General features: G+C 50.4%; 88 protein-coding genes (2 of these 88 running past the window's edge). 52 read left to right on the top strand and 36 right to left on the bottom strand.

Annotated features, from left to right (window positions below):
* The 10 genes from CRO74_RS05215 to CRO74_RS05170 all read left to right on the top strand — a co-directional run.
* Nucleotides 1-1069: the 3' portion of a TldD/PmbA family protein gene (locus CRO74_RS05215; protein WP_097124936.1), read on the top strand. 572 nt of this gene lie to the left of the window's left edge; only the last 1069 of its 1641 coding nucleotides appear in the window; its start codon lies off the left edge, out of view; its stop codon occupies nt 1067-1069.
* Nucleotides 1070-1181: 112 nt separating this feature from the next.
* A complete protein-coding gene (locus tag CRO74_RS05210) occupies nt 1182-2519 on the top strand; it encodes a TldD/PmbA family protein (protein ID WP_097124935.1) in 1338 nt (445 codons plus the stop codon).
* A gap of 160 nt (nt 2520-2679) precedes the next feature.
* A complete protein-coding gene (locus tag CRO74_RS05205) occupies nt 2680-3351 on the top strand; it encodes a Uma2 family endonuclease (protein ID WP_097124934.1) in 672 nt (223 codons plus the stop codon).
* 15 nt (nt 3352-3366) lie between these two features.
* Nucleotides 3367-3876: a GNAT family N-acetyltransferase gene (locus tag CRO74_RS05200; protein ID WP_097124933.1), complete on the top strand. Its 510-nt coding sequence runs from the start codon at nt 3367-3369 to the stop codon at nt 3874-3876.
* Nucleotides 3877-4055: 179 nt separating this feature from the next.
* Complete coding sequence (locus CRO74_RS05195) at nt 4056-4673, top strand: DUF4159 domain-containing protein (RefSeq protein WP_097124932.1); 618 nt, start codon at nt 4056-4058, stop codon at nt 4671-4673.
* Between the two features lie 92 nt (nt 4674-4765).
* Entirely contained in the window at nt 4766-5749 is a 984-nt protein-coding gene (locus CRO74_RS05190) for an AAA family ATPase (RefSeq protein WP_097124931.1), read from the top strand.
* Nucleotides 5750-5865: 116 nt separating this feature from the next.
* Nucleotides 5866-6717: a DUF58 domain-containing protein gene (locus CRO74_RS05185; protein WP_097124930.1), complete on the top strand. Its 852-nt coding sequence runs from the start codon at nt 5866-5868 to the stop codon at nt 6715-6717.
* A gap of 13 nt (nt 6718-6730) precedes the next feature.
* On the top strand, nt 6731-7924 hold the full coding sequence (locus CRO74_RS05180; protein WP_097124929.1) for a BatA domain-containing protein: 1194 nt from the start codon (nt 6731-6733) through the stop codon (nt 7922-7924).
* A complete protein-coding gene (locus CRO74_RS05175; protein ID WP_097124928.1) occupies nt 7921-10131 on the top strand; it encodes a DUF4175 family protein in 2211 nt (736 codons plus the stop codon). The genes CRO74_RS05180 and CRO74_RS05175 overlap by 4 nt, the downstream gene beginning before the upstream one ends.
* A 24-nt stretch (nt 10132-10155) precedes the next feature.
* On the top strand, nt 10156-11808 hold the full coding sequence (locus CRO74_RS05170) for a hypothetical protein (protein ID WP_097124927.1): 1653 nt from the start codon (nt 10156-10158) through the stop codon (nt 11806-11808).
* Between the two features lies 1 nt (nt 11809).
* Here the strand turns inward: CRO74_RS05170 and CRO74_RS05165 are convergent, their stop codons facing one another.
* From CRO74_RS05165 to CRO74_RS05155, 3 genes are all read right to left on the bottom strand, one after another.
* Nucleotides 11810-12142 (bottom strand): hypothetical protein, encoded by a 333-nt coding sequence (locus CRO74_RS05165; protein ID WP_097124926.1) that lies wholly within the window; start codon nt 12140-12142, stop codon nt 11810-11812.
* 3 nt (nt 12143-12145) lie between these two features.
* Nucleotides 12146-12697 carry an RNA polymerase sigma factor gene (locus CRO74_RS05160; RefSeq protein ID WP_097124925.1) on the bottom strand — a complete coding sequence of 184 codons (552 nt, stop codon included), beginning with the start codon at nt 12695-12697 and terminating at the stop codon, nt 12146-12148.
* Between the two features lie 137 nt (nt 12698-12834).
* A complete protein-coding gene (locus CRO74_RS05155; protein WP_097124924.1) occupies nt 12835-13092 on the bottom strand; it encodes a hypothetical protein in 258 nt (85 codons plus the stop codon).
* A gap of 129 nt (nt 13093-13221) precedes the next feature.
* Here CRO74_RS05155 and CRO74_RS05150 point away from each other — a divergent pair, with 129 nt between their 5' ends.
* From CRO74_RS05150 to CRO74_RS05125, 6 genes are all read left to right on the top strand, one after another.
* A complete protein-coding gene (locus CRO74_RS05150) occupies nt 13222-14322 on the top strand; it encodes a carboxylate-amine ligase (RefSeq protein WP_097124923.1) in 1101 nt (366 codons plus the stop codon).
* A 48-nt stretch (nt 14323-14370) separates the two neighbouring features.
* Nucleotides 14371-15207, top strand: a complete 837-nt coding sequence (locus CRO74_RS05145; protein WP_097124922.1) for a type 1 glutamine amidotransferase — start codon at nt 14371-14373, stop codon at nt 15205-15207.
* A 99-nt stretch (nt 15208-15306) separates the two neighbouring features.
* Complete coding sequence (locus CRO74_RS05140; protein WP_097124921.1) at nt 15307-16503, top strand: hypothetical protein; 1197 nt, start codon at nt 15307-15309, stop codon at nt 16501-16503.
* Between the two features lie 101 nt (nt 16504-16604).
* On the top strand, nt 16605-17393 hold the full coding sequence (locus tag CRO74_RS05135; protein WP_097124920.1) for an SDR family NAD(P)-dependent oxidoreductase: 789 nt from the start codon (nt 16605-16607) through the stop codon (nt 17391-17393).
* 6 nt (nt 17394-17399) lie between these two features.
* Entirely contained in the window at nt 17400-17909 is a 510-nt protein-coding gene (locus CRO74_RS05130; protein ID WP_097124919.1) for a DinB family protein, read from the top strand.
* A gap of 106 nt (nt 17910-18015) precedes the next feature.
* Nucleotides 18016-18204 carry a hypothetical protein gene (locus tag CRO74_RS05125; protein ID WP_097124918.1) on the top strand — a complete coding sequence of 63 codons (189 nt, stop codon included), beginning with the start codon at nt 18016-18018 and terminating at the stop codon, nt 18202-18204.
* Between the two features lie 71 nt (nt 18205-18275).
* On the opposite strand, the gene CRO74_RS05120 is transcribed toward CRO74_RS05125, so the two are convergent.
* Both CRO74_RS05120 and tilS read right to left on the bottom strand, forming a co-directional pair.
* Complete coding sequence (locus CRO74_RS05120) at nt 18276-20549, bottom strand: OmpA family protein (protein WP_097124917.1); 2274 nt, start codon at nt 20547-20549, stop codon at nt 18276-18278.
* A gap of 135 nt (nt 20550-20684) precedes the next feature.
* Nucleotides 20685-22025: a tRNA lysidine(34) synthetase TilS gene (tilS, locus tag CRO74_RS05115; RefSeq protein ID WP_097124916.1), complete on the bottom strand. Its 1341-nt coding sequence runs from the start codon at nt 22023-22025 to the stop codon at nt 20685-20687.
* A gap of 33 nt (nt 22026-22058) precedes the next feature.
* Here tilS and CRO74_RS05110 point away from each other — a divergent pair, with 33 nt between their 5' ends.
* The 10 genes from CRO74_RS05110 (at nt 22059) to CRO74_RS05065 (ending at nt 31676) form a co-directional block, all read left to right on the top strand.
* Nucleotides 22059-23903: an OstA-like protein gene (locus CRO74_RS05110; RefSeq protein WP_097124915.1), complete on the top strand. Its 1845-nt coding sequence runs from the start codon at nt 22059-22061 to the stop codon at nt 23901-23903.
* A gap of 95 nt (nt 23904-23998) precedes the next feature.
* Nucleotides 23999-24652 carry a T9SS type A sorting domain-containing protein gene (locus tag CRO74_RS05105; RefSeq protein ID WP_097124914.1) on the top strand — a complete coding sequence of 218 codons (654 nt, stop codon included), beginning with the start codon at nt 23999-24001 and terminating at the stop codon, nt 24650-24652.
* 124 nt (nt 24653-24776) lie between these two features.
* Nucleotides 24777-25676, top strand: a complete 900-nt coding sequence (locus CRO74_RS05100) for an outer membrane protein assembly factor BamD (RefSeq protein ID WP_097124913.1) — start codon at nt 24777-24779, stop codon at nt 25674-25676.
* Nucleotides 25677-25756: 80 nt separating this feature from the next.
* The gene (locus CRO74_RS05095; protein WP_097124912.1) at nt 25757-26071 is read left to right on the top strand and encodes a DNA-directed RNA polymerase subunit omega; all 315 of its coding nucleotides are present in this window, start codon (nt 25757-25759) and stop codon (nt 26069-26071) included.
* A 150-nt stretch (nt 26072-26221) separates the two neighbouring features.
* Nucleotides 26222-27460 (top strand): bifunctional phosphopantothenoylcysteine decarboxylase/phosphopantothenate--cysteine ligase CoaBC, encoded by a 1239-nt coding sequence (gene coaBC, locus CRO74_RS05090; RefSeq protein ID WP_097124911.1) that lies wholly within the window; start codon nt 26222-26224, stop codon nt 27458-27460.
* Nucleotides 27461-27478: 18 nt separating this feature from the next.
* Nucleotides 27479-28384: a type IX secretion system protein PorD gene (gene porD, locus CRO74_RS05085; protein WP_097124910.1), complete on the top strand. Its 906-nt coding sequence runs from the start codon at nt 27479-27481 to the stop codon at nt 28382-28384.
* A gap of 66 nt (nt 28385-28450) precedes the next feature.
* Nucleotides 28451-30124: a DNA repair protein RecN gene (gene recN / locus CRO74_RS05080; RefSeq protein ID WP_097124909.1), complete on the top strand. Its 1674-nt coding sequence runs from the start codon at nt 28451-28453 to the stop codon at nt 30122-30124.
* Nucleotides 30125-30167: 43 nt separating this feature from the next.
* On the top strand, nt 30168-30623 hold the full coding sequence (locus CRO74_RS05075) for a viral A-type inclusion protein (RefSeq protein ID WP_097124908.1): 456 nt from the start codon (nt 30168-30170) through the stop codon (nt 30621-30623).
* A 34-nt stretch (nt 30624-30657) separates the two neighbouring features.
* On the top strand, nt 30658-31260 hold the full coding sequence (locus CRO74_RS05070) for an SCO family protein (RefSeq protein WP_097126021.1): 603 nt from the start codon (nt 30658-30660) through the stop codon (nt 31258-31260).
* Nucleotides 31257-31676 carry a c-type cytochrome gene (locus CRO74_RS05065; protein ID WP_097124907.1) on the top strand — a complete coding sequence of 140 codons (420 nt, stop codon included), beginning with the start codon at nt 31257-31259 and terminating at the stop codon, nt 31674-31676. Before CRO74_RS05070 ends, CRO74_RS05065 begins: the two co-directional genes overlap by 4 nt.
* A gap of 39 nt (nt 31677-31715) precedes the next feature.
* On the opposite strand, the gene lptC is transcribed toward CRO74_RS05065, so the two are convergent.
* From lptC to CRO74_RS05050, 3 genes are all read right to left on the bottom strand, one after another.
* Nucleotides 31716-32276, bottom strand: coding sequence for an LPS export ABC transporter periplasmic protein LptC (gene lptC, locus CRO74_RS05060; protein WP_262508203.1), 561 nt, complete (start codon nt 32274-32276; stop codon nt 31716-31718).
* A gap of 261 nt (nt 32277-32537) precedes the next feature.
* Nucleotides 32538-33842, bottom strand: coding sequence for a beta-barrel assembly machine protein BamG (locus CRO74_RS05055; protein ID WP_245877764.1), 1305 nt, complete (start codon nt 33840-33842; stop codon nt 32538-32540).
* Nucleotides 33799-34605 carry a type III pantothenate kinase gene (locus CRO74_RS05050; protein ID WP_097124905.1) on the bottom strand — a complete coding sequence of 269 codons (807 nt, stop codon included), beginning with the start codon at nt 34603-34605 and terminating at the stop codon, nt 33799-33801. Before CRO74_RS05050 ends, CRO74_RS05055 begins: the two co-directional genes overlap by 44 nt.
* Before the next feature lie 520 nt (nt 34606-35125).
* On the opposite strand from CRO74_RS05050, the gene rho reads away from it, so the two are divergent.
* Nucleotides 35126-37417 (top strand): transcription termination factor Rho, encoded by a 2292-nt coding sequence (rho, locus tag CRO74_RS05045; RefSeq protein WP_097124904.1) that lies wholly within the window; start codon nt 35126-35128, stop codon nt 37415-37417.
* Between the two features lie 142 nt (nt 37418-37559).
* On the top strand, nt 37560-38456 hold the full coding sequence (locus CRO74_RS05040) for a sterol desaturase family protein (RefSeq protein ID WP_097124903.1): 897 nt from the start codon (nt 37560-37562) through the stop codon (nt 38454-38456).
* Between the two features lie 73 nt (nt 38457-38529).
* On the opposite strand, the gene CRO74_RS05035 is transcribed toward CRO74_RS05040, so the two are convergent.
* Nucleotides 38530-39855 carry a TolC family protein gene (locus CRO74_RS05035; RefSeq protein ID WP_097124902.1) on the bottom strand — a complete coding sequence of 442 codons (1326 nt, stop codon included), beginning with the start codon at nt 39853-39855 and terminating at the stop codon, nt 38530-38532.
* Between the two features lie 231 nt (nt 39856-40086).
* On the opposite strand from CRO74_RS05035, the gene CRO74_RS05030 reads away from it, so the two are divergent.
* Nucleotides 40087-40767, top strand: coding sequence for a response regulator transcription factor (locus CRO74_RS05030; RefSeq protein ID WP_097124901.1), 681 nt, complete (start codon nt 40087-40089; stop codon nt 40765-40767).
* Between the two features lie 100 nt (nt 40768-40867).
* Entirely contained in the window at nt 40868-41587 is a 720-nt protein-coding gene (locus CRO74_RS05025; RefSeq protein WP_097124900.1) for a hypothetical protein, read from the top strand.
* Between the two features lie 59 nt (nt 41588-41646).
* Here the strand turns inward: CRO74_RS05025 and CRO74_RS05020 are convergent, their stop codons facing one another.
* A complete protein-coding gene (locus CRO74_RS05020) occupies nt 41647-41952 on the bottom strand; it encodes a GNAT family N-acetyltransferase (RefSeq protein ID WP_097126019.1) in 306 nt (101 codons plus the stop codon).
* 97 nt (nt 41953-42049) lie between these two features.
* Here CRO74_RS05020 and CRO74_RS05015 point away from each other — a divergent pair, with 97 nt between their 5' ends.
* Nucleotides 42050-43009: a helix-turn-helix transcriptional regulator gene (locus tag CRO74_RS05015; protein ID WP_097124899.1), complete on the top strand. Its 960-nt coding sequence runs from the start codon at nt 42050-42052 to the stop codon at nt 43007-43009.
* A 525-nt stretch (nt 43010-43534) separates the two neighbouring features.
* Here CRO74_RS05015 and CRO74_RS05010 read toward each other — a convergent pair.
* Nucleotides 43535-44086 (bottom strand): RNA polymerase sigma factor, encoded by a 552-nt coding sequence (locus CRO74_RS05010; RefSeq protein ID WP_097124898.1) that lies wholly within the window; start codon nt 44084-44086, stop codon nt 43535-43537.
* A gap of 1123 nt (nt 44087-45209) precedes the next feature.
* Here CRO74_RS05010 and CRO74_RS05005 point away from each other — a divergent pair.
* The 3 genes from CRO74_RS05005 (at nt 45210) to CRO74_RS04995 (ending at nt 49644) form a co-directional block, all read left to right on the top strand.
* Nucleotides 45210-45932, top strand: a complete 723-nt coding sequence (locus CRO74_RS05005) for a LytR/AlgR family response regulator transcription factor (protein WP_097124897.1) — start codon at nt 45210-45212, stop codon at nt 45930-45932.
* 534 nt (nt 45933-46466) lie between these two features.
* Nucleotides 46467-46916 (top strand): response regulator, encoded by a 450-nt coding sequence (locus CRO74_RS05000; RefSeq protein ID WP_097124896.1) that lies wholly within the window; start codon nt 46467-46469, stop codon nt 46914-46916.
* 169 nt (nt 46917-47085) lie between these two features.
* Entirely contained in the window at nt 47086-49644 is a 2559-nt protein-coding gene (locus CRO74_RS04995; RefSeq protein WP_097124895.1) for a beta-N-acetylhexosaminidase, read from the top strand.
* A gap of 60 nt (nt 49645-49704) precedes the next feature.
* On the opposite strand, the gene CRO74_RS04990 is transcribed toward CRO74_RS04995, so the two are convergent.
* Complete coding sequence (locus CRO74_RS04990) at nt 49705-51774, bottom strand: T9SS type A sorting domain-containing protein (protein ID WP_097124894.1); 2070 nt, start codon at nt 51772-51774, stop codon at nt 49705-49707.
* A 259-nt stretch (nt 51775-52033) separates the two neighbouring features.
* On the opposite strand from CRO74_RS04990, the gene CRO74_RS04985 reads away from it, so the two are divergent.
* The 8 genes from CRO74_RS04985 to CRO74_RS04950 all read left to right on the top strand — a co-directional run bounded on the left by CRO74_RS04985 (nt 52034) and on the right by CRO74_RS04950 (nt 65763).
* A complete protein-coding gene (locus tag CRO74_RS04985) occupies nt 52034-53047 on the top strand; it encodes an FHA domain-containing protein (protein WP_097124893.1) in 1014 nt (337 codons plus the stop codon).
* A 160-nt stretch (nt 53048-53207) separates the two neighbouring features.
* Nucleotides 53208-54656 (top strand): PP2C family protein-serine/threonine phosphatase, encoded by a 1449-nt coding sequence (locus tag CRO74_RS04980; RefSeq protein ID WP_097124892.1) that lies wholly within the window; start codon nt 53208-53210, stop codon nt 54654-54656.
* Complete coding sequence (locus tag CRO74_RS04975; protein WP_097124891.1) at nt 54656-56209, top strand: serine/threonine protein kinase; 1554 nt, start codon at nt 54656-54658, stop codon at nt 56207-56209. Before CRO74_RS04980 ends, CRO74_RS04975 begins: the two co-directional genes overlap by 1 nt.
* Nucleotides 56210-56219: 10 nt before the next feature.
* The gene (locus CRO74_RS04970; protein ID WP_097124890.1) at nt 56220-57515 is read left to right on the top strand and encodes a serine/threonine-protein kinase; all 1296 of its coding nucleotides are present in this window, start codon (nt 56220-56222) and stop codon (nt 57513-57515) included.
* A gap of 31 nt (nt 57516-57546) precedes the next feature.
* Entirely contained in the window at nt 57547-61518 is a 3972-nt protein-coding gene (locus CRO74_RS04965) for an FtsW/RodA/SpoVE family cell cycle protein (protein ID WP_097124889.1), read from the top strand.
* 207 nt (nt 61519-61725) lie between these two features.
* Nucleotides 61726-62604: an FHA domain-containing protein gene (locus CRO74_RS04960; protein WP_097124888.1), complete on the top strand. Its 879-nt coding sequence runs from the start codon at nt 61726-61728 to the stop codon at nt 62602-62604.
* 328 nt (nt 62605-62932) lie between these two features.
* Nucleotides 62933-63388: a (2Fe-2S)-binding protein gene (locus CRO74_RS04955; RefSeq protein WP_097124887.1), complete on the top strand. Its 456-nt coding sequence runs from the start codon at nt 62933-62935 to the stop codon at nt 63386-63388.
* Nucleotides 63389-63480: 92 nt separating this feature from the next.
* Nucleotides 63481-65763, top strand: coding sequence for a xanthine dehydrogenase family protein molybdopterin-binding subunit (locus CRO74_RS04950; RefSeq protein ID WP_097124886.1), 2283 nt, complete (start codon nt 63481-63483; stop codon nt 65761-65763).
* A gap of 118 nt (nt 65764-65881) precedes the next feature.
* Here CRO74_RS04950 and CRO74_RS04945 read toward each other — a convergent pair whose 3' ends face one another.
* The 3 genes from CRO74_RS04945 to CRO74_RS04935 all read right to left on the bottom strand — a co-directional run bounded on the left by CRO74_RS04945 (nt 65882) and on the right by CRO74_RS04935 (nt 69401).
* Entirely contained in the window at nt 65882-67915 is a 2034-nt protein-coding gene (locus CRO74_RS04945; RefSeq protein ID WP_097124885.1) for a M13 family metallopeptidase, read from the bottom strand.
* Nucleotides 67916-68046: 131 nt separating this feature from the next.
* Entirely contained in the window at nt 68047-68397 is a 351-nt protein-coding gene (locus CRO74_RS04940) for a putative quinol monooxygenase (protein WP_245877763.1), read from the bottom strand.
* Nucleotides 68398-68498: 101 nt separating this feature from the next.
* Nucleotides 68499-69401: a helix-turn-helix domain-containing protein gene (locus tag CRO74_RS04935; RefSeq protein ID WP_097124883.1), complete on the bottom strand. Its 903-nt coding sequence runs from the start codon at nt 69399-69401 to the stop codon at nt 68499-68501.
* 234 nt (nt 69402-69635) lie between these two features.
* Between CRO74_RS04935 and CRO74_RS04930 the strand changes: the two genes are divergently transcribed.
* Entirely contained in the window at nt 69636-70622 is a 987-nt protein-coding gene (locus CRO74_RS04930) for an aldo/keto reductase (protein WP_097124882.1), read from the top strand.
* A 41-nt stretch (nt 70623-70663) separates the two neighbouring features.
* Nucleotides 70664-71419, top strand: coding sequence for a carboxymuconolactone decarboxylase family protein (locus tag CRO74_RS04925; RefSeq protein ID WP_218840203.1), 756 nt, complete (start codon nt 70664-70666; stop codon nt 71417-71419).
* A 203-nt stretch (nt 71420-71622) separates the two neighbouring features.
* Here CRO74_RS04925 and CRO74_RS04920 read toward each other — a convergent pair whose 3' ends face one another.
* From CRO74_RS04920 to CRO74_RS04900, 5 genes are all read right to left on the bottom strand, one after another.
* Nucleotides 71623-73005, bottom strand: coding sequence for a RagB/SusD family nutrient uptake outer membrane protein (locus CRO74_RS04920; RefSeq protein ID WP_097124881.1), 1383 nt, complete (start codon nt 73003-73005; stop codon nt 71623-71625).
* 8 nt (nt 73006-73013) lie between these two features.
* Entirely contained in the window at nt 73014-76214 is a 3201-nt protein-coding gene (locus CRO74_RS04915; protein WP_097124880.1) for a SusC/RagA family TonB-linked outer membrane protein, read from the bottom strand.
* A gap of 1126 nt (nt 76215-77340) precedes the next feature.
* Entirely contained in the window at nt 77341-78381 is a 1041-nt protein-coding gene (dinB, locus tag CRO74_RS04910; RefSeq protein ID WP_394341885.1) for a DNA polymerase IV, read from the bottom strand.
* A gap of 133 nt (nt 78382-78514) precedes the next feature.
* Nucleotides 78515-79567: a response regulator gene (locus CRO74_RS04905; protein WP_097124878.1), complete on the bottom strand. Its 1053-nt coding sequence runs from the start codon at nt 79565-79567 to the stop codon at nt 78515-78517.
* Nucleotides 79545-80762 carry a PAS domain-containing sensor histidine kinase gene (locus CRO74_RS04900; RefSeq protein WP_097124877.1) on the bottom strand — a complete coding sequence of 406 codons (1218 nt, stop codon included), beginning with the start codon at nt 80760-80762 and terminating at the stop codon, nt 79545-79547. Before CRO74_RS04900 ends, CRO74_RS04905 begins: the two co-directional genes overlap by 23 nt.
* A gap of 141 nt (nt 80763-80903) precedes the next feature.
* Between CRO74_RS04900 and CRO74_RS04895 the strand changes: the two genes are divergently transcribed.
* Nucleotides 80904-81245 carry a thioredoxin domain-containing protein gene (locus CRO74_RS04895; RefSeq protein WP_097124876.1) on the top strand — a complete coding sequence of 114 codons (342 nt, stop codon included), beginning with the start codon at nt 80904-80906 and terminating at the stop codon, nt 81243-81245.
* Nucleotides 81242-81661, top strand: coding sequence for a hypothetical protein (locus CRO74_RS04890; RefSeq protein WP_097124875.1), 420 nt, complete (start codon nt 81242-81244; stop codon nt 81659-81661). Before CRO74_RS04895 ends, CRO74_RS04890 begins: the two co-directional genes overlap by 4 nt.
* Before the next feature lie 172 nt (nt 81662-81833).
* On the opposite strand, the gene CRO74_RS04885 is transcribed toward CRO74_RS04890, so the two are convergent.
* Nucleotides 81834-82196: a hypothetical protein gene (locus tag CRO74_RS04885; protein ID WP_097124874.1), complete on the bottom strand. Its 363-nt coding sequence runs from the start codon at nt 82194-82196 to the stop codon at nt 81834-81836.
* A gap of 276 nt (nt 82197-82472) precedes the next feature.
* On the opposite strand from CRO74_RS04885, the gene CRO74_RS04880 reads away from it, so the two are divergent.
* Nucleotides 82473-82664, top strand: a complete 192-nt coding sequence (locus CRO74_RS04880) for a hypothetical protein (RefSeq protein WP_097124873.1) — start codon at nt 82473-82475, stop codon at nt 82662-82664.
* A gap of 20 nt (nt 82665-82684) precedes the next feature.
* On the opposite strand, the gene CRO74_RS04875 is transcribed toward CRO74_RS04880, so the two are convergent.
* From CRO74_RS04875 to CRO74_RS04805, 14 genes are all read right to left on the bottom strand, one after another.
* On the bottom strand, nt 82685-83488 hold the full coding sequence (locus CRO74_RS04875) for an alpha/beta fold hydrolase (RefSeq protein WP_097124872.1): 804 nt from the start codon (nt 83486-83488) through the stop codon (nt 82685-82687).
* A gap of 136 nt (nt 83489-83624) precedes the next feature.
* On the bottom strand, nt 83625-84449 hold the full coding sequence (locus CRO74_RS04870) for a sugar phosphate isomerase/epimerase family protein (protein ID WP_097124871.1): 825 nt from the start codon (nt 84447-84449) through the stop codon (nt 83625-83627).
* 2 nt (nt 84450-84451) lie between these two features.
* Nucleotides 84452-85348 carry a sugar phosphate isomerase/epimerase family protein gene (locus tag CRO74_RS04865; RefSeq protein ID WP_179830121.1) on the bottom strand — a complete coding sequence of 299 codons (897 nt, stop codon included), beginning with the start codon at nt 85346-85348 and terminating at the stop codon, nt 84452-84454.
* A gap of 189 nt (nt 85349-85537) precedes the next feature.
* Entirely contained in the window at nt 85538-88744 is a 3207-nt protein-coding gene (locus CRO74_RS04860) for a PVC-type heme-binding CxxCH protein (RefSeq protein WP_097124870.1), read from the bottom strand.
* 5 nt (nt 88745-88749) lie between these two features.
* A complete protein-coding gene (locus CRO74_RS04855; RefSeq protein WP_097124869.1) occupies nt 88750-89652 on the bottom strand; it encodes a ThuA domain-containing protein in 903 nt (300 codons plus the stop codon).
* A gap of 83 nt (nt 89653-89735) precedes the next feature.
* On the bottom strand, nt 89736-90752 hold the full coding sequence (locus CRO74_RS04850) for a zinc-binding alcohol dehydrogenase family protein (RefSeq protein WP_097124868.1): 1017 nt from the start codon (nt 90750-90752) through the stop codon (nt 89736-89738).
* A 90-nt stretch (nt 90753-90842) separates the two neighbouring features.
* Nucleotides 90843-92096: an L-fucose:H+ symporter permease gene (gene fucP, locus CRO74_RS04845; protein WP_097124867.1), complete on the bottom strand. Its 1254-nt coding sequence runs from the start codon at nt 92094-92096 to the stop codon at nt 90843-90845.
* A gap of 422 nt (nt 92097-92518) precedes the next feature.
* A complete protein-coding gene (locus CRO74_RS04835) occupies nt 92519-94858 on the bottom strand; it encodes a glycoside hydrolase family 3 protein (protein ID WP_097124865.1) in 2340 nt (779 codons plus the stop codon).
* Nucleotides 94859-95026: 168 nt separating this feature from the next.
* On the bottom strand, nt 95027-99124 hold the full coding sequence (locus tag CRO74_RS04830; protein WP_245877762.1) for a glycosyl hydrolase: 4098 nt from the start codon (nt 99122-99124) through the stop codon (nt 95027-95029).
* 64 nt (nt 99125-99188) lie between these two features.
* Nucleotides 99189-100316, bottom strand: a complete 1128-nt coding sequence (locus CRO74_RS04825) for an esterase (RefSeq protein ID WP_097124863.1) — start codon at nt 100314-100316, stop codon at nt 99189-99191.
* 15 nt (nt 100317-100331) lie between these two features.
* On the bottom strand, nt 100332-101207 hold the full coding sequence (locus CRO74_RS04820) for an alpha/beta hydrolase (RefSeq protein ID WP_097124862.1): 876 nt from the start codon (nt 101205-101207) through the stop codon (nt 100332-100334).
* A 369-nt stretch (nt 101208-101576) separates the two neighbouring features.
* Nucleotides 101577-102734, bottom strand: a complete 1158-nt coding sequence (locus tag CRO74_RS04815) for an esterase (protein ID WP_245877761.1) — start codon at nt 102732-102734, stop codon at nt 101577-101579.
* Between the two features lie 55 nt (nt 102735-102789).
* A complete protein-coding gene (locus CRO74_RS04810; RefSeq protein ID WP_097124861.1) occupies nt 102790-103968 on the bottom strand; it encodes an esterase in 1179 nt (392 codons plus the stop codon).
* 163 nt (nt 103969-104131) lie between these two features.
* Complete coding sequence (locus CRO74_RS04805) at nt 104132-105175, bottom strand: N-acetylmuramoyl-L-alanine amidase family protein (RefSeq protein WP_097124860.1); 1044 nt, start codon at nt 105173-105175, stop codon at nt 104132-104134.
* 438 nt (nt 105176-105613) lie between these two features.
* Here CRO74_RS04805 and CRO74_RS31460 point away from each other — a divergent pair, with 438 nt between their 5' ends.
* From CRO74_RS31460 to CRO74_RS04785, 4 genes are read left to right on the top strand one after another with little or no spacing between them, the layout of a single operon-like run.
* A complete protein-coding gene (locus tag CRO74_RS31460; protein ID WP_179830120.1) occupies nt 105614-107380 on the top strand; it encodes an amidohydrolase family protein in 1767 nt (588 codons plus the stop codon).
* 39 nt (nt 107381-107419) lie between these two features.
* A complete protein-coding gene (locus CRO74_RS04795; protein ID WP_097124859.1) occupies nt 107420-108835 on the top strand; it encodes a sulfatase family protein in 1416 nt (471 codons plus the stop codon).
* A gap of 22 nt (nt 108836-108857) precedes the next feature.
* On the top strand, nt 108858-110327 hold the full coding sequence (locus CRO74_RS04790) for a sulfatase family protein (protein ID WP_097124858.1): 1470 nt from the start codon (nt 108858-108860) through the stop codon (nt 110325-110327).
* 47 nt (nt 110328-110374) lie between these two features.
* Nucleotides 110375-113230, top strand: coding sequence for a family 78 glycoside hydrolase catalytic domain (locus CRO74_RS04785; RefSeq protein WP_097124857.1), 2856 nt, complete (start codon nt 110375-110377; stop codon nt 113228-113230).
* 61 nt (nt 113231-113291) lie between these two features.
* Here CRO74_RS04785 and CRO74_RS04780 read toward each other — a convergent pair whose 3' ends face one another.
* On the bottom strand, nt 113292-114296 hold the full coding sequence (locus tag CRO74_RS04780; protein WP_097124856.1) for a LacI family DNA-binding transcriptional regulator: 1005 nt from the start codon (nt 114294-114296) through the stop codon (nt 113292-113294).
* Nucleotides 114297-114589: 293 nt separating this feature from the next.
* Between CRO74_RS04780 and CRO74_RS04775 the strand changes: the two genes are divergently transcribed.
* Nucleotides 114590-115343: the 5' end (the start) of a tagaturonate reductase gene (locus CRO74_RS04775; RefSeq protein ID WP_097124855.1), read on the top strand. 794 nt of this gene lie beyond the right edge of the window; 754 of the gene's 1548 nt are visible here — the first part of the coding sequence; it begins with the start codon at nt 114590-114592; its stop codon lies off the right edge, out of view.

Here is a 115343-nt window from a genome sequence, read left to right as displayed (position 1 = left end):
GTTCATGGTGAACGAGCAGAAGTACTTTGCTTCCAGCGATGGCACTTATGCCGATCAGGATATTCACCGTATTTGGCCCAACTTTACTGTTACCGCCATTGACCCCAAAACGGGCAAATTCGAAACCCGCAACACGCTAAGCTCGCCAATGGGCATGGGCTACGAGTACCTGCAAGTTAACCCGGCCGATAAAGTAACGGGCATTACCACCCGCTACAACAAAGGATACGACATGCTGGAAGACGTGACGGCAGCGGCCAAACAGGCACGCGCCAAACACGCGGCCAAGTCGGTAGAAGCCGGGAAGTATGACCTCGTTCTCGATCCATCACACCTTTGGCTCACCATACACGAATCCGTAGGGCACCCCCTCGAACTCGACCGGGTACTGGGCTACGAAGCCAACTTTGCCGGAACGAGTTTCGCGACCCTTGACAAATGGCAGTCGAAGAATTTTAACTATGGCAGCAAGCAGGTCAACCTTATTGCCGACAAAACCCAGGTGGGCTCACTAGGGGCCGTTGGCTACGACGACGAAGGGGTTAAAACCAAGCAATGGGATCTGGTAAAAGACGGCACGCTGGTCAACTACCAGGCCATCCGCGATCAGGTGCACATCATCGGCGAGAAAGAATCGCAGGGATGCTGCTACGCCGATAGCTGGAGTTCCGTTCAGTTTCAGCGCATGGCCAACGTATCGCTGGCAGCTGGCAAAACCCCATTATCCGTTCAGGAAATGATTAAGGATGTAAAAAAAGGCATTTACATCATCGGTGATGGATCGTTCTCCATCGACCAGCAGCGGTACAACTTCCAGTTTGGCGGGCAACTGTTCTACGAAATCAAGAATGGGGAGATTGTCGGGATGCTGAAAGACGTGGCGTACCAATCGAACACGCAGGAATTCTGGAACTCCTGCGCGCAGGTTTGTGATGAGCGTGATTACCGGCTCGGTGGCTCCTTCTTCGATGGAAAAGGGCAACCTAGCCAGAGCAGCGCGGTTTCGCACGGCAGCAGCACCGCCCGGTTCAACGGTGTCAATGTGATTAATACAGCACGCAAGATCTAAACCGTTATGCCACAGAGATGCACGGAGGTACACAGAGTTACACAAAGAATCTTTTCAAGAAAATCTCTGCGTAACTCAGTGCGTCTCCGTGCATCTCTGTGGCTCAAAACATATGGCAATCATACTCACTGAGGCAGAAGCGAAAGCACTGCTCACGAAAGTTCTCAGCTACTCTAAAGCTGACGAGTGCGAGGTAAATCTGATTGGCGAAGAACGGGGCAACCTGCGCTATGCCCGAAATGAAGTGTCTACCAGTGGTTCGCTTATCAATCAGAATCTACAAGTTCAGTCGGCCTTTGGCAAGAAAGTCGGTGTGGCAACTATTGACGAGTTCGATGACGCTTCACTGGAAAAAGTTGTGCGCCGGTCTGAAGAACTGGCCAAACTAGCTCCCGAAAACCCCGAATACGTGGGTGTTCTGGGCCCTCAGCAATACCTGAAATCGAACGGCTTTTTTGACTCGACGGCGAAAGTCACTCCCGACACGCGAGCCGATGTAGTCGCCAAAAGCCTCGAACTGTCACGCGCCGAAAACCTGGCGGCAGCGGGCTTTTTGCAGGACAATTATGGCTATTCGGCCATGATGAACTCCAAAGGGCTGTTCGCCTATTATCCCAGCACCAACGTTAACTTCTCCCTGACTGTCCGCACCAACGACGGTAAAGGGTCGGGTTATGTGGCACGTGGTTACAGCGATTTCAACAAACTGGATACCGCAGCGGCTACCCGCATCGCCATCCAGAAAGCCAAAGGATCGGCCGAAGCGCGGGCCATTGAGCCAGGCAAATACACGGTTATTCTGGAACCTACGGCGGCTGTCGTTTTGCTGGAGAACATCTTCTACAACATGGACGCCCGCTCAGCCGATGAAGGCCGGTCGTATTTCAGCAAAGCAGGCGGCAAATCCCGGATGGGTGACAAAATCGTCGATGAACGGGTCACGATTTACTCTGACCCGACCAATCCGGAATTACCTGCTTCACCCTGGTCGGGGGATGGGCAGGCTCAGGCGAAAACGATGTGGATTGAAAAAGGGGTTGTCAAAAACCTGGCTTATTCGCGCTATTGGGCACAAAAGCAGGGTAAAAAACCACTCCCCTATCCCAATAACATGATTATGGCGGGCGGCACCGCATCGCTGGAAGACATGATCAAGAGCACCCAGCGGGGTATTCTGGTCACGAAACTTTGGTACATCCGCGAAGTTGACCCGCAAACCATTCTGCTCACGGGCCTCACCCGAGACGGAACCTTTTACATTGAAAATGGGAAGATCAAGCATCCGGTCAAGAACTTCCGCTTCAACGAAAGTCCGATCATCATGTTGAACAATCTGGAGTCATTGGGTAAACCCGAACGGGTGCTCAGTACAGAGTCGGATCAGAATTACCTCATTCCGCCCATGAAAATTCGGGAATTTACGTTTACCAGTTTATCGGACGCGGTGTAACCTACGTTAAAAAGGGAAGTTGATGGTGGGTTTAGGTGTAGTGCCGACCGTCTCGGTCGGGTATGTTGTTTAGTATTTCTCGCCCGGCCGCGACGGTCGGCACTACTATCCTCAGACCACAACCTATTTTTTCGTAACTTCATCATCAAATCAACTGCTCATGCTGGATACCCGCGTTGCCGAATTACTGGAAGCTCCAGACGCCAAATTAGTCATTGAGCGGGCTCAGGCTATATTAGCCGATGAAGCCCAGCGTCGTCGGGCGTTTCGGGAATGGTTGCGCGATGACATCAAAGCCGAGTTTATTAATGGTGAAGTTATCATGCACTCGCCCGTAAAACGGAGGCATCTGGATGCATCCAAATACCTTGAAAACTTGCTTCAAAACTTTGTTTTACTGAATAATCTTGGCGTTGTCGATTCCGAAAAAGCACTTATTGGTCTGACCCGAAATGACTACGAACCGGATATTTGTTTCTGGCGGAGCGAAACAGCTGATTCGTTTGAGGATGACCAGATGGAGCATCCGGCACCGGATTTGGTCGTCGAAATCCTGTCTAAAAGCACAACCGGGCGAGACCGGGGCGTTAAATTTGAGGACTACGCGGCTCATGGCGTCATTGAATACTGGATTATTGACCCGGTTCGGAAGTCGGTTGAGCAATACCAGTTAGACGAAGCAACGATGGCGTTTGCCTCTGTCGCGGTTGTTTATATAGACGATTCGTTAACCGCGCTAACCATACCCGGCTTTTCCATTCCGGTGAAAGCCATTTTCGATAAGCAGATGAATCTGGAAACGTTACGAATCCTGATGAATCCGTCTGCTTAATTTTTATTCTCTTTCATGATTACCGTTACCACAGCTACCGAACACGACTTACCCATCATTCGCGAGATTGCTCACCAGACATGGCCGTCGACCTTTGGCGAAATCCTGTCTGCCGAACAAATTGCGTATATGCTCGATATGATGTACAGTATGGATGCCCTCAAGCGTCAGGTACACGAAAAGAATCATGTTTTTCTGCTGGCTCAGGAAGCAGAGAGTCAGGCATATCTGGGGTTTACGTCGTACGAGTTCGATTACAAAGGGCTGTTGAAAACCAAGATTCACAAGATCTATCTCCTTCCCGCCAGTCAGGGCAAAGGCGTTGGCAAACTGCTGATTAATCGGGTTGCCAAGATAGCTTGGACGCATGGAAACGCTACCCTTTCATTGAACGTAAACAAGTACAACAAGGCTATTCAGTTTTACGAACGAATGGGCTTTTCTACCGTCGATACTGAAACGATTGACATCGGCAACGGCTTCCTGATGGAGGATTATGTAATGGAAAAACCGTTGAAAATATAGGTCTAACGCTCGAAAACAGCTATTTTTAACCAAAGAAAGCTTTTTCTACAGTTGGTTATTTGCACCTAATGCCTGTTCACTACGATGAGTGTAATTATAACCGATAATAGTAATATCACTGGCCAAACAAGTGGCGAATGACGATTACAATGACTTAAATACTTTCTCAACAAACGCCTTTGAAACCTTTTTTCTTTACCCGTATTCAGTATACATCCGGCGACTGGGACACCGACCAACGGATGCCGTCGAACCTGCTGCATTCGCTGGTCGAATATACAACCCTGCCGATTGACCAGAAAGAAAAGGTGGTGCAGTTGAGTAGTCCTGACCTGTTCAAAAGTCCTTTCTGCTACTTAAGTGGGCATAAGCTGGTGGAGTTTTCGGCGCAGGAGCGGGACCACTTCAAACGATATGTACAAAATGGCGGCTTCGTGTTTGTCGATGATTGCAACCACGACGTCGATGGCCTGTTTGCCAAGTCGTTCGAGCAGGAAATGGGCCGCACGTTCGGGCAGAAGGCGTTACAGAAGATTCCGAATACTCATCCGATCTACACCTGTTTTTTCAAGTTCGAGGAAGGCCCTCCCACCACCTCGTTCGAGCTAAATGGCTGGGGCGACGACCTGGTCCACGATTACCTCAAAGCCGTCACCATCAACGGCCGCATCGGTGTCCTATACAGCAACAAAGACTACGGCTGCGAGTGGGATTATGACTTTCGAAACAAACGATTTCTGGCCGAAGACAACACCAAATTCGGCGTCAATATTATTACCTACGCGCTAACGGCGTGATCATGTAATGCCGCCCCTCCGGGTCGGCGGGAAAGCAATAGTCAAGCATTACCGACCCGGAGGGGCGGTATTACAACCTGAAAAATAGACCATTGGATTCAACAGACTTAACTCACTACAAAGCGCTGGTGGCCAAGCTGCCCCAGCTACGAAAGGAAATCGGGAAGGTTATTATCGGACAGCAGGAAGCCATCAGCGAAGTCCTTATTTCGCTCCTGGCGGGTGGCCATTGCCTGCTCGAAGGTGTACCCGGCCTAGCCAAAACACTGATGGTGAAAACCATGTCCGATGCGCTGGCGATGCGTTTCAAACGCATTCAGTTTACCCCCGACCTGATGCCAGGCGATATTGTGGGCACAGAAGTGCTGGAGGATGACCACGAGACGGGCCACAAAGTCTTCGTGTTCAACCGTGGCCCTATTTTTGCCAATGTCGTGCTGGCCGATGAGATTAACCGGACGCCCCCTAAAACGCAGGCGGCCATGCTCGAAGCCATGCAGGAGTATAAGGTAACTTACGGCGGTAACGATTATGTACTTCCCAAGCCCTTCCTGATCATTGCGACCCAAAACCCCATTGAACAGGCGGGTACGTATCCCCTGCCCGAAGCCCAGCTTGACCGCTTCCTGCTGTACATCAAGCTTAGCTATCCGTCGGAGCGCGAGGAGCTGGAAGTGCTGAAAAGTACCACCGGTACCGCCCGCCCGGAACTGCAAACGATACTATCTGACGAAGACATTATCCAGCTACAAAAGCTGACCCGCCAGGTACACATCAGCGATGAGTTGATCGAGTACATCAACCGACTCGTTCGGGCGTCGCGCCCTGCTGAAACACCATCGCCCTTTGTGAAGCAATGGGGCGAATGGGGGGCTGGACCACGGGCCGGACAGGCCTTGGTCTTATGTGCCAAAGCCAGAGCCGTACTGAACGAACGATTCTCGGTCATTCCCGACGATATTCAGACGCTCGCTTACCCCATCCTGCGCCACCGTATCGCCCTTAACTTCCGCGCCGAAGCCGAAGGCATCACCACCGATCAGGTAATTAAGGAACTGTTATCTACCGTAAAATGAGAATCCAGTACGCATAGCGCATAGATTCGAGAAGTCAACTCCATTGGACTGTAGAGAATAAAAAAATCTCTGCGAATCTCTGTGTTATCTCCGTGCATCTCTGTGACCCAACCCTTATGCTCATCACCGAACTCATCAAACTCAACAACCTCCAACTGGCCAGCAAACTGGTGAGCGATGAGTTGTTGCTGGGTATTCAAACTAGTCGGCGGTCGGGGATTGGGACGGAATTTGAGCAGTTTCGCCATTATAGCCCCGGCGATGATCCCAAGCGCATTGACTGGAAGTTGTTTGCCAAATCAGGGCACTACCTGGTTCGTGAATCCGCTACGGAGAGTAACCAGCAGGTACGCTTCCTTATCGACCTCTCCGGGTCCATGAACTACACCGAAGGCAGTGTAAGCCGGTTGCAATACGCCAAAATCCTGCTGGCCTCGCTGGCCTATCTGAGTAACCGGCAAGGCGATCAGTTAAGCCTATTTTCCCTTCAAAATGGGCTGGTTCAGGCGATGGTACCGGCGGGTAAACAGGCCTTTCAGAAAATTGTAGCGACACTGGAAACTAGTGAAGCCAAAGGAGCCTGGGACAATCGAAACCCGTCAATTCCGGACTTTAGTCGGAAACAGGCCGAAGTGCTTATCATCGCATCCGACTTTCTACAGGTTGATGATGAATGGGTCCAGTTAATTCAACGTGTGGCTGCCCCTCGTCGGGAAATCGTTCTGTTTCAACTACTGGGCGATGAAGAAGTCAATTTTTCGATGAACGGCTTTTACCGATTTCAGGATCTGGAAACGGGCCGTGAGATTGAATTACAGGCCGATGCCATTCGGGAAACCGTTCGGGAACGAGCCACCACGTACCTGACAAAGCTTGAGGAGAGTTTGCGCATTCCGCACGTCCGGCTTATCCGCGTTCGCTTGAGTGACCCGATCGCTTTAGTCTTAAAACAGTTTTTAACCAGTTAACTAGTAACCGATTATGCAGTTTGTTGAGCCGTTTTTGTTGTGGGGTGCATTAGCCGTCGCGATTCCGGTGGCCATTCACTTCTGGCACCAGAAACAGGGGAAACTGCTTCCCTGGGCGGCTACACAATGGCTCCTTGAAAAGCAAAATCAGCAAAGCCGTGGCCTCCGGCTCGATAACATTGCCTTGCTGATTGTCCGTTGTCTGCTCCTTATCCTGCTGGTAGTTTTACTGGCGCAACCTGTTCTAAACGGGTTTCAGCAACCACCCGCTATTCAGAAAGTGCATCTGGTGCAGCCCAGCAAGACCGTTGCTGACAATTACAGATTTGAACTGACCGAAGCACGAAAAAAAGGCGAGAAAGTCGTCTGGGCCGACGACCAACTAAACGAGATAGACGACAAGCTTTATACATTCCAACCGTCGAACCGATTTAGCCCACTACAGCTACAAACGGCCATTAATCGACTGGACTCAAAAAACGTTGAACTCCATCTTTATCTCGTCAATAGCCGAAAACTAGCCGATGTACCTGCCATTTCGGTGCCAGCCAAATTTAACCTGCACACGGTCGTTGATTCGTCGGGGCAGCTTCTCCCCTATCTGGTAGTCAGGAATGATCGAAAGTTATTTGTTAATCGAACAGGAAAACTGGTGAGCGTTCCAACGCTTGACCCGACCCTCAAATTCCATTCGGCACCCACTCATTCAGGTCCAATTGTCGTTTTGCTTAGTTACCAAAAAGCACAGGAGCAGCAGACGGTTAAAGCAGCGCTGGCGGCTCTTACAGATGTCTATGCACTTGATTTTTCGGTTGATGAAAAGCCCGTACCGAACCGAAGCTACGACTGGATATTGACGGATAAAATCCCAAGCCGACTATCCTCTCAATCCCTGTATACCGTTTCGGGCGTGGAGCAACTTGATGGCCAGGGCAACGTAACGTTTACAAACGAGTCATTGACCCCACAAACGTCGGATTTGGCCGCAACGGGGCAGCTGCCCGAATGGCTCGGGTTGCAATGGGTAAAACACTCCAGTTTTGGATTGACCAACGCACCTCTCAGCCCAAAAGATTTACAATCACTATTCGTTCCGACAAACAAACCCACAGCCGAACAGCACGCAGGCATACAAAATGCTCTTTTGGTACTATTCGTTGGGTTGTTAGCCGTTGAACGCTGGCTCGCTTTAACAAAAAACGCATGAACGAACTGAAACGCCTTGTCTCGTCGGTCACGTACCAACTTTACGCTAACGCCCTGCTTCGGTGCCTGTTGCTGGCACTGTCAGCCTATTTTTTAGCGGCAACCTTTACGGGGCCGTCGATTATAGCCATTCTTTTTGCCGTTGCCAGTTTTGTAGTTGGAGCTTTCCTGAACAAGCTATACCAGGACAAAAAACCGCAGGCAATTCAACTCATCCACCAGACCGTTGGTGATGTCGAATACAGCTTGCCTCTGCTGACAAAGCCCGAGCTTAACCTGGCAGAGCAGTTACAACTCGACCGCCTGAACAGTCATATCCAGCACGTTCGCATCCCTGTGGTGGTGCTGGCAAAAGCGGGGCTCTATGGTCTCTTTTTAGTTGGCGCGTTGGCCGTTTACTTTGGCTATCCCCTATTGGCGAATACGGCAGTTAACGGTCCTCAAAAGAAAGGGTTGTTGGCAGCATTCACCCCCGACAAAAAACCGGAAGCTCCTTCGTTTGAATCAGCTTCGCTCCGCATTCAACCACCGGCTTACACCCGACTTCCGGAAACAAACTCCTCTAACCTGAATGCGTCGAGTGTTGTGGGGGCGGTGCTTTCGTGGCGGTTACAGTTCAGCCATACCAACCAGCTTTCGGTTCGGCTCGTAAATGGCCGTGGGCAGGAAATACCCTTCCGTCAAACCGGAGATGGGTATACGTATCAGGATCGACTGATAAACTCAGGCCTGTACGCCATTAAAGCGTATTGGCGTACCGATACAGAAAAGGACTCGGTTATCTATCAATCCGACTTTTACCGACTTGAAGCCCGGCCGGATCTGGCCCCCAAAATTGAACCAGATTCGAAAGAACTGTATCGGTTTCATACCATCAAAGACCCCAAAGCGTTGACGGTTGGTACCCGTATGTCAGATGATTTTTTGGTCTCCAATGCCTTCCTTGTCGCTACCGTTGCGCGGGGTTCGGGCGAGAATGTCAAGTTTCGGGAAGTGAAGTTTCCGCTGAGTCAGGCCAATTTTAAAGATGCCAAACTCACAAAAACGCTTGACCTGAACGAACTGAAGTTTGCGCCCGGCGATGAGTTGTACTATTACTGGGCCGCTTTCGACAACCGCCAGCCCGAACCGAACTTCACTAAGTCAGACACGTATTTTCTGGTGTATAAAGACACAACCCAGGTGGAAGAAAGTGAACTGGCGACAATGGCCGTAAACATCATGCCCGAGTATTTTCGAAGCCAGCGGCAGATCATTATAGACACCGAAAAGCTGATTGCCAGTCGGAAACGCAGTACATCGAAAAGCGGGGTCAGTCATGCGTTCAAGAGCCAGTCGAACGAGATTGGTTTCGACCAGAAAGTGCTGCGGCTGCGCTATGGTCAGTTTCTGGGCGAGGAGTTCGAAACATCGGCCGGGGGCGGGCATATCGAACCCACCGACGAAGGGGGCGACCCGCTCAAAGGATTCATTCACGCCCACGACACCGGTGAAGAACATGGGGAAGCGCACCACGTTGAGGAACCTCATCACGACCACGGTCCATCCGGCCCCGAATCGGATAAAGACCCTGTGGCCGCCCTGATGGAGCAATACGTTCACTCCCACGACAACGCAGAGACCAATACGTTCCATGAAGAATCGACGCGGTCGTTGCTGAAAATGGCATTGGAGCAAATGTGGCAGTCGGAGTTACACCTACGGATGTATGAACCCGAGAAAGCGCTCCCGTTTGAGCAGAAAGCACTGGAATACCTGAAATTGTCGCAGCAAAAAGCGCGGTCGTACGTCAAGAAAACCGGCTTCGATCCGCCCCAAACGAAAGAAAAGGAAACGCGCCTAACGGGTGAGTTCAAAAACGTGACAGCCGCATTCAATCAGGAGCGGGTATATTCGAAGGAACGAATCGAGTTGCTGGTAGCCCAGGCCATCGGGTATCTGGACCTCCCTGCACTCAATACCCAGCAACGGCAGACCCTGCAACAACTCGGCAATGCCCTGGCAAACGAAGTGGTGAACAGTGGCCTTCAAAACTGGTCGGTGCTGGCATCAATACAGAAATTAGCCGGGGGTAAGGCGCTTACGCCTGCTGAAAAAACGCAGCTAAAAACAAAATTGTACACGCTGACGGCTGCGTCGGAGCGAACCGGGCCCACTTATGTCAGTGATCGCGCTCTTCAACAAGCGTTCTGGAAGCACATCAACTAGCGACCGGACTATCTGTTATTATCAATGCAAACTCCTGTAAACTGGACCGAACCGATAACCTGGTTTATCGCCCTGGCGTTACTCGTCTTATTAGTTGGTCAACTCTGGCTCATCAGCCGAAATGAGTCGTTGCCCGTCGGACGAAAATCACTTCGGTTAGCCTTGAATCTCCTTCTCTGGCTAGTGTTAGTTGGCTATTTCCTGCAATTTCAATGGCAGCGGGAGCGTTCGGCTACCCATGCCTTGCTTGTTGGTGATGAGGTGCCCTCGGCCGTTGCCCGTCACATCAGGGATAGCCTTAACCTTCAGGATAGCTTTACCAGTCGAAACCTGACAGACGACTATGATTCATTAACCCTGATTGGTCAACGCTTTCCGGTGGCAACCCTTACCCAGCTTAGCCATTCAGCCCTGCACTGGATACCCTACAGTGAGCCGAATACAGTAGAGAATCTAAACTGGAAAGGGATCGTCCGGCAGGGTGAGATTCAGAAAGTTACCGGGCAAATTCAAACGGCAGAAGATGCCATCTTACGTCTAAAGTTTGGGGGGAGAACACTGGACAGTATTGCCCTGAAAGCTGGCGAGAATGCATTCGCGCTCCAGTTTCCGGCCTTTTCGCGGGGACGTACCCAAACTGAACTCGTCCTTGGCCGAACCACACTAGACACCGTTCGTTTCTTCACCCGGCCCATCGAGCCGCTTACCGTTCTGTTCCTACTCAATAGCCCCGATTTTGAAAGTAACACATTGGCGGGTTGGCTGGGCAAACAGGGACATACGGTTCAGGTATCGACGACTTTATCGAAGAATATTAGCAGTAACGTCAGCATTAATCAAGCGAGTAAATCCATTGGAAAGACAACGCTAGACCTGATTGTCACAGAATCTGCCAATGCCTCGAACCCGACCGTTCGTAAAGCTGTAGCGGAGGGAAAGGCGGTTTTATTTATCAATACCATTAATCCCGAAACCGAAAGCCGCGTGATCAACCAAGCGTTAGGCACCAGCTGGCAGGTCAGAAAAACGTCCAACGAAGCGGTCATCCCGGTCGGCAACGGGCTGGCAGCACTCCCCTATCGTTTTGCCGAAAATCTGAACCAGTTTCCCGTAGCCGGTTACCCGATTGCCGTGCAACGGAGTACGCGCGGATTTGCCGGTCGAATTGGCGTTAGCTTACTGAGCGAAACCTATCCGTTGTCGCTTAGTGGGGACAGCGTGTCGTATAACCGGATTTGGACGGCGGTATTAGCCAGGCTCTCATCTTCAGAGAAACCCACAATTCAGGTCAATGCGCCCGTTTACAATGGTTTGCCACAGGAGGTTCTTGTCAATAACGCCACGGCTTCATCGCGCAAACTGGTTATTGGTCAGGACACCGTTACGCTGGCTCCATCATCCATCAACGACCGGTCGGTCATTGGTTTATCCCTGTTCAGACAGACCGGTTGGCAATCGGTGCAGGACTCGCTGGCGCTTTTCGTGAATGCCCGAACCCAAACAGATCCAGTTAGTGACCGGCAAACGGTAAGTCGGTTCATGCTAGCCCATGCAGAGGCTCAGACTATGTTCGCCCAGACTGCCCGGTCAACTACAGCCCGCGTGCCCGAATGGGTATGGCTGGTCTTATTTCTTGGCTGCTTAACGGCGTTGTGGCTAGAACCAAAAGTAGTGTAGATTACAGTTCAGGTTTGTCGTTACACCGTTTTCTCCATTCTCTTTTGAACTTTGACCGGTCATCATCGCTCATCTGACGCCATCGTTCGCGCCAGGGTGGTGAACCCTCCCCACCTCTAAAACGACCACCTGCTGACCCGAACTTAAACCCACCAAACAAAATTCGGGATAAGATCAACAGTCCCACCGCCTGCCAAAAGGTAACAGACTTCACCGGCACAACCGCTATCAGTACCGTATTCCAGAGCCAGTAAACGGCATACGAAACGGCCAGGAGCGCCAGCAGAATAAAGATCGGAACAAAAAATCGTATACGCCTGTAAGGGGTTTTCATTGCTTATAGGTTGTCAAGTTCATTATATAGTCGTTGTAATCGTTTCCGAAGGTGCTGAACGGCGTAGCGTTTTCGGGAGATGATTGTCTTCAGATTTTCCCCGGCAGCATCGGCAATCTCCTGTAAGGTTCGGTCTTCCAGTTCATTTTGGATAAAAACTACTCGCTGATTTTCGGGCAACTCATTCAGCGCTTTCATAAGCTCCTCCCAGAAAATATCTTTAAAAAACTGATCCTCGGGCGTTTCAGCATCGGCCAGCAAAATGTCCCTGAAACGATAGTCGTCTTCATCTTCGTCGCCCATTAAATCCGACAACGAATCATCTTTTTTCTTCCGATAGGTGTCGGTAATTCTGTTTCTGGCCACCTGAAAAAGCCAGCCACTTATGCTTTCAATGCCGTCGAGATCAACCACCCTGGCAAGTTGATACCAAACATCCTGTAATATATCTTCCGCATCTTCATCGGATTTTACCTGCCCGCGAATAAATCGAGACAGCCGGGTTCCGTACTGCTTTACTGTCTCAAGAATAGTTCGTCCGGGCGTTTCGGCCATGTGGGTGTTAAATCATAACTTGTTAGCTAACGGTCAGAAAGGACGTGGCTAAAACAGGATTTATTGATCCCTAAACTTACCTTTCCATTCCTGACCGTTAACTAACCGGTGTAATCAACTCAGTTGGTTTTCAATAATTAAGATTGAGAACGTTTATCCAGCTCGCGCAAAACGTCGACCATCGTGCGAAAGCGGTTGGCATCGCCAATGAAACCCAGACCGGTCATAATAAGTGCAAAACCACCCGTACTCACCCAAAACCAGGGATCAGCATTGGCTTCCTTCATTTTGGAACCGTGCAGTAACACGGCTAGTCCGCTACCCAGTAACATGGCACCGCCCCCACCAAATAGCCAATATTTTGTTAGAAGTTTTTTTTCTCGCTGCGTTCTCATACTCTGTTTAGTTTACTTGTCAATTGGTCAAAAAACCATCTGTAACGTATGAGGTTTATAAAAAAAATGTATCTTACCTCATAGTTCAGGCTGTTTACGGTAGCCTGCCAGCCACTAACCTTAACGTATATGCCCGTTTTCACTTTAGGAATAGAAGAAGAATTTCAAACCATAGACCCTGCTACGGGCGAGTTACGGTCTCACATGTCAAAGATTGTTGATGGCGGCCAAATTGTTCTTCAGGAACGCGTAAAGGCCGAAATGCATCAGGCCGTCGTTGAGGTTGGTACGAATATCTGCAATAATATTCAGGATGCACGTCAGGAGGTCACCTATCTCCGAAAGATGATTATCGAACTGGCGGAAAAACAGAATTTAAAGATTGCAGCTGCCGGAACGCACCCCTTTTCGGATTGGCAGGAGCAGCTCATTACCCCTAACGAACGTTATGACCGACTGATCGACGAACTGCGCGACGTAGCCCGCTCGAACCTGATTTTTGGGTTGCACGTACACGTGGGTATCGAAAACAGGAATGAAGGGGTTCAGATCATGAATGCAGTGCGATATTTCCTGCCGCACATTTACGCCCTTTCGACCAATTCGCCCTTCTGGCGGGGCCGGAATACAGGCTTCAAATCGTACCGATCGAAGGTATTCGATAAGTTTCCCCGAACCGGTATCCCGGATTTCTTTTCTTCGGCAGCGGAGTATGATGAATACATCAATCTACTGGTGAAAACCGGCTGTATCGACAATGGCAAGAAAATCTGGTGGGACATCCGTCTACATCCCTTCTTCGACACCATTGAATTTCGCATTTGCGATGTGCCGATGCGGGTTGATGAAACCATTTGCCTTGCGGCCATCATGCAGGCACTGGTGGCTAAAATTTATAAGCTTCACCAGCAAAACCTCAACTTCCGACCTTATCGCCGGATTCTAATCAATGAAAACAAATGGCGAGCGGCCCGGTATGGTATTGAGGGAAAACTGATTGACTTTGGCAAGCAGATTGAAGTACCAACCCATGAACTGATCCATGAATTGCTGAACTTTATCGACGATGTTGTTGACGAACTTGGTAGCCGTTCCGAATGCGAATACGTGCTTAAAATCCTCGAAATGGGGACTGGTGCGGATCGGCAACTGGCTGTTTTTCAGCAAACAAACGATCTCAAACAGGTGGTAAATTACATAGTTGAAGAAACTTCTTTTGGTATTATATAGTTATTTCTCGATCCATTATTAACTAGTAGTTAGCCGTAACATTACTCTATGAGCTTAGTAAAAATTGCTGTTCTCGATATGAATAACAACCATGCCAACGAAGGCATGCGTTGTATTTTGCACATAATTCGAAACGTACAGGGAAACGAGCATGCTGATTTAGCATTCGATGTTTTTGACGTTCGTGCCAACAACGACCTGCCCAATCTGGATTACGACATCTATATTTCGTCGGGTGGGCCGGGTAGTCCCATGGCATCATCCGATGAGTGGGAAAGCCAGTATTTTGAGCTTATCGACCAGATTTTCGACTGGAACGCGCAAAACGAACGGAAAAAATATGTGTTCCTGATTTGCCATTCATTTCAATTGGTTGTGCGTCACTTAAATTTAGGCCTACTAAGTCGCCGTAAATCAACATCATTTGGTATTTTCCCGGTACACAAAACGGATGAAGGCGATTCGGAAGCGTTGCTGGAAGGACTACCCGATCCATTCTTCGCTGTCGACTCACGCGATTACCAAATCACCAGCCCCGATGCTGAGCGAATGAACGAAATGGGTGCAGAAATTTTATGTCTGGAAAAAATCAGGCCCCACGTGTTGCTGGATCGGGCGGTTATGGCCATGCGCTTCTCCCCCGAAATTATCGGTACGCAGTTTCACCCCGAAGCCGATAATGAAGGCATGTTGCGCTATTTCTTACAGCCCGAAAAACGCAATCATATCGTCCTCAATTTTGGTCAGGAAAAATACGACGACATGGTATCTTACCTTCAGGACCCTGATAAAATTGCACTCACCGAGTCGGTTATTCTGCCCGGCTTTTTGCGCCAGGCTATTCAGTCATTATCGTCAACCGTTGAAGAACACGAAGTTGCCTAACCGCAATACTGGATATGCCATTTAAATAGATGGCATATCCAGTACTCTACTACGGAGCCGGGAGCTAGTCTGTTTCGGCCCGATATACCCAAACGCCTTATGATTAAGCCTGTCAGAGAAGCCTTTAATCAAGCCTTTAGCCCGGAGAGCTACCGGGCTTTTTTGGCTAAAGTTGATACTGATTTTCCCGGTCAACTGGATTTCCGGGTAGCCGAAACGCCCATTTTCGTCCCGAAAGTCTTAACCGATAAGCTTGTACAGGCTTGCGACGATATTATTTCTGTCGTCACCGGCGATGACTTTAAAACCCTGACTGATAAAGCCATACCGCTGGATCAACGGGTGCCGAATGAGGATGCCCACACGCAGTTTATGGCTGTCGATTTTGCGGTTTGTCTGGACGAACAGGGAGAATTAACTCCACAGTTAATTGAATTTCAGGGCTTTCCGTCGCTGTATTGTTTTCAGCCCTATCTGGCCAGCCTGTTTCGGAGCCTTTACCCCATTCCGGAAAATCTCTCACATTTATTCACGGTTGCCGATAACGCAGCTTATCTGGATCAGTTACGCCAGATGATTGTAGGCGATGAGCGGCCTGAAGAGGTCATTCTGCTGGAAATCTATCCGGAAAAACAAAAGACCCGGATTGACTTTGTTCTGGCTGAGAAATACCTCGGAATACCAGCCGTTTGTATTACGAAAATTAAGAAGGACGGACGAGCTTTATATTATGAGAAAGACGGCAGCTTGATTCGAATCAAGCGGATTTATAACCGACTGATTTTCGACGATCTCCAGAACTATCCCGACCTTCAGACCGACTTTCATCTGACCGATGATGTGGATGTCGACTGGGTTGGGCATCCAAACTGGTTTTTCCGAATTAGTAAGTACACCCTCCCTTTGCTGAAAAGCCCCTACGTACCCGCCAGTTATTACCTGTCTGACTTAAGCAGTTACCCTGAGGACTTAGAAAATTATGTACTGAAGCCCTTGTTCTCTTTTGCGGGCAGTGGCGTTAAACTGAACATTTCGGCCGACGACCTGGATGCGATACCGGGACATCAGCGGGATGGTTACCTGCTTCAGCGCAAGGTTAAGTATGAACCCGTCATTCAATCGCCGGACGGGCTGGTGAAATGCGAAATCCGGATGCTGTTCATCTGGCCAAAAGAGGATAAACAACCTACATTGCTTACTAATCTCAGTCGCTTGAGCCGGGGTGAAATGATTGGCGTCAACTTCAATAAAAATAAAGACTGGGTGGGCGGTTCGGTCTGCTTTTTTGAGAAATAAGTTAAATCGTACAGAATTTATAGAGTCGTCTGGGGCGCAAAACAATACTTTCGGGTATTTGCGAATCCCCGGCGACTTTTGCGTTAACTATCGTTTTATATATGGAACAACAACAGATTACCCTTTCTGAAAAAGCTATTTTCGACCTCACAGGCAAGGTCGCCATTATTACCGGAGCCAGTAAGGGAATTGGCGAAGACATGGCCCGCGTATTTGCCCGTTTTGGTGCCAAAGTGGTCATTAGTAGCCGTAAGCAGGATGCGTGCGACGCACTTGCCAGCGACATTCGGGCGCAGGGGGGCGAGGCTACCGGCATTGCTGCCCATGTGGGCGACATGGCTCAGCTTCAACAACTAGTCGATAAGAGTATTGCCACTTATGGCGGCATTGATATACTCGTCAATAATGCAGCGTCGAATCCGGTGTTCGGCCCCTCCCTCGACTGCGATGGGGCCGCCTTCGACAAAATTATGCAGGCCAATGTGAAAGCTCCTTTTGAGTTAAGCAAGCTCTGTTATTCAAGCATGAAAGCACGGGGCGGTGGCAGCATCATTATGATCAGTAGCATTGCCGGCCACACGCCGGATCCGGGCCTCGGTATGTACAGTGTCAGCAAGGCATCACTCAATATGCTCACGAAAGTATTAGCGAAGGAATGGGGTCCGGATGGAATCCGCGTCAATGCCATTTGCCCCGGTCTCATTAAAACCAAATTCAGTCAGGCCCTTTGGCAGAACGAGAGCATTCTGGAACATTTCACGAATCGTATTCCTATTGCCCGCATGGGAACCGTTGATGAGATCAGTCCACTGGCCCTGTTTCTGGCCTCCAGTGCGTCGTCCTACAGCACTGGCAGCTTATTTTATGCCGATGGTGGTACGGTAATTTAACTCATTATGGCTACAGAAACCAGAGAAGTCTGGCTACGGGGTCCACTTTCCAACATTCCTCCTTTGGTACAACCCGTTGCCCACGCCCTGATGCAGGCGCACGAAGAGGTCCATGCTTTGATGACTGATTTTCCGGAAACACGACTTTGGGAGCGTCCTGCCAATATAGCTTCGGTCGGCTTTCACCTACAGCACCTGACGGGTGTACTTGACCGTTTGTTCACGTATGCCCGGCAGGAAGCGTTGTCGGAAGCCCAGTTAGCGGCTTTACACTCGGAAGGAAAGCCCGAGGATAATGTATTATCCGTGCCGGAACTGGTTCATAAATTTGAGAAACAGGTGGAAGATGCGCTTGACCAATTACGCCTTGTTGATGAAAGCACATTGACCGACATCCGGGGCGTTGGTCGGGCACAACTGCCCTCAACCATGATTGGTTTGCTAACACATGCGGCAGAGCATACCATGCGGCATGTTGGCCAACTTTCGGTGACGGTTAGGGTGCTAACAGTTTAACCTTTTTTTAAGTTATCCTTTATCGGCATTTAATTCATCCAGCCGATCTTTCACCCGGAAAGTCCGCTACGGTGGTGGACCATCACTTAAAACCATTCTCAATCGTATGAAAACGTCCATTCTAACTGCCTTCGTCGTAGCCACGCTTTGTGTAAATAGTGCTTTTGCCACGGCCCCATCGCAGACCAAGCCTGCCAGCAAAACAATGACAACGACCGTTAAGAAGTCGACGCCGGTTAAATCGACGGCGACAACCAAAGCGGTTCATAAAAAGCACGTTAAAACGTCTGAATAGGCTTTGCCACCTCATAAAAAAGAGACCTCGCCGAGTGGGGTCTCTTTTTCTATGAACTGATTTATGGTCTCTTATTGAACGGCCACGATCTTGAATTCTGTACGTCGGTTTTGCTGGTGTTCGCCTTCCGAACAGTTTACGCCATCGATACAGCCATTGATAATTTCAGATTCGCCATAGCCACGAGCCATCAGTCGATTAGCCGGAATACCTCGTGAAACCAGGTAATCCATAGCTGCTCTGGCACGGTTTTCTGACAACCGGATGTTGTACGTATCCGTTGCTCGTGAATCGGTATGCGACCGCAGTTCGATCTGCATTTGTGGATATTCTTTTAGAATGGCCAGTACATGATCCAGTTCCTGAGCCGCATCGGCACGAATAAAGAACTTGTTCAGATCGTAGTAAATATTTTTCAGCTGAAATACGTCGCCTACACCATACAGACCGAGTGAATCGGTAATGACCTGCGCTTTGCGTTTCGTTTTGTTATATTGTGCCTTTTTAGTGGCGTATCGGTCTTTTTGCGCCGTAATGGTATAAGGAGCGTTTGGCTTTACGTCAAACTCATATCCGCCATCCGGGCCAGTGGTTACGGTTTGTTCAGACTTATCTTTTTCGTTCCGAAGTGTCACTTTCACACCCGTTGCTGGTTTCTGATTCACTTCTGTCTTAATAACCCCTCTCACCACTGTATTCTCGGAGCGTTCCAGATAGATAGAGACATTTAATACCGGCTTGGGAGACTGGGTCAGGGTTGAAAAACGAACGCTGTTCAAGGCATATCCTTCCTTAATAGCTCTGAACTCATATTCTGTATTTGAATCTACACATAAGTCGGTACGCCCGGCCTTGTTGGTTATCTGCAATTCCTGATTTACCCCGTTCCGCAGAATACGAACATCTGCATTTTGGAGTGGTGTACCGGTTTTAGCATCGTATACCAGAATATTAAGTTGTTTGCAGGACCGTCTGAAAGAATAAATATCATCATCGCTGATTCCCTTCTTACGGTTACTGCTGAAATAGCCACTTGTGCCATTTTTATCCGTAATTAACCCAAAATCATCTTTCTCTGAATTGATGGGAGCACCAGCGTTCTGAACACCTTTGTAGGCAATCCCATCTTTCAACTCGGCCATGAACACGTCCAGGCCACCAAGACCTTCGTGCCCATCGGAGGAGAAATACAGATTGCCACACTCGGCGGCAAAAGGAAACATCTCGTTACCTTCGGTATTGATTTCTTTACCCATGTTCACCGGGCTACCCCACTGCCCGCTGTTATATTCAACAACGTAAATGTCCGTTCCCCCGTAGCCTCCCGGCATATCCGACACAAAGTACAGTTTGCTATCGTCAGGCGAAAAAGCGGGGTGCCCCACTGAATATTCATTGTTGTTGAACGGTAATTCCTGTATGTCGACCCACTTGCCATTCTTATTGACGGCAGAATACAACTTAAGCTTTTTTACCCCATCCGAGCTTTTTCCTGACTTGCCTTTGCTGGCGTTGTTGCGGGTAAAGACAATGACATTCTGGTCTTTTGTAAAAGTCATCGGCCCTTCATGGTATTTCGTGTTGAGTGTCCGGCTGAAGATTTCAGCTTTCGACAAAGCTTTATTATCATTTGCCGCTTCACCACTTTCTTCCTTGGTTTCGGTACCGCCACCCAATACCGCCGAATTAACTAAACCGGCTCCAGGTACACGAAGTTGGTTGGTATCGGGGTGGAAGTATAAATCCAGGAACGGCGTCTGGTTCCAGTTGAACACACGCTTGATCACTCCCGACTCATCGCGTGACGATACAAACACAAGACCACCTTTGTAATACATTGGACTAAAATCTGCCTGGCGGGAATTGATTGGCAGGTTTTGAATTCGATACGAGGACGAGTCCTGGTAAAATCGACTCATATCCATATACGACACAGTAAAACGACGGCCGCGTAAATCCTGGGCCTGTTTTTCGCCATATTGGCTGTACATCTTCTGCGAATCCCGGTACTTTCCGTTGGCCGCCAATGCCTGCGCGTAGTAGAGGTAAATCTCGCTGTCCAGATCGGTATAGGTTTTTACGAGTTCACCATAAACACGTTCAGCATTGCGCGTATCCTGTAACTTACGGTAACTGTAACCAAGTTTGATTAACGCATCCCGCGTATCAGCAGCGTCCTTCTTTTTGTCGGTTCGCAAAAATTCTTCGTACGCCCGCACTGCACTGACGTAGCTAAGATTATCAAATTGCTTATTTGCCGCTCGTAGCCGCGTGCTTTGGGCCTGAACAGTCAGACTCGACAAGGCTAATCCCGCAAGTAGCAGGATACGTACAATTCGGTTCATAAATAGTAGTGAGTTATAAGAAAATATGGGCTCGGTCAAATAGCAACAAATAGAATGCCAACTTTTCAACTCCTATGGGCAATTCTCTCATAAGCCATCAAACTTACACCGTTAACTCACTGACTATCAAACCCATTACTTTAAACTCCACGTAAACTTCCCTATTCGGCGCGTCTTGCTAGTAATTCTAAACGAATGTGCTATCCGACGTCCGATAACCCAGACAATTTCGTTACCCGATAGAAGCACAGCGGTTTGTTCACGTTCAGACCTACTCAGCTTTAGATCATTCAGTAAGTCGCTTACCAATTTATGCCCGTTTAAACCAATGGGACGAATCTTATCTCCCTGTTTCCAGAGACGAATCGTTAGCGGGAACGTTAACCGGTCAACGTCAAGACAAGCTACCTCGGGCGCAGTCGGAATAGCAAAGTCAATCGGCCTTTCGAATACGTTGGTGGTCAGCGTATAGCGGTCCCCTATAGAGATAGGAGTATCCGGCCAGTTGGTCAGTTGGATTTCGAACTCGCCGGACGGGGTGATAGCCTCAAGCAGCAGACCGTTCCGTTCGTGGATTATCCGGTGTGTGGCCGACTGAAACACCTGCCCCACGGGCTGGGCAAGGGAAGTAACCAACAATGGTGCCTGATCGTTGGTAAAGCCGAATGGCTTTAGCCATTCCATCAGTCGAAAGGGCAGTTCAGACTGAGCGAGTAGCTTATTGCGGGGAAGCAGTATGGCACTCCCCTGAACATCGGCAATTGCCTGCCAGGAGCGGTCCAGTTCGGCTCGCATGAGCGTTTCGGCGGCTCTCAACCGCTCAACGGTTCGTGGCAATGTTTGCCAGAGCCCGGGGTTCAGGTCGGTAAGCACGGGCACAACAAGGTGACGAATTCGATTCCGGGCATATTTAGTATCGGCGTTTGAGCTATCCTCCCGATAGTCCAGGTTATTCGAGGCAGCATAAGCAGTTATCTGATCCCGAGTGGCAAATAACAAAGGGCGCACAACCTGATTTTGGCGGGGCAGAATACCATGTAAACCCGCTATTCCTGTTCCACGCGTCAGATTGAGCAACAGCGTTTCGAGGATATCGTTTTTATGATGCGCCGTGGCCAGACAGGCATATGAAAACTCGCTGAGCAGTTGAGCAAACCAGTCATACCGAAGTTCACGAGCGGCCATCTGAATGGATATACCCCGCTCGCGGGCAATAGCCTGCGTGTCGAAACGGATTAAATGAAACGGAACCCCATAGCTCTCCGCCTTGTTTTGAACGAAAACAGCATCAGCTTCCGAAGCGGCTCCACGCATAGAAAAGTTAACGTGAGCTATCGCAAACGGTTGACCAGACCGATAAAACAGCTCCGCCATAACGATTGAGTCGATGCCGCCACTGACTGCCAAAAGCACCCGATCGCTCGGTTTGAAGAGTTGATTGTCGTTAATAAATCCTAAAAATCCTTCTTCAATCATTTGGAGTCGGCCCTAAGCCGTAGTTTTGTCACTATGATTCGTTTGCTTACCCGTTTTCTTGCCGCTTTCGTTCTCGTTGGTTCACTACTTGTTTCAGCCGATTTGCTGGCTCAGGTGGGTGCTCCACCGTCCGGACGCCCATCGACGCCCGGTAGCGCAGCCGATAAAGTGGAGCTACTACCGGGTTCAGACAGCCTGGTGGGTATGAACGTACCCGGTCAGGTTGTTCGAAAAATATACAATAACGTCCGATTTCGCCAGAAAGGCGTGTTGATGTATTGTGATCTGGCTATTCAGAACGCAACGACCAATGTGATTGAAGCCTATGGCAATGTCCAGATCATTCAGGGAGACACCATTACCGTTCGGGGCGATACTTTGTTTTATTACGGCAATACCCGACAGGCAAATGTACGTGGTCGGGTAAGTTTACGCGACCGAAAAATGACGCTGACAACCGCTCAGCTCGATTACGACATGCTGTCTGGCATTGCGCACTACCCCACACCCGGCCGTATTGTTGATAAAGAAAATGTGCTCACCAGCCGGGAAGGCTATTACGATACCCGCACCAAACTGTTTACTTTCCGACAGAATGTTCGGCTGGTCAACACCAAAGGTACACTCACGGCCGATTCACTGCTCTATAACTCCATTACCCGAATCGCCACCTTTCAGGGGCCAACGCGCATAACCAACAAAGACGGCGTCCTGACGGCGGTGGCAGGGCAATACAATACGACGTCCGGCATATCAAACTTCCAGCGGAGGGCAACGGTTGAAACGCCTAAATACCGACTAACAGGTGATTCCCTTTATTACGATAACGTGTCGGAGTTAGGGATAGCCAAGGGCAATGTGATCATGATTGCCAAAGACCGTCAGGCAGTTATTACCGGCGATCATGTCCGGTATAATGGCAAGGCCGGGATTTCGCGGGTAACCGGGCATCCCGTTGCCAAAAGTCTGGCAAATGAAGCATCGAAAGACACGCTCTATTTGCGAGCCGATACCTTGTTTTCTTTTGATAATAAGCTCACAAATACCCGCCGGTTGCTCGGTCAGAAAAACGTGCTTTTGTATAAATCAGACCTTCAAAGCAAGTGCGATTCATTGATTTACGACACCGCCGATTCGACCATTTATTTCTTTAAAAAACCCATTGTCTGGAGCCAGAACAAGTACCAGATGGAAGCCGATTCCATGCGGGCGGTGCTTAAAAACAACAGGATACAGACGATGTATTTGAAAGCGAAATCATTCGTTATTTCTCTCGATACACTCAAGAATTATAACCAGATAAAAGGGCGTACCATAACGGCGTATTTCGCGACTAAAATCGCGTCAACAACGCTGAATGCACCAACTGAGCAATCTACCCGGGTTTCGTCAAAAGCAAATTCTCCCCGTTCTGCCTCTGCTGTTGCAACGAATACCCCACCGAAACGCGTATTGACGTCAAAAAGCAGTTCACCCGCGTCTACTACGGTACTTAATCAGGAACAGACAGTGCTGGACCGAGTACTGGTCGATGGCAACGGACAAAGCATTTATTATGCCGTTGATGATAAGAACAAATTAATAGGTTTGAACCATGTAGAATCGAGCCGAATGAATATTGAATTCGAGGATAACAAGGTTGGGCGAATTCGGTTTTATGGCCACCCGGATTCTCAACTTATCCCGCCGAAAGAATTAACACCGGATGTCCAGCAACTTGATGGTTTCCGGTGGCGGGAAGCGGAAAAACCAACTAAAAATCAGGTTTTATGGCTTGAAGTGCCCCCGGCAGAGCAACCGGTAATTAGAAAAACATTAAAAAATAAGAGCACAATTAAACCTTTGGCCCAAAAATTGGTTCGAAAAGGTAATAATTGACTGTTTTAACAATTTTTTAGACAATAGCCCGTTGACTTTGTCTTTTAAGATGAATAGGTTTGTGTTGTATAGGTGTGTACCTGAAGTAGACTTACATGAAACAAATTATACTTATTGGTGTATTGATGGGCTTGCTAACCGCAGTTGCCCCGCTCCAGGCGCAGGTCGCCCAGCGGGATTCTGATGCGCGGAAAGGAAGCCGACTCGAACTGGGTCGTACCTCATCCGTACGCAAACCAACAACCGGTCTGCCAACTCAGCGATTTTCGATCGCTCCCAGCCCGTCCCTTTCTGGTCTGGACCGGTCGATGGCCCTGCACAAAAACAGCGCGATCAATGAGCATTATCGCTCAATCATGATGACACACAGCGGTGCCAAAATTCCAACGCATGCAACCGCTGCCGAGAGCGTACCAACGGTTGAGAGTGCTCCCCGAACATCGGCTATTGCTCAGGAAGGAAAAGCGGAAAACCGGCTGTATACCAACGAAAAACTATGGGTGTCCAATGCATACCCAAACCCGGCTGACGATGTTGCTGAAATTGACTATCAGTTCAATGGAACGGGCGATGCAAAACTGGTTCTGCTCAACGTACTGGGTGCTCCCGTTGCCGAGTATGAACTGGAGCGCAATGAGCGCAAAGTTCGAATTGGAACACGGCTATTAGACACCGGTTACTACCTCTACCAATTGTCGGTCGACGGCAAAAAAGTGGCAACCAAACGATTGCTGGTACGCCATCAGTGAGCTGGATAGTAGTTGTTAAAATACCCTAAAATAAGCCAAATCCTTTATCATTTCCAGCACTATACAGGGCTTCATCCTCGTTAATTCGATGAAGCCTTTATTTTTTTTGTATCTTTGCAAGCATATGCAAAACCGTCATATTGGTAAAATTCTGTTAGGGATTGGGGTCGTATTTCTGCTTGGCTCATGCAGCCCGTTTTCAAAATTGCAGAAAAGTGGGAGTGATGACGCGAAGTACAAAGGTGCTCTTGAATACTACAAAAAGGCAGATTGGTATCGGGCAGGCCTTTTGTTTGAAGAATTGATCCCCGTACTTAAGGGTAGTAATGAGTCCGAAATGGCTCAGTTTTACTATGCTTACACGCAATATCAGCAACAGCAATATCTTCTGAGTGCCACGCTGTTCAAGAAATTTTACGAGACTTTCGCGCGCTCAGAATACGCACAGGAGGCCATGTATATGTATGCCTACTCGCTTTACAAAGACACGCCTTCGTTCAACCTCGACCAGTCTAATACGCTGACGGCAACATCGGCACTTCAGGATTTCATCAATGCTTATCCTGATAGCAAATACAAAGAGGAGTCGACAAAGTTGATTCTAGAGCTTCGCGGAAAACTGGAACGGAAAGCCTACGAAAAAGCCAAACTGTACTACAAAACCAGCGGCTTCAATATTGCCTCTTACAAATCTGCCGTAATCGCTATCAATAACTTCCAGAAGGATTTCCCGGATTCTGAATACAACGAAGAACTGGCCTATCTAAAAGTTGACGCCGAGTTTAGCCTGGCACAAAATAGCCTGGAAACGAAGCAAAAGGAACGTTATCAGGAAGCGATCGGTTATCATCAGGCATTTGTGGACAAATACCCAAACAGCCAGTTTCTCAAACAGTCGGAAAAGATGTTTGAAACCAGCCAGAAAGAAATTGATCGCCTGGATAAGCTGGAGCAGGAACGCGAAAAAGAAAAAGCGCGATTAAAAGATGCCAACCGCCCTGCAAAAGTGACGGCAGCCAATTAACATTAATTACGGGCTGAAGTGTATGATCTCATGACTTCAACTTTGATTGACTTTATACCAAATACCGATTATAAACTATTATGGCAACAAATCCATCAATCATCACCCGTAATAACGACAAGATTGCGGCTCAAACCGGGAACCTGTACGAATCGGTATCGATCATTTCGAAACGTGCTCGTCAGATTGCCACGAAGAACAAAGAAGAGTTGAGCAACAAACTATCGGAGTTCGTTTCGGCGGTTGATAACCTTGAAGAAGTCTTCGAAAACCGGGAGCAGATAGAGATCTCCAAGTTTTACGAGCGCATGCCCAAGCCTACTTCCATTGCTACGGATGAGTTTCTGGAAGGTAAAGTCTACTGGCGTTATAACGAAGAAGACGCTCAGCAGTAAACCACTGCACAGCTTTTCAATGACCGCGCAGTGCTGTACTGTGCGGTCATTGGTGTTTTATAGCTGGTTAATGGTTATTGGTTAATAGGTATTGGTTAAGCGTCCCCAATACCTATTAACCGATACCCATTAACCATTAACCATTAACCAATGTCACTAGCAGGGAAGCGAATTCTTTTGGGCGTAACGGGTAGTATCTCGGCCTATAAGTCGGCGTTGTTGACTCGGCTGTTAGTGAAGGCTGGTGCCGAGGTGCAGGTCGTTATGACGGCATCGGCCCAGCAATTTATTACTCCGCTCACGCTGGCAACCTTATCGAAACGCCCTGTTTTATCGACATTCGTCAATACGGAGTCAAACCGACCGGGCGATGGAAGCTGGAACAATCATGTCGACCTGGGACTTTGGGCCGATGCCATCGTGATCGCTCCGGCCTCGGCCCATACACTGGCCCGATGTGCAACGGGTATTTGCAATGATCTACTTTCGGCGGTTTATTTGTCGGCGCGATGCCCGGTATTTTTTGCACCCGCCATGGATGTCGACATGTACAGCCATCCATCAACGGTCGACAATCTGCGTCGGCTCACTAGTTTTGGTAATCATATTATTAAGGCAGAACACGGCGAGTTAGCCAGTGGATTGGTTGGTGAAGGGCGACTGGCAGAACCCGAAACAATTATCCGGACTTTAACTGATTTCTGGTCAAACTTACAACAGGTAGAACGAAGTAAGCCAGGCGTGTTAGCCGGCAAACGGGTCTTGATCACGGCAGGGCCAACCCAGGAGCCTATCGATCCTGTGCGGTACATCAGCAATCATTCAACGGGAAAGATGGGGTATGCCATCGCAAAAGCCTTTGCCGAAACCGGCGCCGAGGTAACGCTGGTGAGTGGGCCAACAGCTCTGCCCCTACCGGCCCCCAGTATAAAACGCATTGATGTTCGGTCGGCACAGGATATGTTCGAAGCAACGGAATCGGAATTTAACATGGCCGATATTGTTGTCCTGAGTGCCGCCGTAGCCGATTACACCCCCGCTCACCCTGCCGACCGGAAGATCAAGAAGGCAGAAACGCTTTTTTCGCTCGAATTGACTAAAACAACCGACATTGCCGCTACACTCGGGAAGCGAAAACAACCCGGACAGTTACTGATGGGTTTCGCGCTGGAAACAGACAATGAGCAAGCCAATGCACTTAAGAAACTTTATGCTAAGAATTTAGACTGGATTGTGTTAAATTCACTTCGTGATTCAGGAGCCGGTTTCGGGCACGACACCAACAAGATTACCGTTATAGATAAAGACGAACAAATCCACGAATTTCCACTAAAAACAAAAGACGAAGTGGCACTGGATTTGGTTACGTTAGTCGTAAAGTCGCTCTGACAAAGTAGGGTCTTATCCATGAAAGCAATACGCATTTTACTGTTAGTAAGCTGTCTGGCAGCTTCGGCAAGCGCTCAGGAGCTGAATTGCCAGGTTACGATCAACTCCGATCAGCTATTTGCTCAGCAGAAAACGGATTTCTCTTACGTAAACCAGTTAAAAGGCATCATTACCGAGTTTATGAACAACCGGCGATGGAGCAATGACCAGTTTTCCGTAGCCGAACGAATTAACTGCTCATTGAACATCAATCTGTTGAAATCACTGACGCAGGGGGCTTTTGAAGCAACGGCGCAAATTATTGTGACGCGCCCTGTGTATGGCACAACGTATGAAACAACTACGTTCAGTTATGTTGACCGGGCATTTAACTTTGTTTACCTGCCAACAACACCCGTTTATTACCGGGAAAATCAGTTTTCAGACGACCTGACCTCCTTACTGGCGTTTTATGCCAATGTAATCATGGCCGTCGATTACGACACGTTCAGCAAACAAGGCGGAAATCAGTTCATTCAACGGGCCTATGCCATTACCAACCTGGCGCAGCAGGGATCGCCCAATGGCTCCTGGCAAACCGGGGGCGACCGACGAAACCGGTACTGGCTCATTGAGAACCTGCAAAACCAGCAATTGCTGCCATTCCGGGATGGGCTTTATAACTACCACCGTCAGGGCCTGGACATCTTTGCGGCTAACCCTGTGCAGGTTCGGAAACAAACGATTGCCTTATTGAATACCATACGGACCATTGGCCTGCAACTACCGAATTCTGTTCTGATCAATTCGTTTTTTGACGCCAAGTCGCAGGAACTATTCAATATCCTTTACGAAGGAACACCGGCCGAACGAAAACAGGCATTCGATTTACTGTCATTCCTCGACCCGGCCAAAACAGAAAACTACCGAAAACTAATCCAGTAAGTTACTGACGGTACGTAATTTTACCTTTATTTACCGCCCTTACTCACTGCTAACTATTCGCTGATTTTGCTTTCGCATTTATTCATAAAGAATTACGCGCTGATTGACGAACTGGAACTCTCGCCCGACCGTGAACTCAATATCGTAACGGGCGAAACAGGTGCAGGAAAGTCAATTATTCTCGGAGCCATTGGGTTGCTGCTTGGCAACCGGGCCGACACGCGCGTCTTGTACAACCCCGAACAGAAATGTATTATCGAGGGGACATTTGGCGTATCCGGCTATCGGATCGAGCAAATCTTTGATGACGAAGAACTCGATTATTCAGATACCTGCATCGTTCGCCGGGAAATTGGCGTGAGCGGTAAATCACGGGCGTTTGTCAATGACACGCCTGTTAACCTGGAAACACTCCGACGGATTACGAGCGAGATGATGGATATTCACTCACAACACGATTCGGTGTTGCTGGGCTCCAATGAATACCAGTTGGAAATCGTGGATACCTACGCGCAAAATGAAGCGCAGTTACGTACCTATCGATCCGATTATCAAGTTTACCGGGCGAAAAAGACGCACTATGACCAGTTACAGTCTGAGGCTTCGGCCATGCGTAAAGAGTTCGATTACAATAACTTCCTGTACGAAGAACTGGTCAAGGCTCAATTACAACCCGATGAGCAGGAAACCCTTGAGCAGGAATTGACGATTCTCGAAAATGCCGAAGATATTAAGGAGCGGCTACAGGTAGCTTATGAGTATCTGGACAATACCGAACAATCGGTCATCGACTTTCTGAAGGGTACGGTTAGCAATTTGACCTATATCAGCAAGCTGTCCAACCAGTACGAACAACTATTGCAGCGGGCACAAAGCAGCCTTATTGAGTTGCGGGACCTGGCGGATGAAATAAGCGTTGAGCAGGACCGGGTCGAAATAGACGACACCCGCGCCGATACGATCCGGGAACGGTTGAACCTAATGTACCAGCTTCAAACCAAACACCAGGTTAAAAATGTGGCGGGCTTGATTGACTTACGGAACGAACTTGGTCAGAAGGTAAGCAAAGTACTGAATCTGGATGATGCACTTGCCGATGCCAAAGCGCAGTCGGAAGCGGCTCGTGCTCAATTGCAGATTAGCGCCGATGCGTTATCTGCCTCACGGAGAGCTGTTTTACAACTCATTGAAAACGAGATTGGCAAACTACTCAACGACCTTGGCATGCCGAATGCATCCCTGAAAATACAGGCAGAAAACAGTAAGCCCAGCTTAACGGGTATCGATACCATTTCGTTTTTGTTCAGTGCCAACAAAGGTGTTAAACCGCAGCAGTTGAAAAACGTAGCGTCGGGTGGCGAGTTTTCCCGGCTCATGATGGCCATAAAGTACATTCTGGCCAGCAAGCGCTCTTTACCAACCATCGTTTTCGACGAAATCGACGCAGGTGTATCTGGCGAGATCGCCATTAAGATGGGGAACATGATGCGCGACATGGCCCACAGCCACCAGATTATTGCCATTACCCACCTCCATCAGATAGCAGGTCAGGGTACGGCCCACTATTTTGTTTACAAAGATCATTCAGCAGCCAAAACAGTTAGTCGAATCAAGAAATTGTCCCTGGAAGAGCGCGTCAATGAAATCGCACAGATGATTGGCGGCAAAAATCCATCGGCCAGTGCGCTTAAGAATGCCCGTGAAATTTTAAAACAACGCCCTACGTCAACTGTCAAATGACGTAGGGTGGACCTAATCTAATTATCCTTACTATTCCTAAACTATGAAACAACATTTCCTTGCCTTTGCCGGGTTGATTCTGGCATCTGGAAGTTTTTACGCATGTAAGTCAGCAGAAGACACTGTGAAAGAAGCAGAAAATGAAGTTTTTGCCATTCATGATCAGGTCATGCCTAAAATTGATGACATCATGAAGCTACGCAAACAACTGAACCAGCGCATCACTTCTCTCGACAGCCTGAAAGCAAGCGGCTCGACGGCAGCGACCCTCCGCACAGACGAAGAGCGGGAACAGGCTTACCGCTTACGCACCAATCTGGCCGTTGCCGATAGCCTTATGATGGATTGGATGGGGCGGTACAATGGCGACACACTGGCTAAATTATCTTCTGACGACGCCCTTCGTTACTTAAATGGGCAAAAAGATCAAATCACCGATGTCAAAACAAAAGTTAACACCAGCATTGAACAGGCTCGCCAGTTTTTGGGCAAAAAATAAAGTTTGGATTATTGCACTCAGTGCTTGTGGCTTACTGGAAGCGTGTAGCGGAACATCCGGCGATAGCCTCCCTATTCTGGGTCAGCGGGAGGCTGTTACGAAAGTTGTGAATGGCAAATCAGTGACGGATTCCGTGTATCAGTCGATACCGGATTTCAGCTTTGTGAGTCAGTTTGGCGATACGGTTACGGCCAAAACCCTTGATGACAAAATCTATGTGGCTGATTTTTTCTTTACCAACTGCCCTACGATCTGTCCTAAAATGAAGGTGCAGTTAAAACGGGTATACGAAAAATTCAAGGACAATCCCGATGTGATGCTGCTATCGCACACCATCGATCCGGCTCACGATTCGGTAGCTGTTCTGAAGGAGTTTGCGCAGAACCTGGGGGTTACGGGCCGACAATGGCTATTCGTGACGGGCGACCGGGAAAAGATCTACGACATTGGTCAGAACAGCTACATGGTGACGGCCCAGGCCGACTCTACCGCACCGGGTGGCGTTGTGCATAGCGGTGCGTTTATTCTGGTCGATAAGGCCAAGCATATTCGTGGGATTTACGATGGCACAACCGAGGATGGTGTCGATAAGTTAATGAGTGACATGAATCGGTTATTAGCCGAGTATAAAAAATGATTCGACTAACCGGAATTTTAGTAGCGGGGTTTATTTTTATCAATTTGCTTTCCTGCCAGAGCGACGAAGAAATTAAACGGCAGCGGTATATAACGGAGGGTATTTTTCTCTATAAAAATAACTGCGCCAACTGCCATCAGAACAAAGGGCAAGGTCTGGCCGCACTTTACCCGCCCATTGCCGGATCCGATTACCTGAAAGACAAGAAAAGCGTCATTTGCCTGATTCGGTACGGCCAAAAGGGTCCTATTGTGGTAAATGGGAAACCATACAATCGCCCAATGCCTGCCCAACCACAGTTGAGCGATCTTGAAATAGCAGAGATTGTTACCTACATCTACAAAGAATGGGCTGGCGAAACGAAGATAACCGACGTTAAAGCCGTTACGCCAATTCTTAAAGAATGTAAGCAGTAAGCTTACTCGTTCAACTGCCCAGGCAGTTGAACGAGTGCTTTAAATTCCTCCTTCCATATTAAACACGCCGGTTGGCTTCCGAATCGAGTATTGGGTGAAGTCCTGATTCGCGTCCAGGCCGATGCCATAGAGTTTTTCGCCAGTTAACTGGCTTAAAATTGTGACACGTTTTTCGGTATAGACCTTCTTCGTCTGGGGTTTCCAGTTTAGTTCGGGCGTGAGCAGTTTTTCCTGTTTCTGCTTGTTAACAACCACTACGTTGCCCATCACGACATACACATCTTTGCCTTTGTCGTAGCGTCCGGAATCGGAGCGTATTGTCGTTATTTCCTCGCCAGTAGGGCTATAGAATACTATATTCACGGGTTTGGGATAACGTCGGTCATCATTAGCATACCGAAATTGCTTAGCCGTTGTCAGCTTTACCTTCAACTTGGCAGCCTCACTATAGAGTAGCTTAACATCATTTATTTCCTCAATTGGTCCGGTATAGGGATTTACTTTTTTCGCTTGTTTGGTCTCTTCACAAGCAAATAGCATACAGGATAAACAAAGCAAAATGCCTAATGAAAATAGCCTGTTATCTAACCGGAACACCATTTTATTAACTGTATTAGAAGCTACATCGTCCATTTAAATTTTTGCCAGATAGTATTGTATTAAACAGCTGGTCAAAGCTATTAAGTAATTTACCGATTTGTCAGTAGTGTATTTATTAACTGACAACCTGATAACTAGACCATTATAATACGCAGTCAAAAAGCAGACACTCACAGAAAAAGATCTGCGCTTATCTGCTTTTATAGTTTTTTGAATCAATAGCCGCAGGCAGTGTACCGACCGGCGACGGTCTTTACCGAATTAGTCAACGACAGGTTTGCGGAACCACACGTCGTTTAGCGAGAAACCAAGCCCGATACGTACATATTGTTCCTTAATCTGCGTACCAGACAATACGCCCCGTTGACCACCTACCAGAGAGAGCGTTAAGTGATTTACAAAATAAGCACCTAGCGGTAAGGAAACACCCACACTACCATTAACATCAGTAAGTTGGGTACCTCCGGCCATGTAAGGTAATTTATTATATTGAAACCCTGCCCGATAGGTGATTAAATCGCGGTACCGATTGGATGTTGGTTTAGGAGTATATTCAAGTCCAGCAGCAACATTCATCCCATCGGCCAGATTACCGGGTTTATTTTCCGCAGTTCTGTATTGACTCCACTTCTGAAAGCCAACATCAACACCAACAAGCAGTGTATTACCTTTCTCAATACTTGCCCCGAACTGCATTTGTTGAGGCAGGGTAGCCTGGGCATTCGAGTTGAGACGCATCGTGTCCGGTACCGAAATTGCCTGACCGGTTAAGGTTGTTTGCTGGTATATATCTGTTTGTGTCGCCTTGATCCGTATTTGCGGATCGTACGTAGCCCCCAGATTAAGCGTCCAGGTGTTGTTTAGCTTAGGTCGCCAGGCTGCGCCAACTCTCCCAATAAGATCGCTGTAGTTTGCTCTGTTTAAGTGCGTCACCCGTATGTCAGAACTACCACTAACAACGGCTCTGGCATCAGACGAGTTGGTAATGTTCCCAAACAGGAACGACCCTTCTACACCCAAATAGATATTTTTAGTGACCCTGAATCCGTTGGCGAAAGTGACTTTATTTAAACCGCCTTTTCCTGTATAGTTATATTCGGCCGTGTAAGGCGTTCCGGCAACAGCCTCCACTTTCTGAATATTGTAATTTACGTACGTGTATGGTTTCAGGCTAATCGACATATTCCAGCGCGTATTTGCCGGAAATGACAAAGCCAGATACCCTAAGTTTGCCCCAAAATTACTCTGGCTCTTAAGGCTATTACTAATCGTTTGGCTAATGGATTTGGATTGACCCATCAGGCCGACTTCAAATATCGTGAATCGCCCTCTACGGGCTAGAAGGGCAGGATTTTGCAGATTTAGATAGAATGCATTGGCATTACTGATACCCACATCGCCCATCCCCATGTTTGCGACATTACCGGGGCTGTAGAGTTCTCCAATACCCAGCGCCGAGTAAGGAGAGTTTCCTAATCCCTGCGCCAATACCATGGGCGATGTCGCGGCAACAGCCAGCAAACTATGCGTTAACGTCTGGCGTATTCGCTTGTAAATTCTCAACATTATAGCGTAAAATTCGATTCAATCCAATCAGCACCAATTCAGGCACCACAAATATCGGGGGTTTAAGACGACTTTCAAAGGAAGATGCGTCACCCCCACACAACAGCACGACAATACCCGGTCTTTCCCGACGATAGTTTTCGATCAGGCCGTTCATTTCCAGAGCCAGGCCGTTCAGTACGCCACTCTGCATGGCTTGCCGGGTATTTTTAGCGGTCAATACCGGCCATGCTTCTGCTAAGTCAACCGGAACATCAACTAAAGGCAGGCGGGCCGTTTGCTCATGCATGGCCCGAAATCGCATGTGTACCCCCGGCGAAATAAGCCCCCCCTGAAATACCGAATCTCGATCGACAACATCTGCCGTCAGACAGGTACCCAGATCGAGAATCAGGCAATCCTGACTGGGGAACAACGTTGTAGCCCCTACTGCTCCCGCCACCCGATCGGCACCCAATGTAGAGGGCGTATCGTAGGCTTTGCGTATGGGTACGGGTGTTTGGCTGTCCAGTATCCATACATTAGTCCCCATTTCGGTAAGCTGATATCGTATTTCATCACCCGAACGACTTGTTGAGGAAACCAGCACATTCTTCACCGGACGCTCCCTGAAGTCGCCCAACACAGCATCAACTGAGTTATATAATCCGACATCTATTAAGTTCGGGCCGGCAAACCAGCCTGTCTTCAGCCGTGAGTTTCCCCAATCGATAACAAGATACCTATCGGCCGATGAGGAATCACAAAGAGGTCCGGTTTCCATTTCTGTCTGCTAAAGTCAACGTTTTATCGTGAACAAAATTTATCATTTTCCGTTGATTTAAGGATTTTTAACGACATAAATGTTTTCTCTGGACATTGAATAAAAAAACGCTTTGGGAAACATTTAAATCAGAATAACGTTATGATGTTAAAATCGGAACAAAATACTATCTTTGCTACCATCAATCTGGTCAGCAAGTAGTGCTTCTACCAAAGCAGCGCCCATCGCTACAGCGGACCTCCGTTTTCCAAACGTTTTGACAACCTCCGCGTCTGGCCCCACCAGGCGGTTGTGTTTGGATTAGACAAACCACCCCAATTTTAGTTTAGGTTTATTTTCATCACGTAATCGCTTGAACCTGTTTAGGTTAATTTGGCTTGATAAATCAGTGACCCCGCTTTTAGACTAGTAGTCGTCTGCCAACTTGCCTCTTGAAACGGCCCATTCAAACAATAAATCCCATACGTTCATTCCTACCGCTTCGGCGGTCCTATTAAGGTTTATTGCTAACCTGACCTCTATGTTTAAGAAAGAAGAATTAGATATGAAGCTTCTCTCGGAGCTTCACCCCATTGCCGAGCAATTTGGCATTCGTAACATCAGCAAATTCACGAAAGAAAAACTCGTTTACGAAATTATAAAGCAACAGTCCGAAAGCCCCGCAGCTGTTGAAGAGACTGCTTCTGTAGAAGAGACTCCCCGTCGTGGACGGCGCACAAAGGCTGTTGCATCAGCCGATGCGGCCCCTGCAAGTCTTCCCGTAGAAAACACCCCCGTAGCGAATACTCCTGCGGTCTCTATTGTAGAGGCTCCCTCTACAGAGACTCCCTCTACTGAGGCTCCCTCTACTGAGCTTGCTAAGCCCCGGCAGCGGGGTCGGCGTGAACGCGATGCGGTGGTTGGCGAAACGGTAACTACTATCGAACCTACGCAGGTTGAAGAGAACCATATAGAGGCCCCAGCCTCAACCCCTACGCCCTCAGCTACTGTTGAACAGGCACCCGTTTCCCCCGTTACGGATTCTGCCTCCTCTGCCGAAAACATCACGACCGGGCCAGTGCCCGAAACGCCACAGGCAGTACGCCAACCCCGCGAAAATCGGGAACGTATTGCAAACCCAGGTCAACGCCCTAATCCGTTTAACCAACCCGTTCGCAACCGTAACGAGGCCGATGGCTCACCTGCTGACCGTAATTTCCGGACGGGAAATCCCCGGAATGACCGGAACGGAAATGGTCGCCCAGATCTAAACCAGCAGCGCCCACCCCGGTCGGATGGCTCAACACAGGGACCACGGGATGCCCGCCCCCGCTTTGATGCAAACCGCGACCGAAACAGCGATAGCCCACGCGACAATTCACAACGTCGGGATCAACGGCCCCGCACACAGCGCATCGTAACCGATGAGTCGGGCTTGAACTATGGTGGTCAGCCAGATGAGGAGTTCATGACACCAACGGTTGTTACGGAAGATAACGCGGCTAACATGCAGACAGCCGGTCAGCCAGTTACCACCGAGACAACCGCCGTGGTCGAACCAACCGAAGCACCCACCGAAACCCAGGAAGGACAGCCTCAGGCTGAATCTGGCCAGGCCGACCAGCCTGCTCAGCCTCAGCTTTCGCAACCTTTGCGGGAGGCTCAGGAATACCAGAATCGAATACGTCGACAGTACAATCAGCATATTCGTGAATTCGATGGTATCATCGACAATGAAGGCGTACTCGAAATTATGCAGGATGGCGGCTACGGTTTCCTGCGCTCAGCCGACTATAATTATCTGGCCAGCCCCGATGATATTTATGTATCTCCTTCGCAGATTAAGCTATTTGGGCTGAAGACCGGCGACACCGTACGGGGTGCTATTCGCCCACCGAAAGAAGGTGAAAAGTATTTTGCCCTGCTCCGCGTATCGACGGTTAATGGCAAGACGACGGAAGAAATCCGGGATCGGATTCCGTTTGAATACCTGACCCCTCTTTTCCCGGAAGAGCAACTTCATCTGAGTAACCGCCCGGAAAATTATTCCTCCCGTGTTCTGGACTTGTTCGCCCCCATCGGTAAAGGACAGCGCGGTATGATTGTGGCGCAGCCTAAAACCGGCAAAACAGTCCTTCTGAAAGAAATTGCCAACGCCATCACGAAGAACCACCCGGAGGTGTACCTCATCGTTCTGTTGATCGATGAACGTCCCGAAGAAGTAACTGACATGGCGCGCAGCGTGAACGCCGAAGTTATTTCATCAACCTTCGACGAACAGGCCGACCGGCACGTAAAAGTATCGAGCATGGTGCTTGAGAAAGCGAAACGGATGGTTGAGTGCGGTCATGATGTAGTGATTCTGCTGGATTCGATTACGCGTCTGGCGCGTGCTTACAACACCGTCGTTCCATCGTCGGGTAAAATTCTGTCGGGTGGTGTTGACGCCAATGCCTTACACCGGCCCAAGCGTTTCTTCGGGGCAGCCCGTAACGTTGAGAATGGCGGTTCGCTTACCATTATTGCTACGGCTCTGATTGATACGGGTTCTAAAATGGATGAGGTTATCTTTGAAGAGTTCAAAGGTACCGGCAACATGGAACTTCAACTCGACCGCAAGCTGGCTAACAAACGTGTTTATCCCGCTATCGATGTTATGGCATCGGGAACGCGCCGTGAAGACCTGTTGCTGGACAAAGAGACGTTGCAACGTGTCTGGATTCTTCGCAAACACATGTCAGATATGAATCCTATGGAAAGCATGGACTTCCTGCTGGGCCATATGAAAGGTACTCGGAGTAATGAAGAGTTTTTAATCTCGATGAACCGATAAATTTTTCACTTAATTCTGAAGGCACAAGGAATAGGGAGCCTGAACAACTCCCTATTCCTTGTGCCTTTGTTTTTACCGTTCACAAAGAAATAAATAACTAAGCGGCCGCTAACCCTTAAATTGCATAATATATAGGAATTTTATGCGCGATCTAATTCAATACGCTATTCCCGGGTTCGTTATTCTACTCGTTACGGAGGTAATCCTTACCGCTATTCAGCATAAGGACTACTATGACCGGACCGATACGTTTGGTAGCCTGAGCATGGGAATCGGAAATGTTATTATCGGGTTTGTTGGTAAAGCTCTAGTTTTCGGTGCCCTTTCCCTGGTGTATCAGTTTCGGTTGTTCACGGTTGATATGACCCATTGGTGGGCTTGGGCAATTCTCTTTTTTGCCGACGATTTCAGCTACTATTGGTTTCATCGAATTAGTCATAGCAGTCGGTATTTTTGGGCCTCGCACGTGGTGCATCATTCCTCAATGAAGTATAATCTGGGCACGGCACTTCGCCAAACCTGGACAGGCAACCTTACCGGATCGTTTGTTTTCTGGTTGTGGCTACCTCTTGTTGGCTTTTCGCCGGTAGCGGTTATGACCATGCAATCCATAAGCCTGCTGTATCAGTTCTGGATTCATACCGAGCACATTAACAAGTTACCGGCCCCCATTGAGTTTATCTTTAACACGCCCTCCCACCATAGGGTACACCACGGCTCCGATCTCAACTACCTGGATAAAAACCACGCGGGGGTCCTCATCATCTGGGATCGAATTTTTGATACATTTGCCCTGGAGCAGAGCCGCCCTACCTATGGGTTAACCACCAATATCAATTCACATAACCCCATTCGGATCGCCTTTCACGAATGGGTAGCCATTGGTCAGGATCTTCGACGGGCTCCGTCAATACGAGCTGCTTTAGGGTACCTGTTCGGTCCTCCGGGCTGGAGTCATGACGGTTCCCGAAAAACAACAAAACAACTCAGGCAGAAATCTGTCCGGATTTCGGAGCACGAGAGCACACCTTTGCTGTAGCTTATCAGTTTTTTTGCAAAGCCACCTTCTCAACTACATCAATCAGGAAGCAGAACTGTAACTCCTTTCTACATTAGAAGAAGCGGGTATTGGTCGTGTAGTTAACGAGCTGCTGGGTATTATAGACGTTGTTAAGCAGGTTTATGTTATTCAACTGTGCCTGCTGATACGTTCGGATTTTATCCAGATAATCCAGTAGGCCAATTGTACGGGCGTTATAGGCTTTAGTTGCCTCTAGCGAAATATTCCGAATTCTATCCAGATACCCTTCCGGCTGGGTGCTGAGTTGCTCATAAAAGGTATTCAGCTTATCATACGCATTCAGGACATCGCTTTGAACGATGGTCTGCTGATTCTCCAACCCACCCGTTACACTTTTCAGGGTCGTCTCTGCCGACCGTATCGCTCCCTGGTTGCGGTTTCGGACCGGCAAATCCATGGCTAGCTGAAGGCCGGTAAAGTTGTTGTAGGCATTTCCGTATTTTTCAAATAAAAGGCCAGTCGTTAGGTCGGGGGTACGCCGGGCTTTTTCGAGCGCAAGGCTTCGTTCGGCATTGGTGATCTGCTCCTGCGACAGACCCATATCTGGTCGATTCGTCATAGCGGAGTCGATAGCCGTTGCCAGCGCCGGTAGCGTTGCCCGTAAAGGTGGCAACTCGGTCGGTAGAATGAACGTACCGGCGGGCTGACGCAGCAACACCCGAAGCGTAGCCTGCTCATCAGCAATTTGTGTTCGGTAATTGGCGCCGTTGGCCTGTAAGTCGCGAATAGCCACTTCCAGCCGGGTTACTTCATAAGCGGGCACCCCTCCCGTTCGGAGAACGATCCGGTATGATTCAAGTAATCGTTGCTGGCGGGTTAGCTCATCCTCAAACAGGCGCAGCACCTGCAAGTCATAATACAAATTGGTGTAGGTAGTATACAACTGGTAATGCAGAGTTCGCATAATATCCTGAAACGCCAGCCGTGACAATGCCTTGTTGCTTTCGGCCAGAGCGACCAGCTTACTGCGTTTACCCGCCAGTAAGATCACCTGCTGTAACTGGATAGCATAATAGCCGCTATTGTAAATGCCCGCATTTTTATCGGCCTGGGTGGGTGGCCCGTACGGTAGCACCTTCCCGGTGTTCGGGTTAAACAGATTGCCCTGAAACCATAAATTTGGATTCGGTCGCAACCCTGCCTGTGTAATAGCCGCATCGGCAATATCGATTTGATACCGCTGGGCAATGAGTTGAAAATTCTTCTCCAGAAACTGCTGTTCAAGTTGAGGCAGACTTTGCCGAATGGTATCTGGCACGGCATTAGCACCAGGTGTTTGAGCCCGCGAAGCGGATAATGTGCACAGCCAGAAGGCAAAGAGTACAGGGACGACGTATGTTGAGCGTAACCGATTCATAGATCAATGCAAGCCGGAATATAGCCCGGCTGATTCGGCAGCAAATAGCGACGATGGTGTTAAGGTGTAGTTAAAGCGCTATTAATAAGACCTTAAAAAAATAGCCAACCTTCTTAATTGAGGTTATGGTCTGATTTAACAAAATTTTAAAGAAGTTTTAATTAGACTTTAAACTAGCTTTAAAGTCGCCCACTCACCTTTGCCGTAACTCCAACCAACCTCAACGGGCGCATGAAGATTCTTCTTATTCAGAGTGATACAGATTACCTCAATGTTCTCCATCAAACGCTAGCCGAACGACAGTATACACTTGAACTGGCAAGCGACGGATATACCGGCCTAGCCATGGGACTACACGCCCGTTTTGACTTAATTGTACTCGACACGCACTTAACCCGGATGAATGGCCTCGATGTAATCCGACGCCTAAGACAGGAAAATGATTCGACACCCGTTTTATTACTGTCGCGTTTCGGGGAATCGGCCGATAAAGCTAAAGGCCTTTATGCCGGTGCCGATGATTACCTGGTCAGACCGTGTGACTCCGACGAATTACTAGCCCGTATCTATGCCCTGCATCGCCGACGAATCGGTGGTTTTAACGCACCCTCCGTACTTACCGTAGATAACCTTGAACTTAACGTAGCCGAAAAAGTGGCCTATCGAGCCAATCAGCGCATTAAATTAACAGCCCGCGAGTTTCAGTTGCTCGAATTTCTAATCAAAAATGCCGGACGCGTTGTTACAAAATCGCAGATCCTTGAGAAGGTATGGGATAACGCAACCGTCAATAGCACCAATAAAGTAGAAGTGTACATCAATTTTCTACGCAAGAAAATTGACCGTGACTTCGATCATAAACTAATTCATACGGCTATGGGGGTGGGCTATCTACTTCGCTCAGGATCTTAACGATGGCTGGTAACGGTTATAAAATGCTAATTTTGGCATTTTATAATCAATTATACCTTTCAATTTAACCCTTGAACCGATTTTTGGCTAGAGAGTCAACATGGTTGCTGTTTGTCTACTTTCCCTTTCATTACTCACCTTACAGTCCGATACAATTGTGTCGGCCGACACCTCACACCCACCTCATTTTCGGATCAGACCAGCATTTAATCTTGATTTTCGGGATTCATTTCTCGAACAGCAACATGTTAATGTATGGGGTATCAATGCTGGTATCGAGTTTGGACCAAAACGGCATCAGTTAACTATAGGCTATTACTGGATCAACTATGCAACGTACTTGCGCCTGATTGACTGGCGACGGGATGCAGCCAGACGAATTAATCTTACTTATTATACCCGGACTGACCTATGGTTCATCAGTACACAGTATTGGTGGAATCTTATCAATAATAAGCGATGGATGGTGAGCTTCCCGGTCGAACTTGGCAGTGGCGTAGCGTATGCAATTCCACTGAATTTGACTAAAGACAACCCCATCGACCGTTCACGCCGGAGCTTCTTTGTGCCCCTTCAGGTCGGTGCCTATGCCCAGTGGAAGGCTACACGCTGGGTAGGCATCACCGCCCAGATAGGGTACCGAGTGTCGGTTTTCCAGACCGATATTGATCAGAATTTCAATGGGAGTTATTACAGTATTGGTATTTCAATTTATCCGGCTCTGCCCACAGACATTTGGCGATGGGTACGAAAAGGAGACCGTATTTCGCCCATTCATCCACCAAAAGCCCGGCAGTCCGACAAAAAACAAACTCAGTAACCTCGCTAGAGACTATTTCAATAACCAGCCCCTTTTCAGGGAAGAACTACAGGCTCTACTCAGAAATCGCTGGTGTTGTAAGCCGTTGAAACAACTCGATTCCATGCAGGGTGGCGTTTTAAATACGCATCAACGAACGGACAAAGCGGGACTATTTTAAGGTCATTCTGTTCAGCATACTGCAACACCTCTTCAACCAGTTTGGAGCCGACCCCGTGCCCTTCCAAACTTGGGTCAACTTCTGTATGCGTTAGTGCCAATGTTTCATCGTCGACCTGCTGATAGGCAACAATAGACAGTTTACCATCTGTTTCCAGTTCAAACTGCTGGCGGTGCTTGTTGTTCTTCATGTGATTCTCGTTCATGTTATTCATACGTTTGTTAACCATTCTACACAAAAAAATGCCGACTTGTTCAGATGAAGGATTGTAATTTGCCAACGATTTCACTCCTTCTGTTGCTATGAACCGTATCGACCGCTTAACCGCTATCCTGATCCATCTGCAAACCAAGCGCGTTGTGCGTGCACAGGATCTGGCCGACCGTTTTGGCATCAGTCTTCGTACCGTTTACCGCGACATCCGCTCATTGGAAGAAGCGGGCGTTCCTATCGGAGCAGAAGCGGGCGTAGGCTACTTTCTTACTAATTACCACCTGCCTCCCGTAATGTTTACGAATGCGGAAGCAAGCGCGCTACTCTTTGGTGGAAAACTAATTGAAAAACTAACAGATCAATCAGTCCGGACTGAGTTCGAATCGGCTTTATATAAAATAAAATCTGTTTTAAAACGCCCTGATCAGGACCATCTGGATAGCCTGGAGGCCCACATCAACGTGGCAAAGCCTTCGTATCAAACCACCGATGGAGAAGGATCACTAAATACACTTCAGCACGCTATTGCTCAGCAACATGTGCTGGAACTTCAGTACTATTCGCACTATAACAACGCTGAAACCCGGCGCCGGGTCGAACCGGTAGGGCTGTATCATTACCGTTCGAGTTGGCATTTAATTGCATTCTGTCAAATTCGCCAGGATTACCGGGACTTCCGCGTAGATCGCATTCGCCAGCTTACCGACACAGCCAAACACTTTTCGCGACGGGACCGTCTATCCTTGCAGGAATACCTCGACCGAGTAGGTAAACTAGATATGCCCCTCATGAAAGCTACGATTATTTTCCAAAAATCGGCCACCCGTTATATGCAGGAGCAAAAACACGCATATGGTTTTCAGTCTGAAGAAGACCTGGGAGATTTTGTCCGAATTCACTTTCAAACACCCTATCCCGAAGGCCTTGCCCGCTGGCTGATTATGTATGGCAAACTGGTCACCATTGAGCAACCCGACTCCCTAAAAGCAATGATTCGATCATTAGTGGATGAATTGAATACTCATTATATGGATAGTACAGTACTTTGAACGGAAAGATTTAATTTAAACTTGTGAATTTTAATGAATTAATATCATCTAGTACCATCAACGTAAATAGCAATAAAATAAACTATCATTTATTTATGTACTTGTTAGCAAATTAAAAAAATCTGATTATTTTGATTAAAGCTCATTATAAAGAATACAATTTTAGAAACAAAAATATGACCTATATTCAACGTACTATCAGATTAGAATATATTATCAACCAAATGCTACTTATGTATTGAAGTTAAATAGTATAAGTTAAAGAATTTAAAATTAGCTTCAACTACTACTCTCAGTAAGTATATTTCGCCTACAGATTTAACCTGCATAAAATCTACTAATTAGAGCAAAGAGTAGCAGATATCAGGCAATCATAAACGACAAAATCTTACAGGACATAATTTATACTTATAAATTAAACGATCAGGTTCAAAATCATGTAATGATTGATCTATTTATTGCTTGGTAGTAAGATTATTATGGTAAGCAACAAGCTACTCATAGCAATTGATCTTCGCTTTGTATTTAAAACTTATTTTGTTGGGCATACATCAACTGTACTTTTTCACGGCTTCGTTTAAGACGCATCTTAACCGCACTTGTTGTAATAGCGTACAACTTAGCAATATCATCAATACTTAGTCCCTGTTCATACTTTAACCGAAGTAATGTCTGCTCCTTAACAGCTAATGTATTCATAGCAACTCTGAAAAGCTGTAGTTTATCTTCATGAATCTGTGCCCAGTTAGAATCAGGAATATTTAGCTGAGACTCATCATCAATTGAGCTCAAGGTCAAACGTTTAGCTATCCTGATTTGATCCAGGCAATGATTACTGACAATTGTGTACAGCCAGGTCGAAAAACTGGATCGTTCCTGAAATGCGTTAAGCTTAACAAACACTTTTAGAAATATATCATGTGTAAAGTCCTGCGCCTGGTCAGCATCTTTTATTATTGACAAACAATGACGGTAAACTTTAGTCTCGTAACGTTTGTACAGAATTTCAAAACAACAATTTGGTTGATGGGGTAAATAACGACGAATCATTTCTTCGTCAGATAAAGTTGTTTTCATAGGTTCGGCTAAGTAGTCAGTACGGATAGGCAATAAAACGTAACTTTAATAATGATTGAAATTCATCTTATATTCAGGATTGGTTTAGCATAACATAAGGATTTACCTAGTATTCACTAATTTCAATGAATTTTATTTCTCACCTGAAAAAGTCTAGTCGAGTTAGCAATACGTAACAGTTTTTTATACAATTTAATAATCAACACATATTGTATTTGGCCGAAGTTAGGCAGCGGGTAATTTCATATTACAGAATATTAACCAGTTGATTATATACGTACAACTAGCTTACGTACAGCTAAATTGAAATTTGAGACTGAAAGATAAACAAGTTATATTCAATCACGATTGTGAAGTCCTTGCATATATGCTTACTGAGGACAATCAACCAAAATTGGTAAACATTCAGCATTTACTTTCTTAAAGGTACAGGCGTCGCTTATCAATAGACTATTGCTAGTAATTATCTACTTTATACTCTTTATCTAGTAAATAAAGCGTAAAGACTAGCTCTCTCTTCAGATCGTTAAGACTCTTCAATAGTATAAATTCAAGCCTACAATCGAATGCATTATTACAAAACATCACATTACCCTTTAAATAAAATAGTAACTTATAGTTTATTTCATACTGACTCTTAAAATTAAATAAAGGCAACGCTTACCCATTAGAATGAATGCACGGTGTCAGAATTCTTTGTTTAAAATTTAAAATTATAGATGAGGTTTATTTCAAGACTTTGGCACCTGAATTAATGAATTTATTAAGTATAACTTACTATAAAAACTTTACTCTATGTCAACACATCCTACAGTAATAGATTGACTATCAGCGATATGAAAAATTACTAGAGCATGTACTTTATACTTATTGAACCATTTGTAACATAAAGGTTACATACCTCAACTAGTGAATAAGTATCCATTAATGGTATATTGTCGATAAGATAGTGTGACTTTTCGACTTGTATCCCGTATTAATTAAATACCTGCTCTAATGGATGATTAATGGGTAAAAACGGTGTTTAATATTGATTATTAACAATATATATAGATACCTGAATTAATATTTGTAGAGGTTCACTCTGTACCACAAACAGTTCATTGCACCAGTCGGAAATAACATGAATAGTTACCAAACACCCTCAATTCTTATCATTGAAGATAATTTAGTTGATGCATCCTGGCTTAACGAGGTATTGGTAATTATGGGTTTCAAATCACCCTTTGTAGCGCACGATATAGATTCCGCGGCCAATATCATTGTCAACCAACGTCCTCACTTAATGATCTGTGACCTTTTTTTTAATGGAAGACCAGACGGATTAACCTTACTTAATCAATTTTCAGCATTAAGCAAGCAGTTTATAATGACAACAAATTCCTACGAAACAGGGCATTATGAACAAACACGGGCGATAGGTGTAGGTGGTCATCTAATCAAGCCGTTTCACCCGCTTACCCTTCGTTCTGTAATTGACCAGCTACTTAGCCCTTCTCCAACTCCTCCACCTACAAGTTCCCATTTATTTATCCGCGGTGCTCAGAATAAACAGATACGGGTTCATTTGGACGAAATACTGTTCTTATATTCCGAACGCAATTATACGTTTATTAAAACAGTACAAGGGCGGTTTACCATAAAGCGATCGCTAAATAAAATGCAGGAAGACCTGGACAAGCGCTTTCTAAGAATCCATAATAGTTATATCGTTAATGTAGATTTCCTGAAGTCTATTTCTATAAATACAGTCTTAATTGATAAAGATATAATACCATTGGGAAGAGCTTATCGCAAAAATCTGACTCCATTATTGAATTCCAATCGAGAGGAAAAAGCAAACTAAGTCAGTAATTTATCAGCTCCCGACAGCATTACCCATATGGCCTCCCCTGCATGATCTACTGGTGTTTTATCGATATCCTTATCAATTTATTTTAATCCTTTTGAGCTGTTTAGCCTATACACATATTCACTTGATTAATAAGGATTCAAGCTTATACTATTAACGACCGTGATTGTATATACATAAGTAAACATGGTTACTCTTAACTAATTTAGGACCATAATTAGGCCTCTTCAGGAACTAAAGTTATTTTTAGACTGTAAAATTAAGCTTGTCAACCATTCCCTGAGTATAAGGTTAAACTTTATCCATAAACGAAAGACTATCCTGTGTCATCAAGAGGAGTTCTGGATAAATATTGAGGACTACTCATGGTATGCCCTTCCAGCAGTAAACAAATTCACTTACTTGTATACCCGATTCTAAAAAAACTCGACAGGTTAAGTTTTTTATAAGAAGGTGTACAAATACACGTGTCTGGACAATAAAATGTCATAGTCCATTCTCACTCAATACGTTTAGCCTTAGAATAACATGTCTCATCAATTCCCAATCCTCTTAGTAGACGATGATCCATTAATTGCTGATACACTACAGCGAGCTTCACTAAGTAACTTTCCTGAAGCTACATTTATACATGTTAGCAGTTTTGAGGATGCCAAAACGTATATTGAAGGATTACAGGGTAAAGGCCCAAAAATAGTTTTGCTCGATATTGATCTTCAGGATAAAGTCGACGGATTAGACTTTTTAGCATTACTACGAGCCCATCCGAAAGGAAGAGTGTTGCCGGTAGTTATGCTTTCGGCGAACAAGACACCTACTATGGTTGAGCGCGCCTATTCATTTGGTGCTTCTTCGTTTACAATAAAGCCGTTTAGCTATGCGGAATGGAAGATGTACCTGAGCAACCTGCGAACGTATTGGTATGAGACCGTAACCTTGTTAGATATACGGCACTACAAAGAAGACTCCGCCGAGTAGGTATACAAACCGCCATCAATTATTCTGTTGTGAGTGAAACAAAGAACAGATTTTGCGAAAATTTCAGTTAGATTGCCTTTACTCGGGTAGAGTCATGTAAAATGGGAAAGACCTATTACATGGCTCTACCCGCATTTATATTAATTAAGTTGTATCCGATCCTGACCACATGAGAACGTGTTCCCTTATTCTCCTCATTTTTTGTGTTTCCCTAACCTTCAGTTGTTCAAACAGTTCTGATACGAACACAACGGAATCAGCCGCTACTAATGGAAATGCCAAACGGCTGAAAATTTCACTGGAGTTAGTTGACAACAATTATCAAAACCAGCCACGCTCCAGATCAGTATTAACCATCACCAATACGGGCGATGAAGACCTTCCGGCAACAGGCTGGAAGTTGTTCTTCAATGGCGGAACTCCCGCTCCGTTCGATTCTACAGTGGCGAATGTAACGTTGTTCAATGGCGACTTACATTACATAAGCCCCGGACCCAACTTTAAGGCCCTCTCCCCAGGGCAATCGACCAAACTGGAGGTTTTAGCCGGAAAAATCCGAAACAAAACTGACTTTCCGGTTGGGTTTTACCTTGTCCTGGATAAAAATCCGGAGCAGGCATTTCCGGTCGAGGTAGCCATCAATTCTGGTAAAATCTTCGACAAATCGGATCGTGACCTGGCAGAAACCATATTCAACGAAAATCAGAAAATACAGACTATTCCAGACGATAAACTACCGAACGTATTTCCTACTCCCGTTTCATATCAGGCACAGGGAACACCTTTTGTCCTAACAGATCAAGTGGTCATTATTTCCGAAAAAGAGTTTAGACCCGAAGCCGAATTCTTGTCGGTTGGTTTGACCTCAGTTTTAGGCAAGAAACTCACCATTCAGGAGTCAGGAGCCGGAAAAGCCATCGTTCTTCAAAAAAAAGCCGGTCTAGGTACCGAAGCGTATGAATTAACCATCAATCAAGACGTCATTCGTCTGGCCGCCACCACGCGGGCAGGTATCTTTTACGGTATCCAATCCCTTCAAACGCTGTTACCGGCAGCCGCTCTGACTGGAAAAACAGGATCTGTTAGCCTTCCGGGAGTTGCGATTACAGATGCTCCCCGCTTCGCTTATAGGGCATTGATGATGGACATAGCCCGAAATTTCCAGCCTAAAGCAGAGGTTTTTAAAGTGCTGGACGTAATGGCTCTGTATAAGCTTAATACCTTCCATTTCCATTTCAGCGAAGACGAAGGCTGGCGGGTCGAAATGCCTTCTCTACCCGAACTCACCGAGGTTGGTGCCAAGCGAGCCCACACGACCGACGAAACGAAGCGTCTGATTCCTTCCTACGGCTCCGGCCCATCGACCAGCAACGCATCAGGAACGGGTTTTTATAGTAAAGCCGATTTTATCGAAATTCTAAAATACGCCCGTGACCGGCACATTGAGGTGATTCCGGAAATTGAGTCGCCGGGGCACGCCCGAGCGGCCATAAAAGCCATGGATGCCCGCTATAATCGGCTGCTAGAAGCAGGAAACAAGGCCGAAGCAGAGCGCTATCTGTTGCGTGATTTGGCTGACAAATCGGTATATCGGTCGGTGCAGGGGTGGAATGACAATGTGATCAATGTATCGTTACCCTCTACGTATATCTTTATGGAGCGGGTAGTCGACGATTTACGGGCTATGTACAAAGAAGCAGATGCTCCGTTGAAAACCATCCATTTTGGGGGCGATGAAGTTCCGGAAGGCGTCTGGCAAAAGTCTCTGGCCGTACAAAAGTTAATGGCCAGTAATTCTGCCGTAAAAACAACAGACGATTTGTGGTATTACTACTTCGGAAAAATCAACCAGATGTTGAAAAGTCGTGGTTTGTTTTTGTCGGGTTGGGAAGAAATTGGTCTGAAAAAGGTTACCCAGAACGGAAAAGTTACCTGGATACCAAACAAAGCGTTTGCCTCCGAAAACTTTCGGGTCAATGTCTGGAAAAACAGTCCGGGTTCCGGGGCGGAAGATCTTGCCTACCGCATGGCCAACGCGGGCTACAAAGTTATTCTGACGGGTGTTACGCATATGTACTTAGACCTTGCCTACAACCCCTCTTCCGAAGAACCCGGCCAGTACTGGGGTGGATATGTTGATACCGACAAGCCTTTTTCGTTTATTCCGTATAACTACCTGAGAAATCTGAAAGACGACTTCACCCGGAAACGCATTGCTCCTTCATTGATAAAAAGCCGGGAAGTTATAACCGAAGCCGGAAAGGCGAATCTGGTCGGTATTGAAGCTCCGCTCTGGGCCGAAACGAACCGAACACCCCAGCAGTTTGAGTACAAACTTCTACCGAAATTACTGGCCGTTGCCGAGCGGGCGTGGGCCAAAGATCCGGCCTGGGCACTTGAAAAAGACAATACCAAAAGCGATCAGCTTTATAATCAGGCCTGGTCTGAATTTGTACACGTTGTGGGGAAACGGGAACTTCCCCGCTTAGATGTTTATGCCGGTGGGTATCAATACCGTATCCCCGCCGTAGGTGCTAAAGTCAGTAATGGAAAAGTAGCCGCTAACGTCCAGTTCCCAAGCCTGATCATTCGCTATACGACTGATGGAACGGAGCCTACAGCCCAAAGTGCCATTTATAGCGAACCGGTTAACCTAACCGGCACCGTTAAATTCAAGGTCTTTACGGCTACCGGCCGCTCCGGCCAAACGGTGTCAATTGCAAAATAAGGATGAATAATGGCTGTAGGCAGGTTGAACCAATTGCGTACAGCCATTAGTCAAATTTTCCTATTGCTTCAACACAGTAAGCGTAGTCACGGGCCGTTCATTCACGTCCAAACGTAGCAGGTAGATGCCCGTCGGCAAGCCACTGAGGTTTACCCTTAACTGTTGGTCATCGACGGGTAACGATGCTGTTGGCTGTTGCTGCCCGGAAGCAGACAGCACGGTCAGGGTTATTTTTTCGCGAGTATAGGCTACCGGCAAGCGTACCGTAACGTAGTCTGTCGTTGGGTTTGGGAATACGCGCCATGTCAATCTTGTCTCTTCCAGCCCCGGTGTTGCGAGCCTGCCGCCAACCGCCCCACAAAAGACCGTTCCGGTAAAGAACGGAAGCGATGCCCCGGCAACCTGAATAGAAACCTTGTGATTACCAGCCGTACGTAAAGAAGCTGGAATATCCCACTGAAAACCGTGCTGCCCATTATCCCCGAATGCATCAGCCAGGTCTTGCCGGAATCGCTCGGCCAGCTGCGTTTCAATGGGTTTATTATCCCAGGAGAAAACAACGGGTACAGACAAGTTGGCCACGGCGGCATCACGAGCCCATCCATACTGATGTTCGCAGTCACTCATGTCTACCCATCCCTGCGGATCAATGACTGTACGTACTGGGGTTGCAGGTGTTGTGTCGGGTGGCGTAACCGGCTTTTCGCCCGTTTTATGAGCATAAAAAACGTCGGAGGCCTCGCCTGTTCGGGCGGGCGAGGTTGAGCTGATCTGCACCCGCACCCGGCCATCTGCCCAAACGGGTAATTGAACAGCAAGTAAATTAGGAGCAATGCGGGTTCCTGCGCCTAAGCTGTCCAGTAATTCGCCCGTTTCGCTTAGTAATTTCACCACATATTGATTATTGTCGTTAACAGGAGCGGTGGACATGAATGGTACCTGAATATGATCTCCTCCATTCGGGTTCATCGGGAAAATATAGCCGGTCGTAATGGTGGGAACCACAGCCGGTTGCGAAGGCTTGCAACGGGCGAAGAAGTCGTTGGTCAGCGCCTTATTCCATAAATTTAGATAAAAAGGGTAAATACTATCGTTAAAATGTACTTTATCGTATCGGTAATAAGGCCCGGTATATGCATCTGTCGCTACACCAGGAAATGTATTATCCGTTTGTGTAATCAACTGATTCTGGGCATCGAGTATCGCCGGGTCTGTTTCATGGCCTGCATTAAGACCGTTGTAGGAAACAGATGAAATCATCCAGCCAAGGTTTTTAAAGCCGGATTGTAGACGCGACTTATTAATTACCGTCGTAATATTATTGACATATTCTTTTTTCGTGGTGATCCCATTATCGGCTTCGCCCTGATGCCACAATATAGATCGGATGCCGGTTCGCTTGATAAAATATGCCAGCGTGACGCCCAGTAGCCGGTAGGGCGCTTCTTTGTTCATTGCACCCACATTCTCTACGCCATTGGCTGCATCACGCCATTCCGACGACGATGACCCGGGATAAGCGGCTCCCAGAAATAAAACCGGCACGCCCAAACGCGCAACCAGTTTGTCGCCCAGTCCACCCCAAATCAGCATTGGATTGTGCGGGCCAATGGGCATCCCCGCTCCTGCCTGGACAAAGGCTTTTGGCAGGTTCTGCTCGTCAATGGTACCCGCCGGGAAGTTAAAGTAGTTTAGCGTGGAGACCCGGTCATCCTGAGCGGCTATGTTCTGGGCATAGGGCGACCCGTAGGCATTCGATTGTCCGGCAATGACAAAGACCTCTCCTACCCCAAACCGATCCAGTGACCAGCTACCCACTTCCGCCCCGCCCGATAGCGCACGCACCTGGAGCGAATACCAGCCACCCGGCAGATTTAGGTTACCCGAAAACGTACCGCCCGTAGTAGCTCCAATGGTTGTCCAGTCCTGGGATACCCCACCATTTATTGCTTTTACCTTCACCTGTATACTGGTTGCTGAAGCCGGACATTTTCCCTGGATGGGCACAGCAGCCCGGTTATCCAGTCCTCTCTGAAAGACAATTCGCGAGAGCGGCATGGTTAGCTGAGAATATCCCAAAAGGGGTATCAACAACCCAATCAGAGAAAGAAACCAAAAGAAATGCTTCATGAATTCAAGCTAAGATGGTAGTAAACGGGCTAATGTACGCACAATCAATTAGTTTATATAACCCATAAGTTTAATATTCTATTGCGAACTATTTACTCACCTTAATCCCGGAGTTCGTTTAAACCGCCTGCGTCAATTTATGAAAGCAGCTATACAAAGACGCCTGCACTTCCGATAAATAAAATTTCCGGCACCCAAACCAACGAAAGCTATCGTTGTTGACGTTTATAAAAGGATAATCCCTCCAAACAGTCTGCACATGGCAAATAAGCCCGGTGGTTGGCTCAGCAAATTGAGTAACCTGATCATTCCGCCCAGCCAACCCGATACAAACTCTACCTCTGTTGTTACTAACAAACGCATCCTGGATGAACTAATCGCCAGCTTTGAAGACTCGTTGCATCGAGAGTCTTTCGGAACAAGTTTGCTCTTCAACGCGCACTTCCTGATCATCATGCACCCCGACACCTACGAAGAGCGACAAAACGCCTTTCCTGTCGTGGTGAACGAAGCCGTTCAGGCATTTAACGCCATTATCGATACGCACAAAAGTCAATACGGACGGATATCGCCGGTGGCGTCGAGCTGGTTTTTCAAGTTTGGGGCCGGACAGGAGTTTAACGGTGAGCCGGTCGGTCCTATGGAGTTGAAGGTCATTGGCGCATTAACCGGTATTTTGCCCGGTAATGGCCCCGCCGGTGTTGCGGCCGAGAAAGTGAATGTAACCCGCCGGGTAAAACAAACGAACGTGTACGAGAAAGTTGATGTCGATGTTCATGCCTTTCAGCATATTGATTTTCGTGAACCGGGGGCATTCGTGGTGAAATTCAATTTTAACAGCCCGATCAATGTCGTTGGGCAAGCACCGGCCGGACAATCGTCACACGTTGCCCCGGCAGCGGCCCCGCTTCCCCGAAGTCTCGACGCGGGGCTGGCGCAGATCAGCTATTACATTGCCGAGCTTAACAAGGAAGACACGTACCTGATGCGCGACCGGGAAATTGTGGTTGCCCGTAAAGAACCCGACAATGAGCACTTCCCGAATTACCTGCTGCTCGAATCGGCCTATGTATCGAATCCCCATGCCCGGATTCGGTATAATGACTCGACGCACTCGTTTCAGATTGCTTCTTTCAGCCGCAACGAAACGCGCGTCAACGAACAGCTTATCGCTCGCAGCGAACCAGCTAATCCTCAGTGGTTTGACTTATCCGACAAAGCCCAGATTCTGCTCAACAGCATGGTAACGCTTCATTTTCAAAGCAACGTCTAAAGCCATGATCGATTTTCTTCTTGTCCTGCTCCTGTTCGTGTTTGTCCTTTTTTTGGTATTCAGGCATTTTCAGGACTTGCCCCGTTAAAACCAAACCAACCGGTATCGGGAGAGTTGTAGTAAAACTGAACCTCTTATCTGATTACTATTTTCGTTTCGAATGAATGACTTACTAATCGCCGGCTTGACGGATGTTGGCCAACGTAGAAAGGACAATCAAGACACCTTCATCTGTACGCCACTCTGGTCGGAGTCGAGCGCGTTACTGGTAGTAATCGATGGTGTGGGTGGCTATGCCGGGGGCGACCGGGCAGCCGCCATCGCCAAAGAAGCCATTGAACGCTACATGGTAACGCCTAACGGCGACCCTTTGTCCATGCTGCGCGAAGCGGTCGTTTTTGCCAATAACCAGATCAACGAACAACGCCAGCAAGACCCTAAACTGGGCCATATGTGCTGCGTACTAACAGCCGCCCTGGCCGATAGTAGCACCAACAAGCTGTTTTATGCCCACGTGGGCGATACGAGGCTATACCGCTATCGGCTTGGCGATCTTACTAAACTTACGCATGACCATTCGCTGGTGGGCGTTCGGGAAGATGCCAACGAACTGACCGAAGCCGAAGCGATGGCGCACCCCCGCCGTAACGAGATTTTACGCGAAGTGGGGCTGGCTACACACCGGGTCGATGATCCCGATTTTCTAGAATCGGGCGAAACAACGTTCCTGCCGGGCGATCAACTGCTGTTGTGCAGCGATGGCCTGACGGATATGGTTACTCAGGCTCAGATAAAAGCGATCCTCAACCAGAGCGTTTCGTTAGATAAGCAACTCTCCGAACTGATCCGGGTAGCCAATCACCAGGGAGGTAACGATAATATTACCGTTGTCCTGGCCAGAAACAACACACCGACCAACGAGTCCGTTGCTGCCGAAACGAGCGCAGCTATTCCCCCCGCCAGAGCCAACAGACCGACCGTTTCGTCAACTGCGGAACCCGTAAGACCGGAGCCGGTAAAGCGTTCGTCAACGGGTCGTTGGCTTGCCATGATCATTGTCCTGCTTTGTTTGGCGGGTGGCCTCTACTGGTATCAATCCTGGCCATCCCAAACTACGTTTATGCCCACCGATAGCCTGAGTACAACCGCATCAACGGCCGATACCGTTGACTTAACCGTCCCGGCAACGCCTAAACTCGATTCACTGGTGCAGGCCGCTTACCGAAGTGCTGACCATCGGCTGGTGTTGACCGACGATACACTGCGCATCAGCCAGCCACTCCTGCTTACCGATTCGCTGCTGGCCATACTGGGAAACAACCGGCTAACCGTTCTCATGCCTGCCGATACAGCTAGCGATCAGGTAGCCATGCGCGTTAACCGACAAGGCGCTATCAGCCTGGACAATCTGGTTATCAGCGGATTTAACACGGGCATCGAAACAAACGGCAACGCCATCCTTCAACTAAAAAACGTATATTTCAAGCAAGTGGGCGAACCCGTGCGGGCCGTAGTCCGGCAGGACACCTGCCTGAATACCATCATTTCCGTAGCTGTGCAGAAGCAATCGGCTTCCGTTCCAGCTCCGACTAAACCCCTGCGTCCCTAATGGCCACCGTCCGCTTTAATACCCAGTTTCCGGGCTACGAGATTTTGAGTGAGCTGGGCCGCAGCAATGCCCGCATCCTCAAGGCACGTCACCTGGATACGGGCGAGCTGGTTGCTATCAAACACTTTGCCCTGAATACCGATGCCGAAACCCTCCGGCGGTTTCAGCGTGAATCGGCCATTATGACCAGTATTGCCCATCCCAATATTGTCAACGTTCGGGAGGTGCAACTGGAAGCCGAACTGCCCTATATCGTGATGGAGCTGATCGAAGGCGGAAGCGTTTGCGACCTCCTCAAAGCGCAGGGACACCTGGATATTCCAACCACCATTCGGCTCGGACTGCAAATGGCCAGTGCATTCAGAGCCATTCATACGCAGGGAATTATCCACCGGGATATTAAACCCGACAATATCCTTTTCCGGCCCCTGCCCAGTGGCGAACTGCATTTCCTGTTGACGGATTTCGGAGTAGCCCGTTTGCACGAACAGTCGAACACGCTCACGGGGCAGTCGCTGATGACATACGAATATGCCTCGCCCGAGCAGTTCAACAACCCCAAAGGCGTTAATACCGCTACCGATTACTATTCGCTGGGCGTGGTGCTGTACGAATGCCTGACGGGTAAAGTGCCGTTTGCCATGGGCGACCATTCGGGAATTGTTACGTTCATGAACAAGGTGCTGACCGATGCCCCGCCCCCGTTGACGGTTTCGGCAAATGGCCAGTCGCTGGGCCTGTTTACGCCCCTGCTGGAAAGTATGTTAAAGAAGGACCCCGCTGAGCGACTGAATGACCCGGATGAATTGACCTGGTTACTCAAGCAGGCCGAACTAGCCTACCTGGAAGCGGGTCGATCGAACCGCTCTGCCGTGGCTCGGCCGACGGTCGACACGCCCAAACCAGTCAATTCAACACAGCCCGACCATTCAACGCTCACCCGGACTTCGGCCGCGGTACCCCGTCTGGAAAGCGCCCCAAAAAAGGGAGTCAGCACAGTAAAGATTCTGGCTTCCATTGCGCTAACCGTGTTTGTGTTGGCGGGTGTGTATTACCTCACAGCGAAGCCGGATTCGGAATCAGACAGCAGTTTATTCCGGGCAGAGCAACCAACAACCCGGAACACGGATACCCAGACTACTCAATCCGACACCGCTGCCGCCCGGATCAAACAACAGGAAGAAGAAGCCAGACAACGGGCAAAAGTCCGTCAGGAAGCCCTGGCTGCGGTTAAAAATGTTCGGGCGAAAGCTGTCGACTTCCGGGTCGGCTTGTTTGGTGGCATCAAGCATTTGCAGATTCAGTTGAATAATCCAACCCGGCTGTCGTTTACCTTCGTAGTGGTACAGGTAAACTATTATAAAGATGGCGGAGGCCTGTTTAAGAGTGAAAAGTTGTATTTTAATAACGTGGAGCCTAATTCATCGCCCATACAATCGGCTCCCAACAGTGATCGGGGTACACGCGTGACCTGTAAGGTAGCGAGTTACGAGTCGCTGGATATTCCACCGGCTTCCGATTCGCTGACTTCATCCCAATCTGAGTTGCTTTAATAAACTAACAATGCCAACTGTAAGCGTCAACACCCATTTTCCGGGTTACGAAATCATAGGCGAACTCGGTCGATCCAATGCCCGCGTGCTGAAAGCGCGGCATCTGGATTCGGGCGATTTAGTAGCCATCAAGCATTTTACCCTCAATACCGACCCTGAAACCCTTCGCCGATTTCGGGTCGAATCCGAAATCATGACCAGCATCCGCCACCCCAACGTGGTGCGGGTTCGGGAAGTGCAACTGGATATGCCCCTTCCGTTTATCGTGATGGAATGGGTTGAGGGCGGCAATTTGCGAACGCTCATTCAGGAACAGGGTCAGTTGAGTGTGGCCACCACAATTCGGCTGGGATTGCAAATGACCGAAGCGTTCCACGCCATTCATCCGCAGGGAATCATCCACCGGGACATAAAACCCGAAAACATCCTTTACCGGCCTCTGCCCAGTGGTGAACTCCATTTTCTGCTGACCGATTTTGGCGTGGCCCGATTACGGGAACAAACCCGGACCATGACGGGGCAGTCGCTGATGACCTACGAGTATGCCTCGCCCGAGCAGTTCGACAACCCCAGAGGGGTCGATGCTGCCACTGACTACTACTCACTGGGCGTCGTTTTTTACGAATGTTTGATGGGTAAGGTGCCGTTTTCAATGGCCGACAGCGCCGGAATTGCCACCTTTATGGGGCAGGTACTACGCACGCCACCACCACCCATAGAGCCAGTGTCCGGACAGTATCTACCACCCAGTCTGGTCACGCTCATCGACTGGACGCTCGTAAAAGACCCGGCCCAGCGCCTGAACGAAATTACTGAACTGGCATTACTGCTGGGCCAGGCCAACGTTGAACTGCTGCAGGCTAATCGATCCGGTATTCGGCAGACACCTGTACCGACACCACGAGCGCAGACAATGGCGGCACCCGTACCAGCAGTCCAGCCGGTCGAAACCTATCAGTCAACTCCCGAGTATGATCCCGCTCCTGTTGCTCAGTCAAATACCTGGCTGATTGCGCTGGCCGTCGTTGTCGCCGGGTTGATTATCGGCTTTGCGATCTATTACAAAGGACTCGACAAAGAAACGCCTGCCCCGACATTAATTGATTCGACCGCCCTTAACCGGGATTCGCTGACAACCGAAGAGTTTGTACCGCGTAGAGACACGGCAACGACAACAGAACCGGAATCAGACGAAGAAACCACGACCGATTCGGTAGAAATCACGCCAGTACCACCGGCCGCAACGCCGAACAGTGGCTCAACGGCTGCGCCCGATTCAACGGCTGTACAGGACTCGATCCGGTAGTTTTCCTGTCCTGTCTACTAACCAACACTGCATGAAATTACTCACCGAACGTTTGTATTTACCTGTTGCATCGGTCATGCTGTTGCTGCTGTTTTATCGGCTGTATACCAATTTCCGACCGGCACTCAATCAGGCAAAACAGGCTTATGCCAGCGGGCAGGCACTCAACCTGACAACAGAGCTGAAATCGGCGGCTATTGAACGACTCCTGACGAGTGGCAATTACTACACCGATCCCAAAGACGTTACCCTAGTTGCCGATTCACTCCCCGCCAAACTGGCGCAGAACGGCACGCTCGACAATCTGGGGGCTATAAACAAGCGGCAATTTTCGATAGTAGCCCCGGTAAAATGGCGTAGCCGCATTGGTGGTGCCGACTTCCAGAGCCGTCTTCGGTTATCCCGGCAGCAAATGGGCTTCGACTCGGTATTGTACAACCGGGAGCTAACAAGCCCGAAAGTATACCCGTCCAGCGTAAACACCGGGAGCGGTTCGGCAGCCTTCAGCGGGAAAGTTACGAATGACGACGACCCCATGCCGGGCGTGCTGGTTCAACTCAAACGCCACCCCGCCACCGCCCAGCCGGACACTTTAGCCGACCGCTACATCTATGCCCGTACCGATACCGACGGGAAATTCACCTTTACGGGTCTGAAAACGGGGTCAGGTTACAGCGTTGTTCCGCTAAAGCCCGGCTTTGAGTTCGGTAGCCGCAAAGGCACGTCGCACCTCACAGGCAATCAGACTGTACGTTTTACTGCGCGTCCGCACCAGCTTCGGCTGATTGGGTCCACGGTTTACAGCCAGCTAAAGACCGACCATGCCCTTACCGTTCGTAACCCGGACACCTTTATCCGGCAGTTCTGGATGATTGTGGGTGGTTTTCTGCTGGCGTTCTGGGCCGTACAGTTATTCTGGACAATTCGCCGGTTCCGGCCCGACCCGCTGTTGCTGCCCATTCTTATGCTCTTGACCGGCCTGTCCGTCCTGACCTTACTCGCCATTCAGGACCCATTACAGGACATGCTTTACGCCGGGCAAACCGTACAGGGCATTGCGCTGGGCCTGCTGGGAATGACCGTAGTATCGCAGCTGAACATCGGGCGTTTTTACGCTAGCTGGCAGTACGACTGGCTCTTTTCGTACCGAAACCATAACGCTGTCAGGCTTTCGGGCTGGACGTGGCTGGTGCTGGCTGCTGGCTTAGCTGCTTTCACATTGCTCCTTGGTTCGGGACCGGAAGGCAGCGGGGTACGCGTCAATTTGTCTTTTCTGGGTCTTACCTTCCAGCCCAGCGAAATAACTAAATACCTGCTCCTACTCTTTTTTGCAGGCTTCTTTGCCGCCAACGAACAGCAACTCCGGCAACTTCCCGACTTACGCTGGCGGTTTGCCATCAGCTTCGGCGCCCTTGCCGGTGCTGGACTGCTGATGCTGCTATACCTGCTGCTGGGCGATATGGGTCCGGCGCTGGTGGTCTGTTTTACGTTCCTGCTTTTCTACAGCATTGCCCGGGGAAATCTCCCGCTCACCCTGGCAACGGGCGTGGGTTATGGCGTAGCGTTGTGGTTTCTTCCGGGCTGGCTCGCCACCGTCCTTAGTCTGGGGGCTGTTGTTGCGTACTTATTCGTCAAAGGCGACGCCCGTTCGAAAACGGGGCTGGGCTGGGCGGCTCTCCTCGCCGAAGCCCCCATTCTGTTACTGCTGGTGATGGCCATGTTTGCCTTCGGCGACCAGTTGCCGTCCGTTGGCGACCGCCTTGCCGACCGAAAAGCTATGTGGCTTAACCCCTGGAACAACGATGTGTACGGGGGCGACCATCTGGCACATGGCTACTGGGCACTGGCATCGGGAGGCTGGTCGGGGCAGGGTTTGGGCAAGGCGTTTGCCAACTCCATTCCGGCCGCTCATACCGATATGATTCTGCCAAGTCTGGGCGAAGAACTGGGCGGTTTGGGCGTCGTGTGTGTCTTTCTGCTGTTTGGTGTGCTGCTTCACCGGATGTTCCTGCACGCGCGTCGGGCGGGACAACCGTTTAGTTTTTTTCTGATTGCCGGTATCGCTATCGCCACCGGAACACAGTTTTTAATCATTGCCGGTGGGTCTATTGGCTTATTGCCGCTCACGGGCATCAGCGTGCCGTTTCTGAGCTACGGCAAAATCTCCCTCATCATTAACCTTACGGCTATGGGGGCGGTGTTCAGCGTGGCCCACCGGCCGGGGCAGGCCGAACAGCGCGAATACCTCGAAAAACATTACGATGTTGTCCTGATGGCCGGTATCGTCGGATTTCTGGCGGGCGTTGTGGTATTGATCGGGCATTTACTGCCGATCATCAGTTGGCGGGGGCGCGAGTACATTGTTCGGCCCGCCCGCGTCATTACGCGCAACGGCGACCCGGTATATAGCTACAATCCCCGCATCGAACGGCTCACGCGAGCCATTGCCGCCGGTACCATTTACGACCGCAACGGGCTCGTTCTGGCAGCAAGCGCACCGGAAGTTGTGACGCAGCAACTCGAAAAACTGCGGGAAAGCGGCCTGAAAGAAGATGCCGTTGCGAGCCTGACAAAGAAACGACTCCAGCGCTATTACCCGTTTGGCAATCAGTTGTTTTTCTGGGTGGGCGATCTCAACACGCAACTCTTCTGGGGCCAAAGCAACGGATATTATGCCGAAGCTACCCACCTCAGCGAGTTACGGGGCTTCAACAGCCGCCCCCGCAAAACAGATCTGGTCACCACCGATTTCCGGGCCGACCGATTCAGTCCGTCGGTGCAGCAAACCCGAACCTTATCAGTTTATGATTATAGTGAACTCGCTCCGGCCTTACGCGCCGGACTCGATAGCCGCGAAGTAGCCGAGCGGAAGGCCAAAAACCGCGATATTCACCTCAGCGTAAATGCGGAGTTACAGGTAGCCATTCAGAACGCGCTGGCTAAATCCAGTTTCCGGAACAAGCGGGTTTCGGTGGTGGTGCTGGATGCCGCTTCGGGCGATGTGCTCACGTCGGCCACGCATCCGCTCCCCAATCTGCAAACCCCCGACGCCATGCTGCTCCCGGACCGGGACCGGCAAAAATTACCGTATCTCGTAACCGAGCGGGACCTGGGCATGACGTACCCCACGGCACCAGGTTCGACGGCTAAAATACTCACGGCGATGGCGGCTTTCAACAAACTGGGTTCGTCGGCTTCGGACGTTAGTTACCGGATCTCGTGCGAGGAGATTATTCGGCGGGGCACGCGGGAGTCTGAGCCCTGCAACGAGACAGTCGACATGCGAAAGGCCATTGTCCGGTCGAGTAACGTGTATTTCATCCGCACCGCCAATGACCACAAGCTGGATAACCAACTGGCCGATCTGTACCTGGCTACGGGTATGAACATCGACTTTGTAGGGGGCTACTCCTTCTCCGACACCCGTACCGATCCCGAACGCAGCGCAATACGCGGGCACTGGCGCGATTCGTCGTTCGTTATCCGCCGGAACCTGTACAACAGTACCCAATATCCCCGACGGTACCGCAGCGAATTTTCGGGCTTAGCCTGGGGACAGGGCCAGCTAACGTCCACCCCGGCGGCTCTGGCCCGAATGGCGGGGGCCATTGCCAATCAGGGAATACTCCAGCCTTCGCGGTACGTGCTGAACCTGGCCGGAAAACCCCAGCCCGTACCAACCGGACAGCCAATAGCCAAACAGGCCAACTATGCCAAACAACTGGAATCGTTCATGATCGACCAGTCGAATCCATCGGAAGGCCGGGCTAAAATCAGCGTAGCGCGGGTAGCGGGTAAGACCGGTACGCCCGAACGCATCGTGCAGGGTGTTCGGCGGAATGACGGCTGGTACGTTTTCTTTGCGCCCACGCCCGATGGCCGCTCGCATACGGTCGTTAGTGTTCGCATCGAACTGGGCGAATCGTCGGCGGAGGCCGTTCAGCTTGCTAATAGCGTTGTGGCCCCAATCCTGAAACAGCAGGGATATTTAGGGAGTTTTTAACCGCTTATTTTGGTTTCCCTGAAGTAATTCGTTGCAAATACCTTATGCAATTTTTGTCATGCTGACGCAGGAAGCATCTTCGGGTGAGTCTTTTTATACACTTACCGAAGATGCTTCCTGCGTCAGCATGACAAATACGGGTATTTCAAGTTTTTTAGTCTCAGTACTTTATAGAAATGGGCTGATACGCCAATACACTGAACGATCATGAGCCTTCTGGATAGCGTCAAAAACTTATTCGGGTTTACACCCGCCCAACCCGTTAAACCGGAGTCCGCATCGGAGCAGACTGTAGAAACGCCGAAACCCGTTTCGAAGGGGCTGCCCCCCGCCGGGCAACAGCGCGACCGTCTGCTTCGGTTCGTCATCGACAAACTACGTCCGTACCAAAACGAACCGGAAACAGCCCCAAACAGCCTTAATTTATGTATTCTTCGCACAACGGCAGAGGAGGAAGACGTGTATAACGTTGCCCTGTGGGCCAGTCAGCCGGGTAAGTTCCGGAACGAGCTTGCCCGGCAACTGGCCGATAATTACATTCAACTGCCAGCCGACTGGCGATTTTCGTATGCGTTTTATTCGGACGCACTCCCGCCCTGTACGTACCGGGATGGTAATCTGGGGCTGATTATTCCTGATAAATCGAGACCAGACACCTCGCCCCTGCTGGCTCGTCTTGTGGCGGTGAAAGGGCAGACGGAGCAGGATGCGTATGAACTCAATCCTGTTCAAAAGACCAGCTACTGCATTGGCCGGGGCCATTCGACCCAAGCGGCTTCGGGGCGCGTTCGGACCAATGATATTGTTGTGTTGAACGACGATGACCCCGGCTTCGATGCCGAACGGGGCGCGGGCAATGGAGCCGTCAGCCGGGCACACGCAACTATCCGCTACGATGCCGCCCGGCGACAATATTCGCTCCTGGCCGACCCCGGCGGGTTACCGGCCAGTGGTAACAAAACCAAGATTTTCCACCCGGATGGCAGCCTGGACCGCGCCGACATTCCCGGCATGGGTTACCCGTTGCAACATGGCGACCAGATTGAGCTGGGTGGCGAAGTAACGCTTCTCTTCGAGGTTGTTTGAGGGTAATCTATAGTATAGACTTCTCGGACTGGTAACGTAAATCTACCGGGTACTGCCCCATTGTCTCAGCGGCTGCTTAGCTGAGCGGTTCCGGATGTCCTAAGCCCTGTAAAATCAGTAAAAGTGGTAGGAACATCTGTAATCTGTATACCATTCATTTCGGCTATTAATCAGATATTTGTACATTCTCCTTCCAGTTTAAACGCTGGTGACCGGCTCCCGGCATGGGCTGATTTCAGCGGCTTCCCGCTAGCCATTCCCACAAGAACTTAGTGGCCGTTAGTCGTCTACGTAAACGTTTTGTACATATCCTTAACCAGTTTTCACCTTGGCAAAGTATAACTTAAAAATTAACGGGAAAATCAGGCCGGTGGACGTTGATCCATCCACGCCTATCCTTTGGGTACTCCGAGACCATCTGGACTTACCCGGCACTAAATACGGTTGTGGCATGGCGCAGTGTGGCGCCTGTACCGTTCACCTCGGCGATACGGCGGTTCGCTCCTGTCAACTACCCGTATCAGCTATCGGCAAAGAAACCATCACCACCATCGAAGGACTATCGGCCAAAGGCGATCACCCGGTTCAGAAAGCCTGGCTGGAACATGATGTGGCCCAGTGCGGCTACTGCCAGGCGGGTCAGATTATGAGCGCGGCTTCCCTGCTGAAAAGCAATCCGACGCCAACCGACGCCGACATCGATGCCGCCATGAGTGGTAACATCTGCCGCTGTGGTACGTACCTGCGCATCAAAGAAGCCATCAAATCAGCCTCAACCAAATAATGGATAGTGAATAATGAATAATGGACAGTTAACTACTGATTATCAGCCATTATGCATTTTTCATTGTACATCTTCCATTATCCCTTACTGACATGAAAGTGACTAAAACGACTTATAACAGGCGTTCCTTTTTAAAAGCTTCGATGCTCGCGGGTGGCGGTATGATGCTCAGCGTTAGCTGGTTATCGAACGCAAAAGCGGCCGATAAAATGCAGGCTCTGAACCTGCCCGATCAATGGGTCGAGTTGAACGGCTATATTCAGATTACCCCCGACAACGTGATTCGACTTCTGTGCCCCAATCCAGAATTTGGCCAGAATGTAATGACGTCATTGCCCATGATGTTGGCCGAAGAACTGGACGCCGACTGGAAAAACGTGGTCGTCGAGATGGGGCCGCACGATAATGCCAAACTGGGCCCCCAGTTTACGGGGGGGAGTAATTCGGTGCGGATGTACTGGAAGCCCCTCCGCGAAGCCGGAGCAGCCGCCCGCCAGATGCTGTGCGAAGCAGCCGCCCAAACCTGGAATGTGCCGGTTAGCGAGGTGACGACCAAAGCAGGTGTACTATCGCATGCGAGCGGCAAATCGGCAAAGTATGGCGAAATGGCTAATAAAGCCGCTACCGTTCCGGTGCCGAAAGGCATGAAACTAAAAGCCCCGAAGGATTTTACCATCGTTCGAAACTCGAAGAAAAACGTCGAGGGCCTCAAGGTAATTACCGGTAAGCCATTATTTGGACTGGACTATCGGGCAGATGGTATGCTCATCGCTATGATTCAGCATCCACCGGCTTTCGGCATGAAACTCAAATCGTTCGATGCATCGCAAACCCTGAAAATGCCGGGCATCAAGGATGTATTCAGCCTGAAGTTGTACCAGGACGGTTTTGAGCAGGGCGGTTTCGATACCCGGACCTTCAACGACCTGCTGGTTGTCGTGGGCAAATCGACCTGGGAGGTCATAAACGCCCGCAAAAAACTGGTGGCCCAGTGGGAGCCGACCGGCGATATCAAAGACACCATGATGGGCCGGGGCGGCAAACGTGAGGTTATCGTTCCGGGCGAATTGGAAAGCACGACTGCCCAACTTGAGAAAATGGCGGAATACGCCAAGAAACCGGCGCAGCAATTACGAAAAGACGGCGACCCCGAAACGGCGTTCAGGAATGCGGCTCAGATTATTGAACGCACCTACAATGCCCCGTTTCTGGCGCACAACTGCATGGAGCCGATGAACTTCTTCGCCCATGTGACCGACGAGAAGGCGGTATTTGTTGGCCCCCTACAGGCACCGGGTTGGGTAGAACCCACCCTGTCAAAAATCCTCAATCTTCCCGCCGACAAGATCGAGATTCAGATGACACGCATGGGGGGCGGCTTTGGCCGTCGGGCATACGCCCATTACATGACCGAAGCAGCGCTGATCTCAAGAAGAGCCAAAGCGCCGATCAAACTCATCTACACCCGCGAAGATGACATGACCTATGGCATCTATCGCCCCATGTACACGGCTACGTATCGGGCCGCTTTGGATGCAAACAAAAACCTGATCGGCTTCCATGTGAAAGGGGGCGGCATACCGGAGCATGCAATTCACGCCAATCGTTTTCCGGCCGGAGCGGTGGATAACTACCTGGCCGAAGGCTGGGAGATTCCCTCCAACATCACCATTGGTGCGTTCCGGGCACCGCGTTCGAACTTCAACGCAGCTGCCGAGCAATCTTTTCTGGATGAAGTGGCCGAAGCGATGGGCAAAGACCCCATCGAGTTCCGGCTGGAACTGTTGAAACGGGCCAAGGAGAATCCGGTGGGCAAAAACAACGAGTATGACGCCGACCGATATGCCGGTGTGCTCACGCTGGTACGGGATAAATCGAACTGGAACAAACCCGATGAAGCGATGCCCGGCGAAGCGACGCCCGGCCAGGAAAAGTACCATCGGGGCGTGGCGGCTTATTTCTGTCACAACTCTTACGCGGCCCACGTGGTCGATATGGTGACCCGCGACGGCCAACCCTATGTGGAGCGGGTATTCAGTGCCATCGACTGTGGTATCGTGGTCAACCCCGATTCGGCCAAAAACATGGTGCAGGGTGCGGTGGTCGATGGAATCGGTAATGCATTCTACGGGGCACTAACCCATAAAAACGGAGCACCCGAACAGACTAACTTTGATAAGTATCGGCTCATTCGCCATAACGAAGCACCCAAACTTATTGACGTTCACTTCGTGGAAAACGACATTGACCCAACCGGATTAGGTGAACCGCCTTTCCCTCCGGTGTTTGGTGCCGTGGCTAATGCGCTGTACAAAACCACGGGCAAACGGCAGTATAACCAGCCGTTTAAGCCTGAGCTTGACAAGCGAATTTAAGGTTTATGTCTATCTAAAAACCTCTAAATACCCTAAAGGGGGCTTTGCTCACGTATGAACAAAGCCCCCTTTAGGGTATTTAGTATTGAATGAAGACTGGGTCTTAAACGTCAACCCCTTACCAGACGACTATCCGGTCCTTTTCGGGTTTGTACATTTTGTCGCCCGGCTTTACATCGAAGGCGTTGTAGAAAGGTGTGAAGTTCATCAGCGGCCCGTTTACCCGCCACTTGGCGGGGGAATGCGGGTTTGTGTTCACATACATGCCCATGTACGCATCTCTGGTTTTGACGCGCCAGATTCGGGCAATCGAGATAAAGAACCGTTGATCGGGTGTGAAACCATCGAGTTTGGCTGTGCTTTTTCCCTGCTCGGTCAGCTTGAAGGCATCGTAGGCAATGGCCACCCCGGCAATATCTGCCGTGTTTTCGCCTACGGTTAACGCACCTTTTACGTGTACCGAATCCAGCACGGTAAACTTGTTGTATTGATCAATCACCTGCTGGGTTCTCACCTTGAACTTGGCATAGTCCGATTTGGTCCACCAGTTGGTCACGTTGCCGACTTTGTCAAATTGTGCGCCCTGATCATCGAACGAGTGGGTTATTTCGTGGCCAATCACCATCCCGATGCCACCGTAGTTCAGTGCATCATCGGCATTCACGTCGAAATAAGGGGGTTGCAGGATGCCCGCCGGGAAAACGATCTCATTGAGCGGGGGATTGTTATAGGCCGTTACCGTGGGCGGAGTAGTATGCCATTCTGTCCGGTCGACCGGCTTGCCTACTTTCGCTATACTGTAGAGGTACTCATTTTTGTTCGCCGATAAACGGTTTTCAAAATAAGCGTCTCGTTTTACGTCTACCTGCGAATAATCGCGCCATTTATCCGGATAGCCTATTTTCTCGGTAAAGGCGTACAGTTTTTCTTTGGCCCGGCTTTTGGTCGAATCGCTCATCCAATCCAGTTTGGTGATCCGTGCTTCAAAGGCTTTTTTGAGGTTATCGACCAGCACCGCCATCCGTTTCTTGGCTTCCTCGGGGAAGTATTTTTTTACGTACAACTGGGCCAATGCCTCGCCAAGCGACCTATCGACCGCCTGCGTCATGTCTTCGGCGCGGGTTTTCTTAACTGCCTGCCCAGTCAGAATTTTGGAATACGCAAACGACGCATCGACAAACGGCTGGCTCAGGTACGTGGCAAAGTTGGTCAGGGCATGGGCTTTTAGATACACTTTCCAGTCTTCGATGGAAACGGTCGTTAACATCGTGTTCAGCTTGTCGTAGTACCCCGGCTGTGCGACGTTGACGGAATCGGCCTGTACGCCTAAGCTGGACAACAATGTCGGCCAGTTCAGGACAGGCTGTTTTTGAGCAAGATCGGCAACCGCCAGTTTGTTGTAGTTGGCCTTTACATCCCGGCGTTCAATATTGGTTCGGTGCGCGCTGGCCAGTTGTTTCTCAATGTCGTAAGTGACGGCGGCATTTTTCCGGGCCGTGTTCGCATCCGTTCCCGTTAGTTCAAACAGGCGGGTGAGGTAGTTTCGGTACGCTTTCTGAATCGAGCTGGTTGAGGAATCGGTCTTGAAGTAGTAATCCCGTTCGGGAAGGCCAATGCCGGTTTGTTCAAACTGGGCAATATTGATTGAACTCTGCTTGTTATCTGGCCCCACATCGAAACCAATGAAAGACTGATCACCGGACTTTTCTTCTTCCGCAACCAACGTTAACAACGAAGAAACGTCCGTTACGGCATCAATGCGGGCGAGCAGGGGTTTAATAGGTTCGTACCCACGTCTATTAATAGCGGCTACGTCCATGCCCGACGCATAAAAATCGCCGACTTTCTGTTCGATGCTTCCGGCCGGAAATTTCTTGGACGAAACGCTGTCCAGAATACCCTGCAACCGGATGCGCTGCGGATAGTTCATAAACGAATACGCCCCCACACCGGCCTGACTTTCCGGTATCTGGGCCGTATCGGTCCAGATGCCGTTGGCGTATTTAAAAAAGTCATCGCCGGGCTTTTTAGACGGGTCTACGCCCGTTATGACCACGCGTTTTGTTGTTGGAGAAGTTGTCGTTGGAATAGACGCTCGCTGACAGGCGACTGCCAGCAACAGGGCGGCAGGAAAATAGAGGAATCGTTTCATGATTTATCGGGAGAACGGGCGAAGGTACAGTAGTACATTCAGGGGAAAATCAAAAATAACCAGAGTTTCTATAATCCCACGAAACGCTGCCTCATAAATGCTTTCAGAACTGGATTCCTTGCATTCATGAATTACTCCTTAATCTTCATGCCGGGTATAAGCGGAACCGTTTCTACCAGTTTCAACGACGTAACCATGTCTTTGGTGCCGGTTTTGTATTTGAGGAAATGGGGTGTCTGAATATGCGCCTTGTAGGCCGCCGAATCCGCGTAGATTTCCAGAATGGTGATATGCGTAGGGTTATCTTTTTCCGACATGGCATATAAGGTCAATACGCCGGGCTCAAGGCGTATCGACGCGTCAATTTCTTCTTTTAGGGCCGCGTTATAGGCTTCCAGTTGAGCCGGATCGACAACGATTTGGGCCATTCGCACCAGTTGAGGTTTGGGTTGGCTGAACGCCTGTTCCGTTGATAGTGCCATGAGTAGACCAAGAACCAGCAGCCGTCCTGAACGGCTGAGATAAAGTATGCCTGACCTTTTTTCAGGAGTCAACAAGCTGTGTCTGTTTGCCATGATCGTACTCAATTACTATGCACCGTTCGATACTCATTGGGTGATTGACCGACCCGTTGCTTGAACAGTCGATTAAAGTGTTGAGGATACTTGAAGCCCAATTCGTAGGCGATTTGACTCACTGATTTCCCGGGTTCAAAAAGTCGTGCTTTAGCTACATCCATCACCTTCGACTGAATATACTCCTGCGCTGTTTTACCAGACTCTTTTTTTACCAAATCACCAAAATAATTGGCCGACAAGTTCAACTCTCCAGCACAATAGGCTACGGATGGCAACCCAATCATTTGTGGTTTATCGGTTTGAAAGTACTGGTTCAGTAATACCTCGAATCGTTCCAGAACGCCCTGATGCACCGTATCACGGGTGATAAATTGCCGATCGTAAAAACGGACACAATAATTCAGCAACAGTTCGATGTTGGAGACAATCAATCGCTTACTGTGCTTGTCGACGGCATGCTCCAATTCATAATCGATTTTCGAAAAACAGTCCAGTACGATTTTTCTCTCCCGCTCTGATAGATGCAGGGCTTCGTTGGATTGATAACCGAAGAAGGAGTAATCCTGAATATGCCGTCCCAGCGCAGTACCGTGAATCAGATCGGGGTGAAAAACAACGGCATAGCCTTTGGGCTGATAGACCTCTCCGGCATTTTCAACGCTGATTACCTGCCCGGGGGCAATGAATACCAACGTGCCTTCCTGATAATCGTAGGTATGCCGACCGTAGCGAAGATCACCGCATTTCACATCTTTTAATAAGATGGCATATAACCCATAATGCATGGTCGAAATCTGCCTTGGGTTGGCCTTCGACATATCGATTACACTCACTAGGGGATGACGTGTTTCTGTATTGTTGAATATATTGTACTCATTTACAGTCTCAAATCGTCGCAGAAGGTTCATAGCGTGGGTTATTTTAACAAGTTCAAAATTAGCGCTTTAGTTGGTTTTTGCGGACTCTCTCTGCCTGAACCAGTAATATTGGTAGTATAACCCGTAATTTATATACAACCCGGCCAGAAAGAAGTAAAGACCTTTGTACAAGGAAAAAGGCGCAGACGACAGATCAAGTTTGATAACGACTGTTCTCTAACCCCCCTTGTTGAAATGAAGTCAATAACTAATCATTTGCCTGGTATGCAAAAAAGAACGTTAGGAACCAATGGCCTGGAAGTATCATCCCTTGGACTGGGCTGTATGGGCCTTAGCTTTGGCTATGGTCCGGCCACCGAAAAGGGAGAGGCTATTAAACTGATTCGGGCCGCCGTTGAGCAGGGTGTTACCTTCTTCGATACGGCCGAAGTGTATGGCCCCTATACCAATGAAGAAGTGGTTGGTGAAGCCCTCGAACCGTTCAAAGGCAAGGTAGTCATTGCTACTAAATTCGGATTCAATTTTCAGGATGGGAAACAGGCAGGTCTAAATAGCCGCCCCGAGAACATAAGGGCCGTTGCCGAAGCATCACTAAAACGACTAAGTATCGACGCTATCGACTTGTTTTATCAGCATCGCGTTGACCCCAACGTACCGATTGAAGACGTGGCCGGGACGGTACGCGACCTGATTCAGGAAGGGAAAGTAAAGCACTTCGGTTTGTCGGAAGCGGGCGTCAACACCATTCGCCGGGCTCATGCGGTGCAACCTGTGGCAGCTCTGCAAAGTGAATATTCCCTCTGGTGGCGCGAACCGGAAGCGGAAATCCTCCCGACACTGGAAGAGCTGGGTATTGGCTTTGTGCCCTTCAGCCCACTGGGAAAAGGATTTCTGACGGGTAAAATCGACGAGACAACGGCCTTCGACAAAACCGATTTCCGCAACACCGTTCCCCGTTTTTCGGAAGAAAACCGAAAAGCGAACGTAACATTGGTCGAATTGCTTGGTAGCATCGCCAGCGAGCGTGGGGCCACACCCGCTCAGATTGCGCTGGCATGGCTGTTAGCCCAAAAGCCGTGGATTGTGCCTATTCCGGGTACCACAAAAGTACACCGGCTGGAGGAAAACCTTGGGGCTGTTACCGTTACACTGAGTGCCGACGATCTCGCATCCATCGCAGCGGCTTTGTCCACCATTGACGTGCAGGGCGGGCGGTATTCCGAGCAGGCGCAGAAGATGATTGACCGGTAGGAGCACGCAATTGTTAAGCGAAGACTACAGAAACACCCTTTATGAAAATTTTTCTGGTGCTGGGACTTTTTGCGTCCTGCTTATCCAACGACCTATGGGCTCAATCATCCATGAAACCAACAAATCAAAGCGCTACACAAACCAGCCAGAAACTGAGTGCCAGCCAACAGGCGATTGTTACCGTTTCGGCCTTCATGGCCCAGGGAAATATACCTCAGTTGACGAAAGCCTTGAACACCGGTCTGGATGCCGGTTTGACAATCAGCGAGATCAAAGAAATCCTGGTACAGCTATACGCCTACGCCGGATTCCCCCGCAGTCTGAACGCCCTGCAAGCCTTTTCGGACGTGCTGAAAGAGCGAAAGCAACGGGGTATCAACGACCCGGTCGGCAAAGAACCGTCGCTCCTGCCAGCGGATACGAACAGACGACAGTTTGGCACAGACAATCAAACAAAGCTCATCGGAATGCCAATAAAAGGGGGACTTTTTGAGTTTGCTCCGGCTATCGACCAGTTTCTGAAAGAACACCTGTTCGGCGATATTTTCGGTAGGGATAACCTCGACTGGAAAACCCGCGAACTGGCCACCATTTCGGCGCTGGCCAGCCTGGGCGGTGTAGATAGTCAATTGCGCAGCCATTTAAACATCGGTATGCATAACGGGCTCACCGAGGGCGAGCTTACGCACCTGGTCGCGATCATTCAAACCAGCGTCGGCGAAAAAGAAGGGGCCGCAGCAAGCCAGGTATGGCAAGCGTTGCGCAAGGAAAGAGCTGGCAACCCGTCGACAAAGTAACTAAATGAATTGTGAACAAAGAGGGGCTAGGGAGCCAACGTACGGAATAACCGGAGTTCATCTCGTCAACAGATAAAGATTGTTAACCACAAAGACGGTCAGCCGTTGCGGCACAACGGCTGACCGTCTTTGTGGTTAACAATCTTTTTATCGAATCATCTCACCGGCCATTAATGAATACACTGATAACCAATACCCAAAACTCAATACCCCTGATTCTGCGGGAAAGTCGTTTTGTTATTGTACGTGTCGATTTCTGATTGCGGAACCGGATACAGCGTCCGGTAAGCAGGCATGGTAATACCCGTTACTTTAATGGCATCAACAGCTGTTCCAGTGCGAATCAGGTCGAACCAGCGGTCGTTCTCCAGCGCCAGTTCCAGTCGGCGCTCGTTGATGATCGCCGTACGGAAAGTGTCTTTGGTAGTCAGTTGCGCACTCGTGTAATTAGGTACACCCGCCCGCGTACGAACCAGATTGAGCGTACGGAAGGCCTCAACATCGGCCTGATACCCCACTTCGTTCAGGGCTTCGGCATACAACAGCAGCACATCGGCGAAGCGCAGCACCGGGAAGTCGTTGCCCACGTCGTTCGTACCCGACAGCTCGTCGTAAAACTTCCGGGGTACGGCGTTGATACTGGTTGGCACCGGTACCTGAACCGTTAGCGGAAGCCGCTTGTCAGCAGGTAAATAAGCCGCCCGCAATGAAGGTTCGATGTTGTCGCCAATGCTGGTTCCGTACCAGGACCCGTGCCCTTCACCCTGCAAACCACCTTTCCTGAACTTCACCGCGAACAACATCTCCGCATTGTTCTTGTTGCTGACCAGAAAAACATCGGCCACATTAGGCAACAGTCGATAAGTCGTTCCGTTCACCACATCGCGCAGTGTCGACACGGCCAGATCGTACTTTTTCTCCGTCACATATACCTTTCCCAGCAAGCCTTTGGCGGCACCGGACGTAGCCCGGCCAACGTCCACACCCGTGTAGGTGGCGGGTAAACCGGTAGCCGCATCGGTCAGGTCCTTTTCAATCGCTGCGTAAATTTCGGTCACCTCGTTTCGTACAAACGACCGGGCTTCAGTTGTTGAACCGGCTTTCAGCACGAGCGGCACCCGGCCCCACAACCGAACCAGGTTGAAATACGACAACGCCCGGATAAACTGAGCTTCGCCTTTATAGCGGGCTTTCAGCGTCGCGTCCATCGACACGGCATCGATTTTGTCCAGAATCAGGTTGCAGCGATTGATGCCGGTGTACAGACTCCCCCACGTATCCCGCAGTACCGAGTTCGTAGTCGGCTCAATAAAGCGGTCGATATTGTAACGCAACCCGGCGCTCGACGATGGGTCGTTGTCCAGAACATTATCACTCCGGGCCTCCACGATTGTGTTGTAATCGCCCCCGTACTGACTCGCACTCTGGAGCGCATCGTAAGCACCATTGACCGCGTTGCCGAAGTCGTTGGCAGTTTTATAAAAATTATCGGCGTTGGGCTGCGACAGGGGTTTTAAATCCAGAAAGTCTTTCTGGCAAGCCGAAAGCCCAATCATGCAGGCTAATAAAACGGTTATCTTTTTCATAACTAGGGCTAGAAGGATAGGTTGATGCCAACGGAGGTGGTACGGGGTAATGGGTAGGTGCCATAATCCTCACCCGACGACAGGGCACTGTCGGGGCGGCTGTTTACCTCCGGGTTGTAGCCGAGGTATTTAGTAAATGTGAACGGGTTTTGGGTGGTCACGTACAGGCGGGCACGGCTCAGGCGGATTTTCTGAAGCAGTGCCGTTGGCAGCGCATAGCCAAGGGTAATGGTCCGGATACGCACGTACGAGCCACTTTCAATGTGCCAGGTCGAGATTTCGCCGTTGGAGCCGGACGCCAGACGGTTCGCCCGGTTCACTAGTCCGTTCCCCGGATTGTCGGGCGACTGCCAGCGTTCCAGAGAACCCCGGAACAGGTTGCCGTTGCCCTCCATGTTATAGATGTAACGCCGGATCAGGTTCAGGATTTTATGTCCCTGAACGCCCTGAATAGCAACGCCCAAATCGAAGCCCCGGTAAGCGAAGTTATTAGTCAACCCAAAAGTAAACTTCGGGAAGTAACTGCCCGTAATGGCCCGGTCGCTGCTGAAGTCGATTCTCCCGTCGCCATTATTGTCCCTGAATTTAAAATCGCCGGGGCGGGTGGTCGTGGTGTGCGGATAGGCGTCTATTTCAGCCTGATTTTTAAACACACCATCATTGATCATCGTGTAGTATTCGCCAATAGGGCGTCCAATCTGGGTGATGAACTGGGCACCGGCCACACCACCAGCCACAATAATCGGATCGCCGGAGGGTCCGAGCGCGATCACTTTGTTGCGGTTGGCAGCAATGTTGCCACTGGCCTCCCAGCGGAAACGCCCGAAAGTCTGGCGGGTTCCCAGCGTGAGTTCAAGGCCCTGGTTGTTGACTTTGCCAATGTTCTGTAACTCCGTACTAAAGCCCGACGCACGCGGTACGGGTACGTTCAGGAGCAGGTCGGAGGTACTGGCGTTGTAATAATCGACCGTCAGGTTCAGGCGGTTACGCAGGAAACTCACATCGAAGCCGATATCGAACATGGCCGTTTTTTCCCACTTCAGCTTGTCGTTGGCCGAATTGGTGGGTGCCAGTCCGCTCACAATGGTTTCAGGGCCGAGAATGTAATTCTGATACCCCAGCAAACTGACCGAACCATAGTTTGGAATCTGGAAATTACCTGTCAGGCCGTAGCTGGCCCGCAGTTTTAAATCGCTCAGCCAGGTAGCCGATTTCAGAAACGTTTCCTGCGAGACATTCCAGCCCGCCGACACCGACGGGAAATAACCCCAGCGGTTAGACCGCCCAAAGCGCGACGACCCGTCGGCCCGAATAGCCGCCGACAGCAGGTACTTCCCGTTGTAATCGTACTGAACCCTACCTATATACGAGAGCAGCGACCACTCCTGAATATCGGAACTCCCGGACGAAACCTGCCCGGCATTGAGCGTCTGCACCAGATCGTTCGGGAAGTTGGTAGCCGTCAGTTCATTGGCAACCCGACGGTCTTTCTGCGACGAGAAACCCGCCAGTGCCGATACATTGTGTACGCCAAACGACCGGTTATAATTCAGCGTATGCTCAACCAGCCAGTTCACGAAGTTCTGCGCTCTGGAAAAACCGGTGGGCACAGATGCCCCTTTTCGATCCCGGATTTCGAGCGTCGACGGCCGGTAATAATCCCGCTGAAAGCTATTGATATCGGCCCCCAGACTCAGCCGGTACGACAGCCCTTTCAGAATATCATACTGTGCGTAGGTGTTACCCAGCACCCGCAGTTGACTTAGCTTATCGTTCACCTGGTTGGCAATTGCCACCGGGTTCAGGATAGACGTAGCGCCGTATCCCCAGCCGTTGTTCCCGAAATTGTAGGAACCGTCGGTGTTATAAACCGGAAAGATTGGCGCCATTTGCAGCGCCAGACCTACCACGCCTTCGCCCAGATACGGCCCTTCGGCCTTGATCAGATCGTGGTACGAATAAGTTGGATTGAGGTTTACGCCCACCGTAAGCCGTCCGCTTTTCACGTCGACATTGGCCCGTGCGCTGTACCGTTTGAAACCCGAGTTAATGACCACCCCCCGCTGGTCGAGGTAGTTGCCCGACACATAGAATTTCACATTTTCTTTTCCTCCCGAAATGGAGATGGTGTGATTCTGAATCGGTGCCGACCGAAAGATAGCATCCTGCCAGTCGGTATTCGTCAGGCCCGGCTGTCCGGAAAGGTAAGGCACAATTTCGGGTTGAATGAGCGTACTGGGCGCACCCACACCCCGGCTTCGAACATCGTTGGCGTCCGTTGGTTTCCCGGTCGGATTTCGGTCGATGTAGGCGTTGTTCTTGGCTTCGTAGCTTAGTTGGGCATACTCGTAAGCATTGAGCATGTCGATTTTTTTGGAAACCTGCTGAACGCCGAGATAGGAGTCATAATTCACCACCGTTTTACCCTCCTTACCCCGTTTGGTAGTTAGCAGCACAACACCATTGGAACCACGGGAGCCGTAAATAGCCGCTGCCGAAGCATCCTTAAGCACTTCAATACTTTCAATATCATCGGTATTGAGGGTACTGAGCACGTTAATTGGGTTGTCGGGAAACTGCGTGTTGGTACCCCCGGTGGCAAACTTGGTATCGCGCGAGAGCGGAATCCCATCCACCACATAGAGCGGGTCATTACCAGCACTGATCGAGCCCGTACCCCGCACCCGAACTGACAAGGCAGCACCCGGAGCACCAGACGTTTGAGTGACCGTCACCCCGGCAATTTTTGCCGCCAGCGCCTGATCGAAACTAGCCACCGGCTGATTGGCCAGATCTTTAGCCTTCACAGAACCAATGGCCGTAGTAACGTCACGCCGGTTTTGCACCCCGTACCCTACTACAATCACTTCGCTCAGCGCGTTATCCGAACTACTCAGCTTCGCATCGACCACGCTGCGGTTGCCAACTGTAACTTCTGTGGGTTGATAGCCGATGAAGGAGAAAATCAGCACTTTACCCGTAGCTGGCAACGAAATCTGGTACTTTCCGGCCGCATTGGTAGTCGCCCCAACGTTGGTTCCCTTAACCTGAACAGTTGTACCAGCCATAGCCTCACCGGTAGTAGCATCGGTTACAGTACCTGTAATGATGGATTGTGCATAGCTCAGCTGTATGGCGAACACAAAAAGAGGTATGAGCAACCACTTCCAACGTCTGTTCCTGGCATAATCAGGTAATGAATTCATCATAGCGAGTTAGTTTATTAGATATACTGGCGCTTCTGATTTAGTTAAAACAGAGAGGGTTGGTTTAACCAGCCAGAACAGCGCCTTACAATAATATCTATAACTCGCTTATTTTCGGGGCATTTTCTACTTAAAATGTAGTTTATGTATTTTTAACTATTTTTTATAAAAATAATTACATATTTACGTATAGATAATTATTACTATTGATGTTTCAGGAATGGCAAAAGGACGCTAAGACGACATCTATCTGTTAGCTTCATTCAAAGCCAGCACACCGACCTCACCGTGGGTCTTCCAATCAAAGCCTGGTATTTCATTTACGGTTACGGGCCTCTTTAACCATCAGATACAACAGAAGGAGCAGACATATAGGAAACAAATAAAATGAATCTATATATCCGAGTAGACTAAACGGCATAAATATCCCAGCCACGAGCAATGTAATCACCAAAGATTTAGTCATGATAAATACCATGAAGGAAGGTGTAGGCGTTCGTTAAAGGTAAATTAAAAGGGCTATTGGCTTTTCTATTTTTATATAGACGGCAACCATTATCCACATACGCGTTTCTTAACCTCCCAAACCCGTCATTATAATTCGGCAGGAATAAATTCGTCCCGGGGATAGGTATATGAACTAATATTCCCTTACTGTACTCACAAAAAACCATTTCAGACTAGTAATCACTCTAGAATTCAACTAGGCTAAAAATAAAATATACGGATACTAGCAGGACATTAAATAACTTTTTTGAGAACTTTTAGTATTTCAATAGAGTATATAGGATAAACTTTACCATACAATCAGTTTTGTTGGTACACATCGTAGCCTGAATGTATTAACATATATCTTTGAACGAGTTAAATATGCTTCATAAATAGACTAATGAGCAAAAGAAAGTATAAATCCAGCAAAGTATATTCTGATCATAATCAGCACTTAACGATCATAACCTTTGAGCAGTTGCTGGCTCATTACAGAAAAAAGGTTTGGGAGCTGGCTATAACGCCTACCCTTATAGGTACCAATTCATACTCCAATTAACAGACACTCAACACCCATCGAAGTGGTTATAGGCAAAGCTACTGGAGGTTGAGCAGAGGCTCATAACACTGAATAACGCTTTCATAAATCAAGGGTAAGCTGCCCATTTTCAGGCCGCTCTCCCGACTGTAGGTTCGATAACGAAACGCCCAGTAGTCGAACACCTTTGGGTAGCGGAAACAGAGTTGCTAATAGATCCAGGGCAATCTGTGTCAGCGTAGTTTTACTGGAAAGTAAACCCAATGTCGTGCGACTGCGCGTAATCTGCTCAAAATCGGCGTACTTCACTTTTAGTGTGAGGGTTCTTCCTCGCACAGCTGTTCGTTCACAATAACTCCATACACTCTCGACCAACGGAATCAGCTGATCAATCAAGTGGGCCTGTTCTGTTAAATCGTCTGCAAAGGTATTTTCGGACCCGACCGATTTACGGATTCGATTGGGGGTTACCGGCCGGTGGTCAATAGCCCGTGCAATACAGTAATAATGATGCCCCACTTTGCCAAAATGCCGGGTGAGAAATGCTTCGGTCTGCCCCCGCAAATCCAAACCGGTATAGATGCCAAGTTGATTCATCTTTTCGGCGGTGACGCGGCCAATGCCATGAAACTGACCAACCGTTAACCCCTCCACGAAACCCGGCCCCTGCTGCGGCTTGATCACATACAAGCCATCCGGTTTGCGGTAATCAGACGCTAGTTTAGCCAGAAATTTATTGTACGAAACACCCGCTGATGCGGTTAGAAGAGTCTCCTGTTTGATTTGCTCTTTAATGAGTTGGGCAATCTGGGTAGCCGATGAGTTGGCTGGTAAGTCATCGGTAACATCAAGATACGCTTCATCCAGCGAAAGCGGTTCTATGAGATCGGTATAGCGGGAGAAAATAGCCCGAATCTGATTGGAAACGGCTTTATAAACGTCAAAACGGGGTTTAACGAACACTAAATCAGGGCACTTTCGCAGGGCTATGGACGAGGCCATAGCCGACCGGACACCAAACTGGCGGGCTTCGTAGCTGGCCGCTGCCACCACCCCCCGCTGGCGGGAGCCCCCAACGGCCAGTGGCCTGTTTCGTAATTCAGGATTATCACGCTGCTCAACGGATGCATAAAAGGCATCCATGTCGATGTGAATAATCTTTCTGTTTTCTGGCTGCTTCACGACTCGCTCCCTAAAGAACGCTAATTTACGACCTTAGCCGCTTCCATTTTGCATCCACTACCCTATTTGAATGATAGAATTTATACAAATTCAATTACCAGTTCGCCCGGCGAAGTTTATCTGGTTCCAAAAGCCGGATTCCCGCGCTGCTCATTTCAATTAGTCCGTCGTGCTTAAATTCAGTCAGGATTCGAATCAGGGACTCCGTCGCCGTACCAATAACAGCCGCCAGATCGTCGCGGGATAGCTGAATAGGTGGTACCGGCTCACCGTCTGGCGACGTGCCCAGTCGCAGAAGTGTATCGGCCACCCGACGGCGCAGGGAGCTGTAGGCCATACTCAGCAATTGCTCTTCTTTACCACTGATATGGTCCGCCAGCAGATGCACAAACTGACGCCCGGCTTCAGGCTGCGCGGCCAGAATTTGCAGGAATTCATTTTTCGGAATATAGATCAGTTCCGCATCATCCAGCGTAACCGCCGAATCCGTATAATTTATATTCTCCAGCAATGCCCGGTAACCGATAAAACTGTTCGGACCAAACAGATCGGTCACCAGTTCCTTACCGTCGTTGCTGGTGCGGACAATTTTAACCCGACCGCTTTTTAGGAAATAGAGCCGCGTCGGTTCATCACCATCGGTATAGATGAATTGCTTTTTGGGTACCCGGTGTAACTTACGATCGGCAATCAGTGCCTGAAACCATCCGTTCGACGGTGTTTCTCCTGACGAACGGGCTGATCCCTCCTCCGTCGTACCGCTGTCTGACAAAAGCGTTGTAAATCGGTTTAGCCGACCTTCAATAGCGCTCAGTAGCTCACTTTCGCTGAACGGTTTGGTCAGGTAGTCATCGGCACCCAGGTCCATACCCCGCCGGAAGTCATCCCGTTCCGATTTAGCCGTCAGAAAAATAAAGGGAATTCCGGTGAGCGCGGAATTTTTATTGACGATATGCAAAACGCCGTACCCATCCAACACGGGCATCATAATATCGCAAATGATCAGGTCAGGACGGTCCACCAGCGCGAGTTCAACCCCTGCTTTACCATTGTTAGCCGTTATAACCCGATAACCGGAAAGCTCCAGGATTTCTGCCGTATTTTCCCGGATTATATCATTATCTTCAATTAGCAGAATAGTTTTCATGAGGGAGTAAAATAGTTACGGTCGTTCCTTCACCTAACTGACTTGACAGTTCGATTGACCCATTCAACAGTTCGATGTACTTGGCAACGATATGAAGGCCAAGACCGGTACCTTCAAAATTGGTGGCATTTTTAGCGCGAAAAAATCGTTCAAACAGCCGCTTCTGGTCGTCTTCCGATATTCCGATCCCTTCGTCACTGACGATAATTTGTACCCTTTTATCCCGGACGTAAACTTTCAGCTCAACTGTCTTATTTTCAGATGAGTATTTGATTGCATTAGAAAGGAGGTTAACGATTATCTTCCGAATAAGTGATTTGTCCGTCAGAACGGGCTCCGGACAGTTGAACTCTGTCTGGATTCGCTGGCCTTGTTTCAGCATATCCTCCAAATCGATCATGGCGTCATTGAGTATTCTGGGTAACTCAACCCATGACTTTCTGGGCTCGATACGTCCTTCTTCCAGTCTGCCTACCGATAAAAACTCTTCCAGAATATCGTTCAGGTGGTTTACAGACGATCGGATTCGTTGAATGTGCCGGAGTCGCTTTTCCTGCTGCTCGATGCTCGGGTATTTTTCAACCAGCGATGCCGATGTGAGAATGGCACTTAGGGGCGTTCTAAATTCATGAGAAGCCATAGATACAAAGCGAGATTTCAGTTCGCCCAGTTCACGCTCGGTAGCCAGTGCCTTTGCCAACTCGTTTTTGGACTGTTCGAGTTGGTTTAATGTCGCCATGAGGGCGCTCGTCCGGTTAACTACCTTTTGCTCCAGTTCACTATTTAGCTGCTCAATTCGCCTTTTCTGTTCAAGCAGAGCGTGTTCAGCGTCCTTTTTAAAGGTAATGTCCAGAATATAGGCTACGACAAATAAGGAATCCGACTGGTGGAAATAGCTAAGACTTATCTCGGCCGGAAAAACGGTATCGTCTTTACGGCGGGCATACAGATCACGGCCGTGGCCCATAGCCCGGACTTGTGGATCGGCCATAAAATTGGCCCGCAACTGTTTGTGTCGGCTGGTAACCGTCGAAGGCACTAAGGCATCAATATTGAGGCTACTCATTTCTCCCTGCTCATAGCCAAATAGACTACAGGCAAACCGGTTTGCCGACATGATACGCCCCTGTTCATTGGAAACAATGATGGCAATGGTAGCATGTGAAAAAACAGCCTCAAACGAGTCGCCGGACATAACAGTTTACTTGTTTCTGAATGCAAAGTAAGTACGTGGTCAGGCTGCGTACCTGAGTAGAATCAACTTTTAGACTGATCTATCTCAACAACCGTCATTTTATAAACAAGCAATTTTACAGTCATCAACCGGCAAATTGTTATGTTAACTCATTCTGCACTGCCAAAAGTGGCATCCCAACGACCTGTCTTGCTGGTAGTTATACCTTCAGGGGTGGGAAAACGGGCTGAAGTGGATCAGGTAATGGAAACGATTCAGACAGGATTGGATCCAGCGGTTCAGATTATGCGAATTACGGATACCACTCACCCTGAGGTTGTGCGCAGCTTTAATTTTAGTGCCTTACCAGCTTTTGTTCTTTTGCAACAGGGCCAGGAATTATGGTGGCACACAGGGCAGATTGATAGTCCCGATATTTTTCACGAATTGTATCAACAGGTCGAAATCGTCCTTCATAAAACCACTAAAGGCTTACAAGCATGACACACACTGCCCAAACGATTCCATCAGATTTACTCATCACGACCACCAGCTGCCATCAGGATAATCAGCACTGGAAACAGATCATCCGGCAGCAGGAAGAAGAAATTCTCCAGCTTCGTGCTCTTTTACACGATGTTATGGAACAACACAACTGCCGTAGTCTTCGGTACGATGCCGTCGATTATTACCGGGCGCTGAATCACCTTCAGGGAGATATTAATCAGCTTCGGCGGGATATAATCTGCGAGAGTAATGAGTGCATCTACCACGCCAAAGATGCGTCCTGCAAAGATGCCAGATATGGTCTGTCGGCCACTATTGAACGACATGCTACGCATGTAATTAATGAGTTCACGCGGGTTAAAGATGGTTGTCTGCAATTTTTATCAGGCATGATGAGCCTGAACCTGATGTAGACCTGTCGTATTAATAAGAGCAGCTATGTCATTTTTGACTATAGCCTACACCAAAAAGCACTTTATCAATTGCTGAATTCCTACAGAATCTCAGCGTTCGATAAAGTGCTTTTTAACGCCATTTAGGGTTGGCTCACCTGAAAAGGGAAGGAATAGTCGGTAATGGGAATGATTAGCTGGCCAGGAAATTAACGGCCTGTTTCAGCACGCGTTCGTTATGATTTTCGGGGTCGTTATAGGAACGCTCGCCTACCTCAATGGTCAATTCTTTGCCGAGCAGTTGCTTGGTATCCAAATCTTTGCCTTCCTGAGCGGGTATACCTACCATGTCGAACAGGCTGATGATGGCTGGCATGCCCGCCTGCGACTGGTAGAACCGGTGCGACACGTAGCCGTCTTCGTTTTCGAAACGTACCGCAAAAAATGGAATGCCTTTATATTCACTCGTACCTTCTTCAATGTCTGTGATGGTAACCTGTTGACGACCATCTTCCAGCAAGGTCTTGTCCTGACCTTTCTCTATTGCAATTTTCATAGCGCTGAGTGTATGTTTTATCTATATCATATAACTGATAGCATTATCATTTGTTTGTGATTTAAGGAAAGAAATTTAGAGATTTAATGCTAACCAGGGCTAATAGGTTCTTAAACAGACAGGTAGACACTATGCTTTAGTTATATTATATAAATTGAAAAAGTAATTAAAAGTCGGTACAGACCGACGATTTACGGGTCAAATACAGAAGGACGCCTTGCTGTATTTAAGGCAGTTCAGTACGCAAACACACAGAAAAATAATAACTTTGGCTATATGGAAAACACGCCCGAGCAGCAACCCGATCCAGAAAATCAGGCCTCACAGCAGGTAGTATGGCTTGAAAAAGCCAATGATTTTTTGGAAACCTGCGACAGAATCTCGACCGGCTATGAAAGCGGGCTTTATTGGGATGATGTGCAACGGGCATTACGCATTGCCGCCGGACTGGAAAAGTGGCCCGACTGATTCCGGCCACTTCATCGACATCAATGGGCCAGTAACCACTCCCGCACCCGCGGATTGAAGTCGTCGATGCACTCCCAATGGAAGGCATGACCGGCGTCGTCATACAAATGCAGTTCGCTGTTCGGGATAGCCCCCGCCACTTCTTCGGTCATCCAGATGGGGGTAAAAATATCCTTTCGGCCACCAATCACCAGACAGGGCTTGTCAATCGACGGTAAATCGGCCAGGGTATTGTGAGTGATGCAGGCTTCGGCTTGTCCTTCCAACCCGTGTAGTGGCTGCGGCATCGGGTCGATAGCCGCCTGCTGCCGCCCGTCCAGAAGGCCCGCGAATGTGGCGTCATCGTCCCAACTACGTTTGGCGTAAATTAGGAACTGGATATAATTCGCAAATTCTTCGGGACGGAGCCGGGCCTTGATGGTAGCCATGTGCCGGAAGATGGCTTCAGCGGTACGGTCGCAACGAGCCCACGGACATAACAGTACCAGTGAATGCACTTTGTCGGGGTGCCGAAGCGCCAGTTGCTGGGCAATGGTGCTGCCCATAGATACGCCTGCTACCCGTACTTTTCCCAGTCCAAGCTTGTCGATGAGTCCGGCATAGTCGTCGGCCATTTGGGCGGTCGTGTACGGTCCCTCGGGCTTGTCGGACCGGCCTACGCCCCGGTTATCACCGAGAATACAGCGAAAATGATTTTGCCAGTCGTCGGCATGTTTTGCCCAAACGGAGCCGGGGGCAGTGATACCCATAATCAATAACAGAGGCTCGCCACTCCCCCGCTCTTCGTAGTATAAATTGATGCCGTTGGTTTCTACGTAAGGCATGTTATTTCGCTTGTGATGTCGGTTTCTTAAAACCGATCGTAAATTGAAGAGAATGAGGTTTTGAGAAACCTCGCTTGTCAGGTGTGAGCACCTGACACCACTCTACTACTCAACCACTCAACTACTCCACGGATTACTACACCGAAGGAAGCAGGGTTTCGTATACCCAGCGACCGTCGTGCAGAGTAACGCCGTCCGGGTCGTCCATGGCTTCGGGGCCTTCGTCTTCGCAGATGATCCAGCCGTCGTACTCCTGCTCGATCAACCATTGGGTGATGCTCACGAAATCAACTTTCCCCTTCCCTAACAAGGCGAATTCAGGTTCGCCATTCCAGTCTTTGTAATGCACCAGATTAATGAGCGATGCATATTCTTTCATCTTGGTGAGCGGGTCCATACCGCCGTTGATGAGGTGACCCACGTCCGGTGTCCAACCCGTTACCGATGCATCCAGCGATTCGAGGATGACCCGGTAATCTTCTTCCGTGCGCGTAATGGACGAATGAGGGGAGTTGGGGTGGAAGCTGCACGGTACGCCCTGATCGACCGCCCGTCGCGACACGCGGTTGACGATGTTGACCAGATTCCGTCGGCGGGTTTCGAGATCATGCCGCCCCGTCGGTTTCTGCACGGTGCAGAGCAGCGCCCCCGGAAAGTGTTTTAGCAGAGCAATGGCCCGGTCGGCTTCGTAACGTTCCTGTTCGGTTTCTTCGGTACCGTTCCAGTCGAGGGCGAGGGCAATGGCGGCTAACTCAACACCCTGTTCGGTTAGTTTCTGACCAAGACTTTCCGGGTCGGGCAAATCGCCCATCCAGTTAAAAATGGGTTCGATACCCGCAAAACCAGCCTGCGCCGTAATGTCGATCATGTGTCCCAGCCGGTTGGCATGGGTCAGACCGTTGTTGTTCATGAACCAGGTGTACGCTTCAGCACCGAAGCGAAAAGAAACAGGAGATGACATAATTAGGTGTTAGCGTATTTAGCCTGCATGGCTTTGATGAATTTAAGGCCGTTTTCGGCGATGTCCCACGGTTTGCTGAACTCCCGCCAGACATTGATGGAGTTGGCAAAATTGATGTCGTTGCGCGTAAACGCTTCGATGGTCATCCAGCCGGAATAATTCAGTTCGGAAAGCGTCCGGAAGGTGTCATCCCAGGGGATATGGCCATCACCGGGTGTACCCCGGTCGTTTTCGCTGATGTGTACGTGGGCCAGCACGGGGGCAATGGTCTTTATGGCATCGGGAAAATGTTTTTCCTCCATGTTTGCGTGGTGGGTATCGAACATGGCCCGCACATTGGGGTGATCGGCCTTGCGCACCAGCTCGACCAGTTGGCTCATGGTGTTGCAGAGGTAGCACTCAAACCGGTTGAGGGCTTCGGGAGCCAGAATGATATTTGCCTGTTTGGCGTAATCGCCCACGGTATGCAGCACCTCCGCACTGTAGGCGTATTCCTCGGGTTGCGGCTCGCGCCGGGAGAAGGTAGCAAACGCCGAGTGGAACGGCCCGCAAATGACCGTTGCCCCCAGCGCATGCGCCCGGTCGACTACACCCTTCAACTGAACGACCGCCTGTTCGCGCACCCTGGCCGATTCGCTGGCGGGGTTCTCGTCCGGCCCGACAACGGTAACGCAGGTACTTTGCAGACCCAGTTGCTTGAGGTGGTCGCCAAATTTCTGATAGACACTAACGTCCTGCTGGTCAATAAAGCATTCAACGCCGTCGTACCCGATCGTTTTCAGCCGTTCGGCAATGGGGTTCATTTCTTCGGATATGGCGGCTGTCCAGACTAACAGATTGAAGCCAATCGGTGCCCATTGGCCAGCCGACATACCCGATGCAGTGTTCGATAAAGACATAAATAAAGGTATTAATTATGGGCAATCGGTTAGCAGCAAATTACCCCACCCCAACCCCTCCCCCTAGAAAAAAGGGGAGGGGCTCCGTAATGGGTTACTCTTTTTTAGCCCGGCAACGGCCGACCGTCTCCCCTTTTTTCAAGGGGAGGGGTTGGGGTGGGGTAGAATCCATTTACCTGTTCCCGTCAACTATTTAGTGCTTGCCGACTTAACTCCGTCTTCGGCACCCATCGGGTGCTCTTTGAGGAGTTGAGTTGGCGAATAAAAATCCAGTTTCCGTTCCGTAGCGGCACGGACTTTCTTTACCGTAGCAGGGCTAACCGCCGAGGCTTTGTTGCCAAACGCGTTTCGGACGTAGGTCAGCACGGCGGCTACTTCGTTGTCTTTCAGCAACCCGCCGAAGGGCGTCATCGGTACTTGTCCGGGGTAGTTTTTACCGGCCACCTCGATGGGGCCCATTACGCCTTTCAGCACAATTTTGATCAGCCGCTCTTCGCTGCCCGTTACCCAGGGTGTACCGCTGAGGGGCGGGAATCCGGAAGCGGCCAGCCCTTTCCCGTCGGGCTGGTGACAGGTGGTGCAATAGCCTTCTTTGGCGTAAATCTGCCTGCCCAGATTGAACATAGCCAGTTCCTGCCCTTTCAGCGACGATACCTCCTGGACCTCTTTTTCTTTGGGCACATTCATATCTTTCAGGTGAGCTACCGCCGTTTTATGGGCGTGGATCATCCAGTCGTCGAGCGGTTTCTTTGCGGCTTCGGCCAGAATAGGAAGTCCTTTTTCCTTACCGATCCAGGAAGCGGCTACGATGGCGTCGAGTCGCACGCGGCTGTTCTCATCGCGAGCCGCCTGCATCAGCAGACTGGCCTGGTCAGGCACCTGATGTCCGGTGTAGCGAACCACCTGAACGGCAGCCGCACGAGCGTGGTAATCCTTCGCGTTCAGCAGCTGACGGAGCAGCGTCTGGTCCACTTTATTCATGCCCCAGCTCACCCAAAGGCCTTCCAGCAGGTGATGTTCGTAGCGGGGGTCTTTTTTGTCGAGTCCGGCTACCCAGGTTTTCAGCTTGGCGAGTACCTCGGTTGCGTTGCGGCCCCGGAGTTCGCGTCGGGTGCGGTAACGGGTGCGGTATTCAGGTAATTTAAGGTTGTCCAACAGGGTTTCTACCGAAGCACCGTCAATTTTAGCGGGCGTCACGAGCGGACGCGAAGGGTACGTAATCCGGTACACACGGCCCCGCGAGTGGTCGCGCAGGGGGTCGCGGGCGTTGTGCTGCATATGCCCAATAAGGATGTTGTGCCAGTCGATCAGGTACAGCGACCCATCGGGAGCAAACTCCATATCGACGGGGCGGAAGTTGCGGTCGTCGCTCACCACCAGATCCATCCGGTGCTTGCTTTTGTAGCCCGTACCATCATCAACCAGGGTGTGTTCTTTCATTCCCAGGAACCCAATGGTGTTGTTGATCAGGAAATCGCCCTGTAGCTCATCCGGAAAGTGGCGACTGGAAACAAATTCCAGCCCGGACGTTGGCCGAACGCGGTGGGCTTCTTCAACTAACTGCACCGATTTATGGGTGGCCTCACCGTAACGGGGCAACACCGTGCCGGGCATCATCCACCGAACGTCGGGGCTGGATGTTTCGGCAAAAAAGGGCTGTCCCCAATCGTCGAAAGCAATACCCCACGGGTTCGGAATCGAGAGCTGAGCCGTCCGTTCCAGTTTATGCAGTTGTGGAGCGTACCGGTAGAAACCGCCATTGGTTGCCCGAACGGGGCCATACGACGTTTCGACATTGGTATGCAGGAAAACGCCCTCGCCCGAATAAATCGCGCCCGATGGGTCGACGCAGAAGGCGTGGCTGTTGTGGTGGGTGTCGTGGTCATCGTAACCGCTCATCAGGATTTCAACCTTGTCGGCTTTGTCGTCTCCGTTCGTATCGGTGAAGAGTTTGAGGTTGGGGCCCTGGGATATGTAAACCCCTTCTTTGGCGATTTCGAACCCGAGCGGCAGGTGCAGATGGTCCGCAAAAACGGTTTGCTTATCGGCTTTCCCGTCGTTGTTGGTATCTTCCAGAATCAGGATTTTGTCGTTGGGTTTGGGGTCGCCGGGTTTGTAGTGCGGGTAACTTGGCATGGCTGCCACCCAGAGACGCCCTTTGTTGTCGAACGACATCTGCATGGGTTTCGCCAGATCGGGAAACTCCTCTTCCGACGCAAAAAGCTCGATTTTATAGCCCTGTGGCACCTTCAGCTTACTCAATGCTTCTTTTCCGCTGAGGTAGGTCAGGCTCCCGTTTTTCTCCGGGTTGAAATTGGTTTTCACCTCGGGCAGCTTTCGGGTACGCACATCGGCAGCGGCAATATCAATCGTTTGCCCTTTGGTAGCGGCCAGCCACACGGCGCTATCCCGAATGGCGGTCATCTGCCGGATCTTCTCAATTTCGGCGGGGTAGTTGTCGGGGCCAAAGGGGTTGTAGCGACGCCCGTAGACGTGAACGCCGTTGGGGATTTTGTAATCATTGTGCCACATCCAGTTCTTCTCCATCACCGCATCGTGTACTAATTTCCGGTTGGCTTCCGCTTTGGGCGCTACCTTGCCAAACACCTGATCGGCCAGGAGAAGACCCAGCTTTTTATAACCTTCCTCATTCAGTTGAGAGCCGTCGATGGTCAAGGGCTCTTTGGTGGTATTGTACCATTGCTGCGACGGGGTAAAGGCATCGACAAACAGCACTTTGTTCTGCTCGGCCACTTCCTTCATGGCTTTAGTATAGAGCAGGATGTTGGCGTTCTCTTTCTTGCCGTTCGGCAGGTCGAGGGTAGCCGATAAATCTTCGAACGCAATGGGCGACACGATGGCCAGTTGCGGGGCCGTTTTGCCATTGTATTTCTGGCTCAGCGTGTGTTTGATGAACGCATCGAGTTCAGCTTTGTAGTTGGCCAGACCGGCCGGTCCCTGGAAGGATTCGTTATAGCCGAAGAACGAGATAATAATATCGGTTTTGAGCCGGGTCAGCCATTGGTCGGGCGATTCGAACTCACCCTGGCTGTCGGAAGGATTGGCGTATTCGGTCTGGAAACGCTCGGCACCCGGAAACGCCCAGGGCGAGAATCGGCTCGACCGGGGCCGGAAACCGGGGGTATCGCCGGGGTCGCACATGTTGCGGATGTAGAGCAGACTGTCCGGATAGCGAACCTGCATCTCGGTTTCAAACTGGTCGTAGTTCATCATCCGCGACCCCAGATTGTTGCCAATCAGCATAATGTGAGCCTCTTTTTTGAGCTTCAGCGAATCCGATGCGTAGAACTTAAATGCACTGATACCCAGCCCTAACAGGCCCAGTACGGCAAGCAACGCGTAGATATTGGTTTTCCTGCTTACAAAGGCTTTCATAGAAGTTAGGATTTACTGGGATGGCCATAAGGAACGTCGATCGCTAATTTACCTTTCCACCGTTTGGGAATTGGCTTGCCAAGCTCCCAATGAATGGCGTTGATGACCAGGCGCTGAAACGACTCCACCTGAAAATCTTCGGGATGACCCAGGGTCGTCATGAAGGCTTTGCCGCCCCACTGATTTTTCCAGGTCCAGGCAACGGGGTTGTCGATAGCGGCTTTATCGGGGTTGACCGATTTCCCCATCAGCAGGGGCACCGCTCCTTTCGCCGGATAATCGGGTAAGACGCGGTACAGCCAGGAAGCCGCATGAAACGAGGGAGATACACCCGTTAGAATCGGATTTTTGGCCGCTTCGGGAATAATGGTCACATCGGTCGTGCTTTTGTGCCCGTAGTGCGTATGCTGGGCTTTACCACCCCAGCCCGGAGGAGCTCCAAACGCAAACTCACCGAACGCATTCCAGCGTTTGCGGTCGTCACCGTCGGGGTAGTTGAAGGCGTGGGTCGTAGTTCGGAAGCCCATAACCGGTTTCCCCGACTTCAGGTAATCGTCGATATACTGGAGTTGCTCCTTAGGCAACAGCCGCCAGCGCAGAAAGAAAACGGCCAGATCGGCTTCTTTCAGCACCTCCAGACCGGGAATGTCCTTTTCCGCGTTGTAGTCGGGATAGGCTTTCAGGACTTTCGTCCGCATACCGTAGTTTTTTTCCAGTTCCTCGGCGATGTACGGGAGGGTAAGTTCACCACTGTACTCATGGTCGCCGGTGACGAATACCACGTATGGTTTATCCGCCTTTTTACCGGTCAATTCCGAACGACTGGCGAGGACTTCGCCTATACTCAGGGTGCCAAGTGCCAGCAGGCTGGCAGCGTGTTGAAGAAAATCTCGGCGGTTGTTTTTCATGCGGGGCTGTTGGGTTGTAGCGGGTCAGGCTTCTCTTCTAAGGATGTTCAGCGCAAAATTTACTTACCTGTTAGTGGGCAATCTTAGCCAAGCGACACCATGGCTTTAATGACACCATTGGCAGGGTCGAGCCAGCTATCGAACTCTTGCACGATCTTATCGAAACCAACGCGGTGGGTGATGTAGGTGGTTGGTTTAACCAGTCCTGCTTTCATGGAGGTAATGACATGATCGAAGTCGGCGCGGGTGGCGTTGCGGCTGCTCATCAGGGTAGCCTCCCGTTTGTGCAGTTCCGGGTGGCTCACGCTGATGTCGCCTTTCTGCAAGCCTACCAGCACGTAGCGTCCCGTATGCGCCAGGTACGAAAAAGCGGTGTTAATGGCGCGTAAACTGCCGGTAGCGTCGATGACCACCGTAGGCATATCGCCATTGGTGATAGCCGCCAGCTGCTCCATAACATCCGGCGACTGGGCATTGATAGTATGATGAACGCCCAGTTGCGTTCGGCAGAAGTCCAGCCGATTGGCGTTGATGTCCAGCGCGATGACCGTTCCACCGGCAATCCGGGCGAACTCCATCGTGCCTAACCCGATGGGTCCTGCACCAACGACGAGCACGTTTTCGCCCGGCTGAACATCGGCCCGACGAACGCCGTGCGCCCCGATGGCCAGGGGTTCTACCAGCGCCAGTTCGTCATGCGATAGCCCCTGTCCATGCACCAGCGTCTGCACCGGAACGGAATAATACTCGACCATGCCGCCGTCGATATGCACGCCAACCGTCTTCAGCCGAACGCAGCAGTTTGGCTTGCCGGTTCGGCAGGCAATGCAATACCCGCAGTTGAAATAAGGCAGAAAGGTAACGGCCTCCCCTATCGAAAAGCCGGGCGCATCGTCGGCATCGACCAGATCGGCCGCCAGTTCGTGGCCCAGAATGCGGGGGTATGTAAAATAGGGCTGTGTGCCCTCAAACGCGTGTAAATCGGTGCCGCAAATGCCAATCCGCCGGATTTTAATTAGGGCATGTCCCGGCGTAAGATCCGGCTTTTGCACTTGCTGATACGCCAGTTGTCGGGGCGTTACACACACTACAGAATCCATCATAACAAGTTTAGTATTTATATAAACTGACCACCACCCCCAACCCCCTCCTTGAAAAAAAGAGGGGGTTGGGGGTGGTAAACATCTACCTTAATGCGACACCGCCAGTTTTACATTCTTCACCGTGCTGTTCTTCAGCGCGAAATAGAAAACGACCAGGAAGCAAAGTGCCGGTACGATGTAGGCGATCTGGATGGTCGTCAGGTCGGAGATACGGCCCATGATGACCGGGAAAACAGCCCCACCCACAATGGCCATAATGACCAGCGACGACCCGATCTTTGTTTTCGACCCCAGCCCCCGGATACTCAGGGCAAAAATGGTCGGAAACATGATCGACATAAAGAACTCGACACCCACCAGCGCGTAGATCGGCACCATGCCTTCCGTAACGATAGCAAACGCCAGCAAAATCACATTGATAATGCTGTAAATGGCCAGCAGACGCGGTGGCGCGATGAAACGCATGAGGTAGGTACCAAAAAAGCGACCCACCATAAAGGCTAGCAGCGACCCGGATAAATACAGGGCCGCTGTTTTTTCATCGACGCCCGCTACCTTATCGGAGAAACGGATAAAGAAACTACTGATGCAGACCTGAGCCCCTACGTAAAAAAACTGCGCCACAACGCCCAGAATAAGGTTTTTCTCGCCGAGAATCGAGCCTGTTGCCTGTTCCGGCGTATCTTCTTCCTCAATAATATCGGGCAATGGAGTGCGCCAGAGGACAATAGCGACGATTAACACCACAATGCCAATAATCAGGAAAGGCACTTCGACCGATGCGGCTTCTTCGCTCAAATACGCGTCGAGCTGCCCCGGCGACATGGCCGTTTGCTCCTGCTCCGTCAGGTTTTTGCCCGACAGGATAAACGTGCCGCCCATAAGCGGGGCCAGAAAAGCCGCCAGTCCGTTGAACGACTGCGCGAAGTTCAACCGCTGGGTGGCGGTGTCGCTATCGCCCAATACGGTGATGTAGGGGTTAGCGGCTGTTTCCAGCAGCGTTAGTCCACTGGCAATAATGAACAGGGCGACCAGAAAAAACCCGAACATCCGTTGCTCGGCTGCCGGGTAGAACAGAAACGTGCCAAAGGCGAAAAGCAACAGGCCGAGCGTAATCCCGGATTTATAGCCGTAGCGTTTCATGAAAAGACCTGCCGGCAGCGCCATCAGGAAATAAGCGATGTACGAGGCCGAGTCGATCAGGGCCGATTGCAGATCGCTGAGCTGACAGGCTTTTTTGAGGTGCGGAATCAGAATCGGGTTTAGGTTGAGCGCAAATCCCCACAGAAAAAACAGGGAGGTGATCAGAATTATGGCAAGGCGGGTTTTACGATCAGACATAAGTAGCAACGGAAATAAGGGTGATTTCGCAATCAATCCCGCGTATTGAACAATACAAAGGAAAAGTATTTACGAATAAGGATACTAGCAATAATTATCCAATAAGTAAGGAATATTAACTTCATACCAGAAGGTTTGGCCCCCTTTATGAATAATTCCCGTCATAAAAGTATAGCATCAGCTCTGGTTACTGTGTAGCGCCGTGGGCCTGAAACTTTCATCCGGGTAGCACCTTGATCATTGGGGCTACATCACGGCGTTGGGCATAGTCACAGACTATGACGAGCATCCCAAGGTGTTCTTTCAAAAATTCGGGTTTTATAAACCAGCAATGGCGAACCCGAAAGCCCGCCATTGCTGGTTTATAAAACTTCATATCGCTCATGAACGAGGTTTTAAGAACCTGACCGCACATAAATACCTTACTTCATACTCAAAACGGGCTTTTTGTACGTAGCCGTGCGGGCATCCTGAATGACGCCTTTCCAGTTCAAACCAAACCCGAAATCGTAGGTGTTGCCTTCAGAATCTTTATAGGCGGTCATGTCGCGGGGGACATCTTCGGCCTGAGTTTCCACCGTTTTCATGTCGGCGGGAAATTGCATGGGCAGGAGCGCGGACGGCTCATGAGCACCCGTCATGATCTCCAGCAGAGCCTGATCCTGAACGCCAAAATGCGCCAGAATAGAATTCGACTGTGCGTCAAACTCCTTTACCACCGTTGGGTTCGATACCTGAAGAGCCACGATTACCGGCTTGCCGTTCATTTTGGCGAAGGTTTCGGTCACCATCGTCAGGTCGCTTTTGTTGATGGTTTTTGCGGTTTTACCGGTGTACGTCCGGTTCGTGAACGTTTCCAGTGGGTCACCACCCGCAAGGCTCGGGTTGCGGGTACCCTGAGCGGTGTAGTCGCCATATTGCAAACTGATGGGAACATAACCCGTCCCGCCCGCTTTGACATCTCCCGAATTGTACCCGCCCCCCGAATCGGGGCTTTGGATAAAGACCAGCGCGTAATCGGCTTCGGCAGGGTTGTCGGTCACGGTGAAATATTTTTTAATGACCGCCAGATTGACCGGGTAATCCAGTTTTTCGGGCGTTTGCATGCCCAGGAAGTTACGTCCCGCTGGTGTGAACCGTTTGGGAATGTAAACGGTCTTGCCTTTGGTGAGGGGTAACGTCTTCGCCTTGTTCTTGAGCATCACTACCGATTCCAACTGCGCCTGATACCCGGCTTTCATGAACTCGGGCGTACCCACGGCTTTCTGTGACACCTGCGGGTTCAGATACGGATTCTCGAACAGTCCAACCCGGAAGATATTCTTCAGCAACCGTACCGCCGACTGTTCGAACCGGGCACGCATGAACGATTCTCCATGTTCTTTAACCCCCATCTGGTAAGCGTCGGTAACGGGTTTCGCTTCGTTGTTGCCGCCAAACTGGTCGACGCCGTTCATCAGGATTTTGTAGTGCCGCCCGGCAACGGACAATTTCTCGACACCCCAGGATTTACCGGTCAGGAACACATCGACTGCGGTTTCATCGGCGGTGATGAGCCAGTCGGTGCAGACGACACCATCGTACTTGTACTTGGTCCGCAAAAGGTCGTTGATGATGTATTTGTTATAGCTGTTACCCACATTTTCGCCGTACTTTTTGTCCTGATTGTACGAAATGGTGTAATACGGCATCACAGCCGATGCCATGCCCGTTTTGCCTTTCAGCTTGAAGGCGCCATTGAGAAAGGGCATGAAGTGCGTCTGGAAGTTATTGCCCGGATAGACCGCGTATTTGCCGTATCCGTAGTGGGCATCGCGGCCACCTTCGCCCGAGCCGCCACCCGGCCAGTGTTTTACCATGGCGTTGACGCTGGCGTAGCCCCAGCCGCCTGTAATTTCGTTCGCTCCGGTTGAGGTTTGAAAGCCGTCGATGTACGCACGGGCCATGTCCGTTGCCAGATTGGGGTCTTCACCGAAGGTGCCGCTCACCCGGTTCCAGCGGGGGTCGGTGGCGAGGTCGACTTGTGGCGAAAGTGCCGTGGCAATGCCCAAAGCCCGGTATTCCGTAGCGGCAATCTGACCAAATTTCTGCACCAGTTCGGGGTTGAACGTAGCGGCCAGCCCTAGCGAGCCGGGCCACATGGAAATGGCTCCACCCGCTCCGGCATTGAATTCCGCATCGGCACGGGTGCCGTGGCGTGGGTCGGAGCTACTGTTTATGGGAATACCCACGCCGAGGCCTTCGACCAGTGCCTGGGCGTTGTTGTTCCAGGCGGCAGCCGCTTCCGGACTTTGCACCGAGGTTATGAGGACGTGCCGGAGGTTATCTTTCGTCAGAAACTCCCGCTGCTGGTCTGACAAATCCGACACATTGGCCCCACTCTGCGCGAAGATTTTACCGTTATACGTGCCCGCAAATGGTCCGCCGGGAGCCGCTGGGATGGGCTGGTGCTTGCTGTACAGCATCAAGCCGGCAATCTGTTCGACGCTGAGTTTAGCCGCCAGATCTTTGGCCCGCACATCGACAGGCAGGCGCCAATCTTCATATTTATCCAGCTTTCCGTTCTTATTGAGGTCTTTGAACGCAAACCCTTTATCCGACAGCAGTTTTACGCCGGACGCAGGCGAATAGCCGAGCGTTTGGCCGCCCTTGTTTGTCACTTTCACCCAGTTGCCTGTCTTGCTTTCGGTCCAGTTCTGACCGAAGGTGACAGAGGCTGTGAGCAGGCTTAATAAACCGATACTAATTCTCTTTTTTCTCATAGTTGGTTTTAGTCAATTTCACAACGATCTCGTCAGTTCCCTTTAACACTACGGAGTCGATCAGGCTTATTAATGTAGCGTGGAATTTATTCCGCGTAGCCGTTAGGCTAAGAAAGTAAATCCTGTTCTAGCCTGACGGCTACGCGGAATAAATTCCACGCTACATAATTAAACCGCTATTTCTTCGGCCACTTTCAGCACTACCGGGCCGACGAGCCCGGAATCCAGCAGGGGCGAATCTTTTTTGTAGTGTTTCCAGGTGGTAAACGTCACCCGGCCATCGGCGGGTTTGGGCTTACCTTCTTTGTACCAGGCGGGTAGCGCCACGATGGCACCGTTGTTCAGGCTGGCAATGCCACTGGACCCACCGCCGGGGGTAAATTTGTCGGGATCGGGCAGTTGCTCGTCACCGATAAGGCGGTTGGGCCAGAGGTTGGTTACGGCAATTTCAAGGGTATTGACACCGGCTTTTACGGCATCGGTAATATCGACCAGGAAGGGTCGCTTCCAGAATACGCCCAGATCGTTGCCGTTGACCCGGACATTAGCCAGCACTTCTACCCGACCCAGATCCAGCATGAGTTTCTTTCCTTTTCCGAGCGAACCGGCCGTTACCGTGAACGATTTGCGATAAGTAGCCGTACCCGAAAAGTACTTCACGCCGTCCTGTTCGTGGCTATTAAGTGATAGCAGTTTGGAAAGGGTAATCTGCGCCGGTGCGCCCAGATTCGGTGGGAAGCTGACCTGCCAGGAACCCGTCAACTCCATTGGCGGAGCGATACCGGCAATGGTAACTGGCGTTTTGCGGCCGTCACTGTATTGCAGCGAATAGCGGCCATTTTGCCAGAAACGCAGTCCCGGTATACCATTGGCGGCTAGCTGCACGGCGGGCGTGTCTGCGGGTTGCGGTCGCGGTTGGGTAGCCAGTTGACGGACGCGGTCTTCGTTTATGGCCTCCGTTATCAGTTGCGGCTCACTAAGGTCGCCATTGTAAAATGACGCGCCATCACTCAGGTACGCTTGTCCCAGACCGGGATGAACGATGCTCCCGGCGGCTTTCCCCCGCTGAATCAGTTTGCCGTTGACATACACCGCCGGAACACCGTCCGCATACACAAGGGCTATGTGTGACCAGCCCGAAATATCCGTTGGGGCGGCCAGTTTAAAGACGGGACTTCCGGTTGTACGCTCCCAGACCGCCACGCCGTTTCGCCCGATGGCTAACCCGCAGGCCGCGTGCCCCTCCCCGTACAAGTCCGTACCAGCAGGCGGATACAGGGCGTAAAAATCTGTCCAGGAGCTTTTTACCGTATCCAGAAAGCCACTCGTCGACAGCATGATGTTCAGCTCCGGCTTGGCCCACAGGCTGATGGCAAAGTTATTCGAAACGTCTTTGTAGAGCTTCCGGGCGGGAGTTGAAAAGGGTTTATTCGTCAGAACAAGCCCACTTCCGTTGCTCACCGATTGCAGTTGTTTCGGCTTTGCTGCCGAGCGGAACACGATAAACGCTGAGCCAGCCGGATCGAGCTGAAGAGATACCTGTGTTCGCCCATTTGCAGTGGAATAGAGGGTCAACGGCGTCTGTTTCCCCGTGGCCGCATCCCAGAGTTCGGGTTGCATTCCATCGACGCGGAAAGTACAAACCAGTTCTTCGGGTGTTCGTCGCTGATTGGCCAGAAAGTACACCTGCGTCTTGCCGATGCGCCGGTGAATGTAGGTAACGGGCGCATCGCCGGAGCGGGACGTGACTTCGAAATCAGGTTTTATGGCCAGAGCCGACAGTAGCGTTTGAATAGGCTGGACCCGAAAAACGCGCCCTTTCCCTAATCTATTTTCGGTAGTCGTTGCGCCGTCACCAGCTCCCCAAATCTCGGCCACCAGCCGCTGAAATTCATCATTTCCCTGCGTTTTCGTTCGTAAGCCCAACGACGTTGCTGGTTTAGAACCGACCAGAATCAGTCCGCCGTTGACCAGTTCCCGCAGTTTCCGAACCAGCTCGATACTCAACGCTTTGTGGTCCTGAAGCACCAGCACCCGATAACTCATGCCATCGGGCAAGGTCAGGTTTCCGTTCGACACACTGGCCCGTTTTATGATGGTTTCGGCGTTGATGAGGTCGTAATCGTAGCCCTCCGGCGGGGTTGGAGTTAGCTCGTGGGGTTCTACTTTCGTGTACTGATTGCCGTCCTCCCCGGTATAATACGCCAGATCGGCTACGAAAAGTCCCTGTTGTAACAAACTCTGGCAACGGGCAATGTAATCCAGCCACCACCGCCCCTGATTCCACCAGGTCGTTGTCCGGTCGAAGTGAATGCCCCATGGCCCCATGGTCATGCCCGGTACGGCGGTTGGGTGGGGCTGGTGCGCGTATCGGTGGAAAATAATCTTGTTCAGCCCCTGCGTGAACATCTTGTCGCCCAGGGCTTTCATGGCAAATGGATACTCCTGCCAGCGCGACGATTCGGGTTCGCCGGTGAACGCTTCCGCACCCACCACTTGCGGGTTTTCGGGGGTTCCACCCCCTACTACATGCCCGTTGATGTGCGCGATGGATGCCGCCAGTTTGGTGGTCCGGCGCATGGTCAGGTTGTTCTGAAAGATGGACGAAAGACCGTTCCAGAACTCGCCCATGTTCACATCCACGCGGGCACCAATCTGCATTTCCTCCATTGGCCCCCGGTCGTAGGGCTCGGTGTAGGCCGCAATGCCGTTTTTATGGCATAACTCGCGGAATCGTCCGTAATAATTATCGGCGATGAGATCGGCCTGGGTTCGGCGTACATCCCACAAAAACCGCTCGGTGGTATCGACATCGCCCACAATGCGCCCGGTCAGTGCCGGGAGGTAGTTCAGGAGTGAATAGCCCGAGCGGGCTTGAAACGCCTGCGGAAACTGCGCCGTCCAGTTCTGCATGCCCACTTCGTAACTGTCGATGAGCATCCCGACACGGCCTTTTTTCGCCATTGGTCCCAGCGTTGGCAGCAGGTTTTCCATCATCTTATTGAAATGGAAATCAATGGCAGCTGCGCTGTATTTATCGCATTCCAGACCAACACCCGTGTCGGGTGCCGACCGGTTCATTTCGCCGTTGGGGGTGTACCCCATCCGAAGCACCGTCCAGTTGCCCGCTGGTGGCGTCCAGGTAAGCACTCCGTCTTTCATGAATGATCTGAGATCAACAAGCGCATCCAGTTTGATGACGGCTTTGGTACTGCCGTCCAGATCGGGCGTGACGCCCATCACGCCAAAGGCACTGTTCGCTTTTTTGCGCCAGTCGGCCAGCCGCGCGGCTCCCGAAAAACGAAGCTGGGCAAACTGACGCGCTCCGGGCGATGTAAGCCGGAAAAACTTGGCTTTCGTCGCCGGAAACTCCGCCAGACTCAGCCCCATATCCGACGATCGCCCGGTACCAATCGACGTTAGTTTCCGAAACGTTTGCCCATCGTCCGACAGTTCGAGCGTTAACTGCGGCCCGCCCCCAAAACCACCGGCGGCTCGGGGTTTGCCGAGGGGTTTACTCAAAAACGCAATGGAGCGCGCTTCGTAGGGCTGTTTGAATTCAATGAGCAGCGTAACGGGTTTATCATCGGCCTCGGCCAGAATCGACACGCCTTTACTCCCGGCCAGGTCATCGGCAGAAACCGCCCCGCCCCCATTGGCGCTAACCTGCTGAATAACAGACGCCAGCGACATTTCGCCGGGGAGCGACGGATAGGCAATCACCGCCACATCCCGGTAATAATTCAGGTTGGTGAGCGGTTGCGCCAGCGGGAGCGTTACAGCCTGACCACCCGTTACGAAGGCTTCGCTCCAGGTCACCTGCTGCATGGCGAGTTCGGGCGTAATCCACGGCCCACCACTCGACGACCAGCCGGGGCAGTTGTGCATGGTAAACTCCAGACCCAGCCGCTCGGCTTCCTTAATGGTATGTTCTTTCAGCCGAAGCCACTCGGGACTTAGGTAAACGACAAGCCCTTTGGGAATGCCCGTTCCGGCGTCGAAGTTCTGGAACCCGCCCAGCCCGATCTGTTTCATGGCTTCGAGGTCGCGGGTGATTCCGTCGGCGGTGACATTGCCGTTCATCCAGTGCCACCAGCATTGCGCCCGTGCCGACGCTGGCGGATTCAGGAAGGCTTCGACGAACGATTCGGCCATGGCGGCTGGTTGTACTGGCTGTTGTTTACGAATGTCCAGAATGCCGGTTGGGGTGATAATGGCCATTAAACCAGCCGTGGAGCTGTTTTTAAGGAAGGAACGTCTTTTCATGAAGCGGGTACAAGTCTGGAAATACAAACAGTGGTTTAGGAAGCAGTGCCCTGATCGAGGGTCTTTAGCGAAAAAGTAACGGGGCAAACGTGTGCAGGTTATTGCGCCACGCTAGGAACGAGTGTCCGCCGGGCACCTCGACATACTTGTATTTTATCCCGTTCTTATCGAAGAGGGCCATCATGTTCTTGTTATTCTGATAGGCAATATCAGAAGGGCCACCCATGGCAATCCAGAATAAGTTGATGCGGTTGATTTCCGGATTTTTCAACACGGCCTGATATTTCTCTTCCAGTTCCTTAATGACCGGCGGGAAGTAGCCGGTACTCAATGGAAGTACATAGCTGAATTTTTCCGGATGCCAGAGGGCAATGTTCAGCACCTGAATGCCCCCCATCGACAAGCCCGCAATAGCCCGGTCTTGCCGCCGGGTCGATACGCGGTACTCCTTCTCAATGAACGGCATCACGCTTCCCAAAAAGTCAATACAAAACGGGTCCTGCTCCGGACCAGCGCCCATGTGCATGCCGGGTGTGGGTGTGTGTCCCGCTGGCATGACCACCAGCATGGGTTTCATCTTTCCTTCGGCCAGCAGGTTATCCAGAATAAAATTGGCCCGGCCCACGGTCATCCAGCTCGCATCGTTATCACCCCCGCCGTGCAGTAGATACAACACGGGTAGTTTGGTCGTGGATTTCTCATAACCCGGTGGGGTATACACGTGCATCCGGCGGGTGATACCCAATGAACCAGACGGGTACCAGACAATCTCGACCCGACCATGAGGCACATTTTTTTCCGTCAGGTAATCGGTCTCTTTTCCGGGTATCGTAACCAGGTTCGACAGACCGTTCAGGCTCTCTTTATACTGCGGATTTTTCGGATCGAACGTTTTGATGCCGTCGATCGTAAAATCGTAGGTATACAGATTGGGGGCCAATGGCCCAACGGTGGTTGTCCATACGCCATTGGCCTGTTTCGTCAGGCTGGCGGCTGGCTGCCCGGCCAGAAAGTCGCCGTTCACCGTTACCTCGGTGGCTTTGGGCGCGTAGATACTAAAACGCAACCGGCTGTCAGGTAAAATTCTGGCCGAAACCAGGGTATCGTTGGGCGTCGGGGTACGAGCCGGAAAATTCTGCGCCTGAGACAGTCCGGTAACCAGCAGGCTAAGGCATACGATATATTTTTTCATACAGTCACGGGTAGATCAGGGAACAACAACGCCGTTTTGGGTCAATATTTTACTAAAAAACAAGACATGCGATGGCAGCGAATTCTCCCAATAGTCCCAAGTGTGCGCACCCGGATGCTCTGTGTAATCGTGCGGAGTCTGGTTGTACACCAGCCGACGGTGCAGTTCCCGATTCGGCTCGATCAGGAAGTCATCGACCCCACAATCAATGATCAGTGGCAGGGCATTTGCTTTCAATTTGTCAGCCATGTTAACGACCGAGTTAGCCGCGTATAAATCAGGCGTCGACCCAACAGGTCCCAATATCCGGGTGAAACCCGGCGCAATCTGTTTCGCGAATTCCGGTGTAATTTTCCAGTGTGTGGTTGCCAGATCGAGTGCTCCGCTCATGCTACCGGCAGCACAGTAAAGCTCCGGGTGACGGCCCGACAGGTACAAGGCACCATGACCACCCATGCTCAGGCCCGTAATGACCCGCCCCTTTCGGTCGCGGATGGTGCGGTAGGTGTTATCAATTTTTTCGACAACCTCTTTCGTAATGTAGGTTTCGAAGAGGTTGTCTTTCTGAACGGGGCTATCCAGGTAACCGCTTAAGGGTTCCCCTTCCGGCGTCACGATGATGATGTTATATTGATCGGCCAGATTATGCAGAAGCATTTTGTCGGGCGTTTTATTCAGCCAGTCGTTGAACTTCCCTCCACCACCATGCAGCAGATACAAAACGGGATAGTTGGCCTTCCCCTTAGCATACGAGTTTGGCAGAACGACAGCCGCCCGGAGGTTCTTTTTCATCGCGGCCGATGGCACATCCAGCGAATCGACTTTAGCCGCAAAGGAGAGCGTAGAGAAGCAAAGGAAGCAAAGCAGAAAATGTAATCGGGTTGGGTTCATTGAGTGAGTTATAAAATTTGAGGCTAATAAATTGATCAATAAAATTTATCTCCAGAAGTGGCAGAACTACCAACCCGTTTATAAGGGCATAACCTTGCAGGACGCAAAAGACCAGGTACATAGGCAGTCGCGTAGCGACGAAATGTTGGTAGCCAATATAGCCCCTGAAGCGGCCCGCGTGCCGTAGGTACGCTACATAACCCGGTTGCGTATCTACGGCACGCCAGTTGACCCAAAGCCAACCTTTGCTACCAACATTCCGTCGCTACGCGACTAGTTAACGTCAATTCTAAAAACCTACAAGGCCAGACTTCGAGGGAAGTTGGGCCGGGCGGCCGTTGCCGTGGGGTAATTTACGCCAACGTCCACCTACTTAAACAGCAGCGGCACATACTCATTAAGGTACTGCCGCCAGTTGATCCAGGTGTGTCCACCCGAGGTTTCTTTGTACTGGTATTTGATCTGATGCTTGTCGAGGAGAGCCAGCGTTTTTTTGTTGGCGTCCATCACGAAATCATCTTTACCGATGCCGATCCAGAACAGTTTTTTGTTCTTGTTGAATGCAGGATCGTTTAACGCGCTGGCATATTTCGTTTCGGCTTCGTCGATGGAAGCCCCGAAAAATCCGGAACTAAATACGCCCACGTAGTTGAACAGCTCGGGGCGGGTCATCGTGACGTCCAGCGTCTGGAAACCGCCCATGCTCAGGCCCGCCAACGCCCGATTTTCGCGATTGGGCAACGTGCGGTAGGTTTTCTCTACCGTTGGCATGATGTCGTTGAGCAAATCATTGGCGAACATCGACCGGATGGTATTCATGGCCTGGGCATTCATTCCACTCGATGGGGGCAGCGGCATACTTCCGTTGGGCATGACGACAATCATCGGTTTAGCCTGCCCCGCAGCTAGGAGATTGTCGATAATAAAACCCGCCCGGCCAATGGTGTTCCAACCCGAATCATCGTCGCCGGCACCATGCAACAGGTAGAAAACGGGGTACTTCGTCGTGCCTTTTTCATAGCCCGGTGGCGTATAGACATGCATCCGACGCATCATATTAAGCGATTTCGACGAATACCAAACCTCCCGAACTTCGCCGTGGGGAACGGCTTTGTTATCCTCAAAAGCCGTTTCGGCACCCGGCACGAGCATGATATTTTCGAGGCTGCTGATGCCTTGTTTGATAATGGGATTCTTGGGATCCATTGTCCGGACGCCATCGACCATCAGCGTGTACGAATAATAATCCGGGCGAAGCGGGCTGGTCGTTGCGGACCAGACGCCTACCTCATTTTTGGTCAGGCCGAGGGGTTTGCCCCCCGACAGGAAATCGCCACCAACGGTTACCTCGCTGGCTTTGGGCGCATAAATCTGAATCATCACCCGCTTGTCGTCCAGCACTTTGGGTGATTTGAGCGTGTCGTTGGGCGTGGGCGTCCGCTGGGGAGCCTGCGCCAGAGCGCCAACCGCAAAAAGTGTTGCGCACAGGGTTGCTAAAGAGCAATGAGTTTTCATCTTGATTTTCATTCGTTTAGGGGTTTATGTCGATGGCGCGAGGCCAGAGCCTCGCGGCATCATTGTCTCATTTCCGCCAGAGGTTCGGCAGAAGCTTATAATACAGCAGATGCCGCCAGGTGCCCCAGTCATGAGCCCCTTCACCACCGACGTAGTAATCATGTTTGATGTTATGCTTTTGCAGGGCCTCGTGCAAGGCTACAGCCCGTTTACCGATGGTTTCTACCTCGCCGGTTCCCTGCCCAACCAGCAGGTAATCAACTTTCCGGTTAGCGGCCGGGTCGTTGAGGAAGGCAGCACTAACTTTTTCGGTTTCCAGATCGCCCGCGCTCAGAACACCGAAGGCGCTGAACAAATCAAGATTTTTCAACCCCACCAACTGCGTATGTCGCCCTCCCATCGACAGACCCGCCAGGGCACGTCCTTTGCGGTCGGTGCGGGTACTGTACGTTTTGTCGATCAGCGGGATAATCTGCTTCTTCAATTCCTCTTCCAGCAGCGGGAACGTCTTTTCAGTATGGGCCGGATCGCTACGGTGAACCACCTGATTGTTGGGCATGGCAATGAGCATGGGCACCATTTTACCTTCGGCAATCAGGTTATCGGCAATGAAATTAGCCCGGCCGTCGAGTGCCCATCCGGAGGCCAGTTCACCACTGCCGCCCATCAGATACAGCACCGGGTATTTCTTTTTGGACGTATAACCGGGGGGCGTGTACACGTAAATTTCCCGCTCGCCATTGAGCACGTCCGAATGGTAAATATGCCGCGTTACGGCACCGTGCGGTACGGGTTTGGCATCGTAATAAGCGGGGCCGTCGCCCTGAACAACCAGATTACTGTAGCCGGGCTGGTCATTAAAACCCGTCAGCGTATTGTTCGGGTCGACAACCTGAACACCGTCGATAATGAATTTGTAGACGTACATATCGGGCTTCAGCGGCCCAACCGTCAGCGACCAAAGGCCGTCTTCACTCTTTTGAAAGGGAATGGGGTCTTTTGCGGTCAACGCCAGCAGCATTGGGCCACCGGTCAGCAGAACAGCTTTGGCATCGGGCGCTTTAAGCCGGAAGGTAACGGTACGATCATCCCGAACTTCGGGCGAGATGACACTGGCACCGAAAGGCAGCAGATTCTGCGTGTTCTTCTGGGGGTTCCAGTCGAGATTCACGTGCGCTTGCTGCGCCTGTACCCAGTGATTTCCGACTAATAGTAACGCAATAAGCTGGCTGTATATCCGATTCATACGTAACGTTTTTCCCTTTGTGTCAAAAGTACATAAAGTTCGTATTCCACCTTACAGCCAACCTATTATTTTGTGAATTTTTCAGGACTATTTATCACGATTTATTGGATAAGCGAAACCCTGCTCAGCGCAATCCGGAAAGTAGTAGCTCATTTGGCAGGGCTTACCTCGTCCTGTAATCTGTCACTATGCCCTGACACATCCAGTTGGCCAGCGCCTGCCGGTTCTGGGGAATCAGGAATCGGCGCTGATCCAGTGAATTCTGAATATTACCCAGTTCGATAAAAACCGTGGGCGGGTGGCTGTTCTTCACGACGTATAAGCTCCCCCGGCTACTGACCCGGCCCATGTACGGGCGAGCGGGGCGATGGCGCCGGTAGTTGGCCAGAAACGTTTTATGGATATGCCGCGCCAGTCGCAACCCGACTTTACTTTGCGGATGATGGTAGAAAAACACATCGGTCGTTTCACCTTTACTCCGGCTATCGACGTGAATGGTGATGAACCGCTGGTACCGTCCTTTATGGCGGGCGTATTCACCATTGACCGCCGTAGTTGTCTGCCGTAACCGACTGGTTTGATTTAGGGGTATGGCCTGATTTGGGTACGCCACTTCATCGTAGTCGATGGGCAACACCGCCTGGTCCCGAATCCCATCATTCCGGTCCTGCACGATCATGTACACCGTGGCACCGTGCTGAATAAGCAACCGGGCAAGCCGCAGGGTTACATCATACGCATATTCATCTTCGGGGAGTCGTTGCTTGCGATACCGGCCAATGGCTCCCGGATCGGGACCGCCGTGCCCGGAAGCGAGGTAATATACCGTTCCGCCAAGTTGCCCGTCAAGTGTTGGGATCGTCGCGTACCGGCTGCCCATGATGGCGAGTCGGCGGCTTACGGGCAAGACCACTTTCTTACTAACCGTCCTTTTCTTTCGGACTGCCACGACCGACCGACTCCGTTTGGCCACCCGCACGGGCTGGCGAGTTTTTTTCGCAGTCGGGCGCGCCTGACTGCGCTTTCCGGTACGGGCAGTTTGCTTCCTGGCCGATTGGCGGACAGGCGGTTTGGCTCGCTTCTTTTTCTGACGGGATTGCTGACTGAACCGAAGGGTCGACGTGACAGTTGACGGGTCGCTAACGGTATCAGGAGAGTATATCCCGGAGAGCGTCAGGTAAACGATAAATAGGGCTAACAGATGCAATAGACTTAACTAAAACTAAGTATGGAATTCAATTATGACCATGTTAAAGCCAGCCTTTTGGACGTAAAGGAATGTTCGATTGTCACAGTGACCTTTATACCGCTGTTCGCCTTCCTGACGATGTAGACTTGCCTGCTATAGCACTACAAAGGTCTATATAGCTGCAAATGTTCACCTCAATTCAGGATTAAATTGAGTATATAGTCCCAGCCTCATCGTTTTAATCGTTCAACCAAACACACGTATCGCTCTGTTAATCAACTATTTTAAAGAGAAAGACGGGCGTAATTAGTTAGAGCTTTCTTAGAAACGGTCGCAAGCGCCACATCGTAAAGGATACATTAGGCTTAGCCCAGCATTCGTGTGTTTATCAAATATCAACTGTATAGTCAGGCATTTTTAAACAGATTCTATTTTTTGCCAAAATTCTCTATAAGTATGCTTCGCTGGATACCGCCCCTTTTGTTTGGTTTATTTTTCGCTACTACGTCCTTCGCCCAAAATCAGTCGCTAACAAACGATTCGGCAACGATTGCTCCGCCGGGACCGGTGCTGATTACCAACGGAAACCTTGTGGATGTGGAAACGGGCCGGGTTAGCGAGGGTATGAGCCTACTCATCGAAAACGGTATCATCCGCAAAATTGGCAAAAACCTGTCGACAACAGCGGGCACAACGGTTGTCGACGCAACCGGCAAATGGCTGATGCCGGGCCTGATCGACAGCCACATCCACCTGTTTCAGTCGGGTGGATTATATACCCGGCCTGATGGTGCTGATCTGACCAAATACCGACCCTACGAAACCGAGCGTAAATGGCTGCGCGAAAACATGGGCGATTTACTGCGTCGGTACCTGGCCTGCGGCATCACGACCGTGATTGATATCGGTGGGCCACTTTATCAATTCGCGTATCGCGACCGATATAATCGGCGATACACCAGTCCGCAGGTTCTGATGACGGGGCCGCTGATTTCAACCTACCAGCCCGAAGCGTTTAAGATTGAGGATTCGCCTATCATTAAAGCGAATACGCCCGACGAAGCTCGTGAGCAGGTACGCCGGCAGTTACCCTATAAGCCGGATTTTATCAAAATCTGGTTCATCATACGGGGCGTTGGTGCGGGTGAGCAGGCGCAGGCAATGGTTCAGGCTGCCATTGATGAAAGCCATAAGAATGGACTAAAAGTGGCCATTCATACGCAGGAGTTACTGGCCGCCAAATTAGGCGTAAAATACGGCGCCGATTACCTGGTTCATAACCCCGAAGATGGCCTGATCGATGACGAACTGATTGCGCTCATGAAGCAGCGGAATGTTAGCTATTGTCCGACAATGGTAGTGGCCGACGGCTATACAGGTTTTTTCACGGATAAGCGCAAGTTGACTCCTTACGAGTTTACGCGCGCCAACCCCTACGTGTTGGGAACGCTGTTCGACATGAAGCACCTGCCCGAGCCAACTCTGCAAAAACAGTTTGGTGATTTCCTAAATAGTCCGGCTTATCAGCGCATACAGACTGACCGAAATTCCTTCATATGGGCTAATCTGATTCGGGTGTGGCGGGCGGGTGTCAACGTAGTGACCGGCACGGATGCGGGCAATCCCGGTACGTTTCACGGTACGTCTTATATAGATGAACTGCGCAAGATGAAAACGGCGGATCTGACCAATGCTGATCTGTTAAAGGCGTCAACGATCAATGCGGCTAAAATTTTGGGTAAAGAAGGTCAGATTGGCTCGTTGACCGAAGGCAAATGGGCTAACGTACTGGTGCTTTCACAGAATCCACTGGCCGACCTAAACGCCCTGACACGCATAGAGACAATCGTAAACCGGGGGTTCGTGGCGACTCCGGCGCAGCTTCTGGCCGACAAGCCCGAAGACTTGGCTCAGCGGCAGCTGAACGCCTATAATGCGCACGACATCGAGGCCTTTCTGGAACCCTACGCCGACGACATAGAACTATATGACTTGCCTAACAAGCTCATCATCAATGGTAAAGACGCCATGCGGCAGGATTACGGAAAATTCTTTACCAACGCACCCGCGCTGCACTGCGAATTGGTCAACCGCATGGTAGTCGGCAACACCGTCGTAGACCATGAGCGGGTTACAGTGGTGGCTGGCAAGGCTCCGACGGAGGCCATTGCCATTTACAAAATTGAAAACGGGAAGATCAGGAAAGTGTATTTCACTCAGTAAGTAACAATTCTATAAAAGCAATTACTTTACCCGAAAGCCTTGAAACGACTCCTGCTCTTCGTTATCGTCCTGGCCGGTATGCTCGGCCTTCGTCAGCCGGTTGACCTGGCATCGCGCCCGCCCGTAGCGCCCAATATCATTTTTCTGCTGGCCGATGACCAGCGGTGGGACGCACTGGGTGTTGCCGGAAACAAAACTATCCAGACGCCCAACCTGGACCGGCTGGCGCGGGATGGGTTCTATTTCAGGCGCTCATACGTCACTACGCCCATCTGCTGCATCAGCCGGGCCAGTATCCTGAGCGGGCAATACGCCCGTCGGCACGGGATTGTGGATTTTGTGACGCCTTTTACCGATTCCGCCCTGGCGCAGACCTACCCCGTGCTGCTCCGGAAAGCCGGGTACCGAACGGGGTTCATTGGCAAGTATGGTGTAGGAAATGTGATGCCCGTTAATGCCTATGACTATTGGCGGGGGTTCGATGGGCAGGGCAACTACGCGGCTAAAGATGCACAGGGGAAACCCGTTCATTTGACGGATTTAATGGGCCAGCAAATGGACGAGTTCATTCAGGGAAATCCGGCCGGAAAACCGTTCTGCTTATCGGTGAGCTTTAAAGCCCCACACGCTCAGGATGGAGCCAACCCCGAATTTCCCTACGCCGAGCGATTCACCAACCTCTACCGCGACCAGACGCTGAAACGTCCCGCTGCCGCTGACGATAAATACTATCGGCAGTTTCCGGACTGGTTTCGGCACAATGACCAGAACGAATCCCGCGTCCGCTGGAGCCGCCGGTTTGCCACGGATTCACTATTTCAGCAAACGACCAAATCGTATAACCGACTGATTACGGGTATTGATGAGGTGGTGGGAAACCTACGCCGAAGCTTGCAGGAAGGTGGACTGTCGGATAATACCATCATCGTGTATACCAGCGACAACGGGTTTTACGAAGGTGAATATGGCTTTGCCGATAAATGGTACGGCCACGAATTGTCGATTCGGGTGCCGCTCATTATTTACGACCCCCGCCGACCGGACCGGAAAGGCCGCACCTCCGACCAGTATACGCTCAACATTGATTTTGCTCCTACCCTGCTCACGCTGGCGGGGGTACCGGTGCCGGGTCGGATGCAGGGCCGCAGCCTTACCCAGCTGATGGACGCTCGCGAGGGCGCAACACTCAAAATGCCCTGGCGAACGGAGTTCTATTTCGAGCACATGTTCAACACGCCAGCCGTATTTATCCCCCAATCCGAAGGGGTGCTGAGTGCCGACCGGAAGTACGTTCACTACTACAATCTCCGCGAACCGGCCGACAGCTACGAGGAAGTGTACAACCTGAAAACCGACCCGCTGGAACTCCGTAATCTGGCGGTTGAGTCGCCGGGGAAAGCGTTAAAAAAGTCACTGCTGCCCATTTTTGACCGACTCAAAGCAGCCGCCCGCTAAGCCATCTAACCGATAATCAGCCATGAAGTACATCACCCTCTGCCTAGCCGGTGCGCTGTTAACCGGTCTGATCGCCGGGAAACCATCGCCCTCTCCCACCCGACCTGACCACTCACAGGCCGGTGTCCGTAAACCCAATATCGTGATCGTCATGGCCGACCAGTGGCGGGCGCAGGACCTCGGCTATGCGGGCAATCGGGAGGTGATAACGCCAAATCTGGATAAACTGGCCGGTGAGTCCGTCAACGCTCGCCTGTGCGTAGCCGAAGTGCCGGTCTGCTCGCCGAGCCGGGCCAGCCTGCTAACGGGGCAGCATGCCACCACCCATGGGGTATTTTACAACGATCGCCCCCTACGCAACGAAGCCGTCACACTGGCCGAAGTATGTCAGCAAAACGGTTATAAAACTGGCTTTATTGGCAAATGGCACATCAACGGCGGTTTGGCCAAAGACTTCGCGGCTGGTCGTCTGTCACCCATTCCAGCCGATCGGCGGCAGGGATTCGCGTACTGGCGGGGGCTGGAATGTACCCACGATTACAACAACTCGCCCTATTATAATGAAGTAAACAAGCGGTTTGTCTGGCAGCAATACGACGCCATCAGCCAGACCGATTCGGCCATTTCGTTCATGACCCAGTCGCGCAAAGAGCCGTTCCTGCTGGTGCTGGCCTGGGGACCACCGCACGACCCGTACCAGACGGCTCCGAAAGAATACCGCCAGCGGTACGCCGGCAAAACGCTGTCCCTGCGCCCCAACGTACCCGCCAAAGACACCATGGAAGCCAACCGGGCCTTAAAAGGCTACTATGCCCACATCAACGCCCTCGACGATTGCATTGGGCGGTTACAGGCCGCGCTAAAAGGGGCGAAACTGGACGAAAACACCATTTTTGTGTTTACCTCCGACCATGGCGACATGCTGTATTCGCACGACCAGATCAACAAGCAAAAGCCCTGGGATGAATCCATCCGGATACCATTTCTGCTCAAATACCCCGCTGGCCTGAGTCGGAAGGGCCGCACGCTGGACGTACCCATTACGCTCACGGATGTGATGCCTACCGTATTGTCGCTCAGCGGCCAGACCATTCCGGCGAGCGTGCAGGGACAGGACGTTGCCAGCCTGATCCGCAAACCCCGCGCCCCCCGACCAGACGATGCCGCCATGATTGCCTGTATTGTGCCCTTCCACCAATGGAATTACGGGCGCGGTGGCCGCGAATACCGGGGTGTTCGCACGGCACGGTACACCTACGTGCGCGATCTGAAAGGCCCCTGGCTACTGTACGACAACCAGCAGGACCCCTACCAGCTCACGAATCTGGCCAACGCCCCCAAACTGGCCGGAACCCAGAAACAGCTTGAGGGTATTCTGACGCAAAAACTCCAGGCCGCCAACGACAATTTCGCGGCCGGGAATGTGTACATGGACAAATGGAATTACCCCTGGGCCTACATTGACTCATTGGGCAATCCGTATTATAAGTAGGTCACGGCCTGTCTGTTGCTTCTGGTATCCATATACCCGTTCACTCTATGAAATTTGCTCGACTCAATACGTTGACCGTCTGGTTAATAGCGTCCTTTAGTACGGTTTTATTCACAAAATCATACGCAATTACGACCAATCTAACACCCGTTCATCTGCGGACCGAGTACAGAACAAACCCGGTTGTCGACGTCGATGCCCCCCGCCTGAGTTGGGAGCTGACCTCAGCCGGAAAGGGTCAGGTGCAAACGGGGTACCAGATTATGGTGGCGTCGTCGGTGGCCTTACTAAACGCCGGGAAGCCCGACCTCTGGAATTCCGCCAAAGTAACGGGCAACGCCACTAATCAGATCGAGTATGCCGGAAAACTTCTGCTCGCCCGAACCGTTTGTTACTGGAAAGTCCGCAGCTGGGACAAAAACGGCCAGCCCGGTCCGTGGAGTGCGGTTGCGTCCTGGGAAATGGGCCTGCTCACCAAAACCGACTGGACAGCCGACTGGATCGGGAACGACCTGACGGCGTTAGGAAAAGGTAAAACCTACCACCTGCCGCCCGCTCCTTTCTTCAGAAAAGAAATACAGCTTACGGGCCTGGTCAAAAAAGCTCGTTTGTATGTAACATCGCTGGGGTTATACGAGTGTCAGATCAATGGCAAACGGATCGGGAACGATTACTTTACCCCCGGCTGGACTGATTACAACAAACGAGTTTACTACCAGACCTACGACGTTACGACCGATCTAAAGACCGGCAAAAACGCGTTGGGGGCCATCGTTGCCGACGGCTGGTATGCGGGCTATCTGGGTTATGCGCTGCTCGTCGGGAATCCGGTCGTGAAAAATTTCTACGGGAATGTCCCCCTCCTCAAAGCGCAGTTGGAAGTTGAATACACTAACGGCAAAAAAGAAACCATTGCCACGGACCAAAGCTGGAAAACCAATCACGGCCCCATCCTCGAAGCCGACATATTAAACGGTGAGACCTACGATGCCAATCTGGCCTTCACTAACTGGAGTAAAACGGGTTTCAACGATGCCAACTGGAAAAGCAGCACTGTTTTTCCGGATAAGTCCGACCGCCAGCTCGAAGCGTATCCGGGAGATCCGGTTCGGGTGTTTGAGGAGTTGAAAGCAAAATCCGTTACGCCAAAAGCGGGCGGGCATTACCTGTTCGACCTCGGCCAAAACTTTGCCGGTATGGTGCGGCTGCGGGTGAAAGGCAACAAAGGCGATACCATTCGCCTGCGCTTTGGCGAAGTGCTGTTTCCTAACGGCGACATCATGACCGAAAACCTGCGCAAAGCCCGCGCCATGGACACGTATATACTCAACGGTGATCCGCAGGGCGAAACCTGGACACCAAAATTCACCTACCACGGATTTCAGTACGTCGACGTGGCAGGTTTTAGAACAGCGCCAACCATAGACGCTATTACGGGCATCGTCCTGACGTCCGCCACGCCTGAAACAGGCTCATTTGAAACGGACAACAAGTTGATTAACAAGCTATATCAGAATATTGTCTGGACGCAACGCTCCAATTATTTTGAAGTCCCTACCGATTGCCCCCAGCGGGATGAGCGGCTGGGTTGGACCGGCGATGCCCAGGCGTACGTTCAGTCGGCCACGTTCAACAACGATATTTCAGCGTTTTTCACCAAGTGGCTGGTGGACCTCAACGACGCCCAGCGACCCGATAATGCCTACCCGATTTATGCCCCCGCGCCCAATGTCCGCAAAACGGATACCTATTCCCCCGGATGGTCGGAGGCTGGGATCATTTGCCCGTACACGATCTACAAAACCTACGGCGACACCCGCGTGATCCGGAAATTCTGGCCGAACATGGTGGCGTATCTTAAGTTCATGGAGGCTAAAAGCAATGGTACTTATGTCTATAAGGAAGGTTCTTTCGCCGAAGTGTCGCCCAAAGGCGGATTCGGCGACTGGCTTTCGGTCGGCAAAAAAACGCCCCCCGACATGCTGGCAACGATGTACTACGGCTATGCAGCGTCCATGATGGCCGACATGGCCAGGGCGATTGGCAAATCGGAGGAGTCGGCCTATTACGAAGGTGTCTTTACGAAGATCAAACAGGCGTTTCTGGCCCATTACGCCGATTCGGAGGGCCGCTTTAAAACAAACAGTGCGGCTTACGGAAACGGTGAAGGCTACGTCGATGGTGAAATGGGCTTCGAAGGCCACACGCAAACCGCTTATGCCAATGCTATATACATGAACATGATCGGCTCTGATCTGACCTCGAAAGCGGGCAACTGGCTCGCCGAACTGATCAAAGCGAACGGCAACAAGCTTTCAACGGGATTTCTGGGGGTGAAGCCGTTATTGCCGTCGCTGTCCATGACGGGGCATACGGATGTGGCCTATCAACTGTTGTTAAGCACCGAGTACCCATCCTGGGGCTTTGAAGTGGTTAACGGAGCCAACACCATCTGGGAGCGCTGGAACAGTTATATCAAAGGAAAAGGATTCGAAAACAACGCGGGCATGAACTCTTTCAACCATTACGCCTTCGGGTCGGTGAATGAGTGGTTGTTTGGCAATGCCGCCGGGATAAAAGCAAATGAAGCCGGTTACCGAACCTTCAGCATTAAACCCGAGATTGCCCGGCAAGGTCTCAACTTCGTGAACGCCACCTACCAATCCATCAACGGAACGATCGCATCTTCCTGGAAAAAAGAGGGCAACCGAATTCAGTTACGGGTTGTAATTCCGGTAAATACTACCGCCACCGTATTCATCCCGACCACCAATCCGGATAGCGTTCTGGAAAGCAGTAAACCCCTGAAAGCAAGCCAGGCTATTCGGGTGAATGACTTTAAAGACGGCTACCTTCAGGTAAACGTTGGTTCCGGAACGTATCAGTTCAGTGCGGTAAATTAACGTAAAGTGTACCCGACAGCATGGCTCCGGCCACCCGGCTTGCTGTCGGGTACAGTACGTTTCACATCGAGGATGCCCGCACCACCAGTTGGGTGGGTATTTTAATTGAGTTGGGTTGTGGGACCTTCTGTTTCCCTTCGATCAAATTGATCAACTGCTCGGCGGCAACCTGACCAATATCAAGGGCCGGTTGCTCGACGGTTGTTAAGGGTGGAGCCAGCAGATCAGCAACCGTACTGTTCGTAAACCCAATCAGTGACACGTCGTCGGGAATGGCAATGTTCCGCTTCTTTAAGGCACCCAGGCAGCCCAGCGTCAGTCGATCGCCAGCCGCAAAAAACGCATCGGGAGCATACGTCAATAATTCATCGACCAGCGGCTCTACTTCATCCTGCCCAAACCAGCCGTAGCGAACCAGGTTCTCATCATACGCCAGCCCGTAGTGTTCCAGTGCTGCCCGATAACCGGCCAGCCGTTCCTGTGTAACCGAAATATGGGAAGGCATGGTAAGGTGGGCAATCCGCCGTCGACCGCTACTGATCAAATGCTCGGTTGCGGCAAACGCCCCGGCAAAATTATCCGCCGACACACTCGGGCTATCCAGTTGCGCCGAGATCCGGTCGAAAAGCACAATGGGTAACTTCTTATCCTGTAACTCGCGCAGGTAAGTTACATCCAATGTGCCACTGGAGAGCGAAATAAGCAGGCCATCGGCTTTGCGGGCCACCGCCTGCTGTACCGTTAGCATCTCCCGCTCATACGATTCGTGACTTTGAAAAATGATAACGTGGTACCCCCGGTTGTAAGCAACAGCCTCGATGCCATTGATTACCTGAGAGAAAAAATTATTGGCAATCTGCGGGACAATTACCGCAATAACCCGGCTGCGGTTTTCTTTTAAACTCAGCGCAATGGGATTAGGACGGTAGTTGAGCCGCTCCGCGTATTCAGTAACCAGCCGTTTGGTTTCGGGATTAATTTCATAGCTATCCCGCAATGCTCTCGAAACGGTTGAAGTCGAGAGATTTAACGCGCGGGCAATATCTTTTATCGTAATCGTATCCAAGTGGCGTGTTGGTAAAATACAAAAAGCGGTGAGTAACCAGAGAGTGTTCTTCAATAAGGCTATTTGGCCTGTTAGCTACCCATATGTTCATTATACGGACTCCTGTCGAAAAATGGTAACGTTCCCGATAACGTTTGCGTGAATAAATATGGCTTAATTCTTCTATTTAATAAATAGCCTGCTTACTCTTATCGTGCCTGGCATTGAACAGGTGTGCAATCAATACCAGAATTTTCCACGAAAAAGATAATTTCCGTTCTTTCTCGTTATCCCAACCCATCTCCTCAAACCCTATGCATTCGTTATCGATAGCGTCCTTATCCACCAGCCAGCCCAGCACGGCTATCAGCCTTCCGCCAACGCATATTCAGCAACTACCCGAGCGGGTATTACAGTTCGGAACGGGCGTTTTACTGCGCGGCTTGCCCGATTACCTGATTGACAAGGCCAATCGACAGGGTATTTTCAACGGGCGCATTGCCGTTGTGAAATCAACCGACGGGGGCGACATGACCGCTTTCGCCCGGCAGGACAACCTCTATACGCTCTGTATCCGGGGCATCGAAGCGGGTGAAACCGTCGAGGAGAATGTAATCTGTTCGGCCATTAGTCGCGTCTTATCAGCCAAACAACAATGGGCCGAGATTTTGACGCTGGCCACCAGCCCTGATCTACAAATCGTCATTTCGAATACCACCGAAGTAGGGATTCAGCTGATCCAGGACGACATCTGCCAGTCGCCACCGGAGTCATTCCCCGGCAAGCTCCTGGCCGTTTTATACGCCCGCTATCAGGCTTTCAACGGCGACCCCAATAAAGGATTAATCATAATACCAACTGAGCTTGTCCCCGACAACGGGACGCTCCTGCGGTCTATATTACTGGCACTGGCTCACCAGAATACCCTCGAACCGGCGTTCATCGACTGGCTGCAAACGGCAAACCCCTGCTGCAATTCGCTGGTCGACCGGATTGTTCCGGGCCGCCCGGACCCCGCTATGTACCAGTCGCTATCCAACCAGTTGGGTTATGAGGACGACCTACTGA

The organism is Spirosoma fluviale (assembly GCF_900230225.1).
In the GTDB taxonomy this organism is placed as follows: domain Bacteria; phylum Bacteroidota; class Bacteroidia; order Cytophagales; family Spirosomataceae; genus Spirosoma; species Spirosoma fluviale.
The sequence above is the reverse complement of the archived record's forward strand: the minus strand, read 5'-3'. Positions and strand labels throughout refer to the sequence as shown.

Coding starts and splice junctions, on each gene's coding strand:
- CRO74_RS05210 (WP_097124935.1), top strand. CDS start 1,182: ATGGCAATCATACTCACTGAGGCAGAAGCGAAAGCACTGCTCACGAAA.
- CRO74_RS05205 (WP_097124934.1), top strand. CDS start 2,680: ATGCTGGATACCCGCGTTGCCGAATTACTGGAAGCTCCAGACGCCAAA.
- CRO74_RS05200 (WP_097124933.1), top strand. CDS start 3,367: ATGATTACCGTTACCACAGCTACCGAACACGACTTACCCATCATTCGC.
- CRO74_RS05185 (WP_097124930.1), top strand. CDS start 5,866: ATGCTCATCACCGAACTCATCAAACTCAACAACCTCCAACTGGCCAGC.
- CRO74_RS05180 (WP_097124929.1), top strand. CDS start 6,731: ATGCAGTTTGTTGAGCCGTTTTTGTTGTGGGGTGCATTAGCCGTCGCG.
- CRO74_RS05175 (WP_097124928.1), top strand. CDS start 7,921: ATGAACGAACTGAAACGCCTTGTCTCGTCGGTCACGTACCAACTTTAC.
- CRO74_RS05170 (WP_097124927.1), top strand. CDS start 10,156: ATGCAAACTCCTGTAAACTGGACCGAACCGATAACCTGGTTTATCGCC.
- CRO74_RS05165 (WP_097124926.1), bottom strand. CDS start 12,142: ATGAAAACCCCTTACAGGCGTATACGATTTTTTGTTCCGATCTTTATT.
- CRO74_RS05160 (WP_097124925.1), bottom strand. CDS start 12,697: ATGGCCGAAACGCCCGGACGAACTATTCTTGAGACAGTAAAGCAGTAC.
- CRO74_RS05155 (WP_097124924.1), bottom strand. CDS start 13,092: ATGAGAACGCAGCGAGAAAAAAAACTTCTAACAAAATATTGGCTATTT.
- CRO74_RS05150 (WP_097124923.1), top strand. CDS start 13,222: ATGCCCGTTTTCACTTTAGGAATAGAAGAAGAATTTCAAACCATAGAC.
- CRO74_RS05145 (WP_097124922.1), top strand. CDS start 14,371: ATGAGCTTAGTAAAAATTGCTGTTCTCGATATGAATAACAACCATGCC.
- CRO74_RS05140 (WP_097124921.1), top strand. CDS start 15,307: ATGATTAAGCCTGTCAGAGAAGCCTTTAATCAAGCCTTTAGCCCGGAG.
- CRO74_RS05135 (WP_097124920.1), top strand. CDS start 16,605: ATGGAACAACAACAGATTACCCTTTCTGAAAAAGCTATTTTCGACCTC.
- CRO74_RS05130 (WP_097124919.1), top strand. CDS start 17,400: ATGGCTACAGAAACCAGAGAAGTCTGGCTACGGGGTCCACTTTCCAAC.
- CRO74_RS05125 (WP_097124918.1), top strand. CDS start 18,016: ATGAAAACGTCCATTCTAACTGCCTTCGTCGTAGCCACGCTTTGTGTA.
- CRO74_RS05120 (WP_097124917.1), bottom strand. CDS start 20,549: ATGAACCGAATTGTACGTATCCTGCTACTTGCGGGATTAGCCTTGTCG.
- tilS (WP_097124916.1), bottom strand. CDS start 22,025: ATGATTGAAGAAGGATTTTTAGGATTTATTAACGACAATCAACTCTTC.
- CRO74_RS05110 (WP_097124915.1), top strand. CDS start 22,059: ATGATTCGTTTGCTTACCCGTTTTCTTGCCGCTTTCGTTCTCGTTGGT.
- CRO74_RS05105 (WP_097124914.1), top strand. CDS start 23,999: ATGAAACAAATTATACTTATTGGTGTATTGATGGGCTTGCTAACCGCA.
- CRO74_RS05100 (WP_097124913.1), top strand. CDS start 24,777: ATGCAAAACCGTCATATTGGTAAAATTCTGTTAGGGATTGGGGTCGTA.
- CRO74_RS05095 (WP_097124912.1), top strand. CDS start 25,757: ATGGCAACAAATCCATCAATCATCACCCGTAATAACGACAAGATTGCG.
- coaBC (WP_097124911.1), top strand. CDS start 26,222: ATGTCACTAGCAGGGAAGCGAATTCTTTTGGGCGTAACGGGTAGTATC.
- porD (WP_097124910.1), top strand. CDS start 27,479: ATGAAAGCAATACGCATTTTACTGTTAGTAAGCTGTCTGGCAGCTTCG.
- CRO74_RS05075 (WP_097124908.1), top strand. CDS start 30,168: ATGAAACAACATTTCCTTGCCTTTGCCGGGTTGATTCTGGCATCTGGA.
- CRO74_RS05065 (WP_097124907.1), top strand. CDS start 31,257: ATGATTCGACTAACCGGAATTTTAGTAGCGGGGTTTATTTTTATCAAT.
- lptC (WP_262508203.1), bottom strand. CDS start 32,276: ATGGTGTTCCGGTTAGATAACAGGCTATTTTCATTAGGCATTTTGCTT.
- CRO74_RS05055 (WP_245877764.1), bottom strand. CDS start 33,842: ATGTTGAGAATTTACAAGCGAATACGCCAGACGTTAACGCATAGTTTG.
- CRO74_RS05050 (WP_097124905.1), bottom strand. CDS start 34,605: ATGGAAACCGGACCTCTTTGTGATTCCTCATCGGCCGATAGGTATCTT.
- rho (WP_097124904.1), top strand. CDS start 35,126: ATGTTTAAGAAAGAAGAATTAGATATGAAGCTTCTCTCGGAGCTTCAC.
- CRO74_RS05040 (WP_097124903.1), top strand. CDS start 37,560: ATGCGCGATCTAATTCAATACGCTATTCCCGGGTTCGTTATTCTACTC.
- CRO74_RS05035 (WP_097124902.1), bottom strand. CDS start 39,855: ATGAATCGGTTACGCTCAACATACGTCGTCCCTGTACTCTTTGCCTTC.
- CRO74_RS05030 (WP_097124901.1), top strand. CDS start 40,087: ATGAAGATTCTTCTTATTCAGAGTGATACAGATTACCTCAATGTTCTC.
- CRO74_RS05025 (WP_097124900.1), top strand. CDS start 40,868: ATGGTTGCTGTTTGTCTACTTTCCCTTTCATTACTCACCTTACAGTCC.
- CRO74_RS05020 (WP_097126019.1), bottom strand. CDS start 41,952: ATGAACGAGAATCACATGAAGAACAACAAGCACCGCCAGCAGTTTGAA.
- CRO74_RS05015 (WP_097124899.1), top strand. CDS start 42,050: ATGAACCGTATCGACCGCTTAACCGCTATCCTGATCCATCTGCAAACC.
- CRO74_RS05010 (WP_097124898.1), bottom strand. CDS start 44,086: ATGAAAACAACTTTATCTGACGAAGAAATGATTCGTCGTTATTTACCC.
- CRO74_RS05005 (WP_097124897.1), top strand. CDS start 45,210: ATGAATAGTTACCAAACACCCTCAATTCTTATCATTGAAGATAATTTA.
- CRO74_RS05000 (WP_097124896.1), top strand. CDS start 46,467: ATGTCTCATCAATTCCCAATCCTCTTAGTAGACGATGATCCATTAATT.
- CRO74_RS04995 (WP_097124895.1), top strand. CDS start 47,086: ATGAGAACGTGTTCCCTTATTCTCCTCATTTTTTGTGTTTCCCTAACC.
- CRO74_RS04990 (WP_097124894.1), bottom strand. CDS start 51,774: ATGAAGCATTTCTTTTGGTTTCTTTCTCTGATTGGGTTGTTGATACCC.
- CRO74_RS04985 (WP_097124893.1), top strand. CDS start 52,034: ATGGCAAATAAGCCCGGTGGTTGGCTCAGCAAATTGAGTAACCTGATC.
- CRO74_RS04980 (WP_097124892.1), top strand. CDS start 53,208: ATGAATGACTTACTAATCGCCGGCTTGACGGATGTTGGCCAACGTAGA.
- CRO74_RS04975 (WP_097124891.1), top strand. CDS start 54,656: ATGGCCACCGTCCGCTTTAATACCCAGTTTCCGGGCTACGAGATTTTG.
- CRO74_RS04970 (WP_097124890.1), top strand. CDS start 56,220: ATGCCAACTGTAAGCGTCAACACCCATTTTCCGGGTTACGAAATCATA.
- CRO74_RS04965 (WP_097124889.1), top strand. CDS start 57,547: ATGAAATTACTCACCGAACGTTTGTATTTACCTGTTGCATCGGTCATG.
- CRO74_RS04960 (WP_097124888.1), top strand. CDS start 61,726: ATGAGCCTTCTGGATAGCGTCAAAAACTTATTCGGGTTTACACCCGCC.
- CRO74_RS04950 (WP_097124886.1), top strand. CDS start 63,481: ATGAAAGTGACTAAAACGACTTATAACAGGCGTTCCTTTTTAAAAGCT.
- CRO74_RS04945 (WP_097124885.1), bottom strand. CDS start 67,915: ATGAAACGATTCCTCTATTTTCCTGCCGCCCTGTTGCTGGCAGTCGCC.
- CRO74_RS04940 (WP_245877763.1), bottom strand. CDS start 68,397: ATGGCACTATCAACGGAACAGGCGTTCAGCCAACCCAAACCTCAACTG.
- CRO74_RS04935 (WP_097124883.1), bottom strand. CDS start 69,401: ATGAACCTTCTGCGACGATTTGAGACTGTAAATGAGTACAATATATTC.
- CRO74_RS04930 (WP_097124882.1), top strand. CDS start 69,636: ATGCAAAAAAGAACGTTAGGAACCAATGGCCTGGAAGTATCATCCCTT.
- CRO74_RS04925 (WP_218840203.1), top strand. CDS start 70,664: ATGAAAATTTTTCTGGTGCTGGGACTTTTTGCGTCCTGCTTATCCAAC.
- CRO74_RS04920 (WP_097124881.1), bottom strand. CDS start 73,005: ATGAAAAAGATAACCGTTTTATTAGCCTGCATGATTGGGCTTTCGGCT.
- CRO74_RS04915 (WP_097124880.1), bottom strand. CDS start 76,214: ATGATGAATTCATTACCTGATTATGCCAGGAACAGACGTTGGAAGTGG.
- dinB (WP_394341885.1), bottom strand. CDS start 78,381: ATGGATGCCTTTTATGCATCCGTTGAGCAGCGTGATAATCCTGAATTA.
- CRO74_RS04905 (WP_097124878.1), bottom strand. CDS start 79,567: ATGAAAACTATTCTGCTAATTGAAGATAATGATATAATCCGGGAAAAT.
- CRO74_RS04900 (WP_097124877.1), bottom strand. CDS start 80,762: ATGTCCGGCGACTCGTTTGAGGCTGTTTTTTCACATGCTACCATTGCC.
- CRO74_RS04895 (WP_097124876.1), top strand. CDS start 80,904: ATGTTAACTCATTCTGCACTGCCAAAAGTGGCATCCCAACGACCTGTC.
- CRO74_RS04890 (WP_097124875.1), top strand. CDS start 81,242: ATGACACACACTGCCCAAACGATTCCATCAGATTTACTCATCACGACC.
- CRO74_RS04885 (WP_097124874.1), bottom strand. CDS start 82,196: ATGAAAATTGCAATAGAGAAAGGTCAGGACAAGACCTTGCTGGAAGAT.
- CRO74_RS04880 (WP_097124873.1), top strand. CDS start 82,473: ATGGAAAACACGCCCGAGCAGCAACCCGATCCAGAAAATCAGGCCTCA.
- CRO74_RS04875 (WP_097124872.1), bottom strand. CDS start 83,488: ATGCCTTACGTAGAAACCAACGGCATCAATTTATACTACGAAGAGCGG.
- CRO74_RS04870 (WP_097124871.1), bottom strand. CDS start 84,449: ATGTCATCTCCTGTTTCTTTTCGCTTCGGTGCTGAAGCGTACACCTGG.
- CRO74_RS04865 (WP_179830121.1), bottom strand. CDS start 85,348: ATGTCTTTATCGAACACTGCATCGGGTATGTCGGCTGGCCAATGGGCA.
- CRO74_RS04860 (WP_097124870.1), bottom strand. CDS start 88,744: ATGAAAGCCTTTGTAAGCAGGAAAACCAATATCTACGCGTTGCTTGCC.
- CRO74_RS04855 (WP_097124869.1), bottom strand. CDS start 89,652: ATGAAAAACAACCGCCGAGATTTTCTTCAACACGCTGCCAGCCTGCTG.
- CRO74_RS04850 (WP_097124868.1), bottom strand. CDS start 90,752: ATGGATTCTGTAGTGTGTGTAACGCCCCGACAACTGGCGTATCAGCAA.
- fucP (WP_097124867.1), bottom strand. CDS start 92,096: ATGTCTGATCGTAAAACCCGCCTTGCCATAATTCTGATCACCTCCCTG.
- CRO74_RS04835 (WP_097124865.1), bottom strand. CDS start 94,858: ATGAGAAAAAAGAGAATTAGTATCGGTTTATTAAGCCTGCTCACAGCC.
- CRO74_RS04830 (WP_245877762.1), bottom strand. CDS start 99,124: ATGAAAAGACGTTCCTTCCTTAAAAACAGCTCCACGGCTGGTTTAATG.
- CRO74_RS04825 (WP_097124863.1), bottom strand. CDS start 100,316: ATGAAAAAATATATCGTATGCCTTAGCCTGCTGGTTACCGGACTGTCT.
- CRO74_RS04820 (WP_097124862.1), bottom strand. CDS start 101,207: ATGAACCCAACCCGATTACATTTTCTGCTTTGCTTCCTTTGCTTCTCT.
- CRO74_RS04815 (WP_245877761.1), bottom strand. CDS start 102,734: ATGAAAATCAAGATGAAAACTCATTGCTCTTTAGCAACCCTGTGCGCA.
- CRO74_RS04810 (WP_097124861.1), bottom strand. CDS start 103,968: ATGAATCGGATATACAGCCAGCTTATTGCGTTACTATTAGTCGGAAAT.
- CRO74_RS31460 (WP_179830120.1), top strand. CDS start 105,614: ATGCTTCGCTGGATACCGCCCCTTTTGTTTGGTTTATTTTTCGCTACT.
- CRO74_RS04790 (WP_097124858.1), top strand. CDS start 108,858: ATGAAGTACATCACCCTCTGCCTAGCCGGTGCGCTGTTAACCGGTCTG.
- CRO74_RS04785 (WP_097124857.1), top strand. CDS start 110,375: ATGAAATTTGCTCGACTCAATACGTTGACCGTCTGGTTAATAGCGTCC.